This is a genomic window from Streptomyces sp. NPDC107521 (genome assembly GCF_055598485.1).
Genome location: NZ_JBVKAT010000002.1, coordinates 1 through 115,060, shown reverse-complemented (window position 1 = coordinate 115,060; position 115,060 = coordinate 1). Strand labels below are relative to the sequence as shown.

The window sequence follows — 115,060 nt, the reverse complement described above, 5'->3', positions numbered from 1 at the left end:
AGCGAGCAGGATGCGGGCGCCGTCAGGACCGAGCATCTTCCTAGCTTGCTCTACGACACTGACAGCGAGGTGCTCGGCCTCCTGCCGGGACTGTTCCGGAACATAGATCAGAGTGCGTTGCTCGGCTCCGTCCGTGTCGGTGAGGGTAAGGAGCCTTGCTTCAAGCGCCTCGTCCCGGACGTCTGCGTGCGAGCGGCTCTGGTACAGGTGGCTCACTCGGTCGAGAGCCGAGGCCATCTCCTTGACCCGGCGGGGGAAGACGGTCGCGTCGGTGTCGGACCAGTCACCGAGAGCGGAGTTCGACAGCCGTACGATCAACGGGTCGAGCCAGTCCTCGTCGGTCAGTACCTCGTTGAGGGCAATGGCGACGAACCCCTTGAGCTCCAGGCTCAGAGAGACACCGACGAAGCCTTCCAACCGAGTGGCCAGCGCTCGGCGCAGTTCCGACAGCGAGGCCGGCAGGCGGAACTCCCTGCTGATGACCTCGATGACTTCATCTCGCAGCGCCTGTTCTGCACCAGAGATCTCGGCGATCGCGGCAGCGAGCCGGTCTGCATAGCCCTTGTTCCCTGGAGTGGACCGGCGCGCTTCGGGGGCGATGGAGTCCATGCCAAGTGCCTTGGGCAGGGCGACGAAGAGCAGTTCGTCTGGGTCCTGTGCCACGAGCAGCGCATCGCGGACCTCGGTTGCGTCTGCGCTGATACGGCGTGTACGCCGGGCGTACGGAGTAAGCACCATCACGCGCTCCAACAGCGCGCGCGTGACCGCGAGGAGGGCTGGATTGCGCAGGGCCTGGGAGCGAGGCGAATCAACCTTTAGAGCGGCGGACAGGCTCTTCACGACGCTCTGCCGTAGGCCGTCACCGAGTGGCGTGGACTTCACCGCGAATCGCTGAGGCGCCTTGACCATGCGTTCAACGATGTCGGGCGTCAGCCGTGGCAGGTAAGTACCGTCTTCGAACAGGGCGACATCGTCGCTGCGCACGATGAGCGCCGTGACGATCAGCAGGGGTACCACGCCTGCCTTGACCCCGTAGGGCGGCGCCATGACGACACGGATGATCTCATCGAGGCCGGTGCGCTTGTGTGCCTCCGTGAGCGCAGTCTCCAGGGCATTCCAGACCGGGAGGGTGTGAGGGTGCGCCTCGCTGGGACGGGAGAAGCCGTAGGGGAGGAAGGACGTCGATGAGTCGTCGTCTGGCGTACCGCGGTTTTCCCTGTGCAGGCCCATGTATTCCAGGGCGCCGCTGTACATGGCGCGTTCGGCCGGGTACTTCTTGATCCCGAGGTATTGCTCTCCGGACTTGAGCAGCATCGCGGTGAGCAACTCGCGTCGAGACTTTGCACCCTGGCTCGTGAGCTCGTGGCGGCCTAGCATTTCGTTGCGGATGTGCGGAGCGGCGGAGAACACCTCGTCGCATGCAATCGAGACGAGACCACTGAGACTTCGGCCTTGGATTTTCTCGCCCTTTGAGGAATCGGCGGGCATTCCCGAACGCCACAGTCGCCAGGTAGCGCTCTTGGATAGCGGGAAGAAAGCCGCGTCAAGCAGTTGTACCAGCTCGTTCTGGGCGGCTGCTGCGCGATCCTTGACCTCGCGTACCGCGACTGAGTCCAAAGACGTGTCCAGTAGCAGATCTTGCAGGGCAACGAGATTGCTCGCAGCCTTAAGGACGAGTTCTGGTTTTTCTGTGACGCCGAGTACCACTGGGAGGGCCGAGTCGACCACGGGTCGGTCGTTCACAGCTCCCAGATGGAAGAGAAGCAACCCATCTGCCTGGACGTTGAGCTCGTCCGGGCCTTGGACACGCTTGGTCTCGGAGCTGGTGACATGGACGAAGAACGTGCGCAGCATGCCAGTGACCTGATTGTGGCGGCCGGCGGCAACGGCAAGTGGGAGGTAGTCGGCCAACTTGCGAACGACCGAGGGCGTGTCGAGATGGTTGAGGATCTCCTTGACGCGGCCATCGATATCGAAATCTGTGCCACGCCACACGCGATACTCGCTGCTGAACTGCCGGTACACGAGGAAACCTCGCGTAACCAAACTCTGAAGCTGGCTCTCCAGGTCCGTAAACTTCTCGGAATCAATACCCTCAGTAGGATCGTGTAGCGCAAAGAAGATCATTGCTGCACTGGCGCGAAGCGCGCCATCAGAGTCGAGCAGGTTGAGCATGCCGATGGTGCGCAGAAGATCTTGATCTGCCGCTGACAGACCTGTGGCTTCATTGATACGCGATTCGATCTCGACCCAACGGCTAGCTTTGCTGGATGCAAGCAGCGAGGTGCGTCCAGAATTGAGGAAGAATTCGAAAAGCTGCGGCAGCCGAATGGTGCCAGCCCGACGGGACTTCTCGCTGGAGAATCGCTCCAGAGACCGTCGAACCGTGTTGGGTTCGTCGCTGTTCAGGAAGCTCGACAGGCTGCGATCGTGCTGGCCGATTTGCGCAGCCAGGAGCGGGGCTGTTACGGCGGTTAGAGGGTGCAGGGGGTACAGGTCCTCGAAGTCCTGCGCCTTGAGGTCGACGAAGACGTTGAGTCCGTGCTTGATCCATGCGGCTTCGGCGGCTTCGGCTTGCGTCTGGATAAGCCTGCGACCAGAGTCGGATACACCTGACTGATCGATCCGACGGCGCATCAGCTGGACCGCGTCACCTAGGTGAGGCGAGAACGTGATGTCCTCAAACCGCCCTTGGATCTTGGCCCACTCGCGAGTCTGGAGTTGGCTTGAATGGGCCGCATAGTCCATAAAGGACAAGTGCTGCAGCGTCATCATAAACAGGGGAAGGCCCTGTGGTCCCGCGCCCTTCTCTGCCAGTTCCTGCAGCAGGAACAGGTCATCCTTAGCGCTGGCGAGATTGCTGTTGCCGGCCAGATGCTCCAGCGTCTTGCCGAACTCATCAACGATCAGCAGCAGTGGCTGGTGATCGCAGAGCGTGACCACAGCATCCAGAATGTTCTGCGACGTGACGGCGGCAGGATCTGCGCAAGCAGCGAGGGCAGCACTGACAGCCTTGGGCGCGCGGCTCTTCCAGCGGCGCCGAGCCGCAGTGTGCAGAGCTCGGGAAAGTGTGACAGCAAGGGGTTCCCGGCGCGCGGTGGCAACGGCACCGAGGAAGCCTGCTGGTGCGAATTCGGCCCGATTGGCAGTGAGGCGCTGATTCAGACCGACGCTGGTGGCACCGAGTACCTCTTCTGCCTCGGCACGGCGGTCACCATCAGGGCCCAGCAGAGCCTCGATGAAATTCGCCAAGGTGGACTTGCCGGATCCGTAAGGCCCCGTGAATGACCAAGATCGAGTGCGGCGGAGATTACTAAGGGCGTTGGTGACCCGGTCGACGACGTCTACAGCCCGCGCTCCGACGTAGGGAGAGTGCAACCCCTCCTCGACATCGCGCTCCAGATTGGTGGAGCGCATCTGCGAGCCAACAAGGCTGATGCCACCCGGAAACTTCGGTGCGGCAGGGGCCTGTCGGACAGAGCTAGGCCGCGTGGGAGTTGCGGTGGTCACACGGTCTCCTCGATCAGAGCGAGCTGCGGGTCGATGAAGTCTTGCTGCTTGAGCTCGCGCTTTTCAGCTTCGGCGAGCTTCGGATACTTGCGCGCCCATTCCTCGCGAGTGGGGAAGTCGGGCCTGTCACGAACCTTGTCGTACTGCTCGTCGAGCACGTCCCAGGCAAGGTCAAATGGGTTGGACGCAAAGGTCAGGCTGCGCTGGCCTACTGCTTCTACGATCTGCAGTTCAGAGTGCTCCGCGGCGACCTTCCCCAGGGCCGCGGCGATGTCGCTCTCGCGGATGCGGAAGGCGCGTCCGGGAGCACCGGGCTCGTTCGCCAAGCGCGCCAAGGAGATCGAGCCTGCGCTGCGCGCTGTGCGGGCTGCGTAGTCCAGGCACGCATAGGCGATGATGCGGGGCGGCAGTGAGGTGCGGGAACCGCTGGTGAATTCCCATTCGCTGCTGCCACGCTGGCCTACTTGCTCCAGCAACCCGAGCTCACGGAATGGGCAGGAGAGAAGGTCCTCGAATGCCCCCGGCGCCCCGCCCTTCAGCCGCTGAGCCGGGACGTACATCTTGGTGATGCAGTCGACGTCCTTCGTGATGGAGGCTTCGACCGGTCCTTCAGGGAAGGAGAGGTTTACGTATCGCACGATGACCTGGGTCAGATCCGCCAACGTGAACCGGGAGAAGGGAGCTAGGTGGAATGCTACGTACCACGAGGGCGCCCAACTCTTTGCCCCAGGCCGGGAGGACAGAAGCCACCAGTGAAGAAGCCACAGACTGCCGAGCTCTTCCAGGTAGGGGTCGGCTCCGTCCTCGTCTAGCAGCCATCGCGCCTCCCACGTTGGGTAAGACAGCATGGCCCTGGAGTTGGCGTCATCGCCGTAGTGCTCCCGGGTGAGCTTGAAGGCGCGGGACCAGTAACGCATGGCGTAGACCATGTTCTTGCCAACGCCGAGCTGAACGGGGGCATCATCCGCGAGGAACGCCTCGGGGTTGTTTTTCACCTGCATGTACGCCTTGTGGAGCCACCCGAAGCGCGGAGCGAACGTCTCGTGGCGCGCGAAGGAGGAATGGGCGGCTTCGGCGAGCCGACTGTCTGACATGCGATGAATCTCCGTGTACGTTCGGATTTTGGTGGGCGTCAGGGCTAGGTGACTCAGTTCAGATCGGGATCGCCATGGTGGCGCGCACCTGCCGGACGGCCCGAATCGTGGAGGCGATGGCCTGATCAACGTCCGCCCGGGTTGACGCGTACCCAAGAGAGAACCGGACAGTGGAGTCGGCCTCTTCCCGGCTACGCCCCATAGACAGAAGCACGTGGCTCGGACTCGGTGCACCGGAGGAGCATGCGCTTCCCTCGGACGCGGCGACATCTGGCATCGCAGTGAGGACGGCATCGGCAGGGGCACCGTGGAATGTGATGCTGGTAACGCCAGGTAGCCGGCAGCCGAGCGCACCGTTGATCCGGCAGTCGCCGAGCTGCTCAACGAGAGCGTTCTCCAGCAGGTCACGGAGGTGTGTGACCCGGGGGCTTTCTTCCGCCAGGTCGTGGTGGGCTGCTGCTGCCGCCGCTCCCGCACCTGCGATGCCGGCCACGTTGAGCGTCCCGGCTCGCCAGCCACGCTCTTGCCCTCCGCCGAAGATCAACGGCTGATAGGGAAGAGAGATGCCGCGGCGGACGAACAGGGCACCTACGCCTTGTGGGCCACCGAACTTGTGAGCCGACAGGGACAGCAAGTCCACGTCGATCTCGGCGAGGTCGATGGGTAGCCGGCCCACCATCTGCGTGGCGTCGGTGTGGAAAAGAGCCCCCGCTGCATGCGCTGCTTCCGCGAGGGGTGAGAGGTCGGTCAAGACGCCCGTCTCGTTGTTCGCGGCCATCAGGGAAACGATCGCCGCATCGCCTGCCGACAGGGCGTCATGGAGGTCGTCTAGATTCACCAGGCCGTCCGCATCCACCGGCAACAGCTTGAGTGTGTTAGGCGTGCTTGCCGTAAGGTTCTTGGCGGTTTCGAGCACTGCGGGGTGCTCGACTGTGCTCGTAATCACAGTCCCGCCAGCGCTGTGTGCGGCTCGCAGTGCAAGGTTGTTGGCTTCAGTGGCCCCAGACGTGAAGACGATCTCGCCAGGAGAGCAGTTCAACAGATCAGCGACTTGGTGGCGGGCTTCGTCGACTCGCTGTGCGGCGTCGCGGCCGGAACGATGCGTGCTTGACGCGTTACCCACCGTCTGCATCGCGGCGAGGGTGACCTCTCGTGCTGCGGGTCGCATGGGCGCCGTAGCGTTGTAGTCGAGATAGGCCAGACCTGAACTGAGTGTCCGTTCTGTCATAATCCACCCCGCTTCTTTCGGCTCCGTCTGACCGACTGGTGGCTGCTCGCGACGGCGCGACAGCTTCCACCAGTTGTCAACGGTGATCCTAGCTGCCAGCGGATGCGGGTGGAACGCAGGCACGGCTTTCGCGCGTTTGGCGAACGCATGTGACTGCTATTGACTGAACATATGTTCGCATCTTGGGCGCTTCATGGCCACCGACAAACGCCAATTGGAGTGGGGGAGTTGGGCGGACAGACCTGCGACCGACCCGGCGGCATCAATGGACGATCCACCGGATTGTGCTGAGCCCGCCTCGGCTGTCAGCGGTCAGGACTAGGGTTGATCACGGGCTTGAACCTCTTGGGGCATAGGGGCGTGGCGCCTGAGGGGTAAATGATCTGGTAGGGGGACGGGGATGAGCGCGGTAGGAGTGCGACGAGCAGTTGAGGCGCGGACGAGCTGGGGGACGCTGTGATCGGGTCTCCGGGCATCGCGTTTCAGGTTGTCCTTAACGCGGCTCCCCTGCCCTATGTGCGCCGCCTGCTCGGCGAGCATGCTTGCGAACTCCTTGAGCTCCTGCAGGAGGGCTCGGTTGAGGGCGCCATCAGGAAGGTCGCAGCGTCCGCTATTTCTCCGGAACGGTTGATCGGCGATCCTGCGGAGCGAGGAGAGCTGCTGGATCTGCTTCCAGAGGACAAAAAGGTGGAGCTGGCCGGGCGCCTCGGCTGGGACGAGGCGTCCTCACCGAATGTCTTCCTGGCCGCGCTGCCTTGGTCGCTCGAAGAGCGCCGCGCCTTTCTTGGGTTCCTGGGGCTCGTCGTTGACCGAGCGCCCGAGGCTCCTGTGTCCTCCCGTAGGCCTGCCGAGCCGGTTTACGGCCTGTTCCCGCATCAGAGGCGCGCGGCTGCTGAAGTGCGGCGCCGTCTCTACTCCGGCGAGCGCCGCACCGTACTGCACTTGCCGACCGGGGTCGGCAAGACCCGTACCGGAATGAACCTGATCTGCGACCACCTTCGGCAGAACGAGCCCACACTGGTTGTGTGGCTAGCCCGAGGTCGTGAGCTGCTTGAACAGGCCGCTCTGGAGTTCGAGCGGGCATGGGCGTCTCTCGGTAACCGCGAGGTCACGGTGGCGCGCATGTGGGGAGATGCTCCTACTGATCTTGATGACCTCACCGACGGCATCGTCGTACTCGGACTGGAGAAGGCGGGGGCGGCGGCGAAGAGCGTGCCGGGCTTCCTCGACCAGCTAGCGCTCCGGACCACGCTCACGGTGTTCGATGAAGCCCATCAGGCCATCGCACCCACCTACCGCCGGGTGGTCGAAGCTCTTACTCTCCGTAGCGATTCAAGCCTCTTGGGATTGACCGCCACGCCAGGGAGAACGTGGGCTGACATCTCCGAGGATGAGAAGCTCGCGGACTTCTTCGCGCGCCAGAAGGTGATGCTGGAGATCGACGGCTACGACAATCCTGTCACCGCTCTCATCGAGCAGGGTTACCTCGCCCGTCCGGGCTTTCGCACGATTGCGGCTGACTCCGGGAGGAAGCTCAGCGCTCGGGACAAGGAAGCACTCGCCGCGTCCTTTGACATCCCCGATGAGCTGATCGCGCAGCTCGCGGACAATGTGCAGTGGAACCTCCAGGTCGTCCGCACGGTGCTCGACTGCAGCGAACAGCACCGGCGCATACTGCTGTTCGCTGCGTCGGTCGAACACAGCCGCCTGCTCGTCGCCATCTTGAACATGTTCGGAGTCGACGCCGAACAGGTCACGGGTGAATCCTCAACACGTCATCGCGATCGCGTCATCAACCGCTTCAAGGGTCCCGGGACCCGTCCTATGGTGCTGTCCAGCTACGGCGTACTCACTACAGGTTTCGATGCTCCCGCGGCGAGCGCCGCCGTGATCGCCCGTCCTACCCGCTCACTCGTGCTGTACAGCCAGATGGTGGGCCGCGTCATCCGCGGTCCTAAGGCCGGCGGCACCTCAACTTGCGACGTCGTAACCGTCGTCGACCCCGCGCTCCCGGGCTTCGGAGACGTGGCAGAGGCATTCACCAACTGGGAAGACGTATGGAAGGCTCGATGACATCCAAGTACTCGATCGTCACATCCGACCTGACGGTCAAGGCTCTGCAAGACAGCGGATACAAGTCCACGGCGCACGCTATCGCCGAGCTGATCGACAACGGCATTGAAGCCGGAGCCGACCTTGTAGAGCTGTTCGTTGTCGAGTCGACCGACCGCCCCTCGCAGCGCTCACGACATCGGGTCGAGAAGATTGCCGTACTCGACAACGGCAGCGGTATGGACCCCGAGACGCTTCGGCAGTCCCTCCGCTTCGGCGCTGGCACACGGCAACACCGTAAGGGAATAGGACGCTTTGGAGTCGGCCTGCCCAACTCGAGTATCTCCCAGTGCGACCGCGTCGATGTCTGGTCCTGGACCAATGGACCCGACAACGCGCTGCACACGCATCTCGACCTCACAGAGGTGCGTGGTGGACTCGAAGAGGTTCCGGAGCCCAAGCGCGACGCCGTCCCAGACGAATGGCAGGCGCTCGCCGAGGGATTGGGGACAAGCGGCACGCTGGTGCAGTGGACGCAGCTGGAGCGGGTCCAGTGGCGTGGCGCAGAGGCAACTCTGTCCAACACCGAGAGCTTGATCGGCCGTATCTACCGCAGGCTGATCGTAGACGGGACCCGCATCAAACTGGTACCCGCTCGCGGGTGGGCTCCCCTATCAGGCGTACATGATGCACGCCCCAACGATCCGCTCTACCTGATGTCCCCAAGCGCGACACCCGCTCCCTTCGACAGTAAACCGATGTTTCGTCCCTTCGGCGCCGGCAACGTCGGCGAGATCGGCGTCGAACGGTTCATGGTGCGAGGAGCCGACGGAAACGAGCACCCCGTCTTCGTCCGCTCGTCGATTGCTGTCGATGCCGCGCGACGCCCGGACATCGCAGGTGAGGAATGGCCCAAAACCGTATCCCCGAGCCTCAATCCCGGTGAGGCCCCGTGGGGCAAGCACGCCGCCAAGAATCTCGGCATCTCGCTGATCCGCGCCGACCGTGAACTGGACCTCGACACCGGCTGGACGAACTCCTACGACCCCGTCGAACGCTGGTGGGGTGTGGAAATCGACTTCCCGCCTGCGCTGGACGAAGTCTTCGGCGTCACCAACAACAAGCAATCCGCGTTGATCTTCTCCGACCTCGCCCACTTCAACTGGCGAGAAGAAGCAGCCGGCCTCACCTGGGACGAGTTCCGCGAGCAACTCCGCGAGGAGGGGGACCGGCGACTCCCACTCATCGAGATCGTCTACCACATCCGTGAGAAGCTTCTCGGCAAGCTGCGCTCCGACCTCACAGACCAGACCCGGGGCACGCGCGCCAACCGGAAGCGGCACGAGGACGTGGAGACGAAGGCCGAGGAAGCGGTAAAGCGGCGTCGTGTGGAGACCAAGCCGAGCTTCACCGACACGCTCGCCGAGCAGGTCACCGAGGAAGAGAGCAAGGAACTCCAGCTCGAAAACCTCGTGGAGACCCACAAGTACACGCCCGCTGACGCGCAGCGGATCATTGAGGAGTCAATCCAGCAGGGCAAGCACGTCCGCCTGCTGGCAAGCCGTAACCCGGACTCGCCGGCCTTCTTCAACATCGACTACATCCCCAACCTGCTGCAGGTGACCCTCAACCAGGATCACCCGGTCTACGCCGACCTCATCGCCGTGCTCGACGGCGACATCGATGGTGCAAGCAAGGAAGAGCTCGCGGACCGGCTGCGGAGTGCGGCTGGAGCCTTCAAGCTCCTGCTCATGTCGTGGGCGCGGTTCGAGGACGAGCTGCCTGACAAGCCCCGGGAACGGGCGAAGAAGATGCGACAGGACTGGGGCCGGATTGCCAGGGATTTCCTCGGCGCGGACGAGGCCGATGACGAGGATGATGAGTGACCCGAGACCATATCTGGCAACAGATTGAGCAGCTCCTCCACGGTGCGACTCGTGAAGTGCTCCTGGTAGCTCCCTTCATCAAGAAGGAGACCTTTCAGGCGGTTCTCGCCGCAGTGCCAGCAGCCGTGGAACGCGTTCAGTGCGTTACGCGCTGGTCCGTTGCCGAGGTCGCGGCGGGCGTGTCCGACCCGGAAATCGCAGAACTCGCTGAAGCCGACGGCCGGGTGGAGATCTCCCTCTGCCACAACCTCCACGCCAAGCTGTACGCCGCTGACGACCGTTGCCTTGTCGGTTCTGCCAACCTCACCGGCAAGGCAACCGGGCGAGTCCCCGCTACGAACATCGAGCTGCTCATCGAAGCTGAACTCGCGTACCCCGAGGTGCGGCGAGTGCTCGATGCCATCGACTTAGCCGCTGTGCCGGGCACGGTGGAGCTCGCACGCCAGATCCGGGAGCAGGCCGACCTCGTACGGGACGATGAAGACGCCCCGCAGATGCTTGTGATCGGAGAGAGTGAGACCGCTGCGCGCTGGCTGCCGGAAACCAGGAACCCGGAGCGTCTCTACCGGGTCTACAACGGCCGGCACCGAAATGTCGCCAGCGATGTCCTCGCCGGAGTGCTGCGCGACCTGGTCCACATGGACATCCCTCCGGGGCTGTCCGAGCAGGACTTCGGCGCGGAGGTTCTCTCTCGACTGCGTTCGCTGCCCGAGGTCCGCACACTTGCCAAAAACGGGACCCTGAACCTCGATGAGGCGAAGAGGGCGCTGATCGACGGAGGTTTCCACACGCCAGACCAGGCGCAACGGGCGGTGGAGACGATCGCCAAGTGGCTGAGCTACTTCGACGAGGTGTACCTCGTACCCGTTGGTCCGTGGGAGATCCGGCAAGGGAAAGAGATCAGGTGACGGCGCTGGTGGGCCGGTGGACACGTCCAGCGTTCGCCGGCTCACAACCCGACCGCGGTAGGGCGCCGGGATCAGGCCGGGCTTGCAGGGTGAGCGATATCTTTAGCGGATCTCGTACGCTTCCTCGGGGCCTTCGTCTGCCACGATGATCGAAAAGGTGCTGTGCATGGTGGCGGTTCGCAAGCCGTATCTGCTTGGGCACGCCGAGATCGCCTCCTTGTACGGGGTGGAACGCCAGACGTCGCAGAAGTGGAAAACCGATGGGACGCTGGCGGAACCTGATCTGGTGATCTCCGGGAACCCCTACTGGCTCCTGACCACGGTGCTTCACCTCAGCGTCGACGGCTCCCGGGAGGTCACAGAGCAACGTCTGGCTGAGTACGAAGCCAGCATCCCCGGCGGCTCGTCCGAGGCAGACGCCGCTGCCACGCGCCCGGACGTTCACCAGGGAACAGAGCGGCGAGGCCGCTAGTTTCCTAGCCGCCGTCCTTGAACAAGGCCACTCAGTCGTGATTCGGCCCCAGCGCCAGAAGCCTTACTGATCATTTCAGAATGAGTTTGGCTCGGGGGCTTGGCCGTTGGGCTGATGGGCGGCAGAGTTCTGCAGGTGTCGGATGATCTTGTGCCTGATGATCTGTGGGATCGTGTCGCTCTGTTGCTCCCGCCTCGTCCGCCGCAGCGTCGGCGCTATCCGGGTCGGCTGCCGGCGGACGACCGTGCGGCTCTGCGAGGGATCGTCTACGTCCTGCGTACGGGTGTGACCTGGGCTGACGTGCCGACTGAGATGATCGGCTGCAGTGGGGTGACGTGCTGGCGGCGCCTGCGAGACTGGACTGAGGCCGGCGTCTGGCCACGCCTGCACGAGATCCTCCTTGCGGAACTCCGCAGAGCCGGCCTGCTGGACATGGACGACGCCGCGATCGACGGCTCGCACGTCAGAGCTCTCAAAGGGGGGCTCACACCGGACCTTCGCCGGTTGACCGCGCCCGGCCTGGCAGTAAGCACCACCTGATCACCGACCGCCACGGAACACCCCTTGTCGTGTCGCTGACCAGCGGAAACCGGCACGACGTCACTCAGCTCATGCCGCTGCTGGACACCATCCCCCGCATCCGCGGCCTGGTCGGCAGGCCCCGTCACCGGCCACGGCGGCTGTTCGCCGACCGCGGCTACGACTACGACAAATACCGCCGCCTGCTCCGCGCGCGCGGCATCACGCCGAAGATCGCCCGCAAGGGCACCGCCCACGGCTCCGGCCTGGGCAAGACCAGATGGGTCGTCGAGCGAACCTTCGCATGGCTCCACCAGTTCAAACGCCTCCGGATCCGCTACGAGATACGGGCCGACCTCCACCTCGGACTGCTCCAACTCGCATGCAGCATCATCTGCTTGCGACACTCCGAACCTCATTCTGAAATGATCAGTAAGGCAGGTGCCGGAGGATCGCTCGGTACGCGGGCCCTTCCATGTAGTCGTCGTCGGGGGCAACCCGGTCGACCTTGGGCGGACCGTATGAGAGTTCCCACGTGTCGAACCACGGCGTCCGCGGGCCGACGTATACGGTCCCGTGCTCGGGGAACTGGTCGGCGGTGATGTCGACGACAAGGCCCTCCCGCTCTGCCCAGGCGTGGGTCTCGTGGGGGTTCTCCCTTTTGCCGCAGGCATACAACCAGCCGTCCAGACCCCGCTCGGCGAGGTAGGTGCACAGCATGACCGTGGCCGCGCCGCAGCTCCCCTGCGGGAAGTCCCGGAACCCTGGGTGTGGTGCGTCGAGGTCGCCGGCCCGCTTGGCGTCCTCGATGGCGCGGCGGAAACGCATGGCCTCCAGCAGCACGTGATCTTCGTACGAAGCCATGGCCGGAACCTACCTGGTGCGGTGAGAGGCAGCGTGTAGGCGCTCTGGCGGCCCTTACATAACCTACGGCCGCTTGAGTGGGGTGCGTCCGCAGTCGATCGCTTCGGCGGCCTCGTTCTCGTCGTAGCTCATGGTGCCTTGGCCGTGGCAGTCCTCGCAGGTGTCCCACACGAGGGAGTAGCCGTCGGGTGCTTCGTCGTCTTCCTGGCCGACCTGGATGGATCCTTCACCGTCGCATTCGAGGCAGTCGAAGACGTACTCGCCGGGTTCCAGCGCCAGTTCGTCGGCCCACGCCTCGAAGTCGTCGACATCGGTGTCGGGCGCGCTCGAGCGGGCGCGGGCCAGGACGGCGATCCCTCCGGCGAGCGCCGCCATCGCGCCGACGGCCACGGCCGCCCGGCCCATGGGGCCGAGGCGGTCCCAGCGGGCGGTGATACGTCGGCGCAGCGGCGGCCTGGTCTCGGCGTCGTCTGCTGGCTTCTGTGGTCCGTCGGTCATCGTTTGCCCTCGAGTGAAGTGGAGTAGTAGCAAGGGGCGTTCAGTGTGGCAGGAGCGTGGCCGCGATAGGGCGGGAACGCCGGGAGCCCGGCTACAGTTACGCGGCCGCAGCCCCGTGTAGTTACGCCGTAGCTAAATGAGAACAGGGCCGACCTGCACGGATGGCTGGTTTGTAGCGCTTCGAGTCCCCCAGGCGCCCCATGGCAACGTTCTGCACCAGCAGCGCGCCCCCTCTGAACTGCGCGAACGCCATACCCAGAGTGGCCAACTGGGCTGCTCAGTCACAAGTCGTCTGCGTCGATCCGCGCGGCTAGTTGCCCTTGAAATCGAACGTCCGATCCAATAGTCGCTATGCACCCGTACGACTTTCCACCTGACCTTCTACGTGACCAGACCGCCTGGTACGGCACCTATCGGCAGCTCGCGGACGGTGCCCCGGCCGTCAGCCCGGCCGAAGGCCGCCGCCGTCTGCTGGAGCTGTCGGCCCGAATTGCCGACCACCCGTTCTGGAGAGGGCCAGCCGGAACCCCGGCTGCCCGGATGGAACTGAAGGAGCTGGCTCAGCGCAGCGTCCGCAATGCGACCCCGGCCATCCGGCGGGCGGGGTGATCGACGGCCGAGCGATGGCCGGTCAGCGAAACGGACCTCAGGGTGGAGTGCACGCGTAGTGCGCCGATCGTCGTCCATCGCCCCTCGGCGGCGGGGGGCCGACGAGTCACGGTTCACCGCCGAGGCCGTGACGATATCCTGGGCACCGCCTACTCCCGACCACGACCTAGTCGTTTTTCTCGAAGCGCTCGGCGTCCCTGACCCCGACGGAGTCCTGAACGATCCGAAGTGGCTGGAGTGGCGCGACGGCCCAGACTGCCTGTGGCCCACCCGATCCGATGCGCGCTGATCCGGTTCCGTGCGAGGTCACCGTCCGCGTGCCGCACCACCAGCACCGGGTGGGTCGCGTCATTGGGCGAGGTGGTCGCCGAGAGCGCGTGCAGCAGTTGTGAGAAGCTGACAAGCGCGTCGGACGGAGGGGCCATGTCGGTTCGGGTCGTCCCACGCGCGCAACGGAATGGTCACTGGGAGCCGCCCGGAGGGGCGCTCCGGTGGACAGCCGGTGGACAGACGCCTTTGGACGAGCCAGTACAAGGCCGCACGGGGAAGACTGGCGCACACGGTCTGATCTGGGGAAACGTCATAAGGAAGCATGGTGCGGCACCACCCGACACGATCGCTCTCGGTCTCGTAATGCGTAGGTCTCGGGTTCGAATCCCGAAGGCGGCTCGGAATGACCCCAGGACTCACTCGCCGTGACCTGGGGTTTTCTTTTGCTCAGGGCATGGCGCGCCGCCCGGCCGAGGTGCCGTGACTTTGCTTGCGTGAGCGATGCGTGAGCGGAGGGGCCGTCAGCCCTTCTTCGCGGCCTTCTTGGCCTTGGCCTTCTTCTTCCGCTTGGTCTTGGCCTTCTCGGCCTTCTTCGTCACCTTGGCGGCCTGGCGGACCTGCGCTTCTTGCTCGGCCTTGCGCTGGAGGGGGACGAGCTTCGCGGTGGCCTCGGCGGCGCTCTTGCCGACGTGGGGGAGCACGCTCTGGTAGATGTCGCGCGTGATCCGGGTGTCGCTGTGCCCGAGCGTGTCCGACACGATCTTGATGTCGATGTCGGCGGCCAGCATGAGCGTGGCCCCTCAGTGGCGGGTGGCCGGTCAGCGGCCTGTTGCGACGAAGCGGAGGTAACGGCGCAGGCCAAAGGCGCGGCGGTGCTCCACGCCCGCCGTGGCGAGCTGGGTGACCAGCAGGCCGTGCGTGGTGGTGGCGTCGGCGAGTTGGGCCTGGCGCTGAAGCAGCACCGCGCGCTGCTGCTGGGTGGCCGCCTGGTGCTGCTGCTTCTCCATGTTGGCCTGCTGCAGACGGGTGGTGATGCGCTGCTGGAGCTGGTCCCGCTTGTGTCGGGCCGCGCTCTCGGCCTGCGTGATTTCCGCTTCGTATCTCTTCTTCTGCGCGGCGAACTGTTGTCGGATCGCGGCCCGTTCCTGGACGCCTATGCTGGTGGGTGCCGACTTTCGGGCCCGCTGCTCCAGCGAGGTCCGCCAGCTTTCGAGCGCCGCTGCCCGGACCTCGCCGACGCCTGGGATCTTGACCTGGTATCCGTTGGAGCGGATGAGGTACGCGTCACGGTTACCGTGTCTGCTGCCCTGTACGTACCGGACCCCGGTGAATTCGGCGGCTGTGTGGATACCTGCGGCGATCAGGTTTGTGACCGTCCCGCTGCCCATGTTGGAGAGCTTCTTGACGTCCTGGATGGACGTCCGGCGGAGTCTGTTCTGGACGTGCGTCCTGACCGCCGACGCCAGCGCGGCGTCCAGTTGCTTCTGCTCCCTGGTGGTCAGACCGCTCAGCTTGGTCCTGAGATCGCCGGTCTCCTTGTTGAGCTTGACGGTGATCCGCGACTGCTCGTCGCGCAGCTCGGTCTGCAGGCTCTTGATCTGCTGGCTGATCTGCGTGTCCCGGCTCGCACTGGCCGCGTTCAGGGCTTCGATCTCCTGGTGGATCTTCTGCGCCGCTGCCACGGAGCCCGCCAACGTATCCACCTGCTGCTGGAGCACCAGTATCCGGGCCTTCGAAGCCTGAGCTTCGGGGCGGGAGCGTCGGGTGGCGTGGAGGGCACTGCCAGACAGGAGCAGAGCTCCCAGCTGAGCGGCGCCCACATAGCCGGTCGGCAGCATACTGATGGCCGTCAGTGCTGCCGGTGTTGCCGATCCGGTCAGCGCGAGCACACCGGCGAGGATGTCTGCGGGGCGCCGGCGGGTAAAGGCTGTACTGGCGGCTGTACCCGTACCCGTACCCGTACCCGTACCCGCGCCGCTTGCCGCAGGCGTGTTCCGGGGCTGCGGAATGTGCCCTGCCAGCCAGGAGGGGGCTCCGCCCTGCTGGACCACCGCAGGGGCGGGACGCGGGGACGGGGTCGGGATCGCCCCTGCTGTGGTCAGCGGGGGAACCGCCTGGGCGGTCGCCGTGAGGTGCCTGTGCGTCTGCGCAGCCAGCGCCCGGAGGTCCTGGTCTGCATGGGTCAGCAGCAAGCTCCAGGCCAGTGAGGATCGCGGCTCCTTGAAGTCGTCCTCTCTCAGGATCAAGAACTCACCCTGATTATCGTGCAGTTGGTCCCAGATGGTGGGATCGGTAGCAACCGCAACGAGGCTGAGGTAGATGACCCAGGCCGAGAACCGGTCCATAGCAGGGCCGAAGTCCGCGCTCGTACGGGTCGGGGACTGGTAGTTGCGGTGCCCGTTCTCCGTGGCGCCCTGCCCCTTCAGCGCAGGTACGTACATCCCGTCGTAGTCGACAAGGCGGAGCGTGCTGTCGGCGGCGATCAGGAGATTGCCGTGCTGGAGGTCGCCGTGGGCGACGCCGAGTTTCTCCAGGTCGGCGACCAGTGCAGCGAACCGCTCAGCCGTCGTGAGAACGGCCCCCGCGTCCCGGACGTTATGCTCGATCCACGTGATCAGGCTGGTGCCTTCCACCCAGGCCATCTTTAGGGCCGGGTACCACTCACCGGCGACGAGGACGCCTCTCGGCAGATACTCCATGCCGACCGGCCAAGGCTGGGACAGCTCGGAGGGCTTGAGGCCGGCGAGCTGCCTGCTGATGGCCTGATAGCGGGCCTCTAGCGTGCTGCTGTCGCGGGTGAAGCACTTCAGTGCGTACCGCTGTCTGCCCGGGGCGGTGATGGAGAAGACGCTTGCGAAATTTCCCGAGATCGCCTTCGGGCCGAGTACGGGGCTCTGCTGGACCGTCCCGTGCTTGAGGTCCGGGTCCTCGAAGCACAGTGTGGGGTTCTGGAGGGCTTCCACGTAGTTTGCGCCGGTCGGGAATTTCCGTCCTGCGGCAGGTCCGCCGGTGCGGGAGACCGCCATTACCCCTCCGTTTTCACCCGCATGCGAATGAGGGCTACGTCGTCGTTACGCATCCGGGACTTGTCGCGCTCGCTCTGGACCCACTCGGCAAAGGTCTCTTCGCCCAGATCGGCAAGCTTTCCGAGCTGCTTGCTGGATCCGCCCGAAGCGATTTCAGGGTGTGAGAGCAACCATGCGGCCAGCGCATCGGTTGCCAGCAGCAGCTCGTCGTTCGCGTGTAGTTCACCGGTCGCGGTCGACGCGCGGTCTGTGATCAGCTCGGCATCCCAGTTGCGGCTGCCGAGCAGCTGTGGGGTGATGCCGAAGCCGTCGCCGTCAGCGATGGGAAACGAGGAGATCAGCCGGCCCTCGCGGAGGTGGAAGAGGCAGCTGTCGCCGAGGGCGAAGGCGTGCCAAGTCCAAGGCCGCGGAGCCTCAGGGTCTTCCGGAACCGCTGATGCCGCCCGGATGTGGACGGCCACCAGCGTGGCGAAGGCCCCTTTGTCCAGCCCTGGCTGCTCGTACCAGGTGATGGGCCGGCTGCGGGCCGCCCGATCCGCCTGATACTCCGCGATGTAGCCGTCCCACTGACCGACGGTGCGGGTCAGGAGATCCTCGACGAAGGACTCGGACTGGCTGGATTCCCTACCGTGTTGCCGGTCCTCGGCAGCCGCCATCGAGGCGACGGCCCCTCTTACGAGCTGCCTGGCCCAAGCCCCGGAGAGCAGACTCTCGGATGCCCCATCCGACACGGCGGCGAAGACAGACTGCTCGTCGGGTGACGACGCGACGTATGTGGCGTCCTCACATTCCTCTGAAGAGCTGCCTGCCTTGGGCACCAGGAAGCACTGGAAGTCGATGGGCGTCGGGTGTGCGCCCATGCCGCTCAGCGCAGTTCCGTGGCGCGCGTACCGATGTCGAGGAACTCGACGATGGAGGTGATGTCGGCGTTGTAGACGAAACCGCGCGTGGCTTCGCTGACCCGGTGCCCCTGCGAAGCAGCGTAGGAGCGCATGTGGCTGGGCAGCACGCTCGACATGTGGAAGAGCAGCCGGGAATAGGTGTCCGGGAGTTCTGTCTCGCTGTCGGGGAACGTGACGGGAGTTCCGCTGGCCCCGGACACGTGCAGGTTGAAGAGGAGCACCGACCCGTCGGCGGTGGCGTGCGAGGCGAGGCCGATGGCCGCGCTCGTGGGATCACCGTCGGTGGACTCGCCGTCAGTCAGGTTGAGGACGATGGGCGGGAAACCGCCCGGATGCTCATCGACCCAGCGGGCCACCAGGGAGTCGGCGTACCCAAGGGCGCGGGTCATGGGGGTGCCGCCGTTGGTGACCGGGTCCATCCAGACAGGGAACTGAATGGTTGTCTCGACGAGGCCGCCGGCGCCATCCGGAACCTTCTTTGTACGGCTCTCCAGACGGGCGGGGTTGTTCGCAATCTCGCTCAGCGGTACGAGGTCCCGGCCAGCGAGCGCGCCGGTGAAGGCAGACCCGACCTGGTTGTGGCCGTAGCCGATCACCGCGACATGGAAGTAGTCGCGGACGCCCTCTTCCTTTGCGCACTTGACCGAGAGCTCCGTCAGCAGCCGGTTGATGGCGTCCGAAACGACTTGGGCGCGCTGCTGCACCGCTTCACCGCTGCCGATGGGATCGCTCATCGAGGCCGACTGGTCTACGAGGAAGATGAAGCAACCGGGGTTGGTCCGGCTGATCTCGGCGGTGTACGGCATCTCGGCGACCAGCTCCTCTGCATGACAGGGGCTGAGCGCCACGGCATGGGACGCGCGCGGAAACCTGACCCCCCAGGGAGGCTGATGGTAGCGGATGCAGTGTCAGCTCAGTGAGCGGGATTGGAGGGCTTCGCATGTTCCGAAGGGCTTTATGTATTCCGGCAGTTCGGCATCAAGTCCGGAAACGTCCGCATGGCCGACGGAACCCAGCGCAAGGGCTACATGCGCAACAAGTTCCTCGACCCCTGGCGCCGCTACTGCCCGACCATCCACCCGGTCGACGCCGCGCCAAACCTCCTGAAGGGCTGACTCCGCCCCGCCCCCGCTGGTTGCCGTCCTTGCCGTCCCTTCCGTGATCGCGCAGTTCAGAGGGCATACGCGCAAGACGGCAACCGGGCCCAAGACGGCAACAAGATCACGACCGACCGTGTGGAGCGCGGGACGTCGCCCGCATCCGTCTCGTGCCGTCCCACGCGTACGCGCCATGTCGCCGCAGGTCACCGGTCATGAGACCAAGACGGAAGGCCGACCTGTGCCGTCCCCGCCAGGGCGCGGCCAAGACGGAGACCGGCCGGGCCTGCCGTACCGGCCCTGACCTGTGCTTGCAACGGCCAAGACGCATCACGCCACCACCCCAAGGAATATCCCCGCTTGACTCTCCTCTCCCGCCTTCGACAACTACGCCTCCGGCAACCTGGCAGCAGGCCCAGTCAGGGGCAGCCGACGGTGACCGGGCGCACTGCCGAGCGGTTCGTGCTCATCGCGGCCGGAGTCGTCATCGTCGTCCTGACGGCCGGAGCGTTCTGGCTCTCCTACGCGCACCTGGCCGACGTTGCTGGCCAGCACGGCCTCGGCGGCTCCCCGATGCGCCGCTGGGCGTGGCCCGCCACCCTCGACGCGTTCATCGTCGCGGGTGAACTGCTCATGCTCCGTGCAAGCCTGCGTCAGGTCACCGACTTGTGGGCCATCGCCGTGACAGCCATGGGGCCTGTCGGATCCATCGCGCTCAACGTGGCGGGCGTGAGCGGAACGGGCGACGCCCGCGCCGTGCACTGCCAGCCGCAGTTCTCGCAGTCCCCGTCTTCGCAGGAACACTCCTTGACCGGGAACAGCGCGACGTTGTGCCTGCAGGGGCGGGCCAAGTTCCTGAGGCTGCGTGGGCCGTAGCCGTGCGCTCGGAGCTGGCGGGGGCGTCGGGCAGTGTCGAGGCCAGAGCATGCAGGTCTTCCTTGACGACGGCGGAGTCGCGGGAGGCCAGCGCGCGGCGCAGTAGCTGGACCGCTTGGTATGCGTGGTGCTTGTCCTTGCAGGTCAACACTGCGGTGAGAGATCGAGGGCCGTCGTATGGACCGATCAAGGCCATGACGCGGCTCTTGCTGGGGCTGTGCTCGCACAGGAAGTCGAAGAGGGGTGTGAGTCCGGGCTCGATGGCCATGCGGGAGACTCCGGGGACGCGTTGGGTGCGCAGCCTTGCGGGAGCGCATGCGAAGGAGGAGATCGCCGCTGGTGAGCGCAGTACTGGCGCGCTCCCGGACGGGACAGCGTGTGAGCTGCGGCTGGTGCCCCCGGTGCTACCGGTGGTCCGGACCGTGCGGAAAACAGCGTACTTCAGCGCACCGGCAGCGGGCGCCCAGATGAACGGACAGAGCTGTGCCGATCAGCGGGGAGTCGGAGGCGGTGGCCGCCCCGGCATCGCATTGCGTCAGATCTTGATCACACGGACGCCAGGGCCGCACAGCGTCAGGAGATCCTCGGGGTCGGACGTCAGGACGGTCACGGGGGAGGGGGACGCCATCGCGGTGGCAGCGACGATCGCGTCGAGGGCGTACTTGTGGCCGTGGAGCCCGGCTGCGGCGAGGAGTTTGCTGGCGTGGCGGGCGATGGCTTCGGTGGGCGGGATGATGTTGACGCGGGAGACGGCGTAGTCGAAGCGGGCCTGGTTGGTCTTGGGGTCGCGGGCTTCGACGAGTGTGACGGAGCTGGTGATGACGCGGATATCCTCGGCTTCGGCCGCGGCGAGCCATTCGGTGAGTTCGGGCGTGCGGCGTACGAGTTTGGACAGGCCTTCGCAGTCCAGGACGAGGGTGCCGCTCACGCGGCGTCCGCCGAGCCGGCCGCGTCGCCGCGCAGGATGGCCCGCTTGGTATCGACCGCAGCCTGGTCGACCGGGCCGTGCTCGGCTTCGGCGTCCTCGATGAGTTCGCGCAGCCGGTCGCGCTCCAGTTGGCGCTGGATGAGGGCTTCGACGTACGCGGACATGCCGCGCTTGCCGGTGCGTGCCCTGAGTGCCGTGATGGTGCCTTCGTGGAGGGAGACGGAGACTGGGCGGACGGGACCTTCGCCGGGAGCGGGAGCGGGAGTGGGGGTGGTGGCCATGGGAGTCATATTAACAAAACTCTTGTTATTGAGCGGGGTGTTTCCGCGACGCTGCGGCCTGACCGGAGGCAGGTGGCGGATTCCCTCGCGGAGTACAGATCCTCTGTGATCACCAAGCGCGACGATGCGATCCGTGGGCTGACGCGCGAGGAACTGCTCGCGCTGCCCGCGGCCGTGGATCTGGAGACGGCGAACCGCGCGCTGTCCCTCAGCCGCACCACGGGGTACGACCTTGCCAAGCGCGGCCGTTATCCGTGCGCGGTCCTGCGCCTGGGCAACGCCTATCGGGTCGTCACCGCCGACTTGCTCAAGCTGCTCCGCATCGACGTACCCGAGCCCCCAGGCATCGAAGAGGAGACGGCTGCGACACCCGAGACGGAAGTGGGCGGCCTCTCGTTGGCCTGCTGTTGCTGTGTGTGCTGCTGTGCTCGTCGGCGTGAGCGGTCTGAGCGAGGATCCTGCGTGTGATGGTCATCGTCTCGTATGTGTGATCTCGACAAGCCCTGCCACCATGGTGTCGGCAAGGAGCTGTGCAGGCCGGTTCATCGCATCGCCGAGAGGCGGGGAGCGCAAGGGGAGCGCGGACGCCTGTGGACAGTGCAACACGACATATGAGCAGCGGGACCGTGATCGGCGCGCTGATCTGCAAGAACAGGATCCGATGCGACCACGAGGCACACCCCATCACGATCGCTATTGCCCTCGTAATGCGTAGGTCTCGGGTTCGAATCCCGAAGGCGGCTCCGGCAAGGGCCAGGTCACTCGACTCGTGACCTGGCCCTTTTGTTGCTCGGGCAGTGCGCGGCGGCGACATCGCCGTGATGCGGCCGCCGTCCTCCGGAGTGCCCCCGGGCGGTTACGTCAGGGACTTCCGTACCGCTGCCACCAGCGCCGCCGCGCGTTCGTCGTCCGTTCCGCTGACGATGTGGTTCATGACGTAGCCGAAGGCGATCCCGTGGGCGGGGTCGGCGAAGGCGAGGGAGCCGCCGCGGCCGGTGTGGCCGAAGGCGTTCGGGCCGGTCATGGGGGTGCGGTCGGTGGGCAGCATGTAGCCGGTGCCGAAGCGGCTGGGGATCGTCATCACCCGGTCCCGCCCGGCGGCCTGCTCGGTGGTCGCCGAGGCCAGGGTCGCGGGGGTGAGGAGTCGCACGCCGTCGACCTCGCCGATGGTCCCGGCGTACATACGGGCGAGGGAGCGGGCGGTGCCGATGCCGTTGGAGGAGGGGAGTTCCGCCGCCTGGACGGCCGGGGAGTCGAAGTCGATGGCGGCGGGGTCGGTGACGGCGAAGGCCCGGTTGCTGAGCGAACCGGGGTCGAGCCAGGCGGCGGCCTGCTCGCGCAGTTCCTCCGAGTCGGCTTCGGCGAGGAGAGTGGCCAGGTCGACGGAAGGGCTCCGGTGAGTCATGCGGCTGACGCGGTCGCGTTCGCCCGCCGGCAGGCCGATGTGGAAGTCGAGTCCGAGGGGGATGGCGATCTCCTCGGCGAAGAAGCGGCCCGGCGTCCGGCCGGAGACACGGCGGATCACCTCGCCGACCAGCCAGCCCCAGGTCCGGCCGTGGTACCCGTGGGCCGTGCCCGGGGCCCACTGCGGGCGCTGGGCCGCCAGCGCCGCCGTCATCGGGCCCCAGGCCAGGGCCTGCGCCAACGGGAGCGGTTCGTCGACGGTCACCAGCCCGGCCCGGTGGGACAGCAGCCAGCGCACGGGGATGCCGGCCTTGCCGTTCGCGGCGAACTCCGGCCAGTACGAGGCCACCGGGGCGTCGAGGTCCAGCAGGCCGCGCTCGGCCAGCATGTGCGCGGCGGTCGTGGTGGCGCCCTTGGTCGCCGAGTAGACCAGTTGCAGGGTGTCCCGCGTCCACGGGCGGCCGGTCCCGGCGTCGGCGATGCCGCCCCACAGGTCGACGACCGGCCGGCCGTGCCGGTAGACGCACACGGCCGCGCCGATGTCCCCGCGCCGGGCGAAGTTCGCCGCGAACGCCTCACGGACCGGCTCGAACCCGGGCGAGACGTCTCCGCTGATGATCGTCATACCGCTCATCCTCGCAGCGCGGCCCCCCTCCGAAGGATGGTGGGCGATGGGCGTGCGAGGGAGGAGAAGGCCCCGGCGCGGGGTTCACGCGGCCGGGGTCAGCCCGGCGAGGTGGGACCGGGCCTCCGCGACGACGCGGCCGGACAGCTCGGTGACCCGGCCGTCCTCCCCGACCAGCGGGGTCCCCATCACCGTGACCGTCGTGCAGGCGAGGTCGAAGACCTCCCTGATCCGGGCCCGCCGCGGCGCGTCGTAGGTGCCGTAGTCGTCGTGGGCGGTGACCAGGGCGGTGAAGGCCGGGAGACGTTCCTCCATGGCCAGGCAGAGTTCCCGGAGGACGAGGCGGACCTCCCGGCTGCGCTGGAACACCTCGGACAGGGTCCGGCGGGCCTCGGTCAGTTCGGCCTCCGCCTCCGTCAGCAGCCCGGCGGCCTTCTCCTGGTCCCCCCGGTACGAGCGGCCCCGCCATTCCAGGAGGGCGCCGCCCACGACCAGGGCCGGTACGGCCACGACCGCGGCCAGGACCACGGTGCCCGCGGCCATGCCGCCGCCGCCCGCCGCGAGCGAACCGCCGCCCAGCCAGGCCAGGGTGGCGCTGCTCGCGGCGGCGCCGGAGAGACCGGAGATGGCGGTGCCGGTGGACGCCGTGGCGAACGCGCCGACGGCCATGTAGGTGGCCGCGCCCACGCCCGCGCCGACGCCCGCCCCCACGGCTCCGCCGCCGACGACCGAGCCGACGACGGAGAACGCGAGCTGCCGCAGCTCCCGCAGTTCCACGTCGGCCGGGGTGCTGCCGACCGGGGCCACCGGGGCCAGTTCGGCCAGGTCGATGTGCTTGAGCCGCTCGAAGGCCGTCCGGAAGGGGACCAGGGCCCGGTCGTACGTGGCCTGCCGCCGCTCCTGCTGGGCCCCGCTCTCCTGCGCGATGTGCCGGTCGAGCTTCCTGCGGCGGACGTCCAGCCGCTCGTGGCGCTCCTTGTTCCTCCGCGCGAGCCGGACGGCCTGGTACATGGCGACGGCCATGCGGTGCTCCCCCCTGAGCATATGAACTGATCAGGCGTCAGGTTATCGCCGATCGGGCTCTTTCCGGTCCGCCGTGTCCGTCGCGGAACGGGTCCGTGGGGAGGGCGGTCCGGGCGCGAGCACCGGTTCGAGGTCGCCGGTTCAGCGGCTCCGGGCGAGGCTTCCCCGCCAACCGCCCGTACGGTCCCCGGCCCGTGCGGCACCCCGTCCTCACGGGAGGCACGCTCCGGCTCCGCCGGCGGCCACCGCCACCCCCCGGCCGCCCCGCCCCGGCGGCCCCTCCCGGGCGGCACCCCCGCCCGGTCGCGAGGCAGCCTTCGCTGCCACTCCCGACCGCCTCGCCGCCACCCCTACTTCGCGTCCGCGTAGCACCGCACCGGCACGGCCGTGAACGGGAAGCGGACCGGGGTCGGGCCGAAGGTGAGGCGGGCGGCCTCGGCCGCGCAGCGGTCGAGGGCGGCGACCACCTCCGCGGCCTCCTCCTCGGGGCAGTGGACGATCACCTCGTCGTGCTGGAAGAAGACCAGCTCCGCCGCCATGCCGGTCAACGACCGGCGCAGCGCGGCGAGCAGCAGGAGGGTCCAGTCGGCGGCGCTGCCCTGGACGACGAAGTTGCGCGCGAACCGGCCCCGGGCGCGGGCCCCGGCGGAGGTGTGGCCCGGGGCGGTGTCCTCGGGGGCCGGGTCCTCGTCGTCGCGCTCGGGCGCCGGGGGACAGGTGCGGCCCAGCCAGGTGCGCACGAGCCGGCCCTCCTCGCCCGCGCGGGCGGCGTCGTCGACGTAGGCGACGGCCCGGGGGAAGCGGCGCCGGAGCGCGGCGAGGTGCTTGAGGCCGTCGCCGGAGGTCTGGCCGTAGACCGCGCCGAGCACGGCGAGCTTGGCCTGGCCGCGGTCGCCGGAGAAGGCGCGGTCGGAGACCTCCTGGTACAGGTCGGTCTCCCGTCCGGCGACCTCCATCAGCCCGGGGTCGCGGGAGATGGCCGCCAGGACCCTCGGCTCCATCTGGTCGACGTCGGCGACGACCAGCCGCCAGCCCGGGTCGGCGACGACGGCCCGGCGGATCACCTTGGGGATCTGGAGGGCACCCCCGCCGTTGGTGACCCAGCGCCCGGTGACGGTGCCGCCCGCCAGGAACTCGGGGCGGAAGCGGCCGTCGCGCACCCAGTCCTGGAGCCAGGACCAGCCGTGCGCCACCCAGACGCGGTACAGCCTCTTGTACTCCAGCAGCGGCTCCACGGCCGGGTGGTCGACCGCCTCCAGCTCCCAGCGGCGGGTGGAGCGGACCTTGATCCCGGCCTGGGAGAAGGCCCTCACCACGTCCGCCGGGAGGTCGGGCCGGACCCTGCGGCCGAAGGCGGCCGAGACCTCCTCGGCCAGCTCGGCCAGGCGGCGCGGCTGGCCGCCGCCCGCGTACCGCTCGCCCAGCAGGTCGTGCAGGACCTCGCGGTGGACGTCGGCCCGCCAGGGCAGGCCCGTGCGGTTCATCTCCGCAGCCACCAGCGTGCCCGCCGACTCGGCCGCCGTCAGCAGGCGCAGCCGGTCGGGGTGGGCGGACCGGTCGTGGCGGCGCTGCTGCTCGGCGTAGACGTCGAGCAGGTCGGCCAGGGGCAGCGGGGCGGCGCGCGGCTCGAACAGGGAGGACTGCGCGCCCGGTTCGGCGGAGCGCTGCGGCGGATCGGGCGGTACGGCGGTGCCGCGCAGCCGGGCGAGGGCGGCGGGGGCCGACCGGGGCTCGCCGTAGCGGCCCTCGTGGCCGAGCAGGAGGGTCTCGGCGGCCTCCACGTCGTAGCACCGCTCCACCCGTACGCCCGCCGCGAGCAGGCGGGGGTGCGCCTCGGCGGTGGACCGCCACACCCAGCGGGCGGCGCCGGGGCGGTCGCGCACGGCCCGCGCGAGGTCCGGCTCCCGCCGCACCGGGCCCGAGGGCAGCCCGTCGGGGCCGAGGGGGGCGACCTCCGCGCCGCCGTCCTCGGTCAACGCGATTGCCCATCGGCCGGCCATGGGGTGAGTCTCGCAGGGGGGTCGGACAGCGGGGTGCGGCGCGGGGGACGGCGCGCGGGCGCCGATCCGGTCGGTGCCGCGGTCGGTGCGGCGGGTGGTGGCTGCCCGGTGCCGCCACCACGCGCGCCGCGGCAGCGCATCCGGGCTCCGGCGGGACGACGCGGGTGACGCTGCCGCGGGCGGATCAGGCGGATCAGGCGGATCAGGTGGATCAGGTGGATCAGGCGGGCAGAGCGGTCCGGCGGATCGGGCCGGGCAGAGCGGTCCGGCGGATCCGAAGGCTGAGGTGGGTGAGGCGGTCCGGCGGAACCGGTGGGTGGGGTGGGTGAGGCGGTGGGGCAGGTCCCTGGGTGCCGGTGCGCCGGCTGCGCTTGGCCCCGGAGAGAGGGGAAGCCCGCCGTCCGGGTACGCCGGGGCGCGGGGTCGGTGCCCCGGCGTCGGGGTCAGCGGGTCCGGCCGGGACAGGGCCTCGGCAAGCGGCAGCCCGTGCCGCGCGGCGACGATCCGGCGCGCCCGCAGTTCGGCCCGGGAGCGCGGGCGGTACCGGGGCTCCTTACCGCATCCGCAGGCCGACAGGCCCTCGTAGCGCAGCCCCGCACCCAGCACCGCGGCCACCACGGACCATCCGCGGACGTCGCGCCGGGGCGGCGGGGCGAAGTCGTGACCCGCGCACCCGAGGGGCCGGGAGCAGTTCGGGTACGGGTGCTCCCGCTGGGGTCGGCGTACCGCTTGAAGCCGACGCGGCACGAGGCACAGACGTGGTGCGGCTTGTACCGGGTCATGGCGTAGTGGCACACCGGGGCACCGTACCGAGCGGGCTCCGGGCGGGCCATCCCGTTTCGCGGCCGCCCGTGCGCCGTGGGAAGCGGTCCTCTGCCCCGCCGTCCGCCGCCGGTAGCGGTCCTCTGCCCCGCCGTCCGCCACCGGTAGCGGTCTTCTGCCCCGCTCGTCCGCCGCCGGTAGCGGTCCTCAGGCCCGCCCGTTCGGCGCCGGAAGCGGTCCTCCGCCCCGCCCGTCCGCCGCCGGAAGCGGACCTCAGGCCCGTCCCTCCGTTCCCTCGCCCTCCTCCCCCCGCTCCTCGCCGGCCTTCGTGAACTCCGCCAGGGTCCTGGTGACGTAGCGCTCGGTGGCCTCCTTGGTGATGCCGAGGCCGTGGAGCACGCCCTCGCCGTTCTCGTGCTCCAGCAGGGCGAGCAGGATGTGCTCGGTGCCCACGTAGTGGTGGTCGAGGCGCAGGGCCTCGCGGAAGGTCAGCTCCAGGACCTTCTTGGCGGCCGAGCCGTACGGCACCAGCTCCGGCACCTCCTCGGCGGGCGGCGGCAGGACCGCCGTGGCCGCCGCGCGGACCGCGTCCAGGGGCACGCCCTGCGCGGCGATCGCCTTGGCGGCGAAGCCCTCGCGCTCCGTGATCAGGCCGAGGACCAGGTGCTCCGGCAGGCCCTCCGCGGCGCCCGCGGCCACGGCGGCGTGGTGCGCGGCCATCACGGCCTCCCGCGCGCGCGGGGTGTAGCGGTTGAAGCCCTGATTCGCGTCGGCTCCTGCGGAGTCCTTGGGGACGAAGCGCTTCTGCGCCGCCTGGCGGGTGACGCCCATGCGCCGCCCGATGTCGGTCCAGGAGGCGCCCGAGCGCCGGGCCTGGTCCACGAAGTGGCCGATGAGGTGGTCGGCCACCTCGCCGAGGTGCTCGCCCGCGATGACGGCGTCCTGGAGCTGCTCCAGGGGCTCGGCGTGCGCCTTCTTGATCGCGTCGATGAGGTCGTCGAGACGGATGGATGACGTGGTGCTGGGGTTCGTCGTCATGTGTCAACCGTAGGTTGACAGTGAGCGGGTCGTCAACCAGGGGTTGACAGTTGGCCGGTCCCGGCGCGTGGGACCATCGACGGGTGAGTGGGATGCCTGCCGTCGACCGTGCCTTCGGGGCCGCGTTGTACGACGACGCCGACGAGGCCCTCGACACCGGAGCCTCGGTGCTCGCCGCCGATCCGGCCTCCGACGCGGAACTGGCCCGGCGCGGCCGGGAGTTCGTGGCCGGGGCCTGGCGGAGGGGCTGGCAGCCGGCCGACCTCGCGCGGTTCACGCGGCGCGAGCTGGACGACGTCCACGTCCGGCTGGTGGCGGCGCTGATCCGGGAGCAGGCGCCGCACGACGGTCCGCGCGGGCCCCGCTGGACCGCGCAGATCGACGCCCTGCCCGCCGCGCCGCCGCCCCGCGCCGACCGGTTCTCGCACGCCACCGCCGTGCTGGAGCTGTACCGGCTGCTGCTGCGCCTGCCCGCGCTGGAGCCCCTGGAGCGGCCCGCGTTCCCGGACCGGGGCAGGCCGCGGGAGCTCCGGCCCGAGTCGCGCGCCCTCGGCCGCATCCGCGCGCTGCTCGCCAAGGCGGAGGCGACCGGGTACCCGGAGGAGGCGGAGGCGCTGAGCGCCAAGGCCCAGGAGCTGATGGCCCGGCACAGCGTCGACGAGGCGCTGCTGGCGGCCGGGGTGCCCTCGCCCGAGGCGCCCGGCGCCTGCCGGATCGGCGTCGAGGCGCCGTACGAGGAGGCCAAGGCGGTCCTGCTGGACGCGGTGGCCGGGGCCAACCACTGCCGGGCGGTGTGGAACGAGGCGCTCGGCTTCTCCACCGTCGTCGGCTTCGAGGCCGACCTGGAGGTGGTCGAACTCCTCCACACCTCGCTGCTGGTGCAGGCCGAGACGGCCATGACCGCGGCGGAGGCCGCCCAGCGGCGCGGCGGACGCAAGCGGACCAAGACCTTCCGGCAGTCCTTCCTCGCGGCCTACGCCCATCGCGCGGGCGTCCGTCTGCGGGCCGTCGCCGAGCGGACCACCGCCGGGCGGGGCGCGGACGGGGACGGGGACCTGCTCCCGGTCCTCGCCTCCCGCGCGGTCGCGGTGGCCGACCGGACGGAGCGGCTGTTCCCCGAGACGACCACGACCCGGCTGCGCGGTGCCGCCGACGCGGACGGCTGGAACGAGGGCGCGCGCGCCGCCGACCGCGCCCGGGTCGAGCCCCGCCGCCCGCTGCCCTGATCCGGAGGGCGACGCGGCCCGATTTCCGCTGGTGCCGCCTCCGCGCGGTGATCAGGCTGGTGGCATGACGATCCCTTCCCCCACCGGCCCGGTGGACGTTCTCCTGGGCATGTACGCGGCCGAGACGGAGTACCTGGCGGCCGGAGGCCCCGGCCGGGCCCCGTTCGCCCCGCTCGCCCGCTTCTTCGCGCCGGACGCCGAGATGCACCAGGCGGAGACCCTGCCGTACGGGGGCGTCTGGCGCGGGCACGAGGGGCTGGCGCGGTTCTTCCTGGAGATGGGGCGGACCTGGGAGTCGTTCGACATGGTGGAACGGGAGTTCCTCGCCACCGGTGAGACCGTGGTGGTGCGCCTGAGGGTGCGGGCCCGTGCCCGCGCGACCGGACGGGAGCTGGACTTCCCCGTACTGCAGGCCGTCACCGTCAGGGACGGGCGGATCACCGAGGTGCGTCCCTTCTACTGGGACACGCGCGCCGTCGCCGACGCCTGCGCCCCGCCCGGGGACTGAGGCGGGGCGGGGCGCGGGGCGGGCGTGCCGCAGGCACGGCGGGGGAGGAGCGCCGCGCCCGGGCGACGGCCCGCCGGCGGGGCTCCCCCGAGGCTCCGGAAGGGCCCCCGGAGCGGCTCCCCGGAGCGGCTCCCCGGAGCGGCTCCCCGGAGGGGCGTCCGGAAGTCCCGCAACTCATCCCCCGCCCGACCCCTCCGGCACTGTCCGTGCCCCTTGCCGCCATTCGTCCCACGCGTGCATCTGCACAGCCGCATGTTCCTGAATTTCCGGGGCACAAGCGGGAACGTCCTCTCGTGCGCGGGCGTCCATGAAGGCAGAAGCTTTCCGTAAAGCGAGCGCCAAAGCTGTAATCACGGGACCACCGCGCGTGCACGTGCATTTGCTCATGCATCCGCACGTGAACAGGGTTATGATCCGGATCAGTTGACCACTGCATCAATGGCCCTATCAGCCAGTGCACCACCACCGGGGAGCGACCTGTGGACCACGACGTGTACAACGTGTACAACGGCATGGCCGCCACGAAGCTGAACGACGTGGCCTGGCAGAAGAGCAGACACAGCAACTCGCAGGGCTCCTGCGTGGAGTTCGCGAGACTGCCCGACGGAGCGGTGGCGGTGCGCAACTCCCGCTTCCCCGACGGTCCCGCGCTCGTCTACACGCGAGCCGAGATCGAGGCCATGCTCCTGGGCGTCAAGGACGGCGAGTTCGACCATCTGGTCGTGAGCTGACACGTGCGAAGTGCGGACCGGCGCGCGAGGGCGGAGCCGGTTCGCGAGGGCGGTACGGGTGCGGTGCGGTGGAAGGCCCGGCGGGAGTCGGGAAGTCCGGGAAATCCGGGAAGTTCCGGGGGAATCCGGGGCGTCCGGAGGAGCCGCGGTGAAAGCGGTACCGGCCGCGCGCCGGTGGCGCGGCCCGGGGCGCGCGTGCAACGGAGACGGGGTGCGCGGACCGTCACGTCCCCGCGCCTCCCGCGTCCCGCCGTTCCGCGGACGCGCCTCGGCCGGCCGGCATCGTCGAGGGGCTCGGCCGCAGCGCCCGGCCGAAGGGCCCGGCCGGGGGGTCGGGCCGGAGCGCGGCCCGTTGCATGAGGGGCACCCCGTCCGTGCACGGCCGTCCCGGGCCGGGGCGGCGGCCCCGTCCGCACCGGGAACGTCCTACTCCGCCGCCGGTTCCGCCCCGCCCGCCGGACGGTGCAGCCGGAACAGGGCCCAGACCACCTTCCCGCCCGGCGCCCCGGCCAGTGGCTGCCAGCCCCAGCCGTCGCTGAAGGAGTCGACGAGGAACAGGCCGCGGCCCGACTCCGCCGAGAAGTCGTCCGTCTCGCGGGCCACCGGGCTGTCGTGGCTGGGATCGCGCACCGCGCACACCAGCCGCTCCGTCCAGCGCATCAGGTGCAGCCTCACGGGACCGCCGTGGTCCTGGTGGCGGGGGGTGTCCGCGGGCAGCGCGTGCCGCAGGGCGTTGGTGACCAGTTCGGAGACGACCAGGCACACGTCGTCGAACCGCTCGCCCATGTCCCAGCCGTCGAGCGTCCCTCGGGTGAACCGCCTGGCCTCGCGCACCGCCTCGTAACGGGGCGGAAGGGCGCAGGAGGCGGTGTTGGAGACGGTCGCGGGGTCGAGTGGCGGAAGGCCCTGCCGTAACGGCGCGAGCATGGTCGATCCATTCGTCCCCATGCGAGGCACTCCCGAGAATTCGCGGTCATAGCGATGCGGCGCGGTGGTGCGGGACCATGGTTTCGGATGCGTACCGCAGATGCAAGGGCAGATGCACGTGCACGTGACCGAATTGAGCCTGCCCGTACCGCTTGTTGGTCAATTTTTCCGTCAACTTCGCACCAGCTCGGGGGCGGTGTTCACGCCACGGGGTGTACTGGACCCCCGGTGGCAGGGGTTCGCCCCTTGGCCGGAATCCGTTTCCGTAACCGGATGAGTACTGCTCGAAGTGTTTTAGTGGCAGACTTCGGCCCCTGAAGACGGCTGGGGAGGCTGGCGAACGTGAGCGCGGGAGAGCCCGGATCGGTGGTGCGGCGCATGCTGCTCGGATCACAACTCAGGCGACTGCGTGAGACCCGGGGGATCACGCGCGAGGCGGCGGGCTACTCCATCCGTGCCTCGGAATCGAAGATCAGCCGGATGGAGCTGGGCCGGGTGAGCTTCAAGACCAGGGACGTCGAGGACCTGCTGACCCTGTACGGCATCACGGACGAGCAGGAGCGCGCCTCCCTGCTCTCCCTGGCCCGGGAGGCCAATGTCGCGGGCTGGTGGCACAGTTACTCCGATGTACTGCCCAGTTGGTTCCCCACATATGTGGGACTGGAGGGCGCGGCCTCCCTCATCCGCGTCTACGAGGTGCAGTTCGTGCACGGTCTGCTCCAGACCGAGGAATACGCCCGCGCCGTCGTCCGGCGCGGTATGCGCGACGCCGGGGAGGCGGACGTGGAGCGGCGGGTGGCGCTGCGCCTGGAGCGCCAGAAACACCTCGTCGCGGAGAACGCCCCCGCCTTCCACATCGTCCTGGACGAGGCCGCGCTGCGCCGCCCCTACGGCGACCGCGGGGTCATGCGCGGGCAGCTCCAGCACCTGATCGACATGTCCGAACGCCCCAATGTGCGGCTCCAGATCATGCCGTTCGGCTTCGGCGGGCACTCCGGCGAGAGCGGCGCCTTCACCATCCTCAGCTTTCCCGAGTCCGATCTGTCCGACGTGGTCTACCTGGAGCAGCTCACCAGCGCCCTTTATCTCGACAAGCGCGAGGACGTGACGCAGTACGAGACCGCGCTGCGGGAATTGCAGCAGGACAGCCCCGACCCGGCCGGAAGCCGGGACCTTTTGCGCGGCCTCCTACAACTCTCCTGAATCGGAAGTACGATGACGCGCAGTCAGATCACCTGACCGCGGCAGCCACGGGGATTGAGGGATCACATGTCGTCGTCGTACTTCACGGAACTGGCCCAGCAGTACATCGACGGCGAATGGCGTCCGGGCACCGGCTCCTGGGACATCATCGACTTCAATCCGTACGACAACGAGAAACTCGCCTCGATCACCATAGCGACGGTCGACGAGGTCGACGCGGCCTACCGGGCCGCCGAGCGCGCCCAGCGGGCCTGGGCGGAGACCAACCCCTACACCCGCCGCACCGTGTTCGAGAAGGCGCTGCGGCTCGTGGAGGACCGCGAGGCGGAGATCACCGAGGCCATCATCGAGGAACTCGGCGGAACCCGCACCAAGGCCGCCTTCGAACTGCACCTGGCCAAGGAGTTCCTGCGCGAGGCGGTGCACCTGGCGCTGCGCCCCGAGGGGCGGATCGTGCCCTCGCCCATCGACGGCAAGGAGAACCGCGTCTACCGGGTGCCGGTCGGCGTGGTGGGCGTCATCAGCCCCTTCAACTTCCCCTTCCTGCTCTCCCTGAAGTCCGTCGCCCCCGCCCTCGCCCTGGGCAACGCCGTCGTCCTCAAGCCGCACCAGAACACCCCCGTCGTCGGCGGCACCCTGGTCGCCCGGCTCTTCGAGGACGCCGGCCTGCCCGCCGGCCTGCTCAACGTGGTGGTCACCGACATCGCGGAGATCGGCGACGCCTTCCTGGAGCACCCGGTTCCCAAGGTGATCTCCTTCACCGGCTCCGACCGGGTCGGCCGCCACGTCGCCACCGTCTGCGCGAGCCACTTCAAGCGCTCGGTCCTCGAACTCGGCGGCAACGGCGCCCTGGTGGTCCTCGACGACGCCGACGTCGACTACGCGGTCGACGCGGCCGTCTTCAGCCGGTACGTGCACCAGGGGCAGGTCTGCATGGCCGCCAACCGGGTGCTGGTCGACCGGTCCGTGGCGGAGGAGTTCACCGGGAAGTTCGCCGCCAAGGTGCGGAGCCTCCGGGCGGGCGACCCGCGCGACCCGGAGACCGTGATCGGCCCGGTGATCAACTCCTCGCAGGCCGACGCGATCACCGGCGTGGTCGAGCAGGCCCTCGCGGAGGGCGCCACCGCCCTGGTGCGCGGCACCACCACCGGCAACCTCGTCGAGCCGTCCGTCCTCACCGGCGTGCCCGCCGACTCCCCGCTGCTGCGGCAGGAGGTCTTCGGCCCGGTCGCCTTCCTCATCCCCTTCGACGGCGAGGAGGAGGCCGTCCGGCTGGTCAACGACACGCCCTACGGCCTGAGCGGCGCCGTGCACACCGCCGACGTCGAGCGGGGCGTCGCCTTCGCCAAGCGGATCGACACCGGCATGTTCCACGTGAACGACGCCACCGTCCACGACGAGCCGATCGTGCCCTTCGGCGGCGAGAAGCACTCCGGTGTCGGGCGGCTGAACGGCGAGACGATGCTGGACTCCTTCACCACCCACAAGTGGATCTCCGTCCAGCACGGCCGCAGCCGCTTCCCCTTCTGACCCGCCGGGCCCGCGAGGCCCGCCCGGCATTCCCGGCCCGCGAGGCCCTCCCGGCCCGCCGGATCCGCCGGCCCCGGCCCGTCGCACCGCCGCCCCGCCGCGGGGGCGCGAGCGGGCCGGGCCGGTCCCGGCGCAGGCCATAGTCTGGGCCCATGTCAGTGATCCGTCTCCTGGTGCTCGGCGCGGTCCGCCGCCACGGGCGGGCCCACGGCTACCAGGTCCGCAACGACCTGGAGTTCTGGGGCGCGCACGAGTGGTCCCACGCCAAGCCCGGCTCCATCTACCACGCGCTCAAGCAGATGGCCGCCCAGGGACTGCTGCGCGCGCACGAGACGGCCCCCTCGACGGCCGGCGGCCCCCCGCGCACCGAGTACGAGGTCACCGGCCGGGGCACCGAGGAGTACCTCGGCCTGCTGCGCGCCGCGCTCACCGCCCACGACCAGAAGCCCGACGTGCTCTCCGCCGCGCTCGGCCTGATGGTCGACCTGCCGCGCGAGGAGGTGCTCGCCCTGCTGGAGCGGCGCGTCCGGGCCATCGGGGAGTGGCGGGCCTCCGTCACCGAGTACTACGCGCCCGAGGAGGGCCCGGGGCAGCTCGGCCACATCGGGGAGATCATGAACTACTGGGTGTGCTCCGCCGACACCGGCGCCGAGTGGACCCGCGGCCTGATCGAGCGCCTCCGGGCCGGGGCCTACGTCTTCGAGGGGGAGGGCCGCCCCTTCCTCGGCATCCTCGGCGAGGACGAGCCCAACCCGTACGCGACGGGCGAGCCGCACCCCGGCGACACCCGCTGACCCCGCCGGGCGGACGGACCCGCCACCGCACCCGGCTGCCACCGCACCGAGGTCGCCACCGCACCGGGGCCGCCGCCCGCCGGGCCCCACCGCCCGGCGGCGCCCCTTCCCGCGGCGCCCCGTGTCAGTGGTGGAAGCCGGTGGCCGCCGCCTTGTCCCGGATCAGCGGGCCCGGCTGCGCGCGCAGCTCGGGCAGCAGCCGCCGCAGGTCCTCCACGAGCAGCTCGGCGAGGTCCGCCGAGAAGCCGTTGCGGCACACCACCCGTAGCACCGACAGGTCCTCCCGGTGCGCCGGGAAGGTGTAGGCGGGGACCAGCCAGCCGCCCTCCCGCAGCCGCCGGGCGACGTCGAAGACGTCGTACGCCGTCACCTCGTCGGTGGTGGTGAAGGCGAAGACCGGCAACTGGTCGCCGCGGGTCAGCAGCCGGAAGTCGCCGAGCGCCTCGATCCGCTCCGCCAGCCCGGTGGCGATCTCCCGCGAGGCCCCCTGCACCGCCCGGTAGCCCTCCCGGCCCAGCCGCAGGAAGGTGTAGTACTGCGCGACGACCTGGGCGCCCGGCCGGGAGAAGTTCAGGGCGAAGGTCGGCATGTCGCCGCCCAGGTAGTTGACGCGGAAGACCAGCTCCTCGGGCAGCGCGGCGGCGTCCCGCCAGAGCGCCCAGCCCACGCCCGGGTAGACCAGCCCGTACTTGTGCCCCGAGGTGTTGATCGACGCGACCCTCGGCAGCCGGAAGTCCCACACCAGGTCCTCGTCCAGGAACGGCGCCACCATGCCCCCGGACGCGGCGTCGACGTGCACCGGGATGTCCAGCCCGGTCCGCTCCTGGAGGGCGTCCAGGGCCGCGCACAGGTCCGCGACGGGCTCGTAGGAGCCGTCGAAGGTGGAGCCCATGATGCCGACCACGCCGATGGTGTTCTCGTCGCACAGGTCGGCGGCGGCCTGCGGGTCCAGGTGGAAGCGGTCGCCCTCCATGGGCACCTGCCGGGCCTCCACCTCCCAGAAGTTGCAGAACTTGTCCCAGCAGACCTGCACGTTCACGCCCATGACGAGGTTGGGCCGGGCGGAGGACGGATAGCGGTCCCCGCTGCGCAGCGCCCAGCGCCGCTTCAGCGCCATCCCGGCGAGCATGCACGCCTCGCTGGACCCGGTCGTCGAGCAGCCCACGGCGGTGTGCGGCTCGGGCGCGTGCCACAGCTCGGCGAGCATCGCCACGCAGCGCCGCTCCAGCTCGGCGGTGCGCGGGTACTCGTCCTTGTCGATCATGTTCTTGTCGCGGCACTCGTTCATCAGCACCCCGGCCTGGGGCTCCATCCAGGTGGTGACGAAGGTGGCCAGGTTCAGTCGCGCGTTGCCGTCGAGCATCAGCTCGTCGTGGACCAGCCCGTACGCCGTGGACGGCGGCAGCGGGGAGTCGGGCAGGCGGTGGGTGGGCGGGGCCCCGGTCATGCCGCCGGCCGGATTGGCCACGCCGTGGAAGGGGTTCACGCCCAGCCGGCGCCGCTCCTCGTCCCGCGACGTGTGGTGTCCGTGGTGCAGTGACATGAGTCCGACCGTAGGCGCGGACCCCGGGCCCCGCACCCGGGGTTGCACCTCACGCGGCGTGAGGGTGCAGCGTGGACGGCGTCAGGAAGGGAGCGGGAGTGGGCTACTCCGTGGGACAGGTCGCGGGCTTCGCCGGGGTGACGGTGCGCACGCTGCACCACTACGACGCCATCGGGCTGCTCGTGCCCGGCGAGCGCAGCGTCGCGGGCCACCGCCGCTACGGCGACGCGGACCTCGACCGGCTTCAGAGGATCCTGTTCTACCGGGAGCTGGGCTTCCCGCTCGACGAGGTCGCCGCCCTCCTCGACGATCCGGGCGTGGACCCGCGCGCGCACCTGCGCCGCCAGCACGCGCTGCTGACCGCCCGGATCGGAAGGCTGGAGAGGATGGCGGCGGCCGTGGAGCAGGCCATGGAGGCACACAGCATGGGGATCGATCTCACCCCCGAGGAGCGGTTCGAGGTCTTCGGGGACGCCGACCCGGAGCGGTACGAGGAGGAGGTGCGGGCGCGCTGGGGCGACACGGACGCCTACGCCGAGTCGCGGCGCCGCGCGGCCGCGTACACCAAGGAGGACTGGCAGCGCGTCCGGCGCGAGGGCGACGAGGTGGTGCGGCGGTTCGTCGCCCTGATGGAGGAAGGGGTGCCGGCGGACTCCCCGGCGGCCATGGACGCCGCCGAGGCGCACCGCCGGTGGATCTCCGGCAACCACTACGAGTGCGGGTACGAGATGCACACCTGCCTCGGCGAGATGTACGTCCAGGACGGGCGGTTCACGGCGAGCATCGACGCCGCCCGCCCGGGCCTCGCCGCCTACCAGCGCGACGCGATCCTGGCGAACGCAGTCCGCCACACCCCCTGAACGGCGGCCGTGGCCCGGCTCACTCCCGGGCCACGACCACCGCCGTCCCGTAGGCGCACACCTCGGTCCCCACGTCGGCCGCCTCGGTCACGTCGAACCGGAACGCCAGGACCGCGTTGGCGCCCCGGGCGCGCGCCTGCTCGACGAGGCGCTCCATGGCCTGGTTGCGGGTCTCGACCAGGGTCTTGGTGAGCCCGCGCAGCTCGCCGCCGACGAGGGACTTCAGCCCGGCGCCGATCTGGCTGCCCAGATGCCGGGAGCGCACGGTCAGCCCGAAGACCTCCCCGATCACCTCCCGCACCTGGTGGCCGGGTACGTCATTGGTGGTCACGACCAGGACCTCGGGCGCAGGGCCCTGTCCGCCGCCGAATTCATCGATGCCCATGGTGCACAGGGTTCCCCGGACCGGGGTGCCCCGCACCCCGGGCGGTCCGGTGGAACCCGGGAGGCCGCGGGCGCGTTGTACGTTGGGGCGACCGACCCCAGCCCGCGCACAGTGCAGGAGCCCCCTTTCCGTGACCACGCTTGCGCTCGGCCCCGAGTGGCTGAGCCCGGACTACTTGATCGAGACCTTCAGCCTGCCCGGCATTCTGCTGATCGTCTTCGCGGAGTCCGGCCTCTTCGCGTTCCTGCCCGGCGACTCGCTGCTGTTCACCGCCGGGCTCTTCGTCGCCCAGGGCGATTACATCAGCCAGCCGCTGTGGCTGGTGTGCGCCCTGATCGTGGCCGCGGCCGTGATCGGCGACCAAGTCGGCTACATGATCGGCAAGTTCTTCGGTCCGAGGCTGTTCAGCCGGCCCAACTCCAAGCTCTTCAAACAGGAGAACCTGGACAAGGCCCACGAGTTCATGGAGAAGTTCGGCCCCAAGGCCATCGTGCTGGCCCGCTTCGTGCCGATCGTGCGCACCTTCGCCCCCATCGTGGCGGGCGCCGGGCGGATGCAGTACCGCACCTTCCTCACGTACAACGTCATCGGCGGCGTCGCCTGGGGGTGCGGGGTCACCCTCGCGGGCTACTGGCTCGGGCAGATCGAGCTGATCCGCACCAACGTCGAGGCGATCCTGGTCCTGATCGTCGTCGTCTCCGTCGTCCCGATCGCGATCGAGTTCCTCCGCGAGCGCCGCAAGAAGAAGCGCGCCGCCGCCGACGGCCCCGGGGCCGCCCCGGCCGCCGCCGCCACCGCCGCCGCGGCGGCCCCCGCGCGGCCCTCGTACCCGGTCATGGACGACGCCACGACCCAGCTGCGGCCCATCGACCCGAACGAGCCCCCGCCCTACGGCCAGGGCCACGCTGCCCGGCAGCAGCCGTACGGCGGCCCGGGGCCGTACGGCGGACGGCCGCAGCCGTTCGGGGGACAGCCGCAGGGCGGCCAGGGACAGCCCCAGGGGGGCCGGCAGCCCCACCGGGACCCGCGTCAGCAGCCCTACGGGGACCCGCGGCAGCAGCCGTACGCACCGCAGTACCCGCAGGGTCAGGGCGGCCAGTACCCGCAGGGTCAGGGGCAGTACCCGCAGGGCCAGGATCAGGGCGGCCAGTACCCGCAGGGTCAGGCCCGGCCGCCGCACGGCGGGGAGCAGCAGGGCGGTCCGCAGTACCCGTACAACCAGGGGTACTGACCCCCGGACCCGGTCCGGGCGCGGGGTTCCCGGGCCGGACCGGGCGGGCGCGGGGGCCGGGGGCGGCGCCCGGCGCCGGGCGCTAGAAGCCGCGCGTCCGCTTGGCCGCGCGGCGGTTGGCGGCGCTCGTGCCACCCGGCAGGCGCAGGAACAGCCGGGAGATCTCGCCGCCCAGGTTGACCCCGATGGCGATGGCCATGGCGATGGCGACCGCCTTGGAGAGCGACACCAGCCCCCGGTCCACCTCGTTCTGGGCGATGGCCAGCAGCCCGAAGTAGGTCGCCGAACCGGGCAGCAGCGGCCCGATGGCGGCAGTCGTGTACGGCAGCGCGGAGGCGAACCGGTAGCGGGACATGAGCTGCCCGAACAGGCCGACCAGCCCGGCCGCGGCGGCTGTGGAGGCCACCGGGGAGATGCCCCCGACGTTGTGCATGGCGCCGTAGACGCACCAGGCCACGCCGCCGTTCAGGGTCACCGCCAGCACCGTGGTCCGCTCCTGCTGGAGCAGGACCGCGAAGGCCAGCGACAGCAGCATCGAGGCGCAGATCTGCACCACCGGCTCGTCGCCCGAGCCCAGCGCGGCGTCCGGATTGAGGTTGGCGCCGAGCTGGACGCCGAAGTACAGCACGATCAGCACCCCGGCGACGATGCTGACGAAGAAGTACATGACCTCCAGCAGCCGCGCCGAGGCCGTGATGTAGAAGCCGGTCAGCCCGTCCTGCACGCCCGCCACCAGGGCCCGCCCCGGCAGCAGCGCGAACAGCCCACCGGTGATCACGGCGGACGCCTTGGCGTCGACGTGGGACAGGTTGAGGGCGATCCCTATGGCGGCCGGCGGCATCGCGGCCACCGCGAACTGGTAGAACTCCGGCAGCCCGCGCCCGGCGCACAGCCAGGCCAGCCGGTCCCCGAGCATCGCGCCCACCACCGCCGCGACGAAGACCACGGCGTCACCGCCGACCAGCATCGAGGCGGCGCCCGCGAGCAGCCCGGTGGCCCCGGTCAGCACCCAGGTCGGGTACGGGTGCCGGTTGCGGCGGATCTCCGCGAGGCGCCGGTAGGCCTCCTCCAGGGAAAGGTGCGCATCGGGGTCGCTGAGGTGGTCGACGAGCTGGTAGACGGCCGCGAGCCGGGTGTAGTCGGTGCCCCGGCGGCGCACCGTGCGCGAGGCCGTCACCGGATCGTCCACCAGCGAGGGCTGGTGGGAGATCGACAGCAGGGTGAAGGTGACGTTCGGCTCGCAGCGGTCCAGCCCGTAGGAGCGGCACACGGCGAACATCGCCGCCTCCACGTCCTCGGCGCCCTCGCCGCCCGCCAGCAGCAACTCCCCGATGCGCAGCGTCAGGTCGAGCACCCTCGGCACGGCGGGCCCGGTCTCGTCGTCGTGCCGCTGCGCGGTCTCGGGCGCGGGCCGCTCGGCCACCGGCATGCGCAGCATCGCCCGCATCCGGTCCTGCCAGGGCACGTCCTGGGACACCGCGGGGATGCCGGACGCCGGGGTGAAGGCCGGCGGGGCGTTCCACGCGCTGTAGGTGCTCGGCGTGCTGAACGCCGACCCCTCCGCCTCGGCGGGCGCGTGCGGCGGCGGCTCCAGGCCGTCGGGCAGGGCGAACTCCGAGGTGGTCTCGGACTCCGTCCCGTTGTGCCGGGGTGTGTCCAGCCCCTCGGGGAGCTCGAACTCGGACGTGGCCGACGGCTCCTCCTCGGCCTGCGCCACGACCCCGGTCGGCGGCCGGAAGGCACTCCTGACCTCGTCCGGCTGCGGCTTGTGGTCCTCCGCGTCCGTCACGTGCTTGGCACTCCCCTGGTACGACACACCCTTCTGCAGCCCTCAGTATGCGTACCCCAACGCGAACGGGCCGCACGCCCCGGCGTGCGGCCCGTCACCGGGAGGAGGGGTGCTCAGTGGCCGCCCTGCTCCTTGAAGCGCTTGTAGGACCGCTCGATCTCGGTCTCGGCGTCCGTGCGGCCCACCCAGTTGGCGCCCTCGACGGACTTGCCGGGCTCCAGGTCCTTGTAGACCTCGAAGAAGTGCTGGATCTCCAGGCGGTCGAACTCCGAGACGTGGTGGATGTCACGCAGGTGCTCCACACGCGGGTCGGTCGACGGCACGCACAGCAGCTTGTCGTCGCCGCCGGCCTCGTCCGTCATCCGGAACATGCCGATCGCGCGGCAGCGGATCAGGCAGCCCGGGAACGTGGGCTCGTCCAGGATGACCAGCGCGTCCAGCGGGTCGCCGTCCTCGCCGAGGGTGTTCTCCACGAAGCCGTAGTCGGTCGGGTACGCGGTCGAGGTGAAGAGCCGGCGGTCCAGTCGAATCCGTCCCGTCTCGTGGTCCACCTCGTACTTGTTGCGCGAACCCTTCGGGATCTCGATCGTGACGTCGAACTCCACCGGACGCTCCTCCATGATCAGCACATAGTTCTGGTGGTTAAGTGTCCCTCACGCACGTGTGTGATCGCGAAAGGGGCTGGTCGTCGTGCCGGAGCTGAGACCTTGGCGGGCCGCGCGACCGCACGTGGCACGGGCCGCGGCCGCCGTACGGCCGCGTCTCGCACGCGCCGCGCGGGCCGCCGCACCGCGGGTCACACGGTTGGCGCGGGCCACGATCCCGCGGCTCACACGGGTCACGAAGCCCAAGACCTGGCAGTACACCGCCGGGGCCGCCACCGCCGGTCTGGCGCTGGCCGCCGGGGTGGTCGCCGCCGCGGGCCCCTGGGACTCCACGGGTCAGCGTACGGCCGAGCGGGACCGGGCAGTCGCCGCGGGTCCCACGGGTGGCGCAGATCACGGTCGCGGAGCCGATGGTTCCGACGTCGCCCCCGGGGCGCCCCGCCCGGCGCCCAGCGCCGGGGCCGTCCTGACCGCCCTGGGCGGACCCGGCGGTTCGGCGGGCGGGGTGAAGGCCCCGCCGGGCACCGGGGCCCTCGCCGGCGCCCTCCGCCCGCTGCTGGAGGACCCGGCGCTCGGCCGCCCCCGGGGCGCCTCGGTCGTCGACCTCACCACCGGCGCGCGCCTCTACGGCACCGGCGCCACCGCCTCCCTGACGCCCGCCTCCACCACCAAGATCGCCACCGCGGTGGCCGCCCTCACCGCTCTCGGGCCCGACCACCGGCTCACCACCCGCGCCGTCCTGGAGCCGGGCACCGCGAAGCTCGTCCTGGTCGGCGGCGGCGACCCCACCCTCACCGCGCGCGAGCGCGCCGCCGGATCGGCCAGCCTGCGCGTGCTCGCGCGCGAGACCGCCGAGGCCCTCCGGAAGAGGGGCACGCGCGAGGTGAGCCTCTCCTACGACACCACCCTGTACGCCGGTTCCGCCGCCCACCCGATCGGCGTCAACGAGAACCTCGCGCCCGTCACCGCCCTCATGGCGGACGAGGCCCGCACCGACGACTCCGGCAGCGGCCCCGCCCCGCGCGCGCAGGACCCCGCGGCCGACGCCGCCCGCGCCTTCGCGGACCTGCTGCGCGGCCACGGCATCACCGCCACGGCCCCGCGCGGCGCCAAGGCCACCGGGCGGGCCGAGGAACTGGCCGCCGTCTCCTCGCCCCCGCTGTCCGCCCTGGTCGAGCGGATGCTCACCACCAGCGACAACGACCTGGCCGAGGCCCTGGCCCGGCACACCGCCCTCGCGAGCGGCGAGCGCGCCGACTTCGCCGGGGGCGCCGCCGCGATCACCGCCCGCCTGCGGGAGCTCGGCCTGCCCCTGCGCGGCGCCCGGTTCCACGACGGCAGCGGCCTGGACCGGGCCGACAGGCTCACCGCCGACCTGCTCACCGACCTGCTCGCCGAGTCCGCCGACCCGGCCCGCCCCGGGCTCCGCCCGGTCCTCACCGGGCTGCCCGTCGCCGGGTTCACCGGCACCCTCTCCGGCCGCTACGCGGAGGGCGCCGCCGGGCTGGTCCGCGCCAAGACCGGCACCCTGACCGGTGTCAACTCCCTGGCGGGCACGGTGGCCACGGCCGACGGGCGGGTCCTGGGCTTCGCCTTCCTGACCCAGGACGCGCCGGACCCCGGGGCCGCCCAGGCGGCCCTGGACAGGGCGGCCACCGCGCTGACGGGCTGCGCCTGCGGCTGAGCGGGGGCGGGCGCCGGGGCCGGGCCCGGCACGGGATCCGGGCCGCGGTCCGGGGCACCGCCGCCCGTCCGGCCCCGGGGCCTACCCCGCCGGGTGCCGGGACCGGGGCGGGAAGCCCCACCGTCACCCGGCCGGGCGAGCGCGCGGCACGGCGGGCGGACGCGCCTCCGCCTCCGCACTCCGGCGGACGGAGCGGAGCCGGCGCGGACGGGCCGGGGCGCGCGCCGGAACCCCGCACCCGCGTACGCCGGGACCGGCACCGCCGCCCGGCGGACGGCGCCGGGTGCGCGAGGGCCCGCCGCACCGGTCGCCCAAGCGGTCCGGGCCCCGGAAAACTCACCCCGTCGGGGCGAGGGGCACTCAAGTACCGTTGACCCATGACGAGCATCGGCGCATCTTCCGGCATGGTCGACTGGAACCTCGCGGTGGCGACCGCGACCCGGCTCGTACGACCGGGACCCGAGGTCAGCCGCGACGAGGCGCGGGCCGTCGTCGCGGAACTCCGCCGCCACGCCAGGGCCTCCGAGGAGCACGTCCGGGGCTTCACGGGACTGGCGACCGACGCGCTGCACGACACCCCCGTGCTCGTCGTCGACCGGCCCGGCTGGATCCGGGCCAATGTCGCGGGCTTCCGGGAGCTCCTCAAGCCGCTGCTCGGCCGGATGGAGGAGCGCCGGGGCACCACCCCCGGCGGCGCGGTCCTCGGCGCCGTCGGCGGCAAGGTCACCGGCGTCGAGGTGGGCATGCTGCTCTCCTTCCTCTCCTCCCGCGTCCTCGGCCAGTACGAGACCTTCGCCCCCGCCTCCCGCGAGCTGCCCGCCGGTTCGCCCGGCGGCGGGCGGCTGCTGCTCGTCGCGCCGAACATCGTGCACGTGGAGCGCGAACTCGACGTCGAGCCGCACGACTTCCGGCTGTGGGTGTGCCTGCACGAGGAGACGCACCGCACCCAGTTCACCGCCGTGCCCTGGCTCCGCGACCATCTGGAGGGCGAGATCCAGTCGTTCCTCGAGCAGACCGACGTCGATCCGACGACCGTGCTGGAGCGGCTCCGCGAGGCCGCCCAGTCGCTGGCCGGCGGACGGCCCGAGGGCGAGGCGGAGGACGGCGGACGGTCCCTGGTGGAACTGGTGCAGACCCCCGCGCAGCGGGAGATCCTTGCCCGCCTCACCGCCGTGATGTCCCTCCTGGAGGGCCACGCCGACTTTGTGATGGACGGCGTCGGCCCGGCCGTCGTCCCGACGGTGGGCGAGATCCGCGAGAAGTTCCAGCAGCGCCGCGCGAAGGGCGCCTCCCGCCTCGACCTGGCCCTGCGGCGGCTGCTCGGGCTGGACGCCAAGCTCCGCCAGTACCGGGACGGCGAACGCTTCGTGCGGGCCGTCGTCGAGCAGTGCGGCATGGACGGCTTCAACCGGGTGTGGACCTCGCCCAACACCCTCCCCACCAAGGCGGAGATCGCCAAACCGGCGGACTGGATCGCGCGGGTGCACCGCAGGCCGGAGGCGTGAAACGGCCCGGAAGGTCGTGAAAGCCGGGGCGGGTGGCGAACGCGATCCGGCCTGCGGCAGGCGAACGCCCCTCCAATCACCCGTCCGAGGGACCCTGTGCCCACGGCAGGCGTGCGATGCTCGGGGAACGGCCCGCTTCTGTCACCATCTACACACTCTGCGTGACCGGACTCGGGCTCACCCCCCGAAACTTCATGAAGGGCACCGGACATGGGTCCCCATCCTGCGGTCGCGGCGATACGCCTGGCGGTGCGCCGCGTCCTCCACGACATCCTCTCCGAACCGACCACCGCGGCCGGCGTCCCCGCCGCGGCCACCGCCGGGCGCGCCCCCGGCCCCGGGCCCGCGCCGCTCGTGCTCGTCGCCTGCTCGGGCGGCGCCGACTCCATGGCGCTCGCCTCCGCCCTCGCCTTCGAAGCCCCCCGTCTGGGCGTCCGCGCCGGGGGCATCACCGTCGACCACGGCCTCCAGAGCGGCTCCGACCTGCGGGCGGAGGAGGTCGTCCTGCGATTGCGCCAACTGGGCCTGGATCCCGTCGAGGCCGCCGCCGTCACCGTCGGCCGCGCGGGCGGGCCCGAGGCCGCCGCCCGCGACGCCCGCTACGCCGCGCTGGACGCCGCCGCCGCCCGGCACCGGGCCGCCGCCGTCCTCCTCGGCCACACCCGCGACGACCAGGCCGAGACGGTGCTGCTCGGCCTCGCCCGCGGCTCCGGCATCCGCTCCCTGTCGGGCATGGCCGCGGTCTCGGGGGCCGACGGCCGTTACCGGCGCCCGTTCCTCCAGGTCGACCGGCAGACCGCCCGCAAGGCCTGCATGGCCCAGTCCCTCCCGGTCTGGGACGACCCCCACAACACCGATCCCGCCTACACCCGCTCCCGGCTGCGCCACGAGGGGCTGCCCGCCCTGGAGAAGGCGCTCGGCAAGGGCGTCGTCGAGGCCCTCGCCCGTACGGCCCAGCTCTCCCGGGACGACGCCGACGCCCTGGACACCTGGGCCCGCCAGGCCGAGCCCGGCGTCCGCGACGCGTCGGGGCTGCTGGAGTGCGCCAAGCTCTACGCGCTGCCGCCCGCCGTGCGCCGCCGCATCCTGCGCCGCGCGGCCATCGACGCCGGTGCCCCGGCCGGCGCGCTCTTCGCCCGTCACATCGAGGAAGTCGACCGGCTGATCACCGGCTGGCGCGGCCAGGGGGCCATCAACCTCCCCGGCAAGGTCGTGGCCCGCCGCCAGGGTGGCAGACTGGTGATTCGGCAAGGCTGAATCCGGAGCCCGCCCACCGGCCCGCACCAGGGGCCGCCGGGGCGGACCGGTCTGGCCGGTGGGACGACCGAAAGTGATGCGGTGGACGCGAACGACATGGGTGCCGACCTCGAAAAGGTGCTCATCACCAAGGAAGAGATCGACGCGAAGCTGGCCGAACTGGCCGGGAAGATCGACGCGGAGTACGCGGGCAAGGACCTCCTCATCGTCGGCGTCCTCAAGGGCGCGGTGATGGTCATGGCCGACCTCGCCCGGACCCTGTCCACCCCCGTCACCATGGACTGGATGGCCGTGTCCTCGTACGGCGCGGGCACCCAGTCCTCCGGTGTGGTGCGGATCCTCAAGGACCTCGACACCGACATCAAGGGCAAGCACGTCCTGATCGTCGAGGACATCATCGACTCGGGACTGACCCTGTCCTGGCTGATCTCCAACCTCGGCTCGCGCGAGCCCGCCTCCCTGGAGGTGTGCACCCTGCTGCGCAAGCCGGACGCCGCGAAGGTCGCCCTCGACGTACGGTGGGTGGGCTTCGACATCCCCAACGAGTTCGTCGTCGGGTACGGCCTCGACTACGCGGAGAAATACCGCAACCTGCCGTTCGTCGGGACGCTCGCGCCCCACGTCTACGGAGGCTGACGCCCGGGGGGTCCGCCCGGCGCGGATTCCGCCGGGCGACCGGGAACCCCGACGGCACTCGCGCCGTTGGAGGATGCAGACGGAAACGGCTGCCGTCCGTGCGACTTCGGGCCGCCGGGCTGGGGTACCGTCAGAAGAACTGTCTTATCAAACTCACTGTGGCAGGAGGGACGGGGCGGCACCGCTCCGTGTGGATGGACGTGAAGCGATACTTCCGTGGGCCGGTCATGTGGATCGTGCTGGCCGTCCTTGCCGTGGTCGTGTTGATGCAGGTCGTCGGCTCGTCCGGCGGCTACAAGACGGTGGACACCGGCCAGGTCGTCCAGGCGATCAACGACAACAAGGTCCAGTCGGCCAAGCTGACCACCGGTGACGAGCAGACCATCAAGGTCGAGCTCAAGAGCGGCGAGAAGGTCAAGGGCAGCTCGAAGATCCAGGCGAGCTACATCGGCGACCAGGGCGTGACCATCGCCAGCACGCTGCAGAACAAGTTCCAGGACAAGCAGATCCCCGACGGCTACACCGTGTCGCCGTCCAAGCAGAACCCGTTCGTCGGCCTTCTGCTCTCCCTGCTGCCGTTCGTCCTGATCATCGTCGTCTTCCTGTTCCTGATGAATCAGATGCAGGGCGGCGGCTCCCGGGTCATGAACTTCGGCAAGTCCAAGGCCAAGCTCATCACCAAGGACACCCCCAAGACGACCTTCGCGGACGTCGCCGGGTCCGAGGAGGCCGTCGAGGAGCTCCACGAGATCAAGGAGTTCCTCCAGGAACCGGCCAAGTTCCAGGCCGTCGGCGCCAAGATCCCCAAGGGCGTGCTGCTGTACGGCCCGCCCGGAACGGGCAAGACCCTCCTCGCGCGCGCCGTCGCCGGCGAGGCGGGCGTGCCGTTCTACTCGATCTCCGGTTCCGACTTCGTCGAGATGTTCGTCGGCGTCGGCGCCTCCCGTGTCCGCGACCTGTTCGAGCAGGCCAAGGCCAACGCCCCGGCGATCGTCTTCGTCGACGAGATCGACGCGGTCGGCCGCCACCGCGGCGCCGGCCTCGGCGGCGGTCACGACGAGCGCGAGCAGACCCTGAACCAGCTCCTGGTCGAGATGGACGGCTTCGACGTCAAGGGCGGCGTGATCCTCATCGCCGCGACCAACCGGCCCGACATCCTGGACCCGGCGCTGCTGCGCCCCGGCCGCTTCGACCGGCAGATCGCCGTGGACCGCCCCGACATGCAGGGCCGTCTGGAGATCCTCAAGGTCCACCAGAAGGGCAAGCCGGTCGCCAAGGACGTGGACCTCGCGGCCGTCGCCCGGCGCACGCCCGGCATGACCGGCGCCGACCTGGCCAACGTGCTGAACGAGGCCGCCCTGCTGACGGCCCGCAGCGACCAGAAGCTGATCGACAACCACATGCTCGACGAGGCGATCGACCGCGTCGTGGCCGGACCGCAGAAGCGGACCCGGATCATGTCGGACAAGGAGAAGAAGATCACCGCGTACCACGAGGGCGGACACGCCCTGGTCGCGGCGGCCTCCCCCAACTCCGACCCCGTCCACAAGATCACCATCCTGTCCCGGGGCCGCGCCCTCGGGTACACGATGGTCCTCCCGGACGAGGACAAGTACTCGACCACGCGCAACGAGATGCTCGACCAGCTCGCCTACATGCTGGGCGGCCGGGCGGCCGAGGAACTGGTCTTCCACGACCCGACCACCGGTGCCGCCAACGACATCGAGAAGGCCACCGGTGTGGCCCGCGCCATGGTCACGCAGTACGGCATGACCGAGCGCCTCGGCGCGATCAAGTTCGGCGGGGACAACACCGAGCCGTTCCTGGGCCGTGAGATGACTCACCAGCGCGACTACTCGGAAGAGGTCGCCGCGCTGGTGGACGAAGAGGTCAAGAAGCTGATCGAGACGGCGCACAACGAGGCCTGGGAGATCCTGGTCGAGAACCGCGACGTCCTCGACAACCTCGTCCTCGCGCTGCTGGAGAAGGAGACGCTCGGCAAGGAGGAGATCGCCGAGGTCTTCGCCACGATCGTCAAGCGCCCGCCCCGGCCCGCCTGGACCGGTTCCTCCCGCCGCACCCCCTCGACCCGTCCGCCGGTGCTCTCCCCCAAGGAGCTGGCCCTGACGAACGGTGCGAACGGGGCGACGCCCGCGGTCTCCACCGTCAAGGGCGCGGTCACCGAGACCGCCCCGGCGCCGGAGGGGGCTCCCGAGGAGCGTCCCGAGGACTGACGGTTCCCGGCCCTCGCGGCCGGGCCCGGAATGTGAGCCGCGCTCCCCAGGCTCTAGCCTGGGGAGCGCGGCTTTTCGCGCGCAGCAGGCGAGACGGACAGGAACGAGGCACCACATGACCGACCCCGTGACGCTGGACGGCCAGGGCCCGATCGGCGACTTCGACGAGAAGCGGGCCGAGAACGCCGTACGCGAGCTGCTCATCGCGATCGGGGAGGACCCGGACCGCGAAGGGCTGCGGGAGACCCCGGCGCGGGTGGCACGGGCCTACCAGGAGATATTCGCCGGGCTGCGGCAGCAGCCCGAGGACGTGCTGACGACCACCTTCGACCTCGGTCACGACGAGATGGTCCTGGTCAAGGACATCGAGGTGTTCAGCACCTGCGAGCACCACCTCGTGCCGTTCCGCGGCGTGGCCCACGTCGGCTACATCCCGTCCGCCAGCGGCAAGATCACCGGTCTGTCCAAGCTGGCCCGGCTCGTCGACGTCTACGCCCGCCGCCCCCAGGTGCAGGAACGTCTCACTACGCAGATCGCGGACTCCCTGATGGAGATCCTGGAGCCGCGCGGTGTGATCGTCGTGGTGGAGTGCGAGCACATGTGCATGTCCATGCGCGGCATCCGCAAGCCCGGCGCCAAGACGCTCACCTCGGCGGTGCGGGGGCAGCTGCGGGACAGCGCCACGCGCAACGAGGCGATGAGCCTGATCATGGCGCGGTAGGTGCCCGTGGGGGCGGGACGGGGCAGGGCGGGCGCCGGGTCCCGGGGCCCCGGACGCCGTCCTGGGTGGTCCCGGCCGTGACCGGGGGCTCCCCGGAACCGGGTGCGCCGGTGTGACGGGCGCGCCGGTGAACGGGACCTCGTGGTCCGGGGAGGTGTCCCCGGGGGCGGTTGAGGGGGCGATGCCGGCGCCGGGTGCCGTGGATGTCCGGGGCTCCTGGGCCCCGGCGGGCGGCTCAGGCGGCCGACGCCGCGCCCGGGGGGTGCTCGTCGTCCTCGGGGAGCCGGCAGACCCGCTCCAGGAAGATGGCGGCCGCTATCACGCCGATGCCCGCGAGTGTCGACGCGCCCGCGTACACCGCCTGGTCGCGGCGGGCGGGGATGTCCAGGTACTCCAGCAGGAAGACGGCCACCCCGCCGTACAGCCCCGCGACGAGGGCGGCCACCAGGGCGCTCGCCTGGCCGAACACCACCGCGCGGGCGGCCATCAGGGGATCGACGCCCTTGGCGCCGGGGACCCGGTCCCGCTGCGCCTTCAGCCGCGCGCGCAGCGAGACCGCCGTGGCCAGCAGCACCACGGCGATCAGCGCCAGCACGATCGGGGCCGCCAGGGGGACGCCGGGCAGGGTCCCCACCGAGTTCCACAGCCGGGCGGTGGCCCAGGACAGGACCCCCGCGACGGCGAACACACCGGCCAGCGTCCTGACGCGCAACTCTTTCACGGTGTCCCTTCGTCCCCCGGCGCCCCTGGCGGGCCCTGCCGTTCTGACCTTAACGACTACTCGGGCAGCCGGAGTTCCAGGTCGGACCGGACCGCGACGCCCTCCCGGGTGACGCCCGCCAGCAGTTCGGCGACCGGGCCCCGGCCGGGCAGCAGCGCCGCCGGGTCCACGTCGTGCCACGGGGCGAGGACGAAGGCCCGCTCGTGGGCGCGCGGGTGCGGCAGGGTGAGCCGCGGGTCGTCCGAGACCACGTCGGCGTAGGCGACGATGTCCACGTCCAGGGTGCGCGGGCCCCAGCGCTCGTCCCGGACCCGGTGGAACGCCTCCTCGACCGCCTGCGCCCGCTCCAGCAGCGACGACGGGGGCAGCGTCGTCCTCAGCACCACGACCGCGTTGAAGTACGACGGCTGGCTGCCGGGCTCCACGCCCCACGGCTCCGTCTCGTACACCGGCGACACGCCCTTGACCCGCACCCCGGGGGTGTCCTCCAGGGCGTCGATGGCCCCCTGCAGGGTCTCCAGGCGGTTGCCGAGGTTGGCGCCCAGCGAGATCACCGCGCGCTTCGGGTTGGACAGCGTCGAGTCGGCGGCGTCGACCTGCTCGACGACGGCGGCGGGCACCGGCTGCACGGTGGGGTCGCCGGGACCCCGCTCCAATGGGGTGCTCATACGCGGCTCCGGATGATGGTGACGGTCACGTCGTCGAAGGGGACGGTGATCGGCGCGTCCGGCTTGTGGACGCAGACCTCGACCTCCTCTACCCCCTCGTGCGCCAGGCAGACCTGCGCGATGCGCTCGGCCAGCGTCTCGACGAGGTTGACGGGCTCGCCCTCGACGACGGCCACGACCTCCTCGGCGACGATGCCGTAGTGCACGGTCTTCGCCAGGTCGTCGTCGGCGGCGGCCGGGCGGGTGTCCAGGCCCAGGACGATGTCGACGAGGAAGGTCTGGCCGTCCTCGCGTTCCTTGGGGAACACCCCGTGGTGCCCGCGGGCCTTCAGGCCGCGCAGCGCGACACGATCCACGCGAATCACTCCTGCAGTCGTCGGTCTCGGACGGTCCGTGCCGCGTGCGGGCGGCGTGCCGGTCCGGGGTCGAATCTACCCGCGTGGTCCGGCGGGGCGGGGGTGCGGGGGTGCGGGGCGCGGGGGCGGGGGGTGGTTTCGGCCGGGGCGGGCGGCGCTCCCGGCGGGGGCGGTGCGCGGTGGTGCGGGTGTGATCGGGACCGGGCGGCCGGGCTGGTGCGGCCGAGGGGTCCGGGGTGTGGTGCGGGGCGAGGTGGCCGGGGTGGTGCGGGTGTGCCCGGGCGAGGTGGCCGGGGTGGTGCGGGTGTGCCCGGGTGGGGCGGCCGGGGTGGTGCGGGTGTGCCCGGGTGGGGCGGCCGGGGTGCGGGTGTGATCGGGGCGGGGCGGTGGGCGCGCCCCGGGCCCGGTGTCAGAGCTCCTCGGCGTCCTCGGCGTCCTCGGCCGACTCCGCCAGGACCGGGGAGGCGTGGTGCGACCACAGCTTCCACCCGGCGGGCGTGCGGCGGAACACATTGGTCGCCACCACCAGCTGGCCCACCAGCGGGCCCAGCTCCTCGCCGCCCTGCGGCGCCGGACCGCCGCTGAGGATGTTCTCCGCGCAGCTCACCAGCGCGGTGTCGCCGGTCACCGAGACGTGCACGTCCGTGAGGAAGAACTGGATGTAGTCCGTGTTCGCGATGATCAGCGCGTACGACCGCAGCACCGCGCCGCGGCCGGTGAGCGCGGGCCAGCCGGGGTGCACGCAGGAGATCACCCCGGCCTCCGCGGGATCGTGGTAGCTCTCGTCGACCCCCAGGTCGGCCGGGGACAGCCAGAGGTCGGAGATCCGCTCGAAGTCGCCCTGCTCCAGCGCGTCGTAGAACGCCGCGTTGGCGGCCTCGACCTGCTCCACATCGAGGTGGGGAGTGCTCACCGGGCTCCCTCGACGGCGCGGGCGACGCGCACGGCGTCCGCGGTGGCGCTCACGGCGTGGACGCGCACCGCCCACGCCCCGGCCTGCGCCGCGAGCGCCGATACGGCGGCGGTGGCGGCGTCGCGCTCCCGCGCGGGGGGCGGGGCGGACTCCGGGCCGGCCAGGACGCGGCCCAGGAAGCGCTTGCGGGACGCGGCGACGAGGAGGGGCTGGCCGAGGGCCAGCAGCCGGTCCAGGTGGGCCAGGAGCACGAGGTCGTGCTCGGCGTCCTTGGAGAAGCCGAGGCCCGGGTCGACGATCACGCGGTCCGCCGCGACGCCCGCCGCGAGCACCGCCTCCACGCGGGCGCGCAGCTCGTCGTGGACCTCGGTGACGACGTCGGCGTACGTGCCGCGGACGTTGCCGGGGGAGAGGAGGCCGCGCCAGTGCATGACGACGAAGGGGGCGCCGGCGTCCGCGACGGCCGGGAGCATGCGGGGGTCGGCGAGGCCGCCGCTGACGTCGTTGACCAGGGTCGCGCCGGCGTCCAGGGCCTTCGTGGCCACGGAGGCGCGCATCGTGTCCACGGAGACCGTGACGCCCTCGGAGGCCAGGCCGCGCACGACGGGGACGACGCGGCGCAGCTCCTCGTCCTCGTCGACACGGGTGGCGCCGGGGCGGGTGGACTCGCCTCCGACGTCGACGAGGTCGGCGCCCTGGGCGACCAGGTCGAGGCCGTGCTTGATCGCGGCCGTCGTGTCGAAGAAGCGGCCGCCGTCGGAGAAGGAGTCGGGGGTGACGTTGACGACCCCCATGACCGCGCAGCGGTCCCATGCGGTGAGTCCTGCCGGGTGGCGGCGGCCGGTCTGCTTGCTCATGTGTTCAGCGTATGCCCCGACGAGCGGCCCGCCCGCGTCGGGCCGCACCGCGGGGGCCTGCCCGCGGCCGGGGGACCGGGGGGAGCGCCGGGGGACCGGGGGGAGCGGGGGAGTCCGCTCGCGGCGGGCCGTGGGCGGCGTGTGCGGGAGTGGGCGGGTGCCGTGGTGGTCGTGCGGGTTCGGTGGTGCGGGTGCCTGCGGCGGCCTCTTTCGCTGTGTGGGGGTGCGCGTAGCGCCTCCTGGTGCGGTGTGGGTCGGGGCCGGGGCGGGGGTGGTCGTCCTCGGAACGGCGCGGAATGGGGTGGGGAGGGGGCGCACTCTGTTGACGCGCCAACCTCTGCGGGCGACCACCCCCGCCCCGTCCCCTTCCCGCCGTACGCGACTGCGGGGCCACGCCCGCTCTTCCGGGCCGGATTCCGCCGTGTGCGGGTGCGGGTGCGGGGCCGCTTCGCGTCTCCGTCTCTCGCGGTGCGTGACTGCGGGGGCACGCCCGCTCTTCCGGGCCGGATTCCGCCGTGTGCGGGTGTGGGGCCGCGCCCGCTTCGCGTCTCCATCTCTCGCGGTGCGTGACTGCGGGGGCACGCCCGCTCTTCCCTGCCGGATTCCGCCGTGTGCGGGTGCGGGGCCGCGCCCGCTTCGCGTCTCCGTCTCTCGCGGTGCGTGACTGCGGGCCTCCGCCCACCCCTCCCTTCCGCCTCCCGCCGTGCGCGGGTGCGGGGCTCATCTGCGTCTCCGGCTCCCGTTGTGTGCGGGTGCGGGCAGCTTGGACGTGGTCCGCTCCCGCGTGCGCCCCTGGGGGGGGGCGTCACTGCCATGCGTGTGGGCCGCTTGTGGCGTTGCCGGGGGTGCCGTCGCTCCTCGGTTGTGGGGGTGGGGCGGTCAGGCCGTGGTGGGCTTCGGGTCCTGGTGGGGGCACGGGGGGCGGGGGGTGGCCCGGCGGCGGAGGACGCGGGGGCGGGGGAGGGTGACGAAGCCCTCCGCCTGCATCGCGGCGAGGCCGAGGCGCGGGAGATCGGCCGAGGCGCGGTAGACCACGAAGCGCGGCTCCCACCGCGGCCGGAACTTCGCGTTGAACTTGTACAGGGACTCGATCTGGAACCACCGGGAGAGGAAGACCAGCAGCCCCCGCCACGCCCGCAGCACCGGGCCCGCCCCGATCTTCTCGCCGCGGGCGAGCGCCGCGCGGAACATCGCGAAGTTCAGGGAGACCCGGGTGATCCCCAGCCGGGGCGCGGCCTGCAGCGCGGCGACGATCAGCAGTTCGTTCATGCCGGGGTCGGCCGACCGGTCGCGCCGCATCAGGTCCAGCGACACCCCGTCCGTGCCCCACGGCACGAAGTGCAGGATCGCCTTCAGGTCGCCGTACTCCCCGGGCGTCCCGTCGGCCCGGTGCGCCGTGGCGATCAGGCAGTCGCCGTCCGCGGGGTCGCCGATGCGGCCCAGGGCCATGGAGAAGCCGCGCTCGGTGTCCGTGCCCCGCCAGTCCTCCGCGGCCCGGCGGACGCGGTCCAGTTCGGCGTCGCCCAGGTCAGCCACGCGCCGTACCCGGGTCTCGTAACCGGCTCGTTCGATGCGCTTGACCATCTGGCGGACATTGCGCATCGCGCGGCCGGCGAGGGAGAAATCCGCGACGTCCACCACCGCCTCGTCGCCCAGCTCCAGCGCGTCGAGCCCGGTCTCGCGGGTCCACACCTCGGCGCCGGTCTCGGAGCAGCCCATGACGGCGGGCGTCCAGGAGTGGCGGCGGGCCTCGTCCATGAAGCGCTCGATCGCGCCCGGCCACGCCTCCACGTCCCCGATCGGGTCCCCGCTGGCGAGCATCACCCCGGAGACCACGCGGTACGTCACGGCCGCCTTGCCGCTGGGGGAGAAGACGACGGCCTTGTCGCGGCGGAGCGCGAAGTGGCCGAGGGAGTCCCGGCCGCCGTGCCGGGCGAGCAGGTCGCGCAGCCGCGCCTCGTCGTCCGCGGTGAGCCGGGCCGCGGGGTGTTCGGGCCGGAAGGCCAGGTAGATGGTGGTGACGGCGGTCAGCAGGCCCAGGGCGCCGAGGGAGAAGGCGACCGTCCAGGAGGTGGTGCCCCGGTAGTCCACCGGGCCCTCCGCGCCGAACAGGCCGTACAGCACGTGGCTCAGACGGTCCGCCAGGCTCGGGTCGCCCACCGTGCGCCCCGGGTGGGCGCTGACCACGACGAGGCCGAGCAGGACGGAACCGGCGCTCATGAGGACGAAGTTGGCGAGCGCCCGCCACCGGCTGCGCGGATCGGGCAGCGCCGCGAACTGGTCGCGGTGGCGCAGCAGCGGCGCGAGCAGTGCCAGCGATATCAGCACGCCCGCGAAGGAGTGCCGGTAGCCGAACTGGGCGAGGGCGCCGAGCGGCAGCAGCGCCACCGCGGCCCGCCAGGCGCGGCGCTTGCGGCGCCTGAGACCGTGGGCGAGGAGCAGCAGCAGGACGCCGGCGCTGAGCGAGAGGGCCGCGGCGAACGGGCCGAAGGAGCCCGGCAGGACCTCCGCGAGGGCGTGCATCCGGCTGTGCCGGAAGCGGGGGAAGACACCGGCCGCGATGTCCACCAGCCCCACCAGGGTGCACGCCCGGCCCGCGAGGCGGGGGACGGCCTCGGGGCGTGGCCCGCGCAGGACCCGGCTCAGGATCCCGTGCTTCGGAACCCCACCCGACATTTCCTCATCTGTCCTGACAGACATCGTACCCGTCGCTCCGCGAGAGACCTTTGGCTCCGGGCCCGTTCGGGGCTTCCGGTGGCATTGCGCCTTCTAGGACGTTGTGCGGCGGGTCGAGGTTCATTCGGCCGGTACGGAACCCGTGCGGAATCTTCCGGTCCGGACGGCTCCGGAGCGGGTCATCACAGGAAAGCGCAGGCGGACAGGGCGTATGGGTCTCACGAGCGGAGTGGTGCTGGCGCTGGCCGTGCTCAGCGGGGTGCTGCTGTTCACCGGGACGGTCTGGCTGTGGCCGAGGCTGGCCCGGCAGAGCTGGCGGACCGTCACGGCGCGGGTGGGGCTGCTGTTCGCGACCCAGGCGGCCGTCTTCGCCGCGGTCGCCCTCGTCGCCAACCAGTCCTTCGGGTTCTACGCGAGCTGGGCCGACCTGTTCGGCCGGGAGACGGGGCGGGGCGTCGTCGTCGACCACTCCTCGGGCGGTGCCCCGCCCGGCCTGCGGGTGGTCGACACCCGGCGGGTGGTCCCGGCGGGCACCGGCCGCCCGGAGTCCGGCGGGCAGGTCCAGAGGGTCGAGATCGCCGGCCGGACGACGGGCATCACGACACCCGCGTACGTGTACCTGCCGCCGGAGTACTTCCAGCCGCGCCACCGCGCCCGTACCTTCCCCGCGGCCGTGGTGCTGACCGGCTACCCGGGGACGGCCGAGGCGCTGGTCGACAGGCTGCACTATCCGCGGACGGCGCTGAACCTGGCCAGGGACGGGCGGATGCGGCCGATGATCCTGGTCATGCTGCGGCCGACGGTGGCGCCGCCGCGCGACACGGAGTGCGTGGACGTGCCGGACGGGCCCCGCACGGAGTCGTTCTTCGCCCGGGACCTGCCCGAGGCCGTGCTCGGTCACTACCGGGTGGGCCGGGGGCCGGGAAGCTGGGGCGTCGTGGGCAATTCGACCGGCGGGTACTGCGCGCTGAAACTCGCCCTGCACCATCCCGGCGTCTACGCCGCCGGGGCCGGGCTGTCGGCGTACTACGACGCCCCCGTCGACGCCACGACCGGCGACCTGTTCCACGGGGACCGCGCGCTGCGCAATCGGGCCGACCTGTGGTGGAGCCTCGAACACCTTCCGCCGCCGGACACTTCGCTGCTCGTCACCAGCAGCCGCTCCGGGGAGTCGAACTACCGGGACACCCTGGAGTTCATTGAGCGGGCGAAGCGCGCGAAGCCGACGCGGATCTCGTCGATCATCCTGGAAAGCGGCGGTCACAACTTCAATACGTGGCGCCGGGAGATCCCGCCGACCCTGGAGTGGCTCAGCGAGCGGCTGAGCCCCCGGTGAGAGGCGTGCGGGGACGGCGCGGACGGTGACCGGGGTGCCGTCCGGGGCCGTTCCCCGGCGGTGCCGAGGGGAGTGCCGCGGGCGTTTCCGGAGCGGTCCCGGAAAATGATCTTGGGGGAATTCGGCCCGGGTTCGGCCGGCCGAATGCCGGGGGGCCGTGAACGCCGGGGAGAAAAGGGCGTTTTCGCGGGGCGGGGCGCCAAGAATCCCCTACGCGCGGTAAGTTTCTGGCCATGCCACGTGGACGTCATCGCCATTCCCCGCCCCTGCACAGGATGCTTCCGCCGTCGGCGATCGCGGGCGTCTCCGTCGTGTGCGCCGTCGGCCCCTGGGTGGTCGCGGAGACGATGGTGCTGCGCGCCCTGGCCGCGGCCGCCGCGGTGACGGCGGTCGTCGGCGCCGTCGTGATGCGCCGCTGGGACGCTCAGGCGGGCAAGCGCGTCGCCGATCTCTCGCGCGCGCGGGCGAGCGACGAGTGGCGCCACGAGGAGCGGGCCGCCGAGCTGGAGTCCGACCTGGACGAGTCGCGCGAACTGCGGGCCAAGCTGGAGCGGAAGCTGCGGGCCAAGCGCGCGGAGCTGGCGAAGCTGCGCAACGAGCACGCCGCCCTGCTGCGGCGGTACGCCACCGCGGAGACCGAGCGGGCCAGCGCGCTGGAGGGCCGCCGGCTGCTGGAGATCGAGGCCACGCCCCCGGCCCGCGCGCTCCCGGCGCCCCGCACGGCCCCGGTGGCGGCGACGCCGGGCGAGCCCGTGCGGCCGACCGGGCTGGCCCCGGCCGCCGTGCCGGGGAGGCCCGCCGGTGCGGTGCGGGCCGGGGCTCCGGGGGCGTCCGCGGGAGTGGCGGAGTCCGTCGGCGCGGAGGAGCCCGACGAGGGCGGTGAGACCGTCCGGGAGATCCTGGCCGCCTTCCCGGCCGGCGGCGCCGCCCGCCTGTACGCCCTGGCCAACGAGGCGCTGAACCGGCTCGGTGTGCCGGACGGCGACGGCGACGGCGCTGTTGACGGCGACGACGAGGGCGACAGTGAGGGTGGCACCGCCACCGCCACTGTCACAGCCACCGATGGCGACGGCGCCACCGATGACGACGGTGACGACGCGGGGGTCGCGGTCGGCGCGGTGGAGGACGACGCGGAGGGCGCGGAAGAGGCCGAGGGCCCGGAGCACGCCGAAGAGGCGGAGGGCGCAAGCAGGGGTGACCGGGCGGACGACACCGACGGGGCCGAACCCGATCCCGATCCCGACGGTGGCGGCGACGGCGACGGCGACGGCGACGATGACGGCGGGGACGACGGTGACGGCGGGGGAGAGGCCGTGACGGCGGCCGAGCCCGCGCCGCAGGGTGTCGTCCGGCCGCGCGACGGCTCGGCCGACGACGGCCCCGCCGCGGCGGCCTCCGCCCGGTCGGCCGCCTCCGCGCACTTCGCGGTGGAGGCCGCGGTGGCCGTCGTCCCGGCGGCGCCCGCGCGGCGGCCCCGGGTCGAGGGCGGCTTCGACTTCTTCGGCACCCAGGGCACCCAGGGCACCGGGGCCACCGGCGAGGCCGGTGGCGGCACCCGGACCGGGGTCCCCGTCGCCGCCCGGGGCGCCGAGGCGGCCAGGGGGGCCCGGGAGGCGCTGGAGTCGGTCGAGGACGAGGACCTGGCCGACGTGATCGGCGAGGAGGCGCTCGCCCTGCACAAGGCCGAGACGCGGGCCCGGCGCGAACCGGTCGCCCGGGAGCCCCACGGCACCGACCGCGTGATCGACCTGACCGCCCACGACGAGACCGAGCAGATCGACGTCAAGGGACTGCGCAGCGCGGTCTCCTGACCCGGACCCGGGGAGCGCGCGCGGCACGGGCCCCGACAGCCGGGCCCCGACGACCGGGCCCAGCCACCATCCCGCCCCCGGCCCCCCGCTCCCGCCCGGACGTCGGTCACGTCATCCAGCGGTCCGGCTGGGCGTCCCGGCGGCCCGTGCGGGAGAGGGCGGCCTGGTGATGGAGCAGGGCCGCGGCCTCGGCGGCGTCGCGGAGGCCGGCGGTGACCGTCCCGTTGGCGCCGGTGTCGACGCGCACGTCGGCCAGGTCCAGCGCGCGCCGCACGGGCCCCTGCGTCAGGCGGACGCTCTGGACCTTGGCGTGCGGGACCAGCGACAGGGTGCGCCGGAGCAGCCCGCGCCGGGCGGCGAACACCGTGTCCGTGACGACCACCCCGTGGCCGCGCCACCACACCGGGCGGCACCAGCGGGCCCGGCCCGGCGGACGGGACAGGGCGGACAGCGGCGGCACGGCCACCCCGGGCAGGGCGCGGGCGACGACCGACTCGGCGAGCGCGCGCGGGGCGACCGGCAGCAGCAGGGAGTTGGCGGAACCGGCCACGTCCAGCTCGACCCGCACCCAGCCGGGGCGGCGCCACAGCAGCGGCTCCACGATCCGCACCGACTGCACCCGGCCCGGCGGCACCGTCTCGTGGGCCCGGTCCAGCAGCCCGTGGTCGATGCGCAGGCCGTCCGGCGACTCGGCCACCGTCCAGTCGTACTCCTTGACGTACCGCCCCACACTGCCGGCGCCCGCCGCGCCGAGCAGCGGCACGGTGAGGGCCAGCAGGGTCCACGGGCTGTGGGTGAACGTCCACAGCACGGGCAGCATCACCAGGGCGGTGCCCAGGGTGAGCCAGGTGGCGCCGGTCAGCAGCAGCGAGACGGCGAGCACCCCGGGCGGTACCCGCAGCAGTTCACGGGACGGGGCCTCGCCGACCTCGCGGGCGCTGTCGGGGGCGAAACCGGCGGCGCGGGCGAGGAGCTCGGCGCGCAGCGCGCGCGCCTCGTCCGCGCCCAGGAAGGCCAGTTCGTCCTTCGAGTCGGTGCCGACGACATCGAGCTTCAGCTTGGCGACCCCGGCGATCCGGGCCAGCAGCGGCTGGGTGACGTCGATGGCCTGGACCCGCTCCAGCCGGATGTGCGCGGTGCGCCGGAACAGCAGTCCGGTGCGGATGCGCAGCTCCGTGTCGGTCACCGCGAAATGGGTGAACCACCAGGTCAGGAAGCCGTACAGGGCGGCGGCCGGGATCAGTACGGCGAGACCGACCAGCAGGGTCGTGGTGGTCAGGTGGGTCAGGTGGCGGCGCGCCTGGTCGGGGTCGTGCACGGCCCAGCCGATGAGCACGGCGATCGGCGCCCACGCCCGGCGCAGCGGGGTGACGGGGTGCAGCCGCCGCTCGGTGACCTGGTCCACCGCCTGCGGCTCCGGTGTGCTCACAGTCCCGCCGATCGGGCCTCGCCCAGCTCGGTCAGCCGGTCGCGCAGCCGCTCCGCCTCGGCCGGGTCGAGGCCGGGGACGGTGGCGTCGCTCGCGGCGGCGGCGGTGTGCAACTGCACGCTGGCCAGCCCGAAGTGCCGCTCCACGGGCCCGGAGGTCACCTCGACGAGCTGCATCCGGCCGTACGGCACCACGGTCGTCGTCCGCCACAGCACACCGCGGCTGATCAGCAGGTCGTCGGCGCGCTCGGTGTACCGCCAGGAGCGCCAGTTGCGCTCCAGCATCACCCAGCCCCAGACCAGCAGGGCGAGCGGCAGCACGGCGAGGGCCGCCCACGGCGGGCCCAGGAGCAGCCCCGGGACCAGCCCGGCGGCGAGCGTCAGCAGGCCCAGCCACACCACCAGCAGCAGCCGCCGCATCCGCAGCAGCCCCGGCGGCAGCCCGGTCCACTCCGGGCCGGGGCCCGCCGGAGCCGTCCCGGCCGCGCCCGGTGCCGCTTCCGTGTCCGCTGCTGCCCCGGCCGCCGCGCCCGGAGCCCCGGCCGCCGTCCGGGCCTCGGCACCGGACGGAGCCGCCGCCCCGGCCGTGCCGGGTGCCGTCGCCGGTTCCGTCGCCGCGCCGCCCGTGTCGTCGTACGGGCTCCCCGTTTCCATGGGCCCAGCGTACGTAGGGGAGACTGGGACCATGACGCCCACGACGGAGACCACGGTCGGTATCGGCGGCGCCGCGGAGAGCACCGACATGGTGCTCAACATCGGCCCCCAGCACCCGTCGACGCACGGTGTGCTGCGGCTGCGGCTGGTCCTGGACGGCGAGCGCGTGGTCAGCGCGGAGCCGGTGATCGGGTACATGCACCGCGGCGCGGAGAAGCTCTTCGAGGCCCGTGACTACCGGCAGATCATCATGCTCGCCAACCGCCACGACTGGCTGTCGGCGTTCTCCAACGAGCTGGGCGTGGTCCTCGCCGTGGAGCGGATGCTCGGCATGGAGGTCCCCGTGCGCGCGGTGTGGCTGAGGACCCTGCTCGCGGAGCTGAACCGGGTCCTCAACCACCTGATGTTCCTCGGCTCCTACCCCCTGGAGCTGGGCGGCATCACCCCCGTCTTCCACGCCTTCCGGGAGCGCGAGGTCCTCCAGAACGTCATGGAGGAGGTGTCCGGCGGGCGGATGCACTACATGTTCAACCGCGTCGGCGGCCTCAAGGAGGACCTCCCGGCCGGCTGGACCGCCCGCGCGCGCTCCGCCGTCGCCTCCGTGCGCTCCCGGATGGACGTCTACGACGACCTGGTGCTCGGCAACGAGATCTTCCGCGGGCGCACGCGGGGCGTGGGCGTCCTGTCCGCGCGGGCCGTGCACTCCTACGGCGTCAGCGGGCCCATCGCGCGCGCCTCCGGCGTCGACTTCGACCTGCGCCGCGACGAGCCGTACCTCGCCTACGGCGAGCTCCAGGACACCCTGAGACCCGCGATCCGGGCCGAGGGCGACTGCCTCGCCCGCTTCGAGTGCCTCCTGGAGCAGACCCACAACGCGCTCGCCCTCGCGGACGCCTGTCTGGACCGCCTGGCCGAGCTGCCGCCCGGCCCGGTCAACCAGCGGCTGCCCAAGGTCCTGAAGGCCCCCGAGGGCCACACCTACGCCTGGACCGAGAACCCGCTCGGCATCAACGGCTACTACCTGGTCAGCAAGGGCGAGAAGACGCCGTACCGGCTGAAGCTGCGCTCGGCCTCGTTCAACAACATCCAGGCGCTGGCGGAGCTGCTGCCCGGGACGCTGGTCGCGGACATGGTGGCGATCCTCGGGTCACTGTTCTTCGTGGTCGGCGACATCGACAAGTAGCGCGGACGCGTCCGGCGGGCCGACCGGCTGGGCCAGCCAGAGGAAGCCGCCCAGTCCGTCCGGCGCGGTCAGCTCGGCGGCCTCGGAGGCGCCCGCCAGGGCGCGCACGTACGCCGCCGGGTCCCGTGAGGCCAGGGCGAGCGGGGGGCGCGCGCCGGTCACGCCCAGGGCGCGCAGGGCCTCGCGCTGGGGGATCAGCAGCGCCCCGGGGAGCCCGGGGGCCGCGGCGCAGGAGTCCAGGGCCACATGGGCGGTGATGTCGCAGGACCCGTCCGGCACCGGCGCCGTCCCGCGGCCCTCGCGGAACCCGGTCAGCGTCCCGTACGGCGGGCGCGCGCCGGCCGTGTGGGCGTAGTCGGCGGCCACGGCGAGCCCCCGCTCCAGGGTGGCGACCGCCGAGGCCCACGCCGTGTCCCGGGGCAGCCCGATCTCGGCCCGCAGGCCGGGCACCCCCGCCCCGGCCGCCGCCTCCCGCGTCCCGGCCGCCGCCTCTCCCGTCCCGGCCGCTTCCGCCCCGGTTCCGGGGGCCGTCGTGCCCGGCAGCGGCCACCAGCGCGCCAGCCACACGGCGTCGGCGCCGTCCACGGGCGCCCCGGGCCGCTCGGTGCCGTCCCCGGCGACGAGCACCCGGCGGACCACGCCCGCGCCGTCCGTCTCGACGACGTCCAGGGGGACGTTGTCCAGCCACTCGTTGGCGAACAGCAGCCCGGTGACCCCCTGCGGCGCCGCGGGCAGCCAGCGGACGCGGGGATCGAGCCCGCCGGGGCGCCGGGCGATCTCCACCGCGTACGCGGTGGTGCGGGCGGCCACGGCGGGGGGCAGCGCGGCCAGCACCCCGGCCGCCAGTTCGCCGCGCCCGGCGGCCATGTCCACGAAGGCCAGCTCCGGAGGGCGCCCCAGCGCCGCGTCCACCCGGCACAGCAGCCGCGCCACGGCCCCGGCGAACAGCGGCGACGCGTGCACGGACGTACGGAAGTGCCCGGCCGGGCCCTCGGGGCGCCGGTAGAAGCCGTCCGGCCCGTACAGGGCCTGCTCGGCGGCCTCCCGCCACCCCCGCGCCCGCGCGGGGCTCCGTGTCGCGTCCCTCACGCGCCCAGACTAGGGCCTGCCCGGGAGCGGCCGTCCGGGCCGGGCACCCGCGCGGGCGCGGTGTTCCGGGCACGCCTCCTGGCGCGGTGTCCGGCGGCGGAGCCGGGCGGGGCCCCCGGGCGCGGAGCCGGGGGCGGGGCCGGGCGGGCTGCGCGGGGAAGGCACCCGGCGGGATGCCCCGGGGCGGGCTCCCGGCGCGGGGTGCCCGGGGCCGCGCGCGGGGCGGGCGGACACGCGCCGGGCGCGGCGGGCCGAGGCCGTGGGACAAGGGGGCCTCCACCTTGGGGAGTACGCGCGGGGGGCGCGGATCGGCCCTTCGGCTGACCCCCGCGCCTGTCCCGCTTCCATACGCTGGATGGCGTGCAGCGCCTCTACGACTTCCTCCGCAGACACCCGACCGGGGTCGACTGTTTCTGGGCCCTCGTCCTGTTCGGGATGTCCGTGGTGTCCGAGGCCTCGGTGCCGGACGGGTCGGGCACCACGCGCATGGCGCTGATCGTGCCGATCCTGGTGCTGCTCTCGGTGGTGGTGGCGCTGCGCCGGAGGATGCCGGAGCGGATGCTGCTGCTGGCCGGGGCGACCGCTCTGGCGCAGCTCCTGCTGGACGTCTCCACGATGATCGGCGACTTCGCGCTGCTGGTGATCGTCTACACGGTGGCCGCGACCGGCGCCCGCTGGTCCTCCCGGGCCGCGCTCACCCTGGGCCTGGTCGCGGCGCCCGTCGCCCAGGTGCGCTGGCCCCAGGAGAGCAGCGGGATCGCCGGGAACATCGCCATAACGGTCTTCCAGGCGGTGCCCTTCGCCCTCGCCTGGGTGCTCGGCGACTCCATCCGCACCCGGCGCGCCTACTTCGCCCAGCTGGAGGAGCGCGCCGCCCGCCTGGAGAAGGAGCGCGAGGCCCAGGCCAAGGTCGCGGTCGCCGCCGAGCGCGCCCGGATCGCGCGCGAACTGCACGACGTGGTCGCGCACAACGTCTCCGTCATGGTGGTCCAGGCCGACGGCGCCGCCTATGTCCTGGACGCCGCCCCCGACCAGGCCAGGAAGGCGCTGGAGACCATCTCCTCCACCGGCCGCCAGGCCCTCGCGGAGATGCGCCGGCTGCTCGGCGTGCTGCGCACCGGCGAGCACCAGGAGGCCGGGGAGTACGTCCCGCAGCCCGACGTGCGGCAGATCGAGGACCTCGTCGAGCAGTGCCGCACCGCCGGGCTGCCCGTCGACTTCCGGGTCGAGGGCACGCCGCGCCCGCTGCCCAGCGGCGTGGAGCTGACCGCCTACCGCATCGTGCAGGAGGCGCTCACCAACACCCGCAAGCACGGCGGGCCCAACGCGGGCGCGAGCGTGCGCCTGGTCTACTTCGACGACGGCCTCGGCCTCCTCGTCGAGGACGACGGCAAGGGCGCCCCGCACGAGCTGTACGAAGAGGGCGGCGAGGACGGCCGGGGACACGGCCTGATCGGCATGCGGGAGCGCATCGGCATGGTCGGCGGCACCCTGGACGCCGGTCCCCGGCCGGGCGGCGGCTTCCGCATCAGCGCCCTCCTGCCGATCAAGCAGCACTGAACCGCCCGCCGCGCCCCCGGGCGCGGCCCGACACCTGTCACGGACCGGCACGCGGGCGGACGCCCCCGGCGCCGCCGCCGGAGAAACGGAAGAGGCCCGATGACGATCCGCGTGATGCTCGTCGACGACCAGGTGCTCCTGCGCACCGGGTTCCGGATGGTGCTCGCAGCGCAGCCGGACATGGAGGTCGTCGCGGAGGCGGGCAACGGCGTCGAGGCACTGGAGGTGCTGCGCTCGACCGCCGTGGACGTGGTCCTGATGGACGTCCGCATGCCCAAGCTCGACGGCGTGGAGACCACCAGCCGCATCCACGCCCAGGAGGACCCGCCCAAGGTGCTCATCCTGACCACCTTCGACCTGGACGAGTACGCCTTCTCGGGGCTCAAGGCGGGCGCCTCCGGCTTCATGCTCAAGGACGTGCCGCCGGGCGAGCTGCTCGCCGCGATCCGCGCCGTGCACAGCGGCGACGCCGTGGTCGCCCCGTCCACCACCCGCCGCCTCCTCGACCGGTTCGCCCCGATGCTGCCGACCGGCGCCGAGGAGCCCCGGCAGAAGGAGCTCCAGCGGCTCACCGAGCGGGAGCGCGAGGTGATGGTGCTGGTCGCCAACGGCCTGTCCAACGGGGAGATCGCCGCCCGGCTGGTGCTCTCCGAGGCGACGGTCAAGACGCACGTCGGCCGCATCCTGACCAAGCTGGGGCTGCGGGACCGGGTGCAGGTGGTCGTCCTGGCCTACGAGACCGGGCTGGTCCGGGCGGGCGGCGGCCACGCCTGACCCGCCCCCGCCCCCCCGCCCTCCGACGGCCCGCCCCCGGCGGCACGGCCTGGCACGGCACGGCCCGGGATCCGGTCACGACCGGACCCGTGCCCCGGGCGGCCGGCGCCGCTACCGTCTGCCGCATGCTCCTGTGGATCAACGGCCCCTTCGGGGGCGGCAAGACGCAGACCGCTTTCGAGATGCGGCGCCGCCTGCCCGGCAGCGTCGTCTGCGACCCCGAGCACATCGGCTTCGGCCTGCGCCGGACGCTGCCGCCGGGGCTGCGCACCGACTTCCGGGACCTGGCGGCCTGGCGGCAGGGCGTGGTGGAGGTGCTCGACCTGGCCCTGCGGGGACACGGCGGCGTGGTGCTGGTGCCCATGACGGTGACCGACGCCGGGCACTTCGAGGAGACCGTGGGGCGGCTGCGCGAACGCGGGCACGACGTCCGCCACTTCACCCTGCTGGCCGCCCGCGAGACGGTGCTGCGCAGGCTGCGCGAGCGCGGCCCCGGGCAACTGCTCGCCCACGCCGCGCGCACCGGTCCCCGCGAGAACTGGGCCGTGCGGCAGCTCGACCACTGCCTGGAGCGGCTGCGCGAGCCGGAGTTCGCCGAGCACCTGTGGACCGACCACTCGACGGTGCCGCGCACCGCCGACCGGATCGCCGCGCTGGCCGGGCTGACCCTCGCCCCGAACGGGGAGGGCCCGCTGCGGACCCGGCTCCGCCAGGCGCGGGTGGGGATGCGGCACATCCGGTTCGACTGACGGGGCGGCGCGGCCGGTCGGTGGGGCGGGCGGCGCCCCGTCCCGTCCCGTCCCGTCCCGTCCCGCCGTACGGTGCGGGGTCCCGCCGGGTGCGGGGGCGCCCCGGGCCGGGCGCGTCAGCGGAGGATGCCCTCCAGGAGGTCGCCGCCCAGCCGGGCCACCACGGTCACGTCCAGCTGGTGCAGCACGTACCGGCCCCGGCGCCGGGTGATGATCAGGCCCGCCCTCTTCAGCACCCCCAGGTGCCGGGATATCTCCGGCGCCGTCATCCGGTGCGCCTGCGCCAGCTCGCCGGTGGAGTACGCGCTGCGCGCCAGATGGCGGCAGAGCTGGAGGCGCACCGGGTGCGACAGCGCCGTCATCCGCAGCAGGAGCTGCTCCACCGAGGGCGGCGAGGACAGCTCGGGGGAGGCGACGGGATAGTGCAGCACCGGCTGCCAGGCGTACCGGTGGAGCACCATCAGGTGCGGCCAGCCCAGGCTGGTGGGCACGAGCAGCAGCCCGCCGTCCCCGGTGGCCGTGCGGCCGTCGCCCAGCTTGTCGACCGTGATCCGCTCCGCCGCCGCGTCCAGCGTCACCACCGGGGAGACCGCGGTCAGCGCCTCGGTCAGGCCCTTGCGGCGCAGCAGGTCCGTCTTGTGGCGGGCGTCCGCCGCGAGCCGGGGGCGCAGCCGGTCCCAGGTCGCGGCGAAGAACGCCGCGTCGCAGTCCTCGGCGAACCGGCGCAGCCAGCCCCGGATGCGCGGCGGGTCGGCCAGCAGCCGTTCGGTGAAGTCGAGCTGGCGCGGGCCGCGCGCGGCGGCCAGGTAGAGCGCCCGGCGGCGCGTCCCGGCGTCCGCCAGCGCGGAGGCCCCGGCCGTGCTGTACGGCAGGGCGCAGGTGAACTCCAGGGCCGTGTCCACGAACTGCTCGTCGGACAGCCGGTCGAGCAGGTCCAGCTCCTCGGCGAGGGTGGCGCCGGGCACGGAGCGCCCGCCCGGGACGCCCGCGAACGGCATGAACAGGTCGGAGAACGTCGACCGCCACAGGAACTCCGCGTCGGTCATCCGGTCGGCCAGGGACGGGTCGAGTCCCGCGGTCACCCCGGTCGCCCAGCCCTGGAGGCCCGGATGGTGCCCCGGCTCGGACAGCGCGTGCAGCGCCATGCCCAGCTCGGCCAGGGGCGAGGGCACGATGGCCACCCGCTCCGGCCGAAGGCCGACGATGTCGATGCTCACGCTCATGTCGTTCATGGTGCACCCCGCCGCGGACGACGCGGTTCCGGCCCCCGCGGCGCCCGGAGCACGCCGCGCCGCCCGGGGCCCCGGCCGTGCCCGGGGCACCGACGGCCTCCGGGGCTTCCCGGTCTCCCGGGGCACCGCTTCCGGCCGGACCGGGGCCGGTGCCGCCCGGGACGCCGGACCTGGCCGGGCGCCGGGCGAACCCGCTGCCGGGCGAGCCTGCCGCCGGCCGGGTCAGCCGTTGGCCGGGTCGGTCGTCGGCCGGGTCAGCCGCCGGCCCCCGGCAGCCGGGCGGCGAAGTCCGCGACCGCCGCCCGCACGTCGTCGGCGGTCCACTCCAGGCCCGCCGCCTCCACCCCGACCTCGGTGACCGCGATGCCGGGGCCGGGAGCCTGCCAGGAGCGGGCGAAGAGCAGGGTCCCGGTCTCCTCGCCCTGCCGTACGGCGGCCTCCGCGGCGGCCTCGGCGTCCTGGGGCAGCCAGACCTGGAACTCGTGGGTGTGCGGCACCCCGGGGTGGACCCGCGCCCAGGGCAGCTCGGCCGCCGCGAAGCCCTCGCGCAGCGCGGCGGCCACCACCCGCGCCTGGGCGACGTAACCGGGCAGCCGGGGCAGCTCCCGCTCCAGCCCGGCGAGCGCGGACAGGGCCGTCGGGAACTGCTGGAAGACCGCCCCGCCGTAGCGGTGCCGCCAGGTCCGCGCCTCCTCCACCAGCGAGCGGGGCCCGGCCAGGGCGGCGCCCCCGTAGCCCTTGAGGGACTTGTAGAACGAGACGTAGACGCTGTCCGCGAGGCCCGCGATCTCGGACAGGGGGCGGCCGAAGTGGACGGTGGACTCCCAGAGGCGGGCGCCGTCGAAGTGGACCACGGCGTCGCGCTCCCGCGCGGCGGCCACCGTCTCGGTCAGCTCCTCCCAGGTGGGCAGCAGGTAACCGGCCTCCCTGAGCGGCAGTTCCAGCATCAGCGCGCCGAAGGGCTCCGGCAGGTCGCGCACCTCGTCGGCGGTGGGCTGCCGGGGCGCGGAGGTGATCCTGACCGGGCGCAACCCGCTGACCTGGCTGAAGGCGTCGCCCTCGTGGAGTTCGGGGTGGCTGAGCCCGTGCAGCGCGACCGTCCGGTCGCCGGTGCGGCCGGCCCAGCAGCGCAGGGCCACCTGCTGGGCCATGGTGCCCGTCGGGAAGAAGGCGGCGGCCTCGGTGCCCAGGAGGGCGGCCACCCGTTCCTCCAGGGTCTCCACGACGCCGTCCCCGTAGAGGTCCGAGGGCTCGTCGAGATCGTGGAACTCCGCCGCGCCGTCCAGCAGCGCGAGCCGTTCGCGCAGGCTGGCGCCGAAGCCGGGGCCCGCCAGGGCGCGCCGGACGCTGCGGTGGACGGCGGTGCGCCGCTCCCGCAGCGCGGCGAGCCGCTCCTGCGGCCCGCCGGAAGGGGCCGCCCCGTCCGGGCCGCCGTCCCGCCCCCTCCCGTCCGCCGGGGGCGGGGTGCCCAAGGTGGCCCGGGGGTCCGTGTCCGCCGTATGCGCCGCTGAGTCGCTCATGCCGGGATGATGCCCCGTGCGCGCCCGCGCGGGCACCCCGCTTTCCGCCGTCACCAGGAGGGCCACTCCGCTGGGCCGCCCAGGGAGGCCGCTTCCGGGGACGCCCCCGCGCGCGTGGGGGCCTGTCATGACGTCCGCGTGCGAGGGCTGCGCCCGGACGCCGGACGCCGGACGTCAGGTCGCTGGTCGCACGGTGCAGACGTCGCCACCGATCGATGCTCGCCACGGTGTGGTGCCGACGCCGACGGCCGCCCTCGCACCGCCGATGGCCGCCCTCGCACCGCCCGCGGCCGTCCCCGTACCGCCGACGGTCGTCCCCGCACCCCCGTGGCCGTCCCGTACCGCCCGTGGCCGGGCGCCCCGTCCCGGGAGGCCCCGCGTCCGGGGCCTCCCGGGACGGCTCCCCTGGCCCTGTCCAGCCCGCCGTCGGCACCGACGGCCCGCGCGTCCCCGTCCCGGCGATTCCCCCGCGCCCCGGGGAATCCGCCGCGCCCTGGGAACCCGTCGGTCACCCACAGCCTGTGGACGGCCGGACGGAGCCCGCACCGATAGCGTTAACATGACGAGAAATCGTCCGGTACCCCGAGCGGACTGGAACGGGAAGGCCCCGCCGCGTGAATCCAACCCCACAGCCGGATCCCAGGGACCGCCCCGCGCGGCTCACCGTAGGCGTCGTCGGCGCCGGACGCGTGGGTCCCGCGCTGGCCGCCTCCCTCCAACTGGCCGGGCACCGCCCGGTGGCGGTCTCCGGCGTCTCCGAGGCCTCCCGCAGGCGCGCCGAGGCCATGCTCCCGGACGTGCCGCTGGTGGCCCCCGCCGAGGTCCTGGGCCGCGCCGAGCTGGTGCTGCTGACCGTCCCCGACGACGCCCTGCCCGGCCTGGTCGCCGGGCTGGTGGAGACCGGGGCGGTGCGCCCGGGCCAGCTCCTGGCGCACACCTCCGGGCGGTACGGGGTGGGGGTGCTGGAGCCCGCCCTGCGCGCCGGCGCCCTGCCGCTGGCCCTGCACCCCGCGATGACCTTCACCGGCACCCCCGTGGACGTCCAGCGGCTCGCCGGGTGCTCCTTCGGCGTCACGGCGCCCGAGGAGCTGCGGCTGGCCGCCGAGGCCCTGGTGATCGAGATGGGCGGCGAGCCGGAGTGGATCGCCGAGGAGCGCCGCCCGCTCTACCACGCGGCGCTCGCCCTGGGCGCCAACCACCTGGTCACCCTGGTCGCCCAGTCCATGGAGCTGCTGCGCACGGCGGGCGTCGCCGCCCCCGACCGGATGCTCGGCCCTCTGCTGGGCGCCGCCCTGGACAACGCCCTGCGCTCCGGCGACGCGGCGCTGACCGGCCCCGTCGCGCGCGGGGACGCGGGCACGGTCGCCGCCCACGTCGAGGAGCTGCGCGCGCACGCCCCGCAGGCCGTGGCCGGGTACCTGGCGATGGCCCGCGCGACCGCCGACCGGGCGCTCGCCCACGGACTGCTCAGGCCCGAGCTCGCGGAGGATCTGCTCGGCGTCCTCGCCCACGCGACCGACGGCACCGAAGGGAACACCCGATGACCACCGCCCTGCTGCGCACCGCCGGGGAACTGCGCGCCCGCGCGCGCCGCGGCCGCCGTGCCGTCGTGATGACCATGGGCGCCCTGCACGAGGGCCACGCCGCCCTGATCCGCGCCGCGCGCGAGCGGGTCGGCGCCGACGGGGAGGTCGTCGTCACCGTCTTCGTCAACCCGCTCCAGTTCGGCGAGGCCGAGGACCTGGACCGCTATCCGCGCACCCTGGAGGCCGATTTGGAGGTGGCCGGGCGGGCGGGCGCCGACGCGGTCTTCGCCCCCTCCGTCGAGGAGGTCTACCCGGGCGGCGAGCCCCAGGTGCGGATCGGCGCGGGCCCCATGGGCGGACGCCTGGAGGGCGCCTCCCGCCCCGGGCACTTCGACGGCGTGCTCACCGTCGTCGCCAAGCTCCTCCACCTCACCCGTCCCGACCTGGCCTTCTACGGCCAGAAGGACGCCCAGCAGCTCGCCCTGATCCGCCGCATGGCGAGCGACCTGAACTTCGGCGTGGAGGTCGTCGCCGTCCCCACCGTCCGCGAGGAGGACGGGCTGGCCCTGTCCAGCCGCAACCGCTTCCTCTCGCCCCGGGAGCGCGGTACCGCGCTGGCGCTGTCCCGGGCTCTCTTCGCGGGGGTGGACCGGCTCGCCGCGCAGGAGGCGCTGAGCGCCCGGGCCCGCGAGGTGCCCGCCACGCCCGCGCGCGCGGAGGCGCTCGACGCCCTGGGGGAGTCCCGGGCGGCGGCCGACGCACACGCCGTCTCCCGCGCCGCCCCGGGCGGCCCGTCGGCGGTGCGGGCCGCCGCCCGCCTGGTGCTGGACGAGGCGGCCCGCCTGGACCCGCCGCTGGAGCTGGACTACCTCGCCCTGGTCGATCCGTCCGACTTCACCGCGATCGCGGACGGGTACACCGGCCCGGCCGTCCTCGCGGTGGCCGCCCGGGTCGGAGCCGTCCGGCTGATCGACAACCTTCCCCTCACCTTCGGAGCCGCCTCGTGACCAGCACAGGCATACGACTGCACGCCCCCGCGCCCGGCTGGGCCGTCGCCGCGGACGTGGTGGTCGTCGGTTCCGGCGTCGCCGGCCTGACCGCCGCCCTGCGCTGCGAGGCGGCCGGGCTGGACACCGTGGTCGTCACCAAGGCCCGGCTGGACGACGGCTCCACCCGCTGGGCGCAGGGCGGCATCGCGGCGGCCCTGGGCGAGGGCGACACCCCCGGGCAGCACCTGGACGACACCCTCGTCGCGGGCGCCGGGCTGTGCGACGAGGAGGCGGTGCGCATCCTGGTCACCGAGGGCCCCGACGCCGTGCGGCGGCTCATCGAGACCGGGGCGCACTTCGACGAGTCCGCCCACGGCGGCCTGGCCCTGACCAGGGAGGGCGGCCACCACCGCAGGCGCATCGCCCACGCGGGCGGTGACGCCACGGGTGCGGAGATCTCCCGGGCCCTGGTCGAGGCGGTCCGCGCGCGGGGCGTGCGCACCGTGGAGAACGCGCTGGTCCTGGACCTCCTCACGGACGCCGACGGCCGCACCGCCGGGGTCACCCTGCACGTCATGGGGGAGGGCCAGCACGACGGCGTCGGCGCGGTGCGCGCCCCCGCCGTGGTCCTGGCGACCGGCGGCATGGGCCAGGTCTTCTCGGCGACCACCAACCCGTCCGTGTCGACCGGCGACGGCGTCGCCCTCGCCCTGCGCGCCGGGGCCGAGGTCAGCGACCTGGAGTTCGTCCAGTTCCACCCCACGGTGCTGTTCCTGGGCGCGGACGCCGAGGGCCAGCAGCCGCTGGTCTCCGAGGCCGTGCGCGGCGAGGGCGCCCACCTGGTGGACGCGGACGGCGTGCGCTTCATGCTGGGGCAGCACGAGCTGGCGGAGCTGGCGCCCCGGGACATCGTCGCCAAGGGCATCACCCGGCGGATGCTGGAGCAGGGCACCGGGCACATGTACCTGGACGCCCGGCACTTCGGCGCCGAGATGTGGGAGCAGCGCTTCCCGACGATCCTGGCCGCCTGCCGCGCCCACGGCATCGACCCGGTCACCGAGCCGGTCCCGGTCGCCCCGGCCGCGCACTACGCCTCCGGCGGCGTCCGCACCGACTCCAGGGGCCGCACCACGGTGCCGGGCCTGTACGCGTGCGGGGAGGTCGCCTGCACCGGTGTGCACGGTGCCAACCGGCTGGCCTCCAACTCGCTCCTGGAGGGCCTGGTCTACGCCGAGCGCATCGCCGCCGACGTCGCGGCCCGCCACGCCGACGGCACCCTGGGGGCGCGCGTCCCCGCCGAGGTCCCGCACCCGGACTCGCCCGCGCACCCGCTGCTGCCCGCGGAGGCCCGCTTCGCCATCCAGCGGGCCATGACCGAGGGCGCCGGCGTGCTGCGGTCCGCCGCGTCGCTCGACCGGGCCGCCGGGAGGCTTCAGGACCTGCACGGCGCGGCCCGCGAGGCGCTGCGCGAGCACGGCAAGACCGCCGAGCCCGGCGTCGACACCTGGGAGGCGACCAACCTGCTGTGCGTGGCGCGGGTCCTGGTGGCCGCCGCGGCCCGGCGCGAGGAGACCCGCGGCTGCCACTGGCGCGAGGACCGCCCGGGGCGCGACGACACCGCCTGGCGGCGCCACGTCGTGGTACGGCTGAACCCGGACCGTACGCTCGCCGTGCACACCACACCGACCGCGGAGTTCCCTCCGACCACCCCCGGCCCCCGGCCGGCGCAGCGCCCCCAGGAGCGACAGCAGTGAACACCCCCGACCTTCCCCTGGCCTCCACCGGCGGCTGCGGCGGCGACTGCGCCTGCGCCGCGGACCACGACGGCGAGACGTACCAGGAGTGCGGACTCGACCCGGCCCTGGCGGCGCTCCTGCTCGACTCCGGGCTCGACCCGGTGGAGGTCGAGGACATCGCCAACGTCGCCCTGGGCGAGGACCTGGCGCACGGCGTGGACGTGACGACGGTGGCCACCATCCCCGAGGAGGCGGTCGCCACCGCCGACTTCACCGCGCGCGAGGCGGGCGTGGTGGCGGGGCTCCGGGTCGCCGAGGCGGTCCTGTCCCTCGTCTGCGAGGAGGAGTTCGAGGTCGAGCGCCATGTGGCGGACGGCGACCGGGTGGAGCCGGGCCAGCGGCTGCTGTCGGTCACCTCGCGCACCCGTGACCTGCTCACCGCCGAGCGCAGCGCGCTGAACCTGCTGTGCCGGATGTCGGGCATCGCGACGGCCACCCGTGCCTGGGCGGACGTCCTGGAGGGGACGCGGGCCAGGGTCCGCGACACCCGCAAGACCACCCCCGGGCTGCGCTCGCTGGAGAAGTTCGCGGTCCGCTGCGGCGGCGGCGTCAACCACCGCATGTCGCTCTCCGACGCGGCCCTGGTCAAGGACAACCACGTGGTGGCCGCGGGCGGGGTGGCGGCGGCCTTCCGGGCGGTCCGCGAGCACTTCCCCGAGGTGCCGATCGAGGTCGAGGTGGACACCCTGCACCAGCTCCGCGAGGTGCTGGACGCGGGTGCCGACCTGATCCTGCTGGACAACTTCACGCCGGGCGAGTGCGAGGAGGCGGTGGCCCTGGTCGACGGCCGCGCCGCCCTGGAGGCGTCCGGGCGGCTGACCCTGGACAACGCCGCCGCCTACGCCGCCACCGGCGTCGACTACCTGGCCGTGGGGGCCCTCACCCACAGCTCCCCCGTCCTGGACATCGGCCTGGACCTGCGGGAAGCGGTGTAGGGCCATGCTGCTGACGATCGACGTGGGCAACACCCACACCGTCCTGGGGCTGTTCGACGGCGAGGACATCGTCGAACACTGGCGCATCTCCACCGACCCGCGCCGTACGGCGGACGAGCTGGCGGTGCTGCTGCAGGGGCTGATGGGCCGCCACCCGCTGCTCGGCGACGAGCTGGGCGACGGCATCGACGGCATCGCCATCTGCGCCACCGTCCCCTCGGTCCTGCACGAGCTGCGCGAGGTCACCCGCCGGTACTACGGCGACGTCCCGGCGGTGCTGGTGGAGCCGGGCGTGCGGACCGGGGTGCCGATCCTCACCGACCACCCCAAGGAGGTCGGCGCCGACCGCATCATCAACTCGGCCGCAGCGGTCGACCTGTACGGCGGCCCGGCGATCGTGGTGGACTTCGGCACGGCGACCACGTTCGACGCGATCAGCGCGCGCGGCGAGTACATCGGCGGGGTCATCGCCCCCGGCATCGAGATCTCCGTGGAGGCGCTCGGCGTCAGGGGCGCGCAGCTCCGCAAGATCGAGGTGGCCCGGCCGCGGAGCGTGATCGGCAAGAACACGGTGGAGGCGATGCAGGCGGGCATCGTCTACGGGTTCGCGGGCCAGGTCGACGGGGTGGTCCGGCGGATGGCGCGGGAGCTGGCGAAGGACCCGGACGAGGTGACCGTCATCGCGACGGGGGGCCTGGCGCCGATGGTGCTCGGCGAGTCGTCGGTGATCGACGAGCACGAGCCGTGGCTGACGCTGATCGGGCTCCGCCTGGTCTACGAGCGCAACGTCCCCCGCGCCTGACGCCGCCCGCCCGGCGCCCCGCCGCCCTCCGGAGCCGTCCGCCCCGCCGGAGCCGCCCCGCGCGCCCGGGACGCCCGTTCCCCGGGCCGTGCGGGCCGCGCGGGCCGGGCCCGGCGGGCCGCCCGGACCGTCGCGGGCGGCACCGGCCCCGGGCGCGGGCAGGCACCCCGTCGGGGTGCGGTGACGCGCCACGCCGGGGCGTTATGGGGATTTTGTCCGATTAGCGCGTATCGTCGGCCCATGCCCACGCCCTACGGATCCCGCGGCGGCATGGCCTTCGGCGCACAGGAACTGCGTGTGCTCCGGCGCGCCCTCGCCCTCGCCCTGCATCCCCGTCCCGCCTCCGCCGAGGACGTCCACGACTGTCTCCGCCTCGCGGAGCACCTGGACGAGGTGATGGACGAGGCCACCCGCCTGCGCGCCTTCCTGCTGGCCGACCTCGCCCGCTACCGCGCCGCCCTCCCCGGCAGCGTCACCGGCTACCTCGCCGTCCTCGCCGAGGCGCTGGACGCCGGCCATCGGCCCGGGGCGGACGACCTCGCCGCCCTGCGGGCCCTGCGCGGCACGCCTGCCGCCGCCGCGCTGCTGGCCCGGTGCCGCCCCGTCCCCGCCGCCCGCAGCCACCTGCTCGCCCTCCCCGGCGGGCGCCGGGCCGACGAGAAGCCGCCGCAGGACCCGGCCCGGAAACCCGCCCGGAAACCGGCCCCCGCGCCCGCCCCGGCCGACCCCCGCCGCCCGATCCCCACCCCCGGCGAGGTCTTCCCCCGGCGCAAGCCCGGCCCGCCCGCCCCCGGCTCCCGGCACCACCTCGCCGCGGGCTGAGCGGCCCTGGCTACTCTGGAGCCATGGAATACGTTTCCGCGCTTACGCCCCCGTTCGTCATGGCGGCGCTCTTCATCGGCGTGATCAGGGTGATCGTGAAGACCCAGGGCGGCGCCAACAAGGCCAAGGAGGACGCGGCCGTGGACGCCGCCCTCGCCCGGACGGACGGCACCGCGGCCCGCCAGGAGTCCTGACTCCCCGGCGTGGCGCGGCACGACGGGGCGGCCCGGTGCCGTACCGCGCCGCGCCCGCGCCGACCGGGCCGGCGCACCTCCCCCTCCGTGCCGTGACCTCGCGGCACCGCTCGGCACCTCCGCGTACGACGCGTGCCCCGGCATCCGTCGTACGCCCTTTTTGTGGTGATTCGCCGACGCGGGAGCACGTCCAGTCGTCGAATGTCCTGTTTCCCCCGTATTGTTCTGATCGTGCCTCGCCCCTTGGGAGAACTCGAAGACGCGGTCATGACGCGGGTGTGGAAGTGGAACCGCCCGGTCACCGTCCGGGAAGTCCTCGAAGACCTCCAACAGGAACGGTCCATCGCCTACACCACAGTGATGACGGTTTTGGACAATCTTCATCAGAAGGGCTGGGTGCGCCGCGAGGCGGAAGGCCGGGCCTATCGATATGAGGCCGTCTCCACCCGGGCCGCCTACGCCGCCGCACTGATGAACGACGCCTGGTCGCAGAGCGACAACCCCGCCGCCGCGCTGGTGGCCTTCTTCGGCATGATGAGCGAGGAACAGCGGGGGGCGCTGGCCGACGCCATCCGTATCGTCCAGGCCCCGGAATCACGGAACCCGGAACCCGACCCGAACCCCGGTTCCGTTCCCGGCACGGGCGGGCGATAGCGTCCCCCCATGCCAAAAGCCATCACCGTCCGGAGGGCCCGCACCAGCGATGTCCCGGCCGTACGCAGGCTCCTCGACGCCTACGTCCGCGAGCGCATCCTCCTCGACAAAGCGATGGTGACGCTTTACGAGGACATCCAGGAGTTCTGGGTCGCGGAACGGGACGACAACGGCGAGGTCGTCGGCTGCGGTGCCCTGCACGTGATGTGGGAAGACCTGGCGGAAGTGCGGACTCTCGCGGTGAAGCCCGGTCTGAAGGGGGCCGGCGTCGGCCACCAGTTGCTGGAGAAGTTACTGGAGACCGCACGCACGCTGGGCGTTCGCCGGGTATTCTGCCTGACCTTCGAAGTGGACTTCTTCAGCAGGCACGGCTTCGTGGAGATCGGGGAGACCCCGGTCGACCGGGACGTGTACGCGGAGCTGCTGCGTTCCTATGACGAGGGCGTAGCGGAGTTCCTGGGTCTCGAACGGGTGAAACCGAACACCCTGGGCAACAGCCGCATGCTTCTGCATCTGTGATCGCCGGACTTCGCCAAGTGACATCGGGGATCGGCCGCGATCACCGCGCATCATCCCCGGCATCGGCGGCCGTTCCCCGCGTTTATTCGGCGGGGCGCCGCACGCGGTCCCTATGTCCGAAACGCGCAACTTTCAGGTCCGGAGTGCTCCGGCCGGGACCACGAGTCCCGGCCGGGGGTTTGTGTTTTCCGGGCAAAAGCGGTTTGCTTTCCGGCGTACTGCTGTACTGCATATAACAAGGGGCGGCGATACGGCGGACGCCGGCGGACCTCCGACCCTCACGTTATCGATGAAAGGAAATCCGGTGGCACAGAAGGTTCAGGTCCTTCTTGTCGACGACCTCGACGGTGGCGAGGCAGACGAGACCGTGACGTTCGCGCTGGACGGCAAGACATACGAGATCGATCTCACCACCGCCAATGCGGACAAGCTCCGCGGCCTTCTCGACCCGTATGTGAAGGGCGGACGCCGTACCGGTGGCCGTGCTTCCGGCGGTCGGGGCAAGGCGCGCGCGGCGTCCGGCGGCAGCCAGGACACCGCGGCGATCCGTGCCTGGGCGAAGGAGCGGGGCCTGGAGGTCAACGACCGCGGCCGCGTTCCCCAGGCGATCCGCGAGGAGTACGAGAAGGCCAACGGCTGATCACCGGTCCGGCCGCGGGCCGCGTGCCCGTGGACGCCGTTCCCGCGCGCTACCGCGCGGCCCGGGACAGTCGCGTCCGGTGGACCTGCGTCGCCAGGGTGTGGACGAGTCGTGCGAGATCGGGGGCGCGCGACGGGCCCGCCACGGCCGACAGCGCCGGAAGCGGGCAAACGGCCTCGCGACCCGGCACGGGGGGCCGCAGCCACACGGCGGCCCCCTGCGAACCGCCGCGGCCCACGGGGGAGCCGGCCGGCGAGGGCGGCAGCGGTGCCTCCACGCACCCTCCGGCGCCCGACGCCGTCAGATCCAGGGCCGGCGGACCCCACTCCAGCCACTCCAGCAGCCCCGGCAGCTCCTCCGCCGCGCCGGCGGCCACCAGCAGCAGCATGCGCCCGCCCCGCACGGCCACGGGGAAGCCCGGCCCCGTGCCCCCGCCCTCCGCGTCCCCGGCGCCACCGGCTCCCGCGGACGCCCCCGCGCCCAGTCTCCGCAGGGCCGCGCGCCCGGCCCCGGCGGGCACCTCCAGCACGTCGAAGAGGACACCCGTCCTCAGCCGGAGCGGGGTCCCCGGCAGCACCGGCCAGCCGAGCGCGTTCTCGTACCACCACCGGGCCCCCTCCCGCGGGCCGTCCACGGCGGCGGGTCGGCGGGGGAGCGGCAGGGCGGGCGCGGGGGCGTGGGGCGGGACGCCAATCATGTCCACTGCAACCGCCAGCGGACCCCCCGAGTTACGCTGAGTGCCGGACCAATCGCGGAGCGTGCGGGAAATGGGGGCGTGCGGGGGCGCGGGGCCGTGCAAGGGTGTTCGCCCGTAGCGGAGGAAACGGGGGCGCGCCGCATGGAGTCTCGGCACCGGCGGGTAAGACATCCCTAGTGGGAGGGGGCGACACGCAGAATGGGCCGTCTCGCGTTCGCCATCGGCGTACTGGCGAGTGGGGTAAGTGCCTGGCCTGCGGGAACATCGTCTCGCACCATCGGGTTGTGGCAGATGTCGGCGTCAGGGGTCAGGAGGCCATCGACGGTGTCGGCAGTTGGAATGAGCGGTCCCCGCTTGCGGGACTAAGCTGCGGAAGGACAGGGAGGGGAAGTTCCCCTTACTGCCTGACCGCTCTGAGGAGCGATTAACGATGTTCGAGAGGTTCACCGACCGCGCGCGGCGGGTTGTCGTCCTGGCTCAGGAAGAAGCCCGGATGCTCAACCACAACTACATCGGCACCGAGCACATCCTCCTGGGCCTGATCCACGAGGGTGAGGGTGTCGCCGCCAAGGCCCTTGAGAGCCTCGGGATTTCGCTCGAGGCGGTCCGCCAGCAGGTGGAGGAGATCATCGGGCAGGGCCAGCAGGCCCCGTCGGGTCACATTCCCTTCACTCCCCGTGCCAAGAAGGTGCTGGAGCTGTCGCTCCGCGAGGCGCTTCAGCTGGGACACAACTACATCGGCACCGAGCACATCCTGCTCGGCCTGATCCGCGAGGGCGAGGGCGTTGCCGCCCAGGTCCTGGTGAAGCTGGGCGCCGACCTCAACCGGGTGCGCCAGCAGGTCATCCAGCTGCTCTCCGGTTACCAGCAGGGCAAGGAGACCGCCACCGCCGGCGGCCCCGCCGAAGGCACGCCCTCCACCTCCCTGGTGCTCGACCAGTTCGGCCGGAACCTCACCCAGGCCGCTCGTGAGTCCAAGCTCGACCCGGTCATCGGGCGCGAGAAGGAGATCGAGCGGGTCATGCAGGTGCTCTCCCGCCGGACCAAGAACAACCCGGTCCTGATCGGTGAGCCCGGCGTCGGCAAGACCGCCGTCGTCGAGGGCCTCGCGCAGGCCATCGTCAAGGGCGAGGTGCCCGAGACCCTCAAGGACAAGCACCTCTACACCCTGGACCTCGGCGCGCTGGTCGCCGGCTCCCGCTACCGCGGTGACTTCGAGGAGCGCCTGAAGAAGGTCCTCAAGGAGATCCGCACCCGCGGCGACATCATCCTGTTCATCGACGAGCTGCACACGCTGGTCGGTGCGGGTGCCGCCGAGGGCGCCATCGACGCGGCCTCCATCCTGAAGCCGATGCTGGCCCGCGGTGAGCTGCAGACCATCGGCGCCACCACGCTCGACGAGTACCGCAAGCACCTGGAGAAGGACGCGGCCCTGGAGCGCCGCTTCCAGCCGATCCAGGTCGCGGAGCCGTCGCTGCCGCACACCATCGAGATCCTCAAGGGCCTGCGCGACCGCTACGAGGCCCACCACCGCGTCTCCATCACGGACGAGGCCCTGGTCCAGGCCGCCACCCTGGCCGACCGTTACATCTCGGACCGCTTCCTGCCGGACAAGGCGATCGACCTGATCGACGAGGCCGGCTCCCGGATGCGCATCCGCCGGATGACCGCGCCGCCGGACCTGCGCGAGTTCGACGAGAAGATCGCCGGTGTCCGCCGGGACAAGGAGTCCGCGATCGACTCGCAGGACTTCGAGAAGGCCGCCTCGCTGCGCGACAAGGAGAAGCAGCTCCTCGCCGCCAAGGCCAAGCGGGAGAAGGAGTGGAAGGCCGGCGACATGGACGTCGTCGCCGAGGTCGACGGCGAGCTGATCGCCGAGGTCCTCGCCACCGCCACGGGCATCCCGGTCTTCAAGCTGACCGAGGAGGAGTCCTCCCGCCTGCTGCGCATGGAGGAGGAGCTCCACAAGCGCGTCATCGGCCAGATCGACGCCGTCAAGGCGCTGTCCAAGGCGATCCGCCGTACGCGGGCCGGTCTGAAGGACCCGAAGCGCCCCGGTGGCTCGTTCATCTTCGCCGGTCCGTCCGGTGTCGGTAAGACCGAGCTGTCCAAGGCCCTCGCGGAGTTCCTGTTCGGCGACGAGGACGCGCTGATCTCCCTCGACATGTCGGAGTTCAGCGAGAAGCACACGGTCTCGCGCCTCTTCGGTTCGCCCCCCGGCTACGTGGGCTACGAGGAGGGCGGCCAGCTCACGGAGAAGGTCCGCCGCAAGCCGTTCTCGGTCGTCCTCTTCGACGAGGTCGAGAAGGCCCACCCGGACATCTTCAACTCGCTGCTGCAGATCCTGGAGGACGGTCGCCTGACCGACTCCCAGGGCCGGGTCGTGGACTTCAAGAACACGGTCATCATCATGACGACCAACCTCGGCACCCGGGACATCTCCAAGGGCTTCAACCTGGGCTTCGCCGCCGCGGGCGACACGAAGACCAACTACGAGCGCATGAAGAACAAGGTGTCGGACGAGCTGAAGCAGCACTTCCGCCCCGAGTTCCTCAACCGCGTCGACGACGTGGTCGTCTTCCCGCAGCTCACCCAGGACGACATCCTGGCGATCGTCGACCTGATGATCGCCAAGGTGGACGAGCGCCTCAAGGACCGGGACATGGGCATCGAGCTCTCCCAGTCCGCCAAGGAGCTGCTGTCCAAGAAGGGCTACGACCCGGTGCTGGGCGCGCGTCCGCTGCGGCGCACCATCCAGCGCGAGGTCGAGGACACGCTCTCGGAGAAGATCCTCTTCGGCGAGCTGCGCCCCGGCCACATCGTGGTCGTGGACACGGAGGGCGAGGGCGAGGCCAAGACCTTCACCTTCCGCGGCGAGGAGAAGTCGGCGCTGCCCGACGCCCCGCCGATCGAGCAGGCGGCCGGCGGCGCCGGTCCGAACCTGAGCAAGGAGGCGTAGCCCTCCGGGTGAGCCGGTGAAGGGGCTGCCCGGGACTTCGGTCCCGGGTGGCCCCTTTCGCCGTGTCGGGGCCGAGGGCGTGCTCCGGGCCCCGGTCCCTGGGACCTGGCCCCGGGCCCCGGGCCTCGGGGAAGGGGCGGCGGCGCGGGCCGGGGCGGGCCGGGCGGCGAGTCGTGCAGGGCGCCCGTGCGCATCCCCGGAGCGGGGGAGCGGAGTGCGAGCCCTCCGTCTGCTCGACGGCGGCCGGTGACGGGAACCTGATGCCGGGCGGGACCGGGACCGGGTCCGGCAGGGGCCCGAGGCAGCCCCGGGAGAACGTCGCGAACGGCGGCAGGCCGGTCGGCCGGGGGAGCCGGGTGACATCGGCCCGGCCACCGGGGCCCCCGGCGGTCAGCGGGGCGCCCGGGGAGAGGGCCCGAGCGGACGCGGGGCGTTCGCATGCGAGAGTCCGCGCGGGCCGGTGGTCCCCGCGGTGCCGGTGGCCCCAGTGGTGCCGGTGGTGCCGGTGGTGCCGGTGGTGCCGGTGGTGCCGGTGGTGCCGAGGCCCGGGTGGCGGAGTGTCCAGGACGGGATGCGAGAGCCCGCGCGGGCCGGTGGTCCCGGTGGTGCCGAGGCCGGGGGCGGGGTGTCCAGGACGGCCCGAGGGAGGGGGAACTCCGGCTCCCTGCGCGGGGTCCGCTTTCGCTGTTCAGGGGCTTGATCGGCCGCTGTCTCCCGGTGGTGGTCCTGTTGGCCCTGCGGGCTCTGCGGCCCACCGGGGCCGTTCCCGCGCTCCCTGCATGCCCGGGATGGGGGCGCCCGGAACCGGTCGGGGCGTCCCGGGAAGGGGAACGTCCGACACCGACAGCCTCCCGAGGCGGTCCGGCCCGCCCGAGCCTGACCGCCTCGGGCACGCTCGCGAGGGGTCGGCCCGGTGAGGCGCGCCGAGAGCGGCCCGGGCCCTCCGCGCGGCCTGCAGCGCGGGAGTTCCGCAGCGCGCCCGCCGGGGCCTCCACCCCGGCCCGTGCCGAGGGGGCGGCGCGCGTGGTGGCGTGCTCCGGGCGGGCCGGGGCCGGCAGGTGAACCGGGGCCGTCCGGCGTCGGCAGTCGGCGCGGCAGGGTGGCCCGCTCCCCGGCGCGGGCGTGGGCCGCGCCCTTCGTTTTCGGGGGCCTGGGCGGCCGTGTGCCGACGGCGGACGAAGGCGGCGACCCCGATCCGCGCATTGGGACGAGGGCCAGCCCGCCGAAGCCCTCGTCGGCCAGCCGGTCGGGGCGCACGGAGGGGCGCGAGGTGGACAGCCGGTGGTTGCCGGGGCGGGCGCGGATCGGGCCGAGGAGCTGGTCCTGGGCGCGGTGGCGGTCGGTGGAGTGGATCTCGTCCAGGCCATCGACGAGGACCGTGTCCCACCCGGCCGTCAGGAGGCGCTCGGCCCGGCCGTCGGGCGCGGTGAGAGGGCAGCCGACCGCGGTGAGGAAGGCGCCGGGCGCCCGTGCCACCCGGGCGCCGGGACGGGGGTGCGCGGACGAGGGGGCGCGGCGGCAGAGCGTAGGGCATCCGGCCGCCGTCGCGGGAGGCGGTCACCGCGGGTCACGGCCTGCTGGAGCCCGCGTCCGCGCCCGCGCCCGGGCCTCCACCTCGACCCGTGCCGAGGGGGCCGGTAGGGCATCGCCAACGAAGTAGGCCCCGGTCACGGGTACGCGGATAGCGGTCCAGGTCCTCGGCCTCGCCGAACTGGAGCGGGTTGACGAAGACGGTGACGACGACCTCCCCGTCGGCGCCGACCCGCTCGCGCGCGGCGCGGATCAGGGCGGCGTGGCGGACGGCGCGCTCCGGCTCGGGGCGCTCGGTGGGCTCGGGGCGGGAGCGTGCCGGGCCGGTGGGCTCCGGGGCGATGCGGCCCGGCTGGCGCAATCGGCCGGGAGCGTGGGGCGGTCCTGGGCGGTGGGCGCCTTGCGGGGCCCCGTGGCTCTGGACGTGGCCGTCGTCCCGCCGGGCCGTCCACGGGGCCTTCGTACGACCGGGCGGCAGGCGGGGCGTCGACGGGCGGCACGGGCGGGGCCGCGGCGTCGTTGTCCACGGGCGCTCTCCCGTCGGGGCCCTGAGGCCGCCGGACCATGGAGCCGCCGGGCCATGGGGCCATGGGGCTGAGGGAAGTGGCCGTTGCCTACGGGCGGCGGTCTGCGGGCGGGACGGGGGCCGGTGTGGCCAAGGCGGCCGGGGCGGGCGCGGCGGGGTGGTGTGCCCGGGTGCCGGCGGCTGGTCCGGTGGTCCCGGCCCCGGTGGGGTGCGGGCGGGGCCGCGCGGGGCGTGGGCCGTACGGCTGGGGTGTGGGCGTGTGGCGAGGGGGCGTGGGCGCTTCTCCCAGCCGGTGCGGGAGCCTCGCCGGGCCAACCGGTAGCCGGTGTTCTGCGGGCCGCGCGACGCTCCGTCCCGCGCGGGGCGGCCCCGCACTGGCCTCCGGCGGGCGGACCGATCACTACGGTGCCCGCGTACGCGGCGGCACGGCCCGGCCCGGCCCCCGCGCCGGGGGCCCGCACGGGGTCGGGATCAGCCGGCGTCGGGGCGCCCAGTGCGGGGCCGCGCGACGCTCCGTGTTCCGTGCGGGGCGGCCCCGCACTCGTCTCCGGAGACGGCACGCAGGGCCCGTCGGCGCGGATCGGCCCGCTGGAGGGCTCGCGGCCCCCCGGATTCTGTGACCTGGGCCATGTTCCGGCCCTGTCGAACGGCCTTGTGCGGAGCACGGGTTCGGTCGTCGAAGGGTGGCCCGGACCACATCCGGGGGTGTGTGGATCAAGGTCCCCGGTGACGTGCCGCACAGGGCTCTCGGGGCGTACTAGGAGGAATAGTGGGCGCCGCAAGTGGGGTGAAAGAGGGCATATCACCCCATGGGAGGGGGGGATTTCCGGGCCTCTGAGCTGCTTTTGTCCCGATTGGGTGCTCTGTTGGGGCTCAGGAAGTATCGGGTTGAAGTACTAGATGTCGTCGTAGGTCACATCATTGTGCGGTTTGGGTCGGTCGGGTTACCAAGGTGGAGCCAGCCCGGTGACCGACCGCGTGTCGCCGGAAGGGCGTTCCTTTGCACCCGACCCCATGAGGTTTCGAATGTTCTCGCGTGTCACGACCCGTAAGCCCCGCACGACCACCCTCCGCACCCGCGCCGCCGTCATGTCCGTCGGTCTGGGAGCCTCGGTCGTCCTGGGTGCCGGGGTCGCGGCCGCCTCCAGCAGCACGGCGGCCACCAACACCTCGACCGTCGCGAGCGCCGTCCAGGCGCAGGCGGCGGCCCAGGCGAAGGCCGCGCAGACGGCCAAGACCACCAAGGCCGTCAAGGCGGCCGACGTCAAGAAGGCCGCCGCGTCCTGGGTGGACCCGGTCAAGGGCTACACGCTGACCGCCAGCTTCGCCCAGAACGGCGGCATGTGGGCGGCCAAGCACAGCGGCCAGGACTTCGCCGTGCCGGTCGGCACCAACGTCGTCGCCGCCCACGGTGGCACCGTCGTCAAGGCCGGCGGCAACGGCGCCGGTGACGGCCCCGCCTACGGCAACGCCGTCGTCATCAAGCACGGCAACGGCACGTACTCCCAGTACGCCCACCTGTCCCGTGTCGACGTGAAGATCGGCCAGGTCGTCAAGACCGGCCAGCACATCGCGCAGTCCGGCAACACCGGCAACTCCAGCGGTCCGCACCTGCACTTCGAGATCCGCACGACCCCGAACTACGGCTCGGCGGTCAACCCGGTCACCTTCCTGCGCGCCCAGGGCGTGACGGTCTGATCCGGGCCGAACCGGCCGGCTGAGACCGGCGACCACGGCCGGGCCGGGACCCCTCCACGGGGTCCCGGCCCGGCCGTTTGCCGTGTTCCGGAAGGCCGCGGCGTGGCCCTCAGGGGTCCCGGGTGCCCCGGTGGGCCTGGGTGATCAGGTCGGTGGCGACCTCCATGACCGCCTCGTGCCGTCTGCCGGGATCCTTCTCCAGGTCCTGGAGCACGAACATCCCGGCGTGCAGGGTGAACAGCGCGCTCACACAGCGGACCTGGTCTACCAGCTCCGCCTCCGGGTCGATCAGGATGTCCCGCAGGCCCATCATGCGGTCCTTGAACATCTCGCCGATCCGCAGTTCCCGGATGGCCGCCTGGTTCTCCTGCATGAAGCGGAACAGCGGGGCCGCGTTCGCCAGCGCCTCGCTGTAGCGGCGGATGATCTCCCGCTTGGTCTCCAGGGTGGGCGGCTGCCCCCGGCCCCACTCGATCAGCTCCTCGATGGGCCGCGTACGGTCCGCGAAGACGCTGACGAGGATCTCCTCCTTGGTCTTGAAGTGGTAGTACAGCGCCGCCTTGGTGACGTCGATGCTCTCCGCGATCTCGCGGAGCGAGGTCTTCTCGTATCCCTGCTCGGCGAAGAGTCCGAGGGCCACGTCCTGGATGCGCTGCCGGGTGTTCCCGCGGCGCCGCTGCTGCCTGGTGCCGTCCATCGTGCCGTCCATCTCCCACGCCGCCTTCCGACCCGCGCACTTTCCAAAAACTTACTTGACGCCCGGCTAGTACGCGTCTACCTTTCCCGAGTCTAGTCAACTTGCCGGGCGGCAAGTAAGTAGCGGTAGCTGGGGGAGTGGAACGTCATGGCCGGAACACCGAGGGGCGGCCCCGCCGAAGGGGCCGGCGGGGCCGACGAGGTCCGGGGCGAACAACCGAAGAACGTGCGGGTGGTCCTGCTCGCGCTGATGATCGCGATGATGCTCGCGATGCTCGACAACATGATCATCGGCACCGCGATGCCGACGATCGTCGGTGAGCTGGGGGGACTGGCACACCTGTCCTGGGTGGTCACCGCCTACACGCTGGCCACCGCGGCCTCCACCCCGCTGTGGGGCAAGATCGGCGACATGTACGGGCGCAAGGGCTCGTTCCTGTCGTCCATCGTGATCTTCCTGATCGGTTCGGCGCTCAGCGGCATGGCCCAGGACATGGGCCAGCTCATCGGCTTCCGCGCGATCCAGGGCCTCGGCGCGGGCGGTCTGATGGTCGGCGTCATGGCGATCATCGGTGACCTCATACCGCCCCGGGAGCGGGGCAAGTACCAGGGCATGATGGCCGGCGTCATGGCGCTGGCCATGATCGGCGGCCCGCTGGTCGGCGGCACCATCACCGACCACTGGGGCTGGCGCTGGGCCTTCTACATCAACCTGCCGCTCGGCGCGGTGGCGCTGGTCGCCGTGACCGCCGTGCTGCACCTGCCGAAGAAGCGCAGCCAGGCGCGGATCGACTACCTCGGCGCCGCGCTGCTGACGGTCGGCATCACCGCCGTCGTGCTGGTCACCACCTGGGGCGGGACCGAGTACGCCTGGAGCTCCGCGCGGATCATGGAGCTGATCGCGATCGGCGTCGCCGCGCTGGTCGGCTTCGTGTTCTGGCAGACCAGGGCCGCCGAGCCGATCGTGCCGCTGCACATCTTCCGCAGCCGCAACTTCACGCTGATGTCCCTGATCGGCTTCATCGTGGGCTTCGTGATGTTCGGCGCCACCCTCTTCCTGCCGCTGTACCAGCAGTCGGTGCAGGGTGCGTCGGCGACCAACTCCGGGCTGCTGCTCCTGCCGATGCTGGGCGCGATGCTCGTCACGTCGATGGTCGCCGGGCGGGTCACCACCAGCACCGGCCGCTACAAGATCTTCCCCGTGGTCGGCAGCGTGCTGATGACCGGCGGACTCTTCTTGCTGTCGCTGATGGACACGGGCACCACCCGGTTCACCTCCGGCCTCTACATGGCCGTGGTCGGTCTCGGCATGGGCTGTCTGATGCAGATCACCATGCTGGTGGCGCAGAACAGCGTGGAGATGAAGGACATGGGCGTCGCGTCCTCGTCCACGACCCTCTTCCGTACGCTCGGCTCCTCCTTCGGTGTCGCGATCATGGGCGCCCTGTTCAACAGCAAGGTCCAGGACGCCATGGCCGCGCGGGCGGGCGGCCTGGGCTCGGACGTGACGGCGAAGTCGGCGCAGCTCGACGCGAGCAGCCTGGCCAAGCTGCCGGTCGCCCTGCGCGAGGCGTACCAGCACGCGGTGTCGGAGGGGACGCACGCGGCGTTCCTGCTCGGCGCCGTGGTGGCGGTGCTCGCGCTGGTCGCGGCGGTCTTCGTCAAGGAGGTCCCGCTCAAGGGAGCCGGCCCGGCGCCGGCCGCCCCCGCGGGTCCCTCGGACGGCACCGCCGCGGATGCCGCCCCGGACTCCTCGGACTCCTCGGACGCCGCGCCCGCCGCGGGTGCCGGTGCCGGTGACCCGGCGGAGCGGGCTCCGGTGGCCAAGGGGGTCTGATCCGGTCCGGAGGGGCCCCGGTCGCGCGGATGCGGCCGGGGCCCCTCCACATGTCCGCCTCGGGAGGGCCCTGGGGTGCCCATGAGGTCCCCTCGGGCGCCCATGAGGTCGCTGGGGTCCCATGCGGTGCGTGGCCCGGCCGTGGAGGCACCGGTTGTCGCGGGGAGAGCGGTCCCGGAACCGTCTGTCGGGACTGCCCCTGCCCCCGTTTGCCGGGGCGCGGAGCTCTTCGCCCGCCCTCCGGCCGCCCGTCTCCCGGGCACGTACTCGGGCCCTGGATGCGGCCCGGTGCCTGCGAATGTCCCCGGATCGGTGCCCGGGAGGGCGGGTCGGCGGATCGGGCCGGTCAGCAGATCGGGCGGATCGGGCGGGTCAGCGGATCGGGCGGGACGGTTCCGGCAGGGTCGGATAGCTGCCCGTGTTGGTGGGCGCGTGCTCGGGGAGCCAGAGCACGGCCACCGCGCCCTCCGCAGGAGCCTCGGAGGTGACGCCGACCGGACGTATGTTGCGGAAGGTGAGGCGGGCGCCCAGGACACGGGCCTGCCCCGCCGCGATGGTCAGACCGAGTCCGTGACCGTGTCCGGCCCGGTCCGCGCTGCCGGTGCGGAAGCGGCTCGGTCCGTCGGCGAGCAGGGCCTCCGGGAAGCCGGGGCCGTGGTCGCGGACCCGGATCACCCGCCCCTCGACGCTCACCTCGACGGGCGGTCTGCCGTGCCGCGCGGCGTTGGCGAGCAGATTGAACAGCACCCGCTCCAGACGGCGCGGATCGGTGGTGACCTCCGACTCGTGCACCACGCGCACGGTGATGTCCGGGTCCTTGGCCGCCACCCGCCGGGCCACGAAGTCGCCCAGCATGATGTCCTGCAGTTCGGCCCGCTCCGAGGCGCCGTCCAGCCGGGCCACCTCCAGCACGTCCTCGACCAGGGTGCGCATGGCCTTGGCCCGGTCCAGGACCAGCTCCGTGGGCCGCCCCGGCGGCAGCAGCTCGGCGGCGGTCAGCAGCCCCGTCACCGGGGTGCGCAGCTCGTGCGCGATGTCCGCGGTGACCCGGCGCTCGGCCTCCAGCCGCTGCTGCAGCGCGTCCGCCATCGCGTCGACGGCGCTGGCCAAATCGTCCGTCTCGTCCCGCACCACTCCGCCGATGGCGTCCCGCACCCGGACGTGCGGTTCGCCGTTGGCGACCCGGTTGGCCGCGGCGGCGGCCTTGCGCAGCCGCCGGGAGAGCTGCCCCCCGGTGAGCACGCCCAGCGCGCTGCCCCCCAGGACGACCGCGATGGAACCGATGACCAGGGCCCGGTCGAGGTCCTTCAGGATGTCGGCGTTGCGGTCGGTGAAGCCGGAGTGCAGGGACATCACGTGCCCGTCCTTGAGCGGCACGGCGGCCCAGATGTCCGTCACCCCGTCGGCCCGCTCGGTGACGTAGGTGGCCCGGCGCCCGTCCGCGACCCGGCGGCGCAGCTCCGTCGGGAGGTCGGGATCGTCGATCTTGGTGTTGGGGAAGTTCAGCCGGCCCGACAGCTCGTAGTTCCGCTGGGCGATCAGCACCCGGTCGTCGGCGAGATCACGCGCGTTGTCCAGCATCAGGACCCGGGCCGCGTTGTGCACGACCAGGCTCAGGGTGACGGCGACCAGCGCGCCGACCAGGGCGATGGCCGCGCTGAGCTTCCACCGGAGCCCCGTGCGCATGCCGCCGCGCCACCCCGTGGCCGCGCCCCTGCCCGCGAACACGGTGGAGCGCCCCGGCCGGACGGCCGCGCGATGCCGGAAGAACCCCCGCATGTCCCCGCCCCCGCCCCGCTCAGGCCTTCAACTTGTAGCCGAAGCCGCGCACCGTCTCGATGCGGTCCTGGCCGATCTTGGTGCGCAGCCGCTGGACATGGACGTCCACCACCCGGGTGTCACCGCCCCAGCCGTACTCCCACACCCGCTCCAGCAGCTTGTCGCGCGAGAGCACGGTGCCCGGAGCGGAGGAGAACTCCAGCAGCAGCCGCATCTCGGTGGGGGTCAGCGCCACCGGGCGCCCGGCCCGGCGCACCTCCATGCCCTCGGTGTCGATCTCCAGTTCGCCGAAGACGAGCATCCCTCCGTCGTCCGCCGCGCCGTCCAGGGCCGCCCGGTCGCCGCCCGCGTGGCCGAAGCGGCGCAGCACGGCGCGGATGCGGGCGACCAGGACGGCGCCGTCGAACGGCTTGGTGACGTAGTCGTCGGCGCCGGCCTCCAGGCCGAGGACGACGTCGATGGAGTCGGCCCGCGCCGACAGCATGATCACCGGAACGGTGGACTCGTCGCGGATCCTCCGGCACAGGCTGACGCCGTCGAGACCGGGCACCATCACGTCCAGCAGGGCGATGTCCGGGCGGTGGGCCCGGAACGCCTCCAGGCCCGACAGGCCGTCGGGCATCGCGGTGACCGCGAAGCCGACCCGCTCCAGGGCGAGCTGGGTGGCCTCGCGGATGACGTCGTCGTCCTCGACGAACAGGACGTGGGTCTGCTCTGCCATCCCGCTGCTCTCTGTCCTCGGTGTTGCTCGTGTCCTCTGTGGTCCCCCGAGCGTCCCGCGCCCGGTGTTCGGTGAGTCTGCCCGGGTCCGGCGGACGCGGTGTCACCGGGGGTCGTGCCGCCTTCACCCCATCATCGGTCCGGGCCGCCCGAACGGTTCACGCCCGGTCCGGGGAACTCCGGTCCGCCCGGATGCCCGTGCCGGTCCGGCCCGGCAGTCCGCGCGGGCCCGGCCCCGGCAGCTCTCCGGACGCGGGCCCGGCCCCGGCCTCCCTCCGGACGCGGGGGCGTCGACGGCTTCCCGGAGACCGGCGGCACCGGCCATCGGACCGGCACCGGCCATCGGACCGGCACGGGACGCGGGACACCCGGCCGTCACCGACCCCGGGCGTCCGCCGCGCACCGGCCCCCTCCGTCAGCCCGACGGCTGCGCCGAGGGCATCGCCCCGGCGCCGGCCGCCCTGCTGTAGTCGTTGTGGGTGCGGAACGTCTCGTTGAACCGGCCCGACGACCACCGGTAGGTGATCACGTTCTCGCCGGACGGGTTCGACACCGGGTCGCCGTCGTCGTAGACCTGTTTCGTCACCACCAGATCCCCCCGGTCGATCTCCGCGTAGACCGGCGGCTCCTCGGCCACGAACACGTTCTCGTACGCGCCGTTCTTCTCCCGGTACACATAGCTGCCCATGCCCACCGCGTCCCCGCAGGTCAGCACGTTGACGACGACGTCGTCGGCGGCGGCGCCGGTGGTCAGCCGGCCGTAGGAGACGTCGATCGGGTACTCGTCGGCGACGCAGGGCTTCAGCTCGTGCTTGACCTCGTCGGAGACCGCGGGGTCGTCCTTGATCAGCCGCACCGCGTCCACCCGTCCGGGGACCCTGGGAGCCGGTGAGGGCACCGGGGAGACGGACGCGAGGACGCCGTCCACCGAGTCCGCGTGGGCCGGTCCCTCGTCCCGGGCACCGGTCCCGCCCGCGGAGCAGGCGGAGAGGGAGACGCCGAGGGCGACGAACACGGCCAACGCCGCGTTCGTCGCCGGTGGGGTGCCCCGGGCCGCCCTCGCGGGCTTTCGGCCGACGGTCAGGCCGCGCAACGCTCCTGCTCCTCACGCTCCAGCGCGCGTGCGTCCAGGTCGCGGGCGACCAGCTCCTCGCGGAGCCGGGCGAGCGCCCGGTGCAGCGTGCTCTTGACCGTTCCGGCCGACATGCCGAGCGCGGCGGCCGTCTCCTCTGTTGACATCTGCTCCCAGTGTCGCAGCACGACGACACTGCGTTGCTTCGGGGCGAGCACCTTCAGCACGTCCATCAGCAGGGCGCGGTCCGCGTGCTGCTCGGCGGCGTCGTCGACGCAGGACTCGGGGAGCTGCTCGGTCGGCACCTCCTCCAGCTTCCGCGCCCGCCACCACTCGGTCCGGGTGTTGATCATGACCCGGCGCAGATAGGCGTCCGCCAGCCGCTTGTCCTCGATGGTCTCCCAGCGGCCGTAGGTGCGGGCCAGCGCGGTCTGCAGCAGGTCCTGGGCGTCGACCGGGTCCGGGACCAGGCGGCGGGCGCTGCGCAGCAGCGCCTCCTGCCGCGTGCGGACGTACTCCTCGAACTCAAGCACCTCGCCCTGCGCCATGTGGACCGCCTCCGTGTTCCCCGTTCACCGCGGCGTGGTCGTCGCCGGGTGCCCTGAACGTCGTTCCGGTCGTCGTGCTCGACGACCACGACACGAAGGTAGGGAAGCGGTGTCACGGCGTTGTGCGGGAGAGCCTTCGGCGACCAATCGGCTGTACGTCGGTTGTGTAACGGAGGGCGGAACGGGGCAGGGCGGCCGGAGGCTTTGTCCCTCTTCAGGGCGGTGTGTCCCGGTTCTCGGGGTGCCCGCTCCGGAGCCGGGTCCCGTACGACGCGGTCGCGGTTGGGTCCCGGTACGGCCCGCGGCGGACGGTGCGGCGGAACCCTGCGCGGGGGCCGGGCGCCCATGAGCGCGGCGGTGGGCACCGCTTTCATGGGAGCGCCGGCCACCGCGTTCGCCGGAGCGCCGGCCACCGCGTTCACCGGCGTGGCGGGCAGGACGTCGCGTCCGCGGGCCGGCCGCGTGCGCCGCGCGGCCGGGCCCGGGTCAGCTCAGCGGCAGCCGGTAGCGGCCGTCCGCCAGGGGCTCCACCAGGCCGTCGGAGACGAGGCCGTCCAGGGCGCGGGCCCGCTGCACCGGCTCGTGCCAGACGCGGTCGAGGGCCGACTGCGGCACCGGGGTGTGCGCCTCGCGCAGCACCGCGAGCAGCCTGCCGCGCACCTGCCGGTCGGTGCCCGCGTACGTCTGGCCCCGGCGCGGCGGCCCCTCGTGCTCGGGCTTGCCGGCCAGCCGCCAGGCGCACTGCGCGGCGATCGGGCAGCGGTGGCACGCCTCGTTGCGCGCGGTGCACACCAGGGCGCCCAGCTCCATGGAGGCGGCGGCCCAGCGGGCGGCGGTCGCCTCCTCCTCGGGCAGCAGCGCGCGGGCCAGCCGCCGCTCGGCGGCGGTGGTGGCGTTCGGCGGGTACCGCACACCGGTGACGGCGCGGGCGAAGACCCGGCGCACGTTGGTGTCCAGGACGGCGTGCCGCCGGCCGTGGGCGAAGGAGGCGACGGCGGCGGCGGTGTACTCGCCGATGCCGGGCAGCGCGAGGAGCTGGGCGTGGTCCGACGGGACGTCGCCGCCGTGCCGCTCCGTTATGGCCGACGCGGCGCCGTGCAGCCGCAGGGCGCGGCGCGGATAGCCGAGGCGGCCCCAGGCGCGGACGGCCTCCCCGGGGGCCTCGGCGGCGAGGTCGGCGGGGCGCGGCCAGCGGGCCAGCCACTGCTCGTAGACGGGCAGGACCCGGTTCACCGGCGTCTGCTGGAGCATGAACTCGCTGACCATCACGCCCCACGCCCCGGCCTCCGGGCGCCGCCAGGGAAGGTCGCGGGCGTGCTCGTCGAACCAGCCGATGACGGGGGCGTGCAGCGCGGTGCCGGACGGGGTGTGCCCGGCGTCCCGGGCGGTGTCGCGGCCGGGGACGGGAGCGGGGACGGCGGGGTTGTCGGGCGAGGGCTTCGTGGGCGCAGTCATGACCCTCCGATCCTGCCACGGGACGGCCGTCCCGCGGGCGCACCGCCACCCGGGCGCGACGAAGTGGGCCGCGAGGTCACCCGGGAGCGGGCGGGGAGGGGGCCGACGGGGTGCGCGGGCGTCCTCCGGCGCCTGCCCGCGAGGACCGTCCGGCCGCCCCGGGACGGTCACGTTCCGTACGGGTGCGGGGAATACGATCACACTCCGCGATCAAGGTGCACGGGGTGGCACCACCGGAATGATGATCCGCAAAAGTTGCCGCCCCGAACGGCATGTGCGACGGGGTAACGCGCTGAACTCTCGTACAGTTTGGGCGTGGGATCTCTGCGCAATCCGATCGGGCCGCTTCCCTCCTCCATCTACTGGCGCCGGAGGGCCGTACTGCTGTCCGTGGTCGCCCTGTTGGCCCTGCTGCTCACCTGGGTCGTGGTAGCCGGCGACGGCGACGGCGGGAAGGGCAGCGAGGACGGCGCCAACGGCAGGAGTCCCGCCCCGTCGATCACCGCGGGGCCGTCCAGCTCCGGCCCGGCGATCACTCAGGCGCCGGGCGGACGCGACGAGTCGGAGGGCGGGAGCACCCCGGGACCCGGTTCGGGCGGGGGCTCCAAGGGCACCGGTGACGGCACGGGCGCGAGCCCCGGTACGGGTCCGGGCGGCACCGTCGGTTCCGCGAGCCCGGGCGGTACGGGCGGTACGGGCGCGGGCTCCGGGAACGGCGCGGTGACCGGCGTCGGCGCGGGCGACGTCCTGCCCGCCGGTACGGACCTGGTGAGCTGCACGCCCGGCTCGGTCAGGTTCAGCCTGCGCAGCGTCCGCAACAGCTACGCCCCCGGCCAGACCCCCGCGTTCGAGCTGACCGCGCGCAACACCTCCGGCGTCGACTGCGAGGTCGACCTCGGCCCCGAGGGCGCGGTGCTGACGATCGGCAAGGCGAGCGGGGACGGCCCCTACTGGGCCTCCGACGACTGCGTGAAGGACGGGGGGAGCCGCCGCTACCGGGTCCCCGCGGGCAGCGGCATCACCTACACCGTGAAGTGGGACCGGCGGCCCAGCGCCCCCGAGTGCGGGACGCCTCCGGCGGGTTCGGCCGGGGCGGGCACCTACCTCGTGGAGGCGAAGCCGGGGGGCTTCGAGAAGGTGCGGACCTCCTTCGTGCTCAAGAGCGACTGAGGCGGCGTCACGAGCGGTCACCATGTGGCCGCCGGGGCGGAGCGCCCCCGCGGGCGGCCGGGCGCGGCGACCTGACGCCCTGCGCGGGGCCGGGGCGCCCCCGGGACGACCGGGGCCGTGGGGACCCTATGAGCAGGGCGGTACGTCGCACCGGGGAGGCCCGTTCGGGCGGGACCCTCGCACACGGCGGCACGGACCCCGGACGCCTGGAGCGCAGCGCCCGGTCTCCGGGTCGGGGGACCGTCACCCGGCGCCGGGTCCTTGAGCAGGGTCCCGGCGCGGCAAGGACCCCCGGGGGCTCCGCCGGCCGGGACACCCGGGCGCGGCCCGCGCGGACCCCGCCGGATCGGGCGCCGGCGCCGCGCCGGACGGCCCGGCGGTCCCGGAACCCGGCCGCGACGGCCATCACCGCCGGTCGCGGCGGGCAGGGAGCGTCCGGACCGACCGGGAGGCGTCCCCGGCCGACGGGAAGCGTCCGGACCGACCGGAAGCGGCCGGGACCGAACGGCACCGGTCAGACGTAGCGTTCCAGGATCGACGACTCCGCCAGGCGCGACAGCCCCTCGCGGACGCTGCGGGCGCGGGCCTCGCCGACGCCGTCCACCGCCTGGAGGTCGTCCACGCTGGCGGCGAGCAGCTTCTGCAGGCCGCCGAAGTGCTCCACCAGGCGGTCGATGATCGCGCCCGGCAGCCGCGGCACCTTCGCCAGCAGCCGGAAGCCGCGCGGCGAGACCGCCGAGTCCAGCGTCTCGGGCGAGCCGGTGTAGCCCAGCGCGCGGGCCACCGTGGACAGTTCGAGCAGTTCGGCGTGGCTGAGCTTGTCCAGCTCGGCGAGCGCCTCGTCGACCGTGCGGGACCGCTTGGCGGTGGGCTCGGGCACGTAGTCCCGCACCACCAGCTCGCGTTCGGGCTCCACCCCGGCGATCAGCTCGTCGAGCTGGAGCGCCAGCAGGCGCCCGTCGGTGCCCAGCTCCACCACGTACTCGGCGATCTCGGTGGCGATGCGGCGCACCATCTCCAGGCGCTGGGAGACCGCCGAGACGTCCCGGACGGTGACCAGGTCCTCGATCTCCAGGGCGGACAGGGTGCCCGCGACCTCGTCGAGGCGGAGCTTGTAGCGCTCCAGGGTGGCCAGCGCCTGGTTGGCGCGGGACAGGATCGCCGCGGAGTCCTCCAGGACGCGGCGCTGGCCGTCCACGTACAGGGCGATGAGCCGCATGGACTGGGAGACGGAGACGACGGGGAAACCGACCTGCTTGCTGACCCGGTCCGCGGTGCGGTGCCGGGTGCCGGTCTCCTCGGTGGGGATCGTCGGGTCGGGAAGGAGCTGCACGCCCGCCCGCAGGATCTTCGAGAGGTCCGAGGAGAGCACGATGCCGCCGTCCAGCTTGCACAGTTCGCGCAGCCGGGTGGCGGTGAACTCGACGTCGAGCACGAAGCCGCCGGTGCACATCGACTCGACGGTCCGGTCGGAGCCGAGCACGATGAGACCGCCGGTGTTGCCGCGCAGGACCCGCTCCAGGCCGTCCCGCAGGGGCATGCCGGGCGCCACCGCGCTCAGCGAGGCGCGCATCAGGCCATCGGCACCGGCACTCCCACCGGACTTTCCGGGAGCTGCTGCCCGGTCGTTGGCTGCCACTGCACTCCTCCGGTCGCAGGTTCTTCTGGCGCTCCCGTACCGCACTCTCGGTTCGTACGGACGGGCGAGACCAGGGCAAAGTCTACCGGCGCTCCTCCGCCTCCCGTGGGGCCTCCCGACGACGCGAACGCGGAAGGACCCGCAGGGCGTCCCCGACGTCCGCGACCTCCAGCACCTTCATGCCCTCGGGGACCCGGCCCGGGTCGCCCGGGACGAGGGCGTGGGTGAAGCCCAGCCGGTGCGCCTCGGTGAGCCTGCGCTGCACGCCGGTGACCCGCCGCACCTCCCCGGCGAGGCCCACCTCCCCGATCGCCACCAGGTTCTTGGGCAGCGGGATGTCCCCGGCGGCCGACGCGAGGGCGAGGGCGATGGCCAGGTCGGCGGCCGGTTCGGAGAGCTTCACGCCGCCGACCGTCGCCGAGTAGATGTCCCGCTTGCCCAGGGCGCTGATGCGGCCGCGCTGCTCCAGGACGGCCAGCATCATGGAGACGCGGGAGGTCTCCAGCCCGGAGGTGGTGCGGCGCGGGGAGGGGATCTGCGAGTCGACGGTGAGCGCCTGCACCTCGGCCACCAGCGGGCGGCGCCCCTCCAGGGTGACGGTGAGACAGGTGCCGGGGACGGGCTCCGCCCGGCGGGTGAGGAAGAGTCCGCTGGGGTCGGCGAGGCCGGTGATGCCCTCGTCGTGCAGCTCGAAGCAGCCGACCTCGTCGGTGGTGCCGTAGCGGTTCTTGATGCCGCGGACCAGGCGCAGCCGGGCGTGCCGGTCGCCCTCGAAGTGGAGCACCACGTCGACGAGGTGCTCCAGGAGGCGGGGGCCGGCGATGGCGCCGTCCTTGGTGACGTGGCCCACCAGCAGGGTGGACATCCCGCGCTCCTTGGAGGCGCGGATCAGGGCGCCCGCCACCTCCCGCACCTGTGCCATGCCGCCGGGGGCGCCGTCGATCTCGGGGGAGGCCACGGTCTGCACCGAGTCCATGATCAGCAGGGACGGCCGCACCTCGTCCAGGTGGGCGAGGACCGCCGCGAGGTCGGTCTCGGCGGCCAGGTAGAGGTGGTCGTCGATGGCCTTGATCCGGTCGGCGCGCAGCCGCACCTGGCTCGCGGACTCCTCACCGGTGACGTAGAGGGTGCGGTGCTCCTCGCTCGCGGACTTGGCGGCCACGTCCAGCAGCAGCGTGGACTTGCCGACGCCGGGCTCGCCCGCGAGGAGCACCACCGCGCCGGGCACCAGGCCGCCGCCCAGCACCCGGTCCAGCTCGGGCACGCCGGTGGAGCGGGCGGTGGCCCGGCGGCCGTCCACCTGTCCGATGGGCAGCGCGGAGGTGGTGACGCGGCCCGGCGCCGTGGTGCGGACCGCGGGGGAGCCGTACTCCTCGACCGTGCCCCACGCCTGGCACTCGGGGCAGCGGCCGAGCCACTTGGCCGTCTGCCAGCCGCACTCGGTGCAGCGGTAGGACGGGCGGTCCTTGGTGGTCTTGGTACGGGCAGCCATGCACGAACGGTATCCGCCGCCGCCGACAGCGCGGTCCGCGCGGCCGTCCGGCCGCCCCGTGACGCCCGCGCCGCGTGGGGCGGCCGGGAGCCCCACCGCCCCGGCGGCCGACCGCCCCGGCCGACCGCCCAGGCCGCCTCCGGTGGCCCGCCCGGCGGCCCCGTGTCCGGAGCGCCGGCTCCCGTCGGAGTACGCACTCCCGCCGGGAACGCCCGCTCCCGTGGGCGCACCCGGGACCGCCCTCCCCGTCCGACGGCGGCCCGGCCGCGCGCTCCGTCCCGCCCGGCTCCGGCCGCGCTCCCCGCGTGCGCCCCTCCGGGGCCGGGCGCGCCCGGGACCGTCCCGTCGCGCCGTGTGCGCCCCGCGCCGGACGGGCCGCGTACGCCCGTCGGCCCGGTGCCCGGTCCGGCCGTCCGGGCCCGTCGAGCCGCCGCCGTGGTCGATCGGAACCGGCCACTGTGCGAGCCGAACCGGCCGGGTCGGAAACGGCTGCTGTCCCCTTATGAGGGATCGTTTCACCCGTACGAATTAAAAGTGTTGAATGCGCCGGTTCACGCCACCCATGGGCCCCTACGGTCACCGGGTGATGAGGAGCAGTCCGGAGACCACGACCCGCACGACCGGCGCACACCGGGCGCACGGGGAAGCGCGTGACCGAACCGCCGCACGCACCCTCGCGCAGCGACCGCCCGCGCGCTACGAGGCGTATCTGGACGGCCTGTTCACCTACTGCCTGTCCGTGCTGGGCGACCACGACGACGCCACCGCCGCCCTCGGCGACGTCCTCGCCCTCGTGGAGCGCCGGGGGCACCGCGTCCCGGAGTCCGTCGCCGACCACCGGGCCTGGCTGTACGCGCTGGCCCGCTGGGCGTGCCTGCGCCGCCCGCCCGCGCCGGGGCGTGGTCCCTCGGGCGACGGGCCCGCCCGGCCCGGGCGCGAGCGGCGCTCCGCCGCGCGGCCCGCCGCCGTGCCCGCGCCCCGGGCGCCCTCCGCCGAGGAGCGGGACCGGCGCCGTCGCGAACTGGACCGGCTGGCCTGGCCGGAGGCGGCGGGCATCGGCCCGGAGCAGCGCGAGGCCCTCGAACTGGCCGTGCGCCACCGGCTCGCCGCCCACGAGGTCGCCGCCGTCCTCGGCCGGGACCCGGCCGCCACCCGCGAGCTGCTGGCCTCCGCCGCCTGCGAGGTCGAGCGCACCCGCGCCGCCCTCGCCGTCGTCGAGACCGGCGGCTGCCCCGGCGTCGCCCGCCTCACCGGCGAGGACCGGGCGGTGCTCTGCGCCGTCCTCCGCCGCGAGCTGGTCCGGCACGTCGACGACTGCCCCCGCTGCCGGGGCGCCGCCGCGCGCGCCATCCCCGGCCGGTGGCCCGGCACCAGCGTCACCCCGGCCGAACTGCCGGTGCTCCCGGCGCCCCGCGCGGCGCTGCTCCTGGCGATGGCGCACCTCCGGCGCGCGCGGGGCGCCGCTCCGCGCTTCGACCGGCGCGGCTTCCCGATGGACGCCAAGGACCGCGCCGCCCGCCGGGACCGGCTGCGCGCGCGGGCGGTCACCACGACCGTCGTCGCCACCGTCGTCGCCGCCCCCGTCCTGACCCTGTGGGCGGCCTACCGGGGCACCCCGGTCGGGGAGGCCGAGGGCGGCCGTGCGGCCGTGGCGGGGGAGCCCCACGGCCACGGCGGCGGCCCGGCGGGCGGTCACGGCCTCGCCGACGCCACCGCCACCCGGCCCGGCGGACGCCCGGGCGGGGGCGAAGGGACCGGGGTCTCGGTGGCGGTCGTCAGCGTCAGCGGAGCCGGGGAGAAGGGCACCGGACGGCTGGAGGTCGCGGCGGGCAGCGACGGCGACACCACGCTCATCACCCTGACCGCGTCCGGCGAGGCCCCGGTGCGCTGGTCGGTCTCCACCCCCGCCCCCTGGCTCTACCCGAACCGCTCCTCGGGCGTCCTGCGGCCGGGCGAGCGGGTGACGGTGCGGGTGCACGTCGACCATCTGCGCGAGCCCGCCGGGCGCTGGGGGGCCAAGGTGGCCGTCTCGCCCGCGGGCGCCGTGGTCTCCATCGACGGGCACGGCCGCGCGCCGTGGCCGGGCCGTCCGGCGCCGGGCCCGGGGCGGCCCGGGGTGTCGCCGCGCCCTTCGGCGCCCGGCCCTGGGCCCTCGCCCTCGGCGTCCGTCCCGCCGGGGCCGACGCCCACCGCCGAGCCGTCGCCCACCCCGCCGGACCCCGGCCCGACGAGCGTGGAGCCGTCCCCGACGGACGGACCGGAGAGCACCCCGCCGCCCCCGGACGGCGAGGGCGGCGACGGCACGGACCCGGCGGGCGCGCAGGCGCGCAGGGCGGCGGGCCAGAGGGGCTGAACCCCGCGGGGCGGAGGGCCCCGGCCCCAGCCCGATTCCCTGGCCCTGGCCCGAGTCCTTGGCCCTGGCCCTGCTCCCTGGCCCTGCTCCCTGGCTCTGGTCCCTGGCCATGGCACCAGGCGCCCCGGACTTCGGAACCGGGTCCGGGCCGCGGTCCCGCGTGCTCCGGCATCCGGCCCCGAGTGCGGTCCCGGTGCCCGACGTCGGTGCTGGGCCCCGGCTTTCGATCCGGGCCCCAGGCATCGGCCTTCGACACCGAGACCCGGTTCTTGGCCCGGGCACCGGCTCTTGGCCCCGGCTCTGGGCCCCGGGCCCCGGGCTTTCGGAACCGCACCTCGGGCTCCGGGTCGCGGTACCGAGCCCGGGGCTTGGCCTCTCGGGCCGCAGGCCTGGAGCTCCGGCAGCGGAACCCTGGCTCCGGATCACGGTCCGGACCGGGCTTCGGTGCCGAGCCGGGGCCTCGGCGAGCCCGGGCCCTGGTCACACTCCGGGCTTCGGTACCGGCCCCCGGGCATCGGGCTTCGGCCCCAGGCTTCGGTACCGGCCCCCCGGGCATCGGGCTCTGGGCTTCGGTATCGGCCCCCCAGGCTTCGGGCTTCGGCCCCAGGCTTCGGTACTGGCCCCCCAGGCTTCGGGCCCCAGGCTTCGGTACCAGCCACCCAGGCATCGGGCTCCGGGCTTCGGTACCGGGCCCCCGTACCTCGGCGCCGGGCTCAGGCTTCGGCGTGCCCCGGGCCAAGGCGTGCCCCGGGCCAAGGCGTGCCCCGGGCCAAGGCGTGCCCCGGGCCAAGGCGTGCGCGGGCCGAGGGGACAGGCCCGGGGCGCCGGACGTGGAGTCCGTGCCCCGGGCCCGTTCCGTGGCGCCGTCGTCCTACGCCCCCGTGACCGGCGGGTCCGCCGGGTGCGGGGCGACCAGGGGGAGGGCGGAGGCGAGCCGCCGCTCGCACAGCTCCACCAGCCGGTCGTAACCGGCGGCGCCCATCAGCTCGATCAGCTCCGGCCGGTACGAGACGTAGACCGGGTCGCCCGCGCCGTGCGCCGAGGCCGCCGAGGTGCACCACCAGTGCAGGTCGTGGCCGCCCGGGCCCCAGCCGCGCCGGTCGTACTCGCCGATCGACACCTGGAGCACCCGGGTGTCGTCGGGCCGGTCGATCCACTCGTACGTCCGTCGCACCGGGAGCTGCCAGCACACGTCCGGCTTGGTCTCCAGCGGCTCCCGGCCCTCCCGCAGCGCCAGGATGTGCAGCGAGCAGCCCGCGCCGCCGGCGAAGCCGGGACGGTTCTGGAAGACGCACGAGCCCTGGAAGGGACGGGTCTGGCGGGAGCCGTCCTCGTCCTCGGAGACCCAGCCGTCCCGGGTGCCCTCGGCGTGGTGCTGCCAGATGTCCGGCGTGAGCCTCGCCACATGCCCGGCGACCCTCCGCTCGTCCTCCTCGTCGGAGAAGTGGGCGCCCAGGGTGCAGCAGCCGTCCTCGGCGCGGCCCGCCCGGATGCCCTGGCAGCCGCTGCCGAAGACGCAGTTCCAGCGCGAGGTCAGCCAGGTCAGGTCGCAGCGGAACACCTGCTCCTCGTCGGCCGGATCGGGGAACTCGACCCACGCGCGCGCGAAGTCGAGGCCCTTCTCGTCGTCCGCCGAAGGAGCCGCGTCCGGAACCGGCGGGCCGCCCCCGATGCTCATCTTGTCCTTCTTGGGCGACTTCTCGTCCTTCGCCTTTTTCGTCTTTGGCACGTGACCAGGGTAAGTGGCCCGCATCGCGGGACGGCACCGTCCGCACCCCCCGGGCCGCAGTAGCGTTTCCCTCCATGAGACTCGGTGTCCTCGACGTGGGATCGAACACGGTGCATCTGCTGGTGGTGGACGCGCACCACGGCGCGCCCCCGCTGCCCGCGCACTCGCACAAGGCGGATCTGCGGCTGGCCCAGCTCCTCGACGCGGACGGGGCGGTCGGCCCCGAGGGCGTCGACCGCCTCGTCGCGGTCGTCCACGAGGCGCTCCGGGCCGCCGAGGACCAGGGCGTCGAGGACCTGCTGCCGTTCGCCACCTCCGCCGTCCGCGAGGCCCGCAACGCCGACGAGGTGCTCGCCCGCGTGCGCGAGGAGACCGGCGTCGAGCTGACCGTCCTCAGCGGCGAGGACGAGGCCCGGCTGACCTTCCTCGCCGCCCGCCGCTGGTTCGGCTGGTCCGCCGGACGCCTGCTGGTCCTCGACATCGGCGGCGGCTCCCTGGAGATCGCCTGCGGCATCGACGAGGAGCCCGACGCGGCCGTCTCGCTGCCGCTCGGCGCGGGCCGGCTGACCGCCGCCCGGCTGCCCGGCGACCCGCCCGCCCCCGACGACGTCCGGGCGCTGCGCCGCCATGTCCGCACCGAGATCGCCCGCACGGTGGGGGAGTTCAGCCGCCTCGGCACCCCCGACCACGTGGTCGCCACCTCCAAGACGTTCAAGCTGCTCGCCCGGCTCGCCGGAGCCGCCCGCTCCGCCGACGGCCTGTACGTGCAGCGGGAGCTGAAGCGGGCCTCCCTGGAGCCGTGGGTGCCCCGGCTCGCCGCGATGACCGCCGCCGAGCGCACCGAGCTGCCCGGCGTCTCGGACGGCCGCGGGGGCCAGTTGGTGGCCGGGGCGCTGGTGGCCGAGGCGGCGATGGAGCTGTTCCGCGTGGAGAGCCTGGAGATATGTCCCTGGGCGCTGCGGGAGGGCGTGATCCTGCGGCGCCTGGACCAGATGGGCCGGGGCTGACGGCTCCCGGCTCCCCCTCCGACGGCTCCCCGCTCCGCGGCGGGGCGCGCCACGGGCGTCCCGGGGAACCCCGTCGGCCCGCGCCACGGGCGTCCCGGGGAACCCCGTCGGCCCGCGCCACGGGCGTCCCGGGGAACCCCGCCGGCCGCGGGACGGACGTACCCGGACGGCGGCCCGGACCCGCCGGGCGAGGGCGCGGACCCGCGGGGCGAGGGCGCGGACCCGCGGGGCGAGGGCGCGGACCCGCGGGGCGGGCCACGGCACCCGGAACGGGCCGTGGCGGGCGTACGGAGACCCGCGCCCGCCGGGCCCCGGGCGGGGCGGACGCATCCGGACGACCGCGCGCACGGCCCGACCGCCGCTCCGGACCGGGGCGGTGCGCGCGGGCGGGGCCGCGCGGCCACCGGTTCCCCCGGGCCGGGCGGACGCACGGGTGGTCGCGGAGCCCGCCGGGTCCCGGCCCGGCGGTCGCGGAGCCCGCCGGGTCCCGGCCCGGTGCCCTATGGCGCTCGCCACAGCCGCCCGGCGCGACCCCGCGCATCCCCCGGCCCACCCCGTAACCTGGCCCCCGTGGCAGAACCAAGGGACGTAGTCCGCATCCCCGCCGCGAAGGTCGCGCTGTCCACGGCTTCCGTCTATCCGGAGTCGACGGCGACGGCCTTCGAGATCGCCGCGCGCCTCGGTTACGACGGGGTCGAGGTGATGGTCTGGACGGACCCGGTGAGCCAGGACATCGACGCGCTGCGACGGCTCAGCGACTACCACCGGATGCCGGTCCTGGCCGTGCACGCGCCCTGTCTGCTCATCACCCAGCGGGTCTGGTCCACCGATCCGTGGACCAAGCTCCGGCGTGCCCGCACCGCCGCCGAGCGGCTCGGCGCGGACACCGTCGTGGTGCACCCGCCCTTCCGCTGGCAGCGCCAGTACGCCCGGGACTTCGTGGACGGCGTGTGGCGGATGGCGGACGAGACGGACGTGCGGTTCGCCGTGGAGAACATGTACCCCTGGCGCTACCGGGACCGCGAGATGCTCGCCTACGCCCCCGACTGGGACGTCACCCGGCACGACTACCGGCACTTCACGATCGACCTCAGCCATGCCTCCACGGCCCGCGTGGACGCCCTCGACATGGTCGCCCGGATGGGCGACCGGCTGGGCCACGTGCACCTCGCCGACGGCCGGGGCTCCGCCAAGGACGAGCACCTGGTGCCCGGTCGCGGCACCCAGCCCTGCGCCGAGCTGCTGGAGCGGCTGGCGCTGACCGGGTTCGACGGCCATGTCGTCATCGAGGTCAACACCCGGCGCGCGATGTCCGGCGCCGAACGCGAGGCCGATCTCGCCGAGGCGCTGGCCTTCACCCGGCTGCACCTGGCGTCGGCCGCGGCGGCGGCGAGGGCGCGGCGCGGCTGACGGGGCGCGGCTGACGGGGCCGGGGATCGGCGGCGGAGCCGGGAACGGGGCCGCCGGACGGAGCCCGGGGGCGGAGCCGGAGCCCGGGCACCGGTGCCGCCCGGGGCCGGGCGGCGGCAGGCTTCCAAGGGCTCCCCGGCGAGACGCCCGTCCCGTATTCCGGACACCCTGTCCCGAACGCTGGATGACCGGCGTACGCTCGTGGACAGTCAGAAAACTGCCGGGCGCGCTCCTGCCGGAGCCCCGGCGGAACTCTCCTAAGGAGCGAGCGACGATGCCCGAGCTGAGGTCCCGCACAGTCACCCACGGCCGCAACATGGCGGGCGCCCGTGCCCTCATGCGGGCCTCCGGTGTACCCGGCGCGGACATCGGCCGCAAGCCGGTCATCGCCGTGGCCAACAGCTTCACGGAGTTCGTGCCCGGCCACACCCACCTGGCGCCCGTCGGCCGGATCGTCAGCGAGGCCGTCACGGCGGCCGGGGGCATCCCGCGCGAGTTCAACACCATCGCCGTCGACGACGGCATCGCCATGGGCCACGGCGGCATGCTCTACTCGCTGCCCTCCCGCGACCTGATCGCGGACAGCGTGGAGTACATGGTGGAGGCCCACTGCGCCGACGCCCTGATCTGCATCTCCAACTGCGACAAGATCACCCCGGGCATGCTCAACGCCGCCCTGCGGCTGAACATCCCGACGGTCTTCGTCTCCGGCGGCCCGATGGAGTCCGGCCGCGCCACCCTGGTCGACGGCACGGTGCGCACCCTGGACCTGGTCGACGCCATGGTCGAGGCGGCCAACGACAAGGTCTCCGACGCGGACGTGCAGCGCATCGAGGAGAACGCCTGTCCCACCTGCGGCAGCTGTTCCGGCATGTTCACCGCCAACTCGATGAACTGCCTCACCGAGGCCATCGGCCTCTCGCTGCCGGGCAACGGCTCGGTCCTGGCCACCCACACCGCCCGCCGGCAGCTCTACGTGCGGGCCGCCGAGACCGTGATGGAGCTGACCCGCCGCCACTACGAGCAGGACGACCACTCCGTCCTGCCGCGCTCCATCGCCACGATCGACGCCTTCGAGAACGCCATGGCCCTGGACATCGCCATGGGCGGCTCCACCAACACGATCCTGCACCTGCTGGCCGCCGCCGAGGAGGGCGGCGTCCCCTTCGGCCTCACCCAGATCGACGCCCTCTCGCGCCGGGTGCCCTGCCTGGCCAAGGTCGCGCCGAACGTCGGCAAGGACCGCACCTACTACATGGAGGACGTGCACCGGGCGGGCGGCATCCCCGCCCTGCTCGGCGAGCTGCACCGCGCGGGCCTGCTCCACGAGGGCGTCCACTCCGTGCACAGCCCCTCGCTGGCCGACTGGCTGAAGAACTGGGACGTGCGCGGCGGCTCCCCCTCCGAGGAGGCCGTGGAGCTCTGGCACGCGGCGCCCGGCTGCGTCCGCTCCGCCGAGGCGTTCTCGCAGTCCGAGCGCTGGGACACCCTGGACGAGGACGCCGAGGGCGGCTGCATCCGCTCCGCCGAGCACGCCTACTCCCAGGACGGCGGTCTCGCGGTGCTGCGCGGCAACCTGGCGGTCGACGGCTGCGTCGTCAAGACGGCCGGCGTCGACGAGGCCATCTGGACCTTCGAGGGCCCCGCGGTGGTCTGCGAGTCCCAGGAGGAGGCCGTGGAGAAGATCCTCACCAAGCAGGTCACGGCGGGCGACGTGGTCGTCATCCGCTACGAGGGCCCCCGGGGCGGCCCCGGCATGCAGGAGATGCTCTACCCGACCTCCTACCTCAAGAGCCGGGGCCTCGGGAAGGTCTGCGCGCTGATCACCGACGGCCGGTTCTCCGGCGGCACCTCGGGCCTGTCCCTGGGACACGCCTCGCCGGAGGCGGCCTCGGGCGGCACCATCGCCCTCGTCGAGAACGGCGACCGCATCCGCATCGACATCCCCAACCGCTCGGTCGAGCTGCTGGTCGACGACGCCGAGCTGGCCCGCCGCGAGGAGGCGCTGAACGGCGTGTACGCGCCCAGGCAGCGCGAGCGCAAGGTGTCGGCCGCCCTGCGGGCCTACGCCGCGATGGCGACGAGCGCCGACCGGGGCGCCGTCCGGGACGTGTCCCGGCTGGGCTGAGCCCCGCCGCCCGCCGCCCGCCCGGAGCCCTCCGGCGGGCGGCCGCCCCGCCCGCGCGGGGCCCTCAGGACCCGGTGCGCTGCCAGGCGCCCGGGTCCCTGCCGTCCACCCCGAAGACCGAGCCGTCGGGCGCGCCCGCGTAGACGTGACCGCCCGCGACCACCGGCGCCGGGAGCGAGGCGGGCACCCGGTCGGCCCCGGCACCCATGCGGGGCGGGGTCTGCCCGAGCAGCCGCCCGGTGCGCGCGTCGACGCCGAGGAGCCGGCCGTCGGGCGCGGTGACGAACACGTGCCGTCCGTCGGAGACGGGCGCCGAGCCCCGGCTCATCCCCGTCTCCAGCCGCCACCGCTCGGTGCCCGCCGCCGGGTCGACGGCGACCAGCGAGCCGCCCACGCCCATCAGGTACACGGTGGTCCCGCGCACCGTCGCCTGTGCCTGCGCGACCGGTGAGGCCAGCGCCGTCCGGCGCAGGGAGCCGTCGCCCGGGGTGTAGCGGAGCACGGCCCCGGCGTCCCCGTACACCGCGTCCCCGGCCAGGAAGTACACGGAGCCGCCGGCCGAGCCGACGGGGGTCAGGGCGCCGTCCAGATCGGCCTTCCAGCGCACGGTGCCCGTCGCCGGGTCCATCGCGGTGACCCGGGTCCGCGTCGCGCCGCCCGGCATGCTCGTCGCGTACGCCACCGGGTCCCCGGGGAACGAGGAGAAGTACGGCACGGCCTGCCCGGGGACACGGCCCGACCAGCGGGTCCCGCCCGAGGAGCCGTCGACGCCGGTCACCCTGCCGTCGGCGCCGGTGAGCAGCAGGGTGCCGCCCGCGCCGCGCAGCCCGCCGAACTCGGGCGCCTCGTGCCGCCACGCCGTCTCGCCGGTGACCGGGTCGAGGGCCTCCAGGGCGCCGATGCGGTCGATGGAGGGGTGCACCAGGCCGCCCGCCGCGACCGGCGCCCGGCTCGGCTCCGACGGCTCCACGTCGTGCCGCCACAGCACCGAGCCGTCGGCCGGGTCGAGCGCGAAGACCTCTCCCGCGCGGGCGCACAGCAGCCGTCCGGTGCCGTAGGAGCAGTGCGGCATGCCGCCCTCGGCGGTGGGGGCGGTCCGCCAGGTGCCGAACCGGGCGGGCGCGGTCTGCGTGGCGGCGGTGTGGCCGGGGGGCTTCCCCGGGCCGCCGAGCAGCGCCAGCGAGGCGAGCCCGCCGAGCACGGCCAGGCAGAGCCCGCCCGCGACCAGGGCGGTGCGCCGGCCGATCCGCCGCACGGGGCGCTCGGTACCGGACCGGCCGCCGGACGCGGGGGCGGCACCGTAACCCGCCCCGTCCCCGGCGGAGACACGGGGCCCCGGAACGCCTCCGGCGGGCTCCGGCCCCTCCGTCCCGGTCCAGCCCCGGGCCGGGACGTCCCCGGACCCGGTCCCGTCGCCCTTGACCGGGCCCCGCGGCGCCGGGACGAAGGTCTGGGTGTCGTACGACGCGGCCTCCCCGCGCAGTTCGCGCATCAGCTCGTCCGGGGTGGGCCGTTCGTCCGGGTCCTTGGCGAGGCAGCGCAGCACCAGCGGCGCCAGCGCCTCAGGCAGCCCGGTCAGATCGGGCTCGTCGTGGACCACCTGGTAGGCGACGACGTAGTGGCTGTCGGAGTCGAAGGGGCCGCGCCCGGTCGCCGCGTGCACCATCAGCGAACCCAGCGCGAACACGTCGGCCGCCGGGCCCACCTGGCGCGGGCGGCGGAACTGCTCGGGCGCCATGAACGGCGGTGTGCCGATCAACTTGCCCGTCTCGGTGCGCAGTTCGCTGTCGGTGGGCCGGGAGATGCCGAAGTCGATGACTTTCGGCCCGTCCTCGGCGAGCAGCACGTTGCTCGGCTTGAGGTCCCGGTGCACCACCCCCACCCGGTGGATGTCGCGCAGCGCCTCCGCCAGCCCGGCCATCAGCCGCCGCAACTGGGCCGCGTCCATGGGCCCGTTCCGCTTCACCCGGTCGGCGAGGGTCGGACCCGGGATGAACAGCGTGGCCATCCAGGGGCGTTCGGCCTCGGGATCGGCGTCGACGACGGGCGCGGTGAAGGCGCCGCTCACCCGTCGCGCGGCGGCCACCTCCTGCCGGAAACGGCCCCGGAACTCGGGGTCCTCGGCGTAGCGCGCGTGGACGACCTTCACCGCGAGCTTCATTCCGGAGGCGCTCCGCGCCACGTGCACGACGCCCATGCCGCCGGAGCCGAGACAGGAGTCCAGCCGGTAGTGGCCGATGTACCGCGGATGCTCCCCGAGATATTCCGGATGATCCCCGGCGTTCGTCCGTGGCGCCATGGGACCACCCCCGTGCCGTTCCGTGCGCGCGCGACGTTCGGAGCCTAGTCGATGGCACGTTCGGGGCCGAGGGGGCTTGCTAGCCTCGCCGTACGAGTCGCGAACGCGCTCACGATCGGGGAGGGACCCTATGAAGACCGGCCACGGGGAAGAGCGGGACGGCACGGGGGAGGAGGCCGCCCCCGAGGGCGCGGCCGGCACGGGGACGGTCGCCGGGACGGCAGCGGCGGCAGCGGCGTCCTACCCCATCGCACCGGGCGTCCAGCTCAACGTCCGCAGCGGGCCCGGCACCGGGTACAGCATCGTCCGCGTGCTGCCCGCGGGCTCGCGCGTGACCATCACCTGCCAGCGGCCCGGCACCAACGTCGCGGGCCCGTACGGCACCACGACCCTCTGGGACAACATCGCGAACGGGCAGTACGTCTCCGACGCCTACGTGTACACGGGCAGCAACGGCTACGTCGCGCCCCGCTGCTCCTGAGCCCGGCCGGGGCCCGCGGCGGGCCGGGGAGCCATAATCGTCCCGTGAGCGCAGAGAACGGTACGAACGGCACACCCGACGGCACCGCGGGCCCCCCGCCCGCCGCCGGGCCCCGCCCGGAGCCCCTCCGGTTCTACGGCACGACCTGGGTCGGGCACGACGGCGGCTACGCCGCGCGCCGGGCGGGCCTCGCCCTCGGCTCGGCCGTCGCGGCGGTGGCCGCCTGCCTCGTGCTGCGCTTCGCCTACCAGGGCCTCCGGATCGCGGAGGTCGGCGGTTTCGTCACGGGGCTGACGATCGTGATGTTCGCCGTCTGCAGCGCGCTGGCCTTCGGCCACACCTGGGGCGGCTACTCCCAGCGCCCCGACCCCGAGCGCCGCTCCTCGCTGCGCGGACTGCTCGCCGTGGGCTTCGTCGGCTCCCTGTGCGCCTACGCCCTGCGCTCGCTCTTCGAGGCACCCGGCGAGAAGCTCCTGCGCGCCGAGTACGAGACGGCCCGCGAGCAGTACGAACGGCGCACGGCCCGCCGCTCGGGCAACCCGCGCAGGAAGAAGCGCCCGGCGTAGGGGAGCGGTGGGCGTGGGCGGGCGTCCGGGACGCCCCGTCCGCCGCCGGAGCCCCCGGCCCTTCTCCCGCCGTGCGCGCGCCGGAAACCTCCCTGCCGTCCCGGCCCGTCCCCGTCACCATGGGGGGATGACCACGACACCCCCGGCTCCCCGGGGCGGCGACCGCGTCGCGCGGGCCCGGTCCTTCAACGCCGCCGCCGCTCAGTACGCCGCCCACCGCCCCTCCTACCCGCCCGCCCTGCTCGACGCCGTCGAGGAGCTGAGCGGCCGTCCGCTCGCCGGTTCCCGGGCCGTGGACGTCGGCGCGGGCACCGGCATCGCGACCGCCCTGCTGCACGCGCGGGGCGCCGAGGTGCTCGCCGTGGAGCCGGGCGGCGGCATGGCCGCGCAGTTCCGCCGCTCCCTGCCCGGCGTGCCCGTGGTGCGGGGCAGCGGTGACGCCCTGCCGCTGGCCACCGGCACCGCCGACCTCGTCACCTACGCCCAGTCCTGGCACTGGACCGACCCCGCCCGCTCGGTGCCGGAGGTGCTGCGGGTGCTGCGGCCCGGCGGCGCGCTCGCCCTGTGGTGGAACACCGACGCCCTCGACGTGCCCTGGATCGCCGCCGCCGGGGAGCGCGCGCGGCGCCACTTCGGCGTCGACTCCGCCGCCGAGCGGCGCAGCGCCGCCGTCGGCCGGGTCGCCGACCCCTCCGGCCGCCTCGCCTTCGTCCGCCGCGAGGTCCGCTGGTCCCGCCGGGTCCCCCTCGACGGCCATCTGGCCAACCTCGGCAGCCACTCCGCCCTCCTGCTCCTCCCCGACCGGGGCTCCGCCTTCCTCGCCGAGGAGCGCCGCCACCTGCTGGACGTCTTCCCGGACGGCGTCGTGGAGGAGACGTACGACACGGTCCTCCTCCTGGCGAAGGCACCCGCGGCGGCCTGAGCCCCGCCGCGCCCGCCGTGCCGTGCCGCGCCCGCCGTGCCGCGCCCGCCCGCCCGCCCGCCGTGCCGCGCCGCGCTCGCCGTGCCGCGCCCGCCCGCCCGCCGTGCCGCGCCCGCCCGCCCCGCCGCGCCCGTCGTGGCCCCGGACCCCCGTGGGACCAGGGGCCGCCGGGCCCCGTCCGTGCCGCTCCGGCCCGCCGCCGCGCCCCGCACCCGTCCCGCCCACCGGACGCGCCGTCCCCCGCGCACCCCGGGGTGCGAGGATGACGAGGGACGACGCACCCACGGAGGGCACCGAACGCCATGACCCAGAAAGTCGCAGTCCTCGGCACCGGAAAGATCGGCGAAGCCCTGCTCAGCGGCATGATCGGCTCCGGCTGGTCGACCGCCGACCTGCTGGTCACCGCCCGCCGCCCGGAGCGGGCCGAGGAGCTCCGCGCCCGCTACGGCGTCACGCCGGTCGGCAACGCCGAGGCCGCCCGGAGAGCCGACACGCTGATCCTCACGGTCAAGCCGCAGGACATGGGCGCCCTCCTCGACGAACTCGCCCCGCACATCCCCGCCGACCGCCTGGTCATCAGCGGCGCCGCCGGCATCCCCACCGCCTTCTTCGAGGACCGGCTCGTCCCCGGCGTCCCCGTCGTCCGTGTCATGACGAACACCCCGGCCCTCGTCGACGAGGCCATGTCCGTCATCTCCGCCGGCACCCACGCCACCGAGGCCCACCTCGTGCACGCCGAGGGCATCTTCGGCTCGGTCGGCAAGACCCTGCGCGTCCCCGAGTCCCAGCAGGACGCCTGCACCGCCCTCTCCGGCAGTGGTCCGGCCTACTTCTTCTACCTGGTCGAGGCCATGACCGACGCGGGCATCCTGCTCGGCCTGCCCCGGGACAAGGCCCACGACCTCATCGTCCAGTCCGCCATCGGCGCCGCCACCATGCTGCGCGACAGCGGCGAGCACCCGGTCCGGCTCCGCGAGAACGTGACCTCCCCGGCCGGCACCACCATCAACGCCATCCGCGAGCTGGAGAACCACGGGGTCCGCGCCGCCCTGATCGCCGCCCTCGAGGCCGCCCGCGACCGCAGCCGCGAACTGGCCTCCGGCACCAAGGACTGACCGCCGCGGCCGGCGGGCGGGTTCACCCGGCGGCGGCCACGACCTCCGCGGTCGTCACCACCCGCGCGAACCCGCCCCCGTGCAGCGACACCGCCGACGCCCGCGCCAGCTCGTCGGCGCTCCGCCGCCAGCCGAAGGGCCCCTCCAGGCCGAAGGTGTACGTCGCGTCGAAGGCGACCAGCACCTCGTACCCCAGGTTCCCGCCCATCCGCGCGGTCGTCTCCACGCACATGTTCGTCTGGATGCCGGCCAGCACGATCTGCGTGATCCCCTCCCCGCGCAGCCACGTCCCCAGATCAGGTGAGCCGAGAAACGCCGAGTTGACGCTCTTGGTCACCAGCAGCTCGGCCCCGCCGCCCTTCCCGCGCCGCTCGGCCACGTACTCCTTGAAGTCGTTGCCCGCGTACCCGGTCCGCAGCGGCGAGTCGGGGCGCGCCGAGTCGTGCCGCACGAGGACCACCGGGCGCCCGGTCGACTGCCACGCGTCGATGAGGGCGGCGATGTTGCCGTCCGCCTCCGGATGATTGCGCTCGCCCCAGAAGTCCAGCTCCTCGAAGCCCTTCTGCACGTCCACGACGACCAGCGCCGCGTTCCCGGCGACGGCCGCGCCGCCCGCCGTCCCCGCCGTCCCCGCCGTCTCGTCCGCGCCGCCCGCGCGCCCGCCGTCCCGGCCGCCCCCGTCCGTGCCCGTGTCCCCACCCGCGCCGCTGCCCCGGTCGCCGCGCCGGCCCCGGTCATGTCCCTGTCGCTGTCCCTGTTCCTGTTCCATGCCGCCCATCGTGCCGCCGCCCGGCGCCCCTCCCCAGCGGTACGAAAGCCAGCGATCGATGGTTTACTGCCACCCATGGCAGGACCGGCCGCCCCCGCGCCCCACCGGATCGCCCTGGTCGCCTTCCCCGGCATCCGGGCCTTCGATGTCTCCGTCATCACCGAGGTCTGGGGCACCGACCGCACCGACCGCGGTGCCCCCGCCTTCGAGCTGCGCCGGGCCGCCGCCGACCCCGGCACCGCCGTCCCGATGCGCGGCGGTCTCGACCTCCGGCCCGACCGTTCCCTCGGCTGGCTCGACCGCGCCGACCTCGTCGTCGTCCCCGGCCTCGACGACCACCTCACCCCGGCGCCCGAGCCCGTCCTCGCCGCCCTGCGCCGCGCCCACGCCCGCGGCACCACCGTCGCCGCCCTGTGCGCCGGGGCGTTCACCCTCGCCCAGGCCGGACTCCTCGACGGGCGGCGCGCGATCACCCACTGGCGGCTGACCGACCTCCTGCGCCGCCGCCACCCCGGGGTCACCGTCGTCCCCGACGCCCTCTTCATCGAGGACGGCACCCTCTGGACCTCCGCCGGGACCGCCGCCGGGATCGACCTCTGCCTCCACCTCGTGCGCCTGTCCCACGGAGCCGAGGCCGCCGCCGTCATCGCCCGCTCGATGGTCACGGCGCCCTTCCGCACCGGCACCCAGGCCCAGTTCATCGAGCACCCCACCCCGCGCGCCGACCGCGACGCCGACGCCCTCGCCGCCGTCCGCGAGCACGCCCTGCGCCACCTGGGGGAACCGTTCACCGTCGCCGACCTGGCCGCCCGCGCCGGGATGTCCCCGCGCGGCTTCGCCCGGCACTTCGCCGCCGCCACCGGCACCACCCCGCTGCGCTGGCTCCTCGACCAGCGCGTCGCCGCCGCCCAGAAGCTCCTGGAACGCACCGACCTGCCCATGCCCGAGGTCGCCCGCCGGGCCGGGTTCGGCAGCGAGGTCACGATGCGCCAGCACTTCGCAGCGCGCCTCGCCACCAGCCCCCGCGCCTACCGGGCCGCGTTCACCACCGGGTCCGCCACGGGCTCCAGCAGCCCGAGCGCCCGGTAGGCGGCGTCCACCCGGGGCCGCGCCATGGCCCGGGCCCGCTCCGCGCCCTCCCGCAGCACGGCGTCGACGTGGCCGGGGTCGGCGCACAGCTCCCGGTGGCGTTCCCGCAGCGGGCGCAGCGTCTCCACCACGGCCTCGGCGGTGTCCTTCTTGAGGGCGCCGTAGGAGTCGTAGGACCCGGCGAGCGCGGCCGGCTCCCCGCCCACGCAGGCGGCGAGGATCTCCAGCAGGTTCGCCGCTCCGGGGCGGCCCGCGGGATCGTGCACGACCTCGTGCCCGCTGTCGGTCACGGCCCGCATGATCTTCCCGCGCACCGTCTCCGGCTCGTCCAGCAGATAGACGATCCCGGGCCCGGTGTCGTCGCTCTTGCCCATCTTCGCCGCCGGTTCCCGGAGGTTCATCACCCGCGCCGCCACCGCCGGCCGGGTGGCCCGGGGAACGGTGAAGGTGTGCCCGTAGCGCTGGTTGAACCGGACCGCCAGGTCCCGCGCCAGCTCCACGTGCTGCGTCTGGTCGTCACCGACCGGCACCTCGTCCGTGCCGTACGCCAGGATGTCCGCCGCCATCAGCACCGGATACGTCAGCAGCGACAGCCGCACCCCGCCGCCGCGCTCGCGCTCCCGGACGGCCTTCTCCTTGTACTGGATCATCCGCCGTGCCTCCCCGTCGCCCGCCACGCACTCCAGCGCGTAGGACAGCCGGGTGTGCTCGTCGACGTGGCTCTGTACGAACACGGTGCACAGCCGGGGGTCGAGCCCCGCCGCCAGCAGCAGCGAGGCCGACTGCCGGGTGAGTCTGCGGACCCGCGCCGGGTCGTGGTCGACGGTCAGCGCGTGCAGGTCGACGACGCAGAACAGGGCGACGGCGCGGTGCTGGTCCACGTCGGCCCAGCGCCGCATGGCTCCCAGGTAGTTCCCGAGCGTCAGATGGCCCGTCGGCTTGATGCCGCTGAAGACCCGTGTCATCTCTCCACCTCTTCGTCGGGGCCGCCGCGGTCCGCCGGCCGCCTCCGCGGGGGAGACACGGGAAACGGCCGCCGGGAGCGGCGGCCGTCGCAGTGCGCGTACGTGTGCGGGGCCGCCGTCAGGCGGCCCACCAGAACTGGCTGTGCGTACGCGTGGTCATGTCCCGCACAGTACGCCCGCGACGCCGGTCCGTCAGGCGGTTGACACGCCCCGGCCGCATCCGTATGGTTCTCCGGGTTGCCCGACGTGAGCACCGACTCCGGTCGGCCCCGGGCAGCGATTCCGTACGCACCACCCCTCCTTCGACGAGCAGCCGCGCTGTCGGCGTCGCCGGAGGAATGGTCCGTGTATTCACGGAATGAGGAATCCCCGTTCGAAAGGACGGTGGCCCCCGATTAGCTCGGGAGCCGGGAGTCCGCTAAGGTCTCACCAGTCGGAACGGCCCAACGGCCGCACCGGCAGCCCCCTCTGACGGGGAATCGGGACCCGAAAGGTTCTGATAGAGTCGGAACCGCCGGAAAGGGAAACGCGGAAGCGGGAACCTGGAAAGCACCGAGGAAATCGGATCGGAAAGATCTGATAGAGTCGGAAACGCAAGACCGAAGGGAAAGCGCCCGGAGGAAAGCCTGAGAGAGAATCTCGGGCGAGTACGAAGGAAGCGTCCGTTCCTTGAGAACTCAACAGCGTGCCAAAAGTCAACGCCAGATATGTTGATACCCCGACCCGATCGGATCTCCGACCGGGTTGAGGTTCCTTTGAAACAC

Annotated in this window: 91 protein-coding genes and 6 pseudogenes (1 of these 97 cut by a window edge); 52 read left to right on the top strand and 45 right to left on the bottom strand. The window is 73.0% G+C overall.

Annotated elements, in window-relative coordinates:
* The 3 genes in view from ACZ7LB_RS03590 to ACZ7LB_RS03580 are tightly spaced (at most 58 nt apart) and all read right to left on the bottom strand, a layout consistent with a single transcriptional unit that may run on beyond the window.
* Positions 1-3,510 carry the 5' portion of an ATP-binding protein gene (locus ACZ7LB_RS03590; protein ID WP_471465196.1) on the bottom strand. Its footprint begins 60 nt before the window's first position, so 3,510 of the gene's 3,570 nt are visible here — the first part of the coding sequence; it begins with the start codon at positions 3,508-3,510; its stop codon lies off the left edge, out of view.
* Positions 3,507-4,604, bottom strand: a complete 1,098-nt coding sequence (locus ACZ7LB_RS03585) for a DUF4007 family protein (RefSeq protein ID WP_471465195.1) — start codon at positions 4,602-4,604, stop codon at positions 3,507-3,509. Before ACZ7LB_RS03585 ends, ACZ7LB_RS03590 begins: the two co-directional genes overlap by 4 nt.
* 58 nt (positions 4,605-4,662) lie before the next feature.
* Positions 4,663-5,832: a cysteine desulfurase family protein gene (locus tag ACZ7LB_RS03580; protein ID WP_471465194.1), complete on the bottom strand. Its 1,170-nt coding sequence runs from the start codon at positions 5,830-5,832 to the stop codon at positions 4,663-4,665.
* Between the two features lie 516 nt (positions 5,833-6,348).
* Between ACZ7LB_RS03580 and ACZ7LB_RS03575 the strand changes: the two genes are divergently transcribed.
* The 5 genes and pseudogenes from ACZ7LB_RS03575 to ACZ7LB_RS03555 all read left to right on the top strand — a co-directional run.
* On the top strand, positions 6,349-7,905 hold the full coding sequence (locus tag ACZ7LB_RS03575; protein WP_471465193.1) for a DEAD/DEAH box helicase: 1,557 nt from the start codon (positions 6,349-6,351) through the stop codon (positions 7,903-7,905).
* Positions 7,902-9,770, top strand: coding sequence for an ATP-binding protein (locus ACZ7LB_RS03570; protein WP_471465192.1), 1,869 nt, complete (start codon positions 7,902-7,904; stop codon positions 9,768-9,770). Before ACZ7LB_RS03575 ends, ACZ7LB_RS03570 begins: the two co-directional genes overlap by 4 nt.
* Complete coding sequence (locus ACZ7LB_RS03565; RefSeq protein ID WP_471465191.1) at positions 9,767-10,678, top strand: phospholipase D family protein; 912 nt, start codon at positions 9,767-9,769, stop codon at positions 10,676-10,678. Before ACZ7LB_RS03570 ends, ACZ7LB_RS03565 begins: the two co-directional genes overlap by 4 nt.
* Positions 10,679-10,823: 145 nt before the next feature.
* Positions 10,824-11,150 (top strand): hypothetical protein, encoded by a 327-nt coding sequence (locus tag ACZ7LB_RS03560; protein WP_471465190.1) that lies wholly within the window; start codon positions 10,824-10,826, stop codon positions 11,148-11,150.
* A 135-nt stretch (positions 11,151-11,285) separates the two neighbouring features.
* A pseudogene (locus tag ACZ7LB_RS03555) lies at positions 11,286-12,067 on the top strand (IS5 family transposase); the annotation flags it as partial.
* A 31-nt stretch (positions 12,068-12,098) separates the two neighbouring features.
* Here the strand turns inward: ACZ7LB_RS03555 and ACZ7LB_RS03550 are convergent.
* The gene (locus ACZ7LB_RS03550; protein WP_471465626.1) at positions 12,099-12,533 is read right to left on the bottom strand and encodes a hypothetical protein; all 435 of its coding nucleotides are present in this window, start codon (positions 12,531-12,533) and stop codon (positions 12,099-12,101) included.
* Between the two features lie 63 nt (positions 12,534-12,596).
* Complete coding sequence (locus ACZ7LB_RS03545; RefSeq protein ID WP_351283600.1) at positions 12,597-13,031, bottom strand: hypothetical protein; 435 nt, start codon at positions 13,029-13,031, stop codon at positions 12,597-12,599.
* A gap of 351 nt (positions 13,032-13,382) precedes the next feature.
* Between ACZ7LB_RS03545 and ACZ7LB_RS03540 the strand changes: the two genes are divergently transcribed.
* A complete protein-coding gene (locus ACZ7LB_RS03540) occupies positions 13,383-13,640 on the top strand; it encodes a hypothetical protein (protein ID WP_471465189.1) in 258 nt (85 codons plus the stop codon).
* A gap of 791 nt (positions 13,641-14,431) precedes the next feature.
* Here the strand turns inward: ACZ7LB_RS03540 and ACZ7LB_RS03535 are convergent.
* From ACZ7LB_RS03535 to ACZ7LB_RS03520, 4 genes and pseudogenes are all read right to left on the bottom strand, one after another.
* Positions 14,432-14,707: pseudogene (locus tag ACZ7LB_RS03535) on the bottom strand (tyrosine-type recombinase/integrase); the annotation flags it as partial.
* Between the two features lie 21 nt (positions 14,708-14,728).
* Positions 14,729-16,936: a hypothetical protein gene (locus ACZ7LB_RS03530; RefSeq protein ID WP_471465188.1), complete on the bottom strand. Its 2,208-nt coding sequence runs from the start codon at positions 16,934-16,936 to the stop codon at positions 14,729-14,731.
* The gene (locus ACZ7LB_RS03525; RefSeq protein ID WP_471465187.1) at positions 16,936-17,592 is read right to left on the bottom strand and encodes a hypothetical protein; all 657 of its coding nucleotides are present in this window, start codon (positions 17,590-17,592) and stop codon (positions 16,936-16,938) included. Before ACZ7LB_RS03525 ends, ACZ7LB_RS03530 begins: the two co-directional genes overlap by 1 nt.
* A gap of 209 nt (positions 17,593-17,801) precedes the next feature.
* Positions 17,802-18,644, bottom strand: coding sequence for a vWA domain-containing protein (locus tag ACZ7LB_RS03520; RefSeq protein WP_471465186.1), 843 nt, complete (start codon positions 18,642-18,644; stop codon positions 17,802-17,804).
* Between the two features lie 159 nt (positions 18,645-18,803).
* Here ACZ7LB_RS03520 and ACZ7LB_RS03515 point away from each other — a divergent pair.
* Together ACZ7LB_RS03515 and ACZ7LB_RS03510 are read left to right on the top strand one after the other, a co-directional pair.
* A pseudogene (locus tag ACZ7LB_RS03515) lies at positions 18,804-18,953 on the top strand (DUF3631 domain-containing protein); the annotation flags it as partial.
* Between the two features lie 417 nt (positions 18,954-19,370).
* Positions 19,371-19,694: pseudogene (locus ACZ7LB_RS03510) on the top strand (DUF2637 domain-containing protein); the annotation flags it as partial.
* Positions 19,695-20,346: 652 nt separating this feature from the next.
* On the opposite strand, the gene ACZ7LB_RS03505 reads toward ACZ7LB_RS03510, so the two are convergent.
* Positions 20,347-20,739 (bottom strand): type II toxin-antitoxin system VapC family toxin, encoded by a 393-nt coding sequence (locus ACZ7LB_RS03505; RefSeq protein WP_471465185.1) that lies wholly within the window; start codon positions 20,737-20,739, stop codon positions 20,347-20,349.
* Positions 20,736-21,020 carry a hypothetical protein gene (locus ACZ7LB_RS03500; RefSeq protein WP_471465184.1) on the bottom strand — a complete coding sequence of 95 codons (285 nt, stop codon included), beginning with the start codon at positions 21,018-21,020 and terminating at the stop codon, positions 20,736-20,738. Before ACZ7LB_RS03500 ends, ACZ7LB_RS03505 begins: the two co-directional genes overlap by 4 nt.
* A gap of 105 nt (positions 21,021-21,125) precedes the next feature.
* On the opposite strand from ACZ7LB_RS03500, the pseudogene ACZ7LB_RS03495 reads away from it, so the two are divergent.
* Positions 21,126-21,338 (top strand): annotated as a pseudogene (locus ACZ7LB_RS03495) (hypothetical protein); the annotation flags it as partial.
* 538 nt (positions 21,339-21,876) lie between these two features.
* Here the strand turns inward: ACZ7LB_RS03495 and ACZ7LB_RS03490 are convergent.
* From ACZ7LB_RS03490 to ACZ7LB_RS03475, 4 genes are all read right to left on the bottom strand, one after another.
* Positions 21,877-23,049 carry a serine hydrolase domain-containing protein gene (locus ACZ7LB_RS03490; protein WP_471465183.1) on the bottom strand — a complete coding sequence of 391 codons (1,173 nt, stop codon included), beginning with the start codon at positions 23,047-23,049 and terminating at the stop codon, positions 21,877-21,879.
* A gap of 84 nt (positions 23,050-23,133) precedes the next feature.
* Entirely contained in the window at positions 23,134-24,072 is a 939-nt protein-coding gene (locus ACZ7LB_RS03485) for a hypothetical protein (RefSeq protein ID WP_471465182.1), read from the bottom strand.
* Positions 24,073-24,422: 350 nt separating this feature from the next.
* Positions 24,423-26,072: a bifunctional 3'-5' exonuclease/DNA polymerase gene (locus ACZ7LB_RS03480; RefSeq protein ID WP_471465181.1), complete on the bottom strand. Its 1,650-nt coding sequence runs from the start codon at positions 26,070-26,072 to the stop codon at positions 24,423-24,425.
* A gap of 1,035 nt (positions 26,073-27,107) precedes the next feature.
* Positions 27,108-27,872 carry a Clp protease N-terminal domain-containing protein gene (locus ACZ7LB_RS03475; protein WP_471465180.1) on the bottom strand — a complete coding sequence of 255 codons (765 nt, stop codon included), beginning with the start codon at positions 27,870-27,872 and terminating at the stop codon, positions 27,108-27,110.
* Positions 27,873-27,964: 92 nt separating this feature from the next.
* On the opposite strand from ACZ7LB_RS03475, the gene ACZ7LB_RS03470 reads away from it, so the two are divergent.
* The 3 genes from ACZ7LB_RS03470 (at position 27,965) to ACZ7LB_RS03460 (ending at position 30,337) form a co-directional block, all read left to right on the top strand.
* Positions 27,965-29,098 carry a DUF2786 domain-containing protein gene (locus ACZ7LB_RS03470; protein WP_471465596.1) on the top strand — a complete coding sequence of 378 codons (1,134 nt, stop codon included), beginning with the start codon at positions 27,965-27,967 and terminating at the stop codon, positions 29,096-29,098.
* Between the two features lie 64 nt (positions 29,099-29,162).
* Positions 29,163-29,606 (top strand): nuclear transport factor 2 family protein, encoded by a 444-nt coding sequence (locus ACZ7LB_RS03465; protein ID WP_471465179.1) that lies wholly within the window; start codon positions 29,163-29,165, stop codon positions 29,604-29,606.
* A gap of 479 nt (positions 29,607-30,085) precedes the next feature.
* On the top strand, positions 30,086-30,337 hold the full coding sequence (locus tag ACZ7LB_RS03460) for a DUF397 domain-containing protein (protein WP_471465178.1): 252 nt from the start codon (positions 30,086-30,088) through the stop codon (positions 30,335-30,337).
* Between the two features lie 426 nt (positions 30,338-30,763).
* On the opposite strand, the gene ACZ7LB_RS03455 is transcribed toward ACZ7LB_RS03460, so the two are convergent.
* A complete protein-coding gene (locus ACZ7LB_RS03455; RefSeq protein WP_471465177.1) occupies positions 30,764-31,264 on the bottom strand; it encodes an ATP-binding protein in 501 nt (166 codons plus the stop codon).
* 378 nt (positions 31,265-31,642) lie between these two features.
* Here ACZ7LB_RS03455 and ACZ7LB_RS03450 point away from each other — a divergent pair, with 378 nt between their 5' ends.
* The 3 genes from ACZ7LB_RS03450 (at position 31,643) to ACZ7LB_RS03440 (ending at position 34,791) form a co-directional block, all read left to right on the top strand.
* A complete protein-coding gene (locus ACZ7LB_RS03450; RefSeq protein WP_471465595.1) occupies positions 31,643-32,467 on the top strand; it encodes a helix-turn-helix domain-containing protein in 825 nt (274 codons plus the stop codon).
* Positions 32,468-32,533: 66 nt separating this feature from the next.
* Entirely contained in the window at positions 32,534-33,997 is a 1,464-nt protein-coding gene (locus tag ACZ7LB_RS03445; protein ID WP_471465176.1) for an aldehyde dehydrogenase family protein, read from the top strand.
* 152 nt (positions 33,998-34,149) lie between these two features.
* On the top strand, positions 34,150-34,791 hold the full coding sequence (locus tag ACZ7LB_RS03440; RefSeq protein ID WP_471465175.1) for a PadR family transcriptional regulator: 642 nt from the start codon (positions 34,150-34,152) through the stop codon (positions 34,789-34,791).
* A gap of 124 nt (positions 34,792-34,915) precedes the next feature.
* Here ACZ7LB_RS03440 and ACZ7LB_RS03435 read toward each other — a convergent pair whose 3' ends face one another.
* The gene (locus ACZ7LB_RS03435) at positions 34,916-36,334 is read right to left on the bottom strand and encodes a glutamate decarboxylase (protein WP_471465174.1); all 1,419 of its coding nucleotides are present in this window, start codon (positions 36,332-36,334) and stop codon (positions 34,916-34,918) included.
* A 98-nt stretch (positions 36,335-36,432) separates the two neighbouring features.
* On the opposite strand from ACZ7LB_RS03435, the gene ACZ7LB_RS03430 reads away from it, so the two are divergent.
* Positions 36,433-37,194 carry a MerR family transcriptional regulator gene (locus ACZ7LB_RS03430; RefSeq protein ID WP_471465173.1) on the top strand — a complete coding sequence of 254 codons (762 nt, stop codon included), beginning with the start codon at positions 36,433-36,435 and terminating at the stop codon, positions 37,192-37,194.
* A gap of 19 nt (positions 37,195-37,213) precedes the next feature.
* Here ACZ7LB_RS03430 and ACZ7LB_RS03425 read toward each other — a convergent pair whose 3' ends face one another.
* On the bottom strand, positions 37,214-37,579 hold the full coding sequence (locus tag ACZ7LB_RS03425; RefSeq protein WP_161227800.1) for a YbjQ family protein: 366 nt from the start codon (positions 37,577-37,579) through the stop codon (positions 37,214-37,216).
* A 130-nt stretch (positions 37,580-37,709) separates the two neighbouring features.
* Here ACZ7LB_RS03425 and ACZ7LB_RS03420 point away from each other — a divergent pair, with 130 nt between their 5' ends.
* Positions 37,710-38,810, top strand: a complete 1,101-nt coding sequence (locus tag ACZ7LB_RS03420; protein WP_471465172.1) for a DedA family protein — start codon at positions 37,710-37,712, stop codon at positions 38,808-38,810.
* Between the two features lie 82 nt (positions 38,811-38,892).
* Here the strand turns inward: ACZ7LB_RS03420 and ACZ7LB_RS03415 are convergent, their stop codons facing one another.
* Positions 38,893-40,599, bottom strand: coding sequence for a threonine/serine exporter family protein (locus ACZ7LB_RS03415; protein WP_471465171.1), 1,707 nt, complete (start codon positions 40,597-40,599; stop codon positions 38,893-38,895).
* 113 nt (positions 40,600-40,712) lie between these two features.
* Positions 40,713-41,204 (bottom strand): inorganic diphosphatase, encoded by a 492-nt coding sequence (locus tag ACZ7LB_RS03410; RefSeq protein ID WP_067240787.1) that lies wholly within the window; start codon positions 41,202-41,204, stop codon positions 40,713-40,715.
* A gap of 124 nt (positions 41,205-41,328) precedes the next feature.
* On the opposite strand from ACZ7LB_RS03410, the gene dacB reads away from it, so the two are divergent.
* The 6 genes from dacB to folE all read left to right on the top strand — a co-directional run bounded on the left by dacB (position 41,329) and on the right by folE (position 49,241).
* The gene (gene dacB / locus ACZ7LB_RS03405; RefSeq protein ID WP_471465594.1) at positions 41,329-42,888 is read left to right on the top strand and encodes a D-alanyl-D-alanine carboxypeptidase/D-alanyl-D-alanine endopeptidase; all 1,560 of its coding nucleotides are present in this window, start codon (positions 41,329-41,331) and stop codon (positions 42,886-42,888) included.
* A gap of 377 nt (positions 42,889-43,265) precedes the next feature.
* Positions 43,266-44,393 (top strand): zinc-dependent metalloprotease, encoded by a 1,128-nt coding sequence (locus ACZ7LB_RS03400; protein WP_471465170.1) that lies wholly within the window; start codon positions 43,266-43,268, stop codon positions 44,391-44,393.
* A gap of 210 nt (positions 44,394-44,603) precedes the next feature.
* The gene (tilS, locus tag ACZ7LB_RS03395; RefSeq protein WP_471465169.1) at positions 44,604-45,650 is read left to right on the top strand and encodes a tRNA lysidine(34) synthetase TilS; all 1,047 of its coding nucleotides are present in this window, start codon (positions 44,604-44,606) and stop codon (positions 45,648-45,650) included.
* Positions 45,651-45,746: 96 nt separating this feature from the next.
* Positions 45,747-46,286 (top strand): hypoxanthine phosphoribosyltransferase, encoded by a 540-nt coding sequence (hpt, locus tag ACZ7LB_RS03390; RefSeq protein ID WP_471465593.1) that lies wholly within the window; start codon positions 45,747-45,749, stop codon positions 46,284-46,286.
* Positions 46,287-46,480: 194 nt separating this feature from the next.
* Entirely contained in the window at positions 46,481-48,520 is a 2,040-nt protein-coding gene (gene ftsH, locus ACZ7LB_RS03385; protein ID WP_471465168.1) for an ATP-dependent zinc metalloprotease FtsH, read from the top strand.
* Positions 48,521-48,635: 115 nt separating this feature from the next.
* Positions 48,636-49,241, top strand: a complete 606-nt coding sequence (gene folE, locus ACZ7LB_RS03380) for a GTP cyclohydrolase I FolE (protein ID WP_471465167.1) — start codon at positions 48,636-48,638, stop codon at positions 49,239-49,241.
* A gap of 235 nt (positions 49,242-49,476) precedes the next feature.
* On the opposite strand, the gene ACZ7LB_RS03375 is transcribed toward folE, so the two are convergent.
* The 6 genes from ACZ7LB_RS03375 to ACZ7LB_RS03350 form a co-directional block, all read right to left on the bottom strand.
* The gene (locus ACZ7LB_RS03375) at positions 49,477-49,962 is read right to left on the bottom strand and encodes a DUF3180 domain-containing protein (RefSeq protein WP_471465166.1); all 486 of its coding nucleotides are present in this window, start codon (positions 49,960-49,962) and stop codon (positions 49,477-49,479) included.
* Positions 49,963-50,018: 56 nt separating this feature from the next.
* On the bottom strand, positions 50,019-50,630 hold the full coding sequence (folK, locus tag ACZ7LB_RS03370) for a 2-amino-4-hydroxy-6-hydroxymethyldihydropteridine diphosphokinase (protein WP_471465165.1): 612 nt from the start codon (positions 50,628-50,630) through the stop codon (positions 50,019-50,021).
* A complete protein-coding gene (gene folB / locus ACZ7LB_RS03365; RefSeq protein WP_471465164.1) occupies positions 50,627-50,986 on the bottom strand; it encodes a dihydroneopterin aldolase in 360 nt (119 codons plus the stop codon). Before folB ends, folK begins: the two co-directional genes overlap by 4 nt.
* A 409-nt stretch (positions 50,987-51,395) precedes the next feature.
* Complete coding sequence (locus tag ACZ7LB_RS03360; protein WP_471465163.1) at positions 51,396-51,899, bottom strand: nuclear transport factor 2 family protein; 504 nt, start codon at positions 51,897-51,899, stop codon at positions 51,396-51,398.
* Positions 51,896-52,756 (bottom strand): dihydropteroate synthase, encoded by an 861-nt coding sequence (gene folP, locus ACZ7LB_RS03355; protein ID WP_471465162.1) that lies wholly within the window; start codon positions 52,754-52,756, stop codon positions 51,896-51,898. The genes ACZ7LB_RS03360 and folP overlap by 4 nt, the downstream gene beginning before the upstream one ends.
* 879 nt (positions 52,757-53,635) lie before the next feature.
* Entirely contained in the window at positions 53,636-55,432 is a 1,797-nt protein-coding gene (locus ACZ7LB_RS03350) for a phosphatidylglycerol lysyltransferase domain-containing protein (RefSeq protein ID WP_471465161.1), read from the bottom strand.
* A gap of 211 nt (positions 55,433-55,643) precedes the next feature.
* Here ACZ7LB_RS03350 and ACZ7LB_RS03345 point away from each other — a divergent pair, with 211 nt between their 5' ends.
* Together ACZ7LB_RS03345 and ACZ7LB_RS03340 are read left to right on the top strand one after the other, a co-directional pair.
* The gene (locus ACZ7LB_RS03345) at positions 55,644-56,768 is read left to right on the top strand and encodes an alpha/beta hydrolase (RefSeq protein WP_471465160.1); all 1,125 of its coding nucleotides are present in this window, start codon (positions 55,644-55,646) and stop codon (positions 56,766-56,768) included.
* Between the two features lie 275 nt (positions 56,769-57,043).
* Positions 57,044-58,579, top strand: a complete 1,536-nt coding sequence (locus tag ACZ7LB_RS03340) for a hypothetical protein (protein WP_471465159.1) — start codon at positions 57,044-57,046, stop codon at positions 58,577-58,579.
* 106 nt (positions 58,580-58,685) lie between these two features.
* Here the strand turns inward: ACZ7LB_RS03340 and ACZ7LB_RS03335 are convergent, their stop codons facing one another.
* A complete protein-coding gene (locus ACZ7LB_RS03335) occupies positions 58,686-60,008 on the bottom strand; it encodes a PH domain-containing protein (protein ID WP_471465158.1) in 1,323 nt (440 codons plus the stop codon).
* A complete protein-coding gene (locus tag ACZ7LB_RS03330) occupies positions 60,005-60,427 on the bottom strand; it encodes a PH domain-containing protein (protein ID WP_471465592.1) in 423 nt (140 codons plus the stop codon). The genes ACZ7LB_RS03335 and ACZ7LB_RS03330 overlap by 4 nt, the downstream gene beginning before the upstream one ends.
* A 265-nt stretch (positions 60,428-60,692) precedes the next feature.
* On the opposite strand from ACZ7LB_RS03330, the gene ACZ7LB_RS03325 reads away from it, so the two are divergent.
* Complete coding sequence (locus ACZ7LB_RS03325; protein WP_471465157.1) at positions 60,693-61,844, top strand: NADH-quinone oxidoreductase subunit D; 1,152 nt, start codon at positions 60,693-60,695, stop codon at positions 61,842-61,844.
* Here ACZ7LB_RS03325 and ACZ7LB_RS03320 read toward each other — a convergent pair.
* The gene (locus ACZ7LB_RS03320; RefSeq protein WP_471465156.1) at positions 61,809-62,933 is read right to left on the bottom strand and encodes an SAM-dependent methyltransferase; all 1,125 of its coding nucleotides are present in this window, start codon (positions 62,931-62,933) and stop codon (positions 61,809-61,811) included. The genes ACZ7LB_RS03325 and ACZ7LB_RS03320 overlap by 36 nt on opposite strands.
* A gap of 360 nt (positions 62,934-63,293) precedes the next feature.
* On the opposite strand from ACZ7LB_RS03320, the gene ACZ7LB_RS03315 reads away from it, so the two are divergent.
* From ACZ7LB_RS03315 to ACZ7LB_RS03305, 3 genes are all read left to right on the top strand, one after another.
* Positions 63,294-64,493 carry a sensor histidine kinase gene (locus ACZ7LB_RS03315; protein ID WP_471465155.1) on the top strand — a complete coding sequence of 400 codons (1,200 nt, stop codon included), beginning with the start codon at positions 63,294-63,296 and terminating at the stop codon, positions 64,491-64,493.
* A gap of 99 nt (positions 64,494-64,592) precedes the next feature.
* Complete coding sequence (locus ACZ7LB_RS03310) at positions 64,593-65,267, top strand: response regulator (RefSeq protein ID WP_471465154.1); 675 nt, start codon at positions 64,593-64,595, stop codon at positions 65,265-65,267.
* 125 nt (positions 65,268-65,392) lie between these two features.
* Positions 65,393-66,016 carry an AAA family ATPase gene (locus tag ACZ7LB_RS03305; protein ID WP_471465153.1) on the top strand — a complete coding sequence of 208 codons (624 nt, stop codon included), beginning with the start codon at positions 65,393-65,395 and terminating at the stop codon, positions 66,014-66,016.
* A 116-nt stretch (positions 66,017-66,132) separates the two neighbouring features.
* Here ACZ7LB_RS03305 and ACZ7LB_RS03300 read toward each other — a convergent pair whose 3' ends face one another.
* Both ACZ7LB_RS03300 and ACZ7LB_RS03295 read right to left on the bottom strand, forming a co-directional pair.
* The gene (locus tag ACZ7LB_RS03300; RefSeq protein WP_471465152.1) at positions 66,133-67,239 is read right to left on the bottom strand and encodes a DUF5937 family protein; all 1,107 of its coding nucleotides are present in this window, start codon (positions 67,237-67,239) and stop codon (positions 66,133-66,135) included.
* Positions 67,240-67,502: 263 nt separating this feature from the next.
* Positions 67,503-68,768 carry a threonine aldolase family protein gene (locus ACZ7LB_RS03295; protein ID WP_471465151.1) on the bottom strand — a complete coding sequence of 422 codons (1,266 nt, stop codon included), beginning with the start codon at positions 68,766-68,768 and terminating at the stop codon, positions 67,503-67,505.
* Positions 68,769-69,382: 614 nt separating this feature from the next.
* Here ACZ7LB_RS03295 and ACZ7LB_RS03290 point away from each other — a divergent pair.
* The 10 genes from ACZ7LB_RS03290 (at position 69,383) to ACZ7LB_RS03245 (ending at position 77,645) form a co-directional block, all read left to right on the top strand.
* On the top strand, positions 69,383-70,312 hold the full coding sequence (locus ACZ7LB_RS03290; RefSeq protein WP_471465150.1) for a Rossmann-like and DUF2520 domain-containing protein: 930 nt from the start codon (positions 69,383-69,385) through the stop codon (positions 70,310-70,312).
* A complete protein-coding gene (gene panC, locus ACZ7LB_RS03285; RefSeq protein ID WP_471465149.1) occupies positions 70,309-71,301 on the top strand; it encodes a pantoate--beta-alanine ligase in 993 nt (330 codons plus the stop codon). The genes ACZ7LB_RS03290 and panC overlap by 4 nt, the downstream gene beginning before the upstream one ends.
* Positions 71,298-73,037 carry an L-aspartate oxidase gene (locus ACZ7LB_RS03280; protein ID WP_471465148.1) on the top strand — a complete coding sequence of 580 codons (1,740 nt, stop codon included), beginning with the start codon at positions 71,298-71,300 and terminating at the stop codon, positions 73,035-73,037. Before panC ends, ACZ7LB_RS03280 begins: the two co-directional genes overlap by 4 nt.
* Positions 73,034-74,014, top strand: a complete 981-nt coding sequence (gene nadC / locus ACZ7LB_RS03275; protein ID WP_471465147.1) for a carboxylating nicotinate-nucleotide diphosphorylase — start codon at positions 73,034-73,036, stop codon at positions 74,012-74,014. Before ACZ7LB_RS03280 ends, nadC begins: the two co-directional genes overlap by 4 nt.
* Positions 74,015-74,018: 4 nt before the next feature.
* Positions 74,019-74,816 (top strand): type III pantothenate kinase, encoded by a 798-nt coding sequence (locus ACZ7LB_RS03270; protein ID WP_161228078.1) that lies wholly within the window; start codon positions 74,019-74,021, stop codon positions 74,814-74,816.
* Positions 74,817-75,056: 240 nt separating this feature from the next.
* On the top strand, positions 75,057-75,638 hold the full coding sequence (locus ACZ7LB_RS03265; protein WP_471465146.1) for a hypothetical protein: 582 nt from the start codon (positions 75,057-75,059) through the stop codon (positions 75,636-75,638).
* 23 nt (positions 75,639-75,661) lie between these two features.
* Positions 75,662-75,832, top strand: coding sequence for a hypothetical protein (locus tag ACZ7LB_RS03260; protein WP_471465145.1), 171 nt, complete (start codon positions 75,662-75,664; stop codon positions 75,830-75,832).
* A 243-nt stretch (positions 75,833-76,075) separates the two neighbouring features.
* On the top strand, positions 76,076-76,486 hold the full coding sequence (locus ACZ7LB_RS03255; RefSeq protein ID WP_471465144.1) for a BlaI/MecI/CopY family transcriptional regulator: 411 nt from the start codon (positions 76,076-76,078) through the stop codon (positions 76,484-76,486).
* A gap of 9 nt (positions 76,487-76,495) precedes the next feature.
* The gene (locus tag ACZ7LB_RS03250) at positions 76,496-77,005 is read left to right on the top strand and encodes an amino-acid N-acetyltransferase (protein WP_471465143.1); all 510 of its coding nucleotides are present in this window, start codon (positions 76,496-76,498) and stop codon (positions 77,003-77,005) included.
* A 304-nt stretch (positions 77,006-77,309) separates the two neighbouring features.
* On the top strand, positions 77,310-77,645 hold the full coding sequence (locus tag ACZ7LB_RS03245) for a histone-like nucleoid-structuring protein Lsr2 (RefSeq protein WP_161228076.1): 336 nt from the start codon (positions 77,310-77,312) through the stop codon (positions 77,643-77,645).
* A 49-nt stretch (positions 77,646-77,694) separates the two neighbouring features.
* Here ACZ7LB_RS03245 and ACZ7LB_RS03240 read toward each other — a convergent pair whose 3' ends face one another.
* The gene (locus ACZ7LB_RS03240; protein ID WP_471465591.1) at positions 77,695-78,342 is read right to left on the bottom strand and encodes an SCO3374 family protein; all 648 of its coding nucleotides are present in this window, start codon (positions 78,340-78,342) and stop codon (positions 77,695-77,697) included.
* Positions 78,343-78,772: 430 nt separating this feature from the next.
* Here ACZ7LB_RS03240 and ACZ7LB_RS03235 point away from each other — a divergent pair, with 430 nt between their 5' ends.
* Positions 78,773-81,301: an ATP-dependent Clp protease ATP-binding subunit gene (locus ACZ7LB_RS03235; protein ID WP_471465142.1), complete on the top strand. Its 2,529-nt coding sequence runs from the start codon at positions 78,773-78,775 to the stop codon at positions 81,299-81,301.
* 1,657 nt (positions 81,302-82,958) lie between these two features.
* Here the strand turns inward: ACZ7LB_RS03235 and ACZ7LB_RS03230 are convergent.
* Positions 82,959-83,193, bottom strand: a pseudogene (locus tag ACZ7LB_RS03230) (pantoate--beta-alanine ligase); the annotation flags it as partial.
* Positions 83,194-84,383: 1,190 nt separating this feature from the next.
* Between ACZ7LB_RS03230 and ACZ7LB_RS03225 the strand changes: the two are divergent.
* Positions 84,384-85,055, top strand: coding sequence for a M23 family metallopeptidase (locus ACZ7LB_RS03225; protein ID WP_471465141.1), 672 nt, complete (start codon positions 84,384-84,386; stop codon positions 85,053-85,055).
* 109 nt (positions 85,056-85,164) lie between these two features.
* Here ACZ7LB_RS03225 and ACZ7LB_RS03220 read toward each other — a convergent pair whose 3' ends face one another.
* Positions 85,165-85,764, bottom strand: a complete 600-nt coding sequence (locus ACZ7LB_RS03220) for a TetR/AcrR family transcriptional regulator (protein ID WP_471465140.1) — start codon at positions 85,762-85,764, stop codon at positions 85,165-85,167.
* A 135-nt stretch (positions 85,765-85,899) separates the two neighbouring features.
* On the opposite strand from ACZ7LB_RS03220, the gene ACZ7LB_RS03215 reads away from it, so the two are divergent.
* On the top strand, positions 85,900-87,588 hold the full coding sequence (locus ACZ7LB_RS03215) for an MDR family MFS transporter (RefSeq protein WP_471465139.1): 1,689 nt from the start codon (positions 85,900-85,902) through the stop codon (positions 87,586-87,588).
* Between the two features lie 372 nt (positions 87,589-87,960).
* On the opposite strand, the gene cseC is transcribed toward ACZ7LB_RS03215, so the two are convergent.
* The 5 genes from cseC to ACZ7LB_RS03190 form a co-directional block, all read right to left on the bottom strand.
* Complete coding sequence (gene cseC / locus ACZ7LB_RS03210) at positions 87,961-89,367, bottom strand: two-component system sensor histidine kinase CseC (protein ID WP_471465138.1); 1,407 nt, start codon at positions 89,365-89,367, stop codon at positions 87,961-87,963.
* A 19-nt stretch (positions 89,368-89,386) separates the two neighbouring features.
* On the bottom strand, positions 89,387-90,088 hold the full coding sequence (gene cseB / locus ACZ7LB_RS03205; protein WP_471465137.1) for a two-component system response regulator CseB: 702 nt from the start codon (positions 90,086-90,088) through the stop codon (positions 89,387-89,389).
* 414 nt (positions 90,089-90,502) lie between these two features.
* Complete coding sequence (locus ACZ7LB_RS03200; protein ID WP_471465136.1) at positions 90,503-91,180, bottom strand: hypothetical protein; 678 nt, start codon at positions 91,178-91,180, stop codon at positions 90,503-90,505.
* Positions 91,168-91,707: a SigE family RNA polymerase sigma factor gene (locus ACZ7LB_RS03195; RefSeq protein WP_161228069.1), complete on the bottom strand. Its 540-nt coding sequence runs from the start codon at positions 91,705-91,707 to the stop codon at positions 91,168-91,170. Before ACZ7LB_RS03195 ends, ACZ7LB_RS03200 begins: the two co-directional genes overlap by 13 nt.
* Before the next feature lie 486 nt (positions 91,708-92,193).
* The gene (locus ACZ7LB_RS03190; protein ID WP_471465135.1) at positions 92,194-93,162 is read right to left on the bottom strand and encodes an HhH-GPD family protein; all 969 of its coding nucleotides are present in this window, start codon (positions 93,160-93,162) and stop codon (positions 92,194-92,196) included.
* Between the two features lie 315 nt (positions 93,163-93,477).
* Between ACZ7LB_RS03190 and ACZ7LB_RS03185 the strand changes: the two genes are divergently transcribed.
* The gene (locus ACZ7LB_RS03185) at positions 93,478-94,332 is read left to right on the top strand and encodes a hypothetical protein (protein WP_471465134.1); all 855 of its coding nucleotides are present in this window, start codon (positions 93,478-93,480) and stop codon (positions 94,330-94,332) included.
* Positions 94,333-94,846: 514 nt separating this feature from the next.
* Here the strand turns inward: ACZ7LB_RS03185 and disA are convergent.
* Entirely contained in the window at positions 94,847-95,971 is a 1,125-nt protein-coding gene (gene disA / locus ACZ7LB_RS03180) for a DNA integrity scanning diadenylate cyclase DisA (protein WP_161228066.1), read from the bottom strand.
* A gap of 82 nt (positions 95,972-96,053) precedes the next feature.
* Positions 96,054-97,463 carry a DNA repair protein RadA gene (radA, locus tag ACZ7LB_RS03175; RefSeq protein WP_471465133.1) on the bottom strand — a complete coding sequence of 470 codons (1,410 nt, stop codon included), beginning with the start codon at positions 97,461-97,463 and terminating at the stop codon, positions 96,054-96,056.
* Positions 97,464-98,049: 586 nt separating this feature from the next.
* Here radA and ACZ7LB_RS03170 point away from each other — a divergent pair.
* Positions 98,050-99,816: a hypothetical protein gene (locus ACZ7LB_RS03170; protein WP_471465132.1), complete on the top strand. Its 1,767-nt coding sequence runs from the start codon at positions 98,050-98,052 to the stop codon at positions 99,814-99,816.
* A gap of 871 nt (positions 99,817-100,687) precedes the next feature.
* Here ACZ7LB_RS03170 and ACZ7LB_RS03165 read toward each other — a convergent pair.
* Positions 100,688-101,545 (bottom strand): DUF3109 family protein, encoded by an 858-nt coding sequence (locus ACZ7LB_RS03165; RefSeq protein ID WP_471465131.1) that lies wholly within the window; start codon positions 101,543-101,545, stop codon positions 100,688-100,690.
* Between the two features lie 74 nt (positions 101,546-101,619).
* On the opposite strand from ACZ7LB_RS03165, the gene ACZ7LB_RS03160 reads away from it, so the two are divergent.
* The 3 genes from ACZ7LB_RS03160 (at position 101,620) to ilvD (ending at position 106,090) form a co-directional block, all read left to right on the top strand.
* Positions 101,620-102,552, top strand: a complete 933-nt coding sequence (locus ACZ7LB_RS03160; protein WP_471465130.1) for a Ppx/GppA family phosphatase — start codon at positions 101,620-101,622, stop codon at positions 102,550-102,552.
* Between the two features lie 570 nt (positions 102,553-103,122).
* Positions 103,123-103,962, top strand: coding sequence for a sugar phosphate isomerase/epimerase family protein (locus tag ACZ7LB_RS03155; protein ID WP_471465129.1), 840 nt, complete (start codon positions 103,123-103,125; stop codon positions 103,960-103,962).
* Positions 103,963-104,236: 274 nt separating this feature from the next.
* Positions 104,237-106,090: a dihydroxy-acid dehydratase gene (gene ilvD, locus ACZ7LB_RS03150; protein WP_365210596.1), complete on the top strand. Its 1,854-nt coding sequence runs from the start codon at positions 104,237-104,239 to the stop codon at positions 106,088-106,090.
* Between the two features lie 64 nt (positions 106,091-106,154).
* On the opposite strand, the gene ACZ7LB_RS03145 is transcribed toward ilvD, so the two are convergent.
* Complete coding sequence (locus ACZ7LB_RS03145; protein WP_471465128.1) at positions 106,155-108,389, bottom strand: protein kinase domain-containing protein; 2,235 nt, start codon at positions 108,387-108,389, stop codon at positions 106,155-106,157.
* 130 nt (positions 108,390-108,519) lie between these two features.
* Here ACZ7LB_RS03145 and ACZ7LB_RS03140 point away from each other — a divergent pair, with 130 nt between their 5' ends.
* The 4 genes from ACZ7LB_RS03140 (at position 108,520) to proC (ending at position 111,473) form a co-directional block, all read left to right on the top strand.
* A complete protein-coding gene (locus tag ACZ7LB_RS03140; RefSeq protein ID WP_471465127.1) occupies positions 108,520-108,870 on the top strand; it encodes an SH3 domain-containing protein in 351 nt (116 codons plus the stop codon).
* A 44-nt stretch (positions 108,871-108,914) separates the two neighbouring features.
* On the top strand, positions 108,915-109,436 hold the full coding sequence (locus ACZ7LB_RS03135; RefSeq protein ID WP_471465126.1) for an EamA/RhaT family transporter: 522 nt from the start codon (positions 108,915-108,917) through the stop codon (positions 109,434-109,436).
* Between the two features lie 127 nt (positions 109,437-109,563).
* Entirely contained in the window at positions 109,564-110,358 is a 795-nt protein-coding gene (locus tag ACZ7LB_RS03130; protein ID WP_471465125.1) for a class I SAM-dependent methyltransferase, read from the top strand.
* A gap of 302 nt (positions 110,359-110,660) precedes the next feature.
* Positions 110,661-111,473 (top strand): pyrroline-5-carboxylate reductase, encoded by an 813-nt coding sequence (gene proC, locus ACZ7LB_RS03125; RefSeq protein WP_471465124.1) that lies wholly within the window; start codon positions 110,661-110,663, stop codon positions 111,471-111,473.
* 22 nt (positions 111,474-111,495) lie between these two features.
* On the opposite strand, the gene ACZ7LB_RS03120 is transcribed toward proC, so the two are convergent.
* Positions 111,496-112,056, bottom strand: a complete 561-nt coding sequence (locus ACZ7LB_RS03120; RefSeq protein ID WP_471465590.1) for a cysteine hydrolase family protein — start codon at positions 112,054-112,056, stop codon at positions 111,496-111,498.
* Between the two features lie 261 nt (positions 112,057-112,317).
* Here ACZ7LB_RS03120 and ACZ7LB_RS03115 point away from each other — a divergent pair, with 261 nt between their 5' ends.
* Entirely contained in the window at positions 112,318-113,331 is a 1,014-nt protein-coding gene (locus ACZ7LB_RS03115; RefSeq protein WP_471465123.1) for a GlxA family transcriptional regulator, read from the top strand.
* Here the strand turns inward: ACZ7LB_RS03115 and trpS are convergent.
* Positions 113,271-114,296 carry a tryptophan--tRNA ligase gene (trpS, locus tag ACZ7LB_RS03110; protein WP_471465122.1) on the bottom strand — a complete coding sequence of 342 codons (1,026 nt, stop codon included), beginning with the start codon at positions 114,294-114,296 and terminating at the stop codon, positions 113,271-113,273. The genes ACZ7LB_RS03115 and trpS overlap by 61 nt on opposite strands.
* Positions 114,297-115,060: the final 764 nt, after the last annotated feature.

Coding starts and splice junctions, on each gene's coding strand:
- ACZ7LB_RS03305 (WP_471465153.1), top strand. CDS start 65,393: ATGCTCCTGTGGATCAACGGCCCCTTCGGGGGCGGCAAGACGCAGACC.
- ACZ7LB_RS03440 (WP_471465175.1), top strand. CDS start 34,150: ATGTCAGTGATCCGTCTCCTGGTGCTCGGCGCGGTCCGCCGCCACGGG.
- ACZ7LB_RS03520 (WP_471465186.1), bottom strand. CDS start 18,644: ATGCCGTACACCGCCGAGATCAGCCGGACCAACCCCGGTTGCTTCATC.
- ACZ7LB_RS03170 (WP_471465132.1), top strand. CDS start 98,050: ATGAGGAGCAGTCCGGAGACCACGACCCGCACGACCGGCGCACACCGG.
- ACZ7LB_RS03140 (WP_471465127.1), top strand. CDS start 108,520: ATGAAGACCGGCCACGGGGAAGAGCGGGACGGCACGGGGGAGGAGGCC.
- ACZ7LB_RS03235 (WP_471465142.1), top strand. CDS start 78,773: ATGTTCGAGAGGTTCACCGACCGCGCGCGGCGGGTTGTCGTCCTGGCT.
- ACZ7LB_RS03195 (WP_161228069.1), bottom strand. CDS start 91,707: ATGGCGCAGGGCGAGGTGCTTGAGTTCGAGGAGTACGTCCGCACGCGG.
- cseB (WP_471465137.1), bottom strand. CDS start 90,088: ATGGCAGAGCAGACCCACGTCCTGTTCGTCGAGGACGACGACGTCATC.
- ACZ7LB_RS03525 (WP_471465187.1), bottom strand. CDS start 17,592: ATGGCGGCTGCCGAGGACCGGCAACACGGTAGGGAATCCAGCCAGTCC.
- folP (WP_471465162.1), bottom strand. CDS start 52,756: ATGAGCAAGCAGACCGGCCGCCGCCACCCGGCAGGACTCACCGCATGG.
- ftsH (WP_471465168.1), top strand. CDS start 46,481: ATGGACGTGAAGCGATACTTCCGTGGGCCGGTCATGTGGATCGTGCTG.
- ACZ7LB_RS03145 (WP_471465128.1), bottom strand. CDS start 108,389: ATGGCGCCACGGACGAACGCCGGGGATCATCCGGAATATCTCGGGGAG.
- ilvD (WP_365210596.1), top strand. CDS start 104,237: ATGCCCGAGCTGAGGTCCCGCACAGTCACCCACGGCCGCAACATGGCG.
- ACZ7LB_RS03265 (WP_471465146.1), top strand. CDS start 75,057: ATGCCCACGCCCTACGGATCCCGCGGCGGCATGGCCTTCGGCGCACAG.
- ACZ7LB_RS03560 (WP_471465190.1), top strand. CDS start 10,824: ATGATCGAAAAGGTGCTGTGCATGGTGGCGGTTCGCAAGCCGTATCTG.
- ACZ7LB_RS03480 (WP_471465181.1), bottom strand. CDS start 26,072: ATGGCCGGCCGATGGGCAATCGCGTTGACCGAGGACGGCGGCGCGGAG.
- ACZ7LB_RS03550 (WP_471465626.1), bottom strand. CDS start 12,533: ATGGCTTCGTACGAAGATCACGTGCTGCTGGAGGCCATGCGTTTCCGC.
- ACZ7LB_RS03225 (WP_471465141.1), top strand. CDS start 84,384: ATGTTCTCGCGTGTCACGACCCGTAAGCCCCGCACGACCACCCTCCGC.
- radA (WP_471465133.1), bottom strand. CDS start 97,463: ATGGCTGCCCGTACCAAGACCACCAAGGACCGCCCGTCCTACCGCTGC.
- ACZ7LB_RS03160 (WP_471465130.1), top strand. CDS start 101,620: ATGAGACTCGGTGTCCTCGACGTGGGATCGAACACGGTGCATCTGCTG.
- ACZ7LB_RS03570 (WP_471465192.1), top strand. CDS start 7,902: ATGACATCCAAGTACTCGATCGTCACATCCGACCTGACGGTCAAGGCT.
- ACZ7LB_RS03465 (WP_471465179.1), top strand. CDS start 29,163: ATGACGATCCCTTCCCCCACCGGCCCGGTGGACGTTCTCCTGGGCATG.
- ACZ7LB_RS03450 (WP_471465595.1), top strand. CDS start 31,643: ATGCTGCTCGGATCACAACTCAGGCGACTGCGTGAGACCCGGGGGATC.
- ACZ7LB_RS03190 (WP_471465135.1), bottom strand. CDS start 93,162: ATGACTGCGCCCACGAAGCCCTCGCCCGACAACCCCGCCGTCCCCGCT.
- ACZ7LB_RS03130 (WP_471465125.1), top strand. CDS start 109,564: ATGACCACGACACCCCCGGCTCCCCGGGGCGGCGACCGCGTCGCGCGG.
- ACZ7LB_RS03500 (WP_471465184.1), bottom strand. CDS start 21,020: ATGGCCACCACCCCCACTCCCGCTCCCGCTCCCGGCGAAGGTCCCGTC.
- ACZ7LB_RS03270 (WP_161228078.1), top strand. CDS start 74,019: ATGCTGCTGACGATCGACGTGGGCAACACCCACACCGTCCTGGGGCTG.
- ACZ7LB_RS03295 (WP_471465151.1), bottom strand. CDS start 68,768: ATGAGCGACTCAGCGGCGCATACGGCGGACACGGACCCCCGGGCCACC.
- ACZ7LB_RS03485 (WP_471465182.1), bottom strand. CDS start 24,072: ATGGCCGTCGCCATGTACCAGGCCGTCCGGCTCGCGCGGAGGAACAAG.
- folK (WP_471465165.1), bottom strand. CDS start 50,630: ATGAGCACCCCATTGGAGCGGGGTCCCGGCGACCCCACCGTGCAGCCG.
- ACZ7LB_RS03470 (WP_471465596.1), top strand. CDS start 27,965: ATGCCTGCCGTCGACCGTGCCTTCGGGGCCGCGTTGTACGACGACGCC.
- ACZ7LB_RS03545 (WP_351283600.1), bottom strand. CDS start 13,031: ATGACCGACGGACCACAGAAGCCAGCAGACGACGCCGAGACCAGGCCG.
- ACZ7LB_RS03260 (WP_471465145.1), top strand. CDS start 75,662: ATGGAATACGTTTCCGCGCTTACGCCCCCGTTCGTCATGGCGGCGCTC.
- ACZ7LB_RS03490 (WP_471465183.1), bottom strand. CDS start 23,049: ATGACGATCATCAGCGGAGACGTCTCGCCCGGGTTCGAGCCGGTCCGT.
- ACZ7LB_RS03435 (WP_471465174.1), bottom strand. CDS start 36,334: ATGTCACTGCACCACGGACACCACACGTCGCGGGACGAGGAGCGGCGC.
- tilS (WP_471465169.1), top strand. CDS start 44,604: ATGGGTCCCCATCCTGCGGTCGCGGCGATACGCCTGGCGGTGCGCCGC.
- ACZ7LB_RS03215 (WP_471465139.1), top strand. CDS start 85,900: ATGGCCGGAACACCGAGGGGCGGCCCCGCCGAAGGGGCCGGCGGGGCC.
- ACZ7LB_RS03580 (WP_471465194.1), bottom strand. CDS start 5,832: ATGACAGAACGGACACTCAGTTCAGGTCTGGCCTATCTCGACTACAAC.
- ACZ7LB_RS03325 (WP_471465157.1), top strand. CDS start 60,693: ATGACGCCCACGACGGAGACCACGGTCGGTATCGGCGGCGCCGCGGAG.
- panC (WP_471465149.1), top strand. CDS start 70,309: ATGACCACCGCCCTGCTGCGCACCGCCGGGGAACTGCGCGCCCGCGCG.
- ACZ7LB_RS03425 (WP_161227800.1), bottom strand. CDS start 37,579: ATGGGCATCGATGAATTCGGCGGCGGACAGGGCCCTGCGCCCGAGGTC.
- ACZ7LB_RS03240 (WP_471465591.1), bottom strand. CDS start 78,342: ATGATTGGCGTCCCGCCCCACGCCCCCGCGCCCGCCCTGCCGCTCCCC.
- folE (WP_471465167.1), top strand. CDS start 48,636: ATGACCGACCCCGTGACGCTGGACGGCCAGGGCCCGATCGGCGACTTC.
- ACZ7LB_RS03350 (WP_471465161.1), bottom strand. CDS start 55,432: ATGTCGGGTGGGGTTCCGAAGCACGGGATCCTGAGCCGGGTCCTGCGC.
- ACZ7LB_RS03250 (WP_471465143.1), top strand. CDS start 76,496: ATGCCAAAAGCCATCACCGTCCGGAGGGCCCGCACCAGCGATGTCCCG.
- cseC (WP_471465138.1), bottom strand. CDS start 89,367: ATGCGGGGGTTCTTCCGGCATCGCGCGGCCGTCCGGCCGGGGCGCTCC.
- proC (WP_471465124.1), top strand. CDS start 110,661: ATGACCCAGAAAGTCGCAGTCCTCGGCACCGGAAAGATCGGCGAAGCC.
- ACZ7LB_RS03300 (WP_471465152.1), bottom strand. CDS start 67,239: ATGAGCGTGAGCATCGACATCGTCGGCCTTCGGCCGGAGCGGGTGGCC.
- ACZ7LB_RS03540 (WP_471465189.1), top strand. CDS start 13,383: ATGCACCCGTACGACTTTCCACCTGACCTTCTACGTGACCAGACCGCC.
- ACZ7LB_RS03455 (WP_471465177.1), bottom strand. CDS start 31,264: ATGCTCGCGCCGTTACGGCAGGGCCTTCCGCCACTCGACCCCGCGACC.
- ACZ7LB_RS03400 (WP_471465170.1), top strand. CDS start 43,266: ATGACGAGCATCGGCGCATCTTCCGGCATGGTCGACTGGAACCTCGCG.
- trpS (WP_471465122.1), bottom strand. CDS start 114,296: ATGACACGGGTCTTCAGCGGCATCAAGCCGACGGGCCATCTGACGCTC.
- ACZ7LB_RS03345 (WP_471465160.1), top strand. CDS start 55,644: ATGGGTCTCACGAGCGGAGTGGTGCTGGCGCTGGCCGTGCTCAGCGGG.
- hpt (WP_471465593.1), top strand. CDS start 45,747: ATGGGTGCCGACCTCGAAAAGGTGCTCATCACCAAGGAAGAGATCGAC.
- ACZ7LB_RS03340 (WP_471465159.1), top strand. CDS start 57,044: ATGCTTCCGCCGTCGGCGATCGCGGGCGTCTCCGTCGTGTGCGCCGTC.
- ACZ7LB_RS03310 (WP_471465154.1), top strand. CDS start 64,593: ATGACGATCCGCGTGATGCTCGTCGACGACCAGGTGCTCCTGCGCACC.
- ACZ7LB_RS03445 (WP_471465176.1), top strand. CDS start 32,534: ATGTCGTCGTCGTACTTCACGGAACTGGCCCAGCAGTACATCGACGGC.
- ACZ7LB_RS03220 (WP_471465140.1), bottom strand. CDS start 85,764: ATGGACGGCACGATGGACGGCACCAGGCAGCAGCGGCGCCGCGGGAAC.
- ACZ7LB_RS03585 (WP_471465195.1), bottom strand. CDS start 4,604: ATGTCAGACAGTCGGCTCGCCGAAGCCGCCCATTCCTCCTTCGCGCGC.
- ACZ7LB_RS03475 (WP_471465180.1), bottom strand. CDS start 27,872: ATGACGACGAACCCCAGCACCACGTCATCCATCCGTCTCGACGACCTC.
- ACZ7LB_RS03530 (WP_471465188.1), bottom strand. CDS start 16,936: ATGGCGGTCTCCCGCACCGGCGGACCTGCCGCAGGACGGAAATTCCCG.
- ACZ7LB_RS03330 (WP_471465592.1), bottom strand. CDS start 60,427: ATGCGGCGGCTGCTGCTGGTGGTGTGGCTGGGCCTGCTGACGCTCGCC.
- ACZ7LB_RS03115 (WP_471465123.1), top strand. CDS start 112,318: ATGGCAGGACCGGCCGCCCCCGCGCCCCACCGGATCGCCCTGGTCGCC.